This window comes from Shewanella xiamenensis, from assembly GCF_024971755.1.
Taxonomy (GTDB): domain Bacteria; phylum Pseudomonadota; class Gammaproteobacteria; order Enterobacterales; family Shewanellaceae; genus Shewanella; species Shewanella xiamenensis.
The window spans coordinates 4,439,999-4,555,341 of the sequence record NZ_CP079718.1 but is presented as its reverse complement, the minus strand read 5'-3'; the positions used below and the strand labels follow the sequence as shown (position 1 = coordinate 4,555,341).

Below are 115,343 nucleotides of genomic sequence, written 5' to 3'. Positions count from 1 at the left end.
TTTTTTATGTTTGCCCTAAGTTATTACATGAATAGCCAAATGACCGCAGATTACGCTGGGCAGCAGATGATAGCCTCCCAAGTGGTGCGCGCCTTAGGCCAGCCCTTTATCTTAGTGCCCATTGGTATGTTAGCTACGGCCCATTTAAAGCCCCATGAGAATCCTTCGGCTTCGACCGTGCTGAACGTGATGCGTAACTTAGGTGGCGCCTTTGGTATCGCCTTGGTGGCGACTTTAACCGATAACTTGGCTCGCAGCCATTTGGCCCATGTGAAGGAATCTTTGCCAGCGGTCAGCACGCAGGCGCAGGACTATTTGAATCAGAGTGCCAGTATGTTGCAACAGGGTGGCTCGGATCCCTATACCGCCTCTATGCAGGCCAAGGCATTGTTAGGGCAAACCATGAGTCAGCAGGCCTATATTCAAGCCTATAACGATGTGTTTTTGATTATGGGGGCCCTGTTATTAATTGCCGTGGTGGCTGTGCTGCTTATCCGTAAACCACAAGGCCCAGTCGCCCACGATGCGGTGATCGAATAACACTAAGTCAGTTTTCGCAATGCGTAACCCTTGCGTCTTAATTCCCCCCAGAATTAAGGCGCTTTTTTATGCGCTGAGCTGTGATAGACTCGAGCTCTTTTCCTGTTGTACGCAGAGCCTTTTTATGTCGATACAAGATTCAGTTGAGTGGCAAATTCTTAAATTTAATCAATTAACTGCCAATACCTTATATGAAATCCTTAAACTGCGAGTCGATGTGTTTGTGGTCGAGCAGGCCTGTGCTTATCCAGAGCTTGATGATAAAGATAGACACCCTGAAACTCAGCATTTAATCGGCCTATCGCCTGCGGGCGAGTTACTCACCTATGCCCGTATTTTGCCTCCGGGGCTGAGTTATCCCGAGGCCAGTATTGGCCGAGTGGTGGTGTCATCTGCTGGACGAGGTAAAGGATTGGCAATGCCGTTGATGCAGCGGGCGATCGAATCTGCACTAAGTACTTGGCCCAAGGCGGGGATCCAAATTGGTGCTCAGGATTATCTGAAAAACTTCTACCAAAAACTCGGGTTTAACATCTGTTCTGAAATGTATTTGGAAGATGGCATTCCTCATATCGACATGCGTTACCAGCCTAAGTAATCTGATTTTAACTAGCTGAATTTACTCTTATTAAGGAAATCAAATGACTACTGTTGCGGACTATAAAATCAATCAACAACAACTCGTTTGCGTCGCGAGCTTTTTAGCCAAAGAAGGCAAAACCGAGGCCTTGATTGCGGCGCTCGCCTCGCTGATCCCCGATACACGCCGTGAAGCCGGTTGTATTCGGTATGAGCTCAACGTCAGCCGTGATGAACCGCGCCGCGTGACCTTTGTGGAGAAGTTTGTTGATATTACTGCCTTCGATCAGCACTGCGCTAAAGAGGCTATTCAACATTATTTCCACCAAGTGATGCCTGAGTTGGTTGAGTCGTTCCAAGTCGAAACCTATCATCAGGTCATCGTCTAAGTGTTTTACCGTGTTATCGCTTAATAAACCTTATGTCGTCAGTAGAATGTATTAATTTACATTGTCTTTGCAGTTTATAGCATTGTATCAGGAGATTTTATTGGTTAGCTTACAGTCTTCGCTATTCAATACCGCAACAAAATGTTAAAAACCAATTAACTCACGGATGTATACAATGCTAAAAACATGGACACTGAGCCTTATTCCCCTCGTATTTCTCGGTTTGAGCGGTTGTGCATCGACAAATGCTGATACTAACTCTAACTCGAAAGTTACAAATACTGCTGAAAAGAAAGCTGCCAAGGAGTGTGACAAAGTTGCATCTATTGGCTCCAATATTGGACGTTGCAAAAAATAACATCCTGAAGCTTTGGGTTATAAGCATGCTCAATTCAGCTAAATCTGCAATCAATTAGATCAAATTTGTGCGACGGCCTGGTTTGCCATCAGCAGCTACTGATTGACTCCTAAAACACCTGATGAACCCCATCGGGTGTTTTTATTTAAAGGTGTAATGCCGCGGTTAATCGCTCAAAGGAAATGGCAAAACCTGACGCATCAATCAGCTTTATTTATTAAAAATTAATTGGTTAGTTTTTTGCTTGGTTGGTGTTTAAGAGTATGGTGTAGAGAACTGAGCTTAACTTATTAGATAATACTGATATTGAGTTGATTCAATCAGTCGTCAAGAGTTGTAATGGAAGAATTTGGCATTACAGTAAGTCGGCTTATCAAACTGTAATGCCAAAATTTATCGCGGGCAGTACTAAGCGTTATTTTGCCGCTTGATATACCTTAATTCGATTTCTTTCAAACGACGATTAAAGTCTTCTAAATGTGCCAACATGGCGGCTTCGGCTTTGGCTTCATCTTTTTCGATAACGGCTTGAACGATAATATCGTGTAAGCCCAAGGGATGGATTTCATCCGTTGGTGGCTCAAACTTTATTGTTTGATTTTTAAGTAAAATCAATAGTGATTTTACAATTGCCTCTAAGAAACGGTTGCCTGACATTTCTGCTAATAAATAATGCACTTCAGAGCGTAAAGCGACAGTCTCGGGATATGCGTACGAGTCATTTTCATGTCGCAATGCTTCATGCAGCGCAATTGCTTGTGCTGGTGTGCAATTTTTAGCTGCCATTCTGGTGACTTGAGGCTCAATCAAAATGCGCGCTTGGCATAATTCGGGGAGTGATAACTTTCCCATCATAAACATGTCATGGCAGGCATCACTTAAACGCTCAAATGTCAGATGTTTAACAAATGCACCACCCGTTGCACCTTGGCGAATTTCTACCAAGCCGCTCGCTTCAAGGCTCTTAATGGCTTCCCTGACAACGGTTCGACTCACTTGGAATAATTCTATGAGTTCGCGTTCGGATGGTAGTTTATCACCAGCTTTATAATCGCCACCTAAAATAGCATTTTTTAGCTGTTGTCCAACTTCACTAGATGCTTTTATCTGCTTAATTGGCTTGAAGTTATGCACTAGTTTGCCCTCAATATGCTTAGTTCCGCCATCTTAACATAAAAGTACTTTTGAGGCAGAAAATGTACTCTCGCATTTCCTATATTAGTGATTAAAAAACATTCATTTTTGTTGATCGAAGTAACATCTCTATAAATTTCGCAACTAGTTTCTCATATTTGCTCAGTCTTCATTGTTAAGTAAGGTTATACGTCATACATTTCTCCAAAGTGGTTTGGAGTCTGTTTCTTAACCAGTATAGGCATGGCAAACATGTCAACTAATAACAGGAAGATGATGATGAAAATGAAAAGCCTATCTTTTTTTGTGCTGTCTGCTCTTTCTGTATCTGCGTTCGCAGATACAACGATTGATAAAATGTTTAGCGATGGAACCGTTAAAGGAGAATTGCGGTTATTTGATTTTACGCGTGATTATGATGGCGCAACGAATAAAAAACATGATACGTCATTAGGTGGGCTGTTTTATTATAATACTGCTAAAGTTAACGGAATTAGTTTTGGTACTAGCTTTGCCTCTGCTAATCCTATTTGGACTAATGACTCTGATAGTGTTTATGGTTTGGTTGCTCGAGATGAAAATGGCGACCATGATAGTGTCAATCGATTACAAGAATATTTTATTCAAGGTGATTGGTGGAATACTAAATTTAAACTTGGGGCTCAAGAATTAAGAACTCCGATGATGAATCCTCACGATATTAGAGCCATTCCAAGAACCTTTCGTGGTTTTTCTGTTGAAAATAATAGCGTAAATAATCTCACTCTTTCCGCATTGTATATTACGGACTCAATGGGATGGTCTGATAACAGCTTCATATCGGTTAAAGAAGCTGTACAAAGTGAGCTAGCCAGAGCGGGTGTGATTACTGAGGTGGCAGATAACCCTGTTTATGCTCTGGGTGCTAAATATCAGTTACCTTTCGAAGCGGTCAAAACCGAGGTTAATCTTTGGCATTACCGCATGGAAGATGTTTTTAATCAAACCTATGCAAAAGTAAAATTTTCCACTGACATCAGTGCGGTTAATTTTTATCTCACTCCATCTTACTTAACTCAGAAAGCAACGGGTGATGAAACTGGCGGCCCACTAGACACATATCAATATGGTTTCCATCTCGGTGCCAAGTTTGCTGGTGCTGATGTCACTTATCTATATGCTAAAACTGGTGATGACACTGTGCTCACTCCATGGGGAGATGAAAAAGTGGTTATTCAACAGGTATATCAATCTGCGCGTGCTGATGAAGAAGTCAATGCATTAAAACTAGCCTATGATTTTGAGAAACTGGGCCTTAATGGATTAGAGGCCTATGCATATTATGGTCAATATGATGTACCAGAAAATGCTGGTAGTGATTTTAGCGAAATGAACTATTCAATTAGTTATAAATTCTCTGGAGCACTTTCCGGTTTAGGGTTAAAAGCTCGTTATGCCACTATTGATTTTGATCAAGGTGAGAATTTCAATGATGTTCGGTTCTATATTAACTATAAATTTACTTTAGGTCATTAGTACTGAAAACTGCTCCCCTGCAACTTTTTAAGGGTATACCATTGTTTTGGGTATACCTATTTTTTCTTGTGAAATGAATTTTAAATTACTTTTTAATTAGATAATTAAAATTAGAGTATTTATCTATTAAATGGTGAGTTTGAAAATAGTCTGAAGTTGCTTATTAAATAAGGTTAGTTTTTCCATAAATTAAATATTTTGTGAAGTACTGCAAAGATGTTGCTAATACCTCTTTTTATGTATTGTCATATGTCATACATTTAATTGTCGATTGATTGGGTGTTCTTAAGTCAACGCAGCGGTTTTTAGCTTCTAAATACACGTAAAAAATCTGGGCACGAATAGACCCAGCACCATTGTGAGTGCAATACCACTCGCAATGAGGGCAAAGGAGTATCAAATGAGTAATAAATCGAAAGAAATTGATCAATACACAGCGAGTGTGCTTCAAAACGGGATCTCTCGAAGAAGTTTTCTGACTCGGGCGGCAATGGGCAGTGGTGGTTTAGCTTTTGCCTCTTTAGGAATGGGGTCTGCCAGTGCTGCACCACTGCAAGTCGGCGCTGAATGTGCCGAGATTGGCGGTGCTGCCTTAAGTTTTTTACCTAAACCTAAACCGATCGCAGATAAAGATATCGCAACGACTCAAACCTTTGACGTTGTTGTTGTTGGTGCCGGAGCTTCTGGTGTTCCAGCTGCATTATCTGCCAGAGAAAATGGCGCCACAGTTGCCTGTTTACAAAAACAAGCCATTCCTGTTTCACAGGGAAACACTGGTGCTGGTATCGATCTGAAAAACAGTGATAAAGCGGCTATTGAGGCGTTAGTAAGCCGTTTGATGGCTGATAATGCTCACCGCTCGCATCCTGGTTTATTAAGACAATGGGCTTACAACTCCGGTGAAGCAGTCACTTGGGTGATTGATCGAATGAAACAAAGTGGTGGCCAAGTGGTCGATCAGGGTACCAAGGTACAACATGGTATTCGTGGTATTGCGGACCAATCTGATCGTTTAAATTTTGTGACCTCATTCTGTGGCCCTAAACCCTACACAACCGGTGATGGTATTCGTGCACTGGCAAAAACAGCGGAAAAGGCAGGTGTAAAATTCTTCTTTAACACTCCTGCACAACAACTGATCCAAGACGAATCAGGCAAAGTGATCGGTGTTATTGCTCAAACTCGTGATGGTAAGTACCACAAATACATGGCGAAGAAAGGGGTCATTCTGTCTTCTGGTGATTACCAAAATAACAAGGCCATGTGTGATTTCTTTATTCCAGATTTGAAAAACTTTGAACGCAAACAAATGGACCGTACCGGTGATGGTTTTGCTATGGCGTATTGGGCCGGTGGGGTTATTGAACCTGTTGGTCATACCAAAATGTTGCATGACTTCGACGCGGGCCCTGCTTCAATGTGCGATATGCCTTTCTTAGCCGTTAACCGTAAAGGCGAACGCTTCGTTAATGAAACAGTTGAAATGTCATTAATGAATAACTACCTGAAAGATGAGTATAACGCGGGACATTACTCCCAGGTATTTGATTCGGATTACATGACACAAGCGAAGGATTGGCCTGGTCATCTTTATTCACCAGAGGAGCTTAAGGTTTATATGCCTGAAGTGCCCGGCGAGAAAAAAGGTGTATTCCCTTCTTTGACCAATACCTACGCCGCCAACACCTTAGAAGAATTAGCTGTGAAGCTAGAATGTGATCCCAAAACCTTTGTTGCAAGCGTGAATCGTTACAACGAATTGTGCAAAAAAGGTAAAGACGAAGATTTTGGTAAACCAGCCAGCAAAATGGTTCCAGTGCTTAAACCGCCGTTTTACGGCATTCATCGTCGTATGAGAATTTCAACCTTATGTTCAGGAATTCTGGTGAACGAAAATCATCAAGTACTGGATGCGGATGGTAAAGAAATTCCTGGCCTGTTTATTGTCGGCAACTTGGGTGCGGGCTTCTATGGTGGTGTTGATTACCCATTAACAGTATTCGGTCTGTCTCTGGGACGTTGCTACACCTTTGGCTACTTAGCGGGCAAATACGTCGCGAAACTTTAAACGCCAAATTATCAATAGCGGCTGCTTTTAGTTGGCATCCAGTGACATGAATGATGGAATTTAAAAATGAAAAATCTCACAATTATTTTGGCTCTTGTCTTGGGCATTTTCGCAGCAAGTGCGATAGCAAAAGACAATGTTCTACTCGATCAAACCCATGCTGCAAAAGGGATTAAATGTAACAGTTGCCATGGAACAGGAGAGCGTCAAGCTGTGCCTATGCTTAAGTGTGTGCAATGCCATAACACTGAAAAGCTGGCGCTAAAAACTGAAAACCTGAAACCGACTAACCCCCATAACAACCGTCACTTTGCTACCGAGACGGATTGTGCTAAGTGCCACCACGTACACCAAAAGTCAGAAAATTTATGTGTAAGTTGTCACCCAAGGTTTGATTTGGTTACTCCCTAGAACCTTATCAGCATTAACTTGATATAAAGTATTGCAAATCGAAAATGCCAGTTAATGCTAACTGGCATTTCTTTTGGTCGGGTTTCACGACTTTATGCCTGAGTAACCATTTTTTAATGGCCTTTCCAATGGGTTATTTTCGTACCTACATCATCATCTTCAACGGTTAAGGTATTTATTTTTAGGTTTGTTTTATTAAGCCAGTGAGTGGTTTCTACAAAAATAACTATACATATATGTTTTTTCATATATATTAAATTCCATATGTAATTTTATCTACCTTTGGACTAAACCATGCAACCTGTCGCATTTTTTAAGGCGCTTGCCGATGAAACTCGGTTGAAATGTCTGCTGCTGATCCAGCGGGAAGGGGAATTATGCGTGTGTGAACTGATGGCTGCGCTGTCTGAAAGTCAGCCCAAGGTTTCGCGCCACTTGGCTCAGTTAAAAAAAGCCCGGCTGTTAGTCGATCGACGTCAAGGACAATGGGTGTTTTATCGGATTAATACTGAGATCGCGCCTTGGTGCCAGCAGGTACTTGCCCAAACCTGTGATGATAACGACATCTTTTTGCAGGAGAACCTGCGTAATCTCTGTCAAATGGGTGGGCGGCCTGAGCGAGCAAAAGCGTGTTGTTAATATAGCTTTTGAAACGTACTGGATTGGAGTTTGTCATGGCGGCTATAGAACAATATGTGGAGCTAACCCCCGATTTTAACGTGCTTTTTTTGTGCACACATAATGCTTGTCGGAGCATTTTAGCGGAGGCTATTGCTCGGCAACTGGCATTGGGGTTGCCACTGACTTTTATGAGTGCTGGCAGCGCTCCGTCGGGCAAGGTCCATCCTATGACCCTGAAACATCTTCAGCAACATGGGTATTCAACCGCAGGACTTCACAGTAAAAGTTGGGAGGCGTTAGCTGACTTCTCGCCGGATCTGGTTATCACAGTTTGTGATAGTGCAGCGGGCGAGACTTGCCCTTTATGGCTAGGAAATACCCCGAAATTGCACTGGGGATTACCCGATCCAAGCCAGCTGAACGTTGAAGATCAAGATGTCTTATTTTTTAAAATAATCAGATTGTTAGAGGGACGGATAGGTGCTTTGCAGCGTGTTGATTTAAAGGCCGAGCCTAGGGTTTTATCGGCAGCATTACAGCAAATTGTACTTGCCCACCCGTTAGTCGATTAAGAGGTTTATATGGGAATTTTTGAGCGTTATTTAAGTGTTTGGGTCGGGCTGAGCATTATTGCTGGGGTTGTGTTGGGGAATGTTGTCCCCGGTCTATTTGCTGCTGTAGCCGCGCTTGAATATGCCCATGTTAATTTAGTCATCGCCCTGTTTATCTGGGTAATGATTTATCCCATGATGGTGCAGATTGATTTTTCTGCGGTGAAAGATGTTGGCAAAGCGCCGAAGGGATTGATGTTAACGCTTTTCATCAACTGGCTCGTTAAACCTTTTACTATGGCATTGTTAGGCTGGTTATTTTTCAAGTTGCTATTTGCCGACTGGGTTGATCCACAAACCGCCAGTGAATATATCGCGGGAATGATATTACTCGGTGTGGCGCCTTGTACTGCAATGGTGTTTGTGTGGAGTCAACTGACGAAAGGTGACCCGAACTATACGCTAGTGCAAGTCTCTGTTAACGATATCATTATGGTGTTTTTATTTGCGCCACTCTCGGCATTATTACTCGGTGTGAGCGATATTCAAGTGCCATGGGAAACTCTGTTACTTTCGGTTGTCCTCTATGTGTTATTGCCTTTGATTGCGGGTGTTGCGACTCGAAAACGCCTTGAGACGAGCCATGATACGAGTGCTGTGCCGCAGTTACTGGCTAAACTCAAACCTTGGTCTGTGATTGGGCTACTCGCGACGGTTGTGCTGTTATTTGGTTTTCAAGCGAAGACCATTGTGAGTCAACCACAGAATATTCTACTCATAGCTATCCCTTTGATTATTCAAAGCTATGGCATTTTTATCTTGGCCTATTGGCTTGCCTTAAAACTAAAACTTACCCATGCGATTGCGGCACCAGCGAGCATGATTGGCTCTTCTAACTTTTTTGAGCTGGCGGTCGCTGTGGCTATTTCATTATTTGGTCTGCACTCGGGAGCGGCTCTCGCGACTGTGGTTGGGGTATTAGTTGAGGTGCCTGTGATGTTGTCGCTGGTGTATTTTGCGAATCGTACTCGGCACTGGTTTCAATCTTAATAAATCGCAGGGTGTAGGTCTGCATTGTTTTAAGGAGCGATATGTTCCAAATATTTACTGATTTTGCGACTTGGCTAGTGTTTGGCGTGTTTGGCCTCGATGCGTGTTTGGCCTTGGGCGACGCAGTGCATTTTTTTGTTGAAGATGTCAGTAAAATTTTCGTATTGCTGGTGGTGATGATTTATGTGATCGCCCTGCTGCGGGCGTCCTTAGATGTTGAGCGAGTCCGCAATTATTTAGCGGGCAAGAATAAGGGCGTGGGTTATTTGCTGGGGTCGATTTTTGGCGCTATCACGCCTTTTTGTTCTTGCTCGAGTATCCCCGTCTTTTTAGGTTTTACCTCGGCGGGCATCCCCCTTGGGATTACTATGGCCTTTTTGATCACTTCACCTTTGATCAATGAAGTCGCTGTCCTATTACTAATGAGTTTACTCGGTTGGAAATTTACCTTGCTCTATGTGGCTGTGGGGATGGCAGTGGGTATGCTCGGCGGATTATTGCTAGATGCGATGAAGGCTGAGCGTTGGTTGCAATCCTTCGCCGCCGAAGCCCTCGTCCGTGGGCGTCAGATGACAGCATCAAATGCTGTTTCAACGACTCAGCGAACCCTCTCTTTTTCTGAACGTCATCAATTTGCCAAAGCTGAGGCTATTGATATTTTTGGCCGCGTCTGGAAGTGGGTCATTATCGGCGTAGGTCTTGGCGCTGCCCTGCACGGTTTTGTACCTGAGGGTTGGGTTGAAACCCACTTAGGCCAAGGTCAATGGTGGTCAGTGCCCGCGGCTGTATTAATCGGCATTCCCCTTTATTCGAATGCGACAGGCATTATTCCTGTCATGGAAAGCTTGCTAGCAAACGGTCTGCCAATTGGCACTACGCTAGCATTTTGTATGAGCACTGTGGCAGCCAGTTTCCCCGAATTTATTTTACTCAAACAAGTTATGCAGTGGCGCCTGTTGGCGCTGCTGTTGATTGTGCTATTAACGGCATTTACGTTAGTAGGTTGGATGTTTAATTTTGCAGCACCGTATCTTTAAGGAAATAACATGAAACAAGTCAAAGTATTAGGTAGTGGTTGCGCTAAATGTAGTAAAACCGCTGAAATGATTGCGGATATATCTGAAGAAATGGGCATAGATGTGATTGTGAAAAAGGATGCCGATCCGCAAACCCTATTGAAATTTAACGTAATGAAAACCCCAGCGGTTGTGATCGATGGTGAGTTAATCCACAGCGGCTCAGTACCGACCCGAGATGAAATTGAAGGATGGCTAAGGGAGTAAATTAGTAGCCATTATCATTGAGCAAGACTTGCTTTTGGCCTAGCAATAATCGTCGTTAACAAGATGCGCCATTGTCATCCAATAGGGTTGGCAATGGCGATGTAATCGCTTAAGTAAAAAGTCCGCAATACTCATAACATATTAAAAATTAACAATATAAAATTTTAAATCAACATATTGGAATATCAGCATGGCAATCAAAATTGGCATTAATGGCTTCGGACGTATGGGGCGTTTAGCCCTGCGTGCAGCATGGGAATGGGATGAGGTGGAGTTTGTGCAGATTAACGATCCGGCGGGGGATGCGGCCATCTTAGCTCATTTGCTTGAGTTTGATTCTGTCCATGGCCGCTGGTGTCATCCCGTGACGGCGAGTAATGATCAGATCCACATTCAAGATAAAAGCATTCGCACCACACGTAATAAAACGATTGCCGAGACCGATTGGTCTGGATGCGATGTAGTGATTGAAGCCTCTGGGGTGATGAAAACCAAAGCCTTATTACAAGCCTATTTAGATCAAGGTGTTAAACGGGTTGTAGTCACTGCGCCAGTCAAAGAGGAAGGAGTGTTAAATGTGGTGATGGGTGTGAATAACCAGTTGTACGATCCGGCTATTCATCCGATTGTGACCGCGGCATCTTGTACCACCAACTGCCTTGCGCCTGTGGTTAAAGTGATCCACGAGCAGATCGGCATCAAGCACGGTTCTATGACTACGATCCACGATATTACTAACACCCAAACCATTCTCGATGCGCCCCACAAGGATTTACGCCGCGCCCGCGCCTGTGGCTTGAGTTTAATCCCCACCACTACTGGCAGCGCGACGGCGATTACCCATATTTTCCCCGAGCTTAAGGGCAAGCTAAATGGCCACGCCGTGCGGGTGCCGCTCGCCAATGCCTCTCTAACCGATTGTGTATTTGAGCTTGAACGCAGCGTGACCGAAGAAGAAGTGAATGCGCTGCTACAAACCGCCGCTGAGGGGGAGCTTAAGGGGATTTTAGGCTATGAAGAGCGGCCGCTGGTGTCGGTGGATTACAAAACCGATCCCCGTTCGAGCATTGTCGATGCGCTCTCGACCATGGTGGTGAATGGTACTCAGCTAAAACTCTACGTGTGGTACGACAATGAGTGGGGCTACGCCAATCGCACCGCCGAACTTGCCCGTTTAGTCGGTCAGCTTGATGTGCCACGTTAGGAGAGCATAGTGCCTGCTGCCAAGCTATTTGAACAACTGATGCAATTGCCCGCCGCCGTGCGGCAATATTTGCTGATCACCTTCAATTATTGGAGTTTTACCTTAACCGACGGCGCGCTGCGGATGTTGGTGGTGCTGCATTTTCACGATCTCGGTTATACGCCATTCGCGATTGCGATGTTGTTCTTGTTCTATGAGATTTTTGGCGTCGTAACCAATCTGGTGGGCGGCTATCTCGGTGCGCGTTTAGGGTTAAATCGCACCATGAACCTAGGTCTTAGCATGCAGGTGTTGGCATTAGGAATGTTATTGGTACCTGCCGCCAGTTTACCGCTGTGGCTCGCGGGCGTGCCTTGGGTGATGGCGGCGCAGGCGCTTTCTGGAGTTGCTAAAGATCTCAATAAGATGAGTGCTAAAAGCGCGATCAAACTGCTAGTACCAAAAGGCGAGCAAGGCAAGCTTTATAAGTGGGTAGCCTTGTTAACGGGTTCTAAAAATGCCCTCAAGGGCGCGGGATTTTTCCTCGGAGGTGTTTTGCTTGCCTTACTTGGATTTGAGCTGGCGATCGCCACTATGGCGAGTATGCTCGGACTCGTATGGCTACTGAGCTTAGTGATGCTGAAGAAGGATTTAGGTAAAGCCAAGAATAAGCCTAAATTTACGGAGATTTTCTCTAAGAGTCGCAGTGTGAACATTCTCTCGGCGGCTCGATTATTCCTGTTTGCCGCCAGGGATGTGTGGTTTGTGGTGGCGCTGCCTGTGTATCTAGCGAGTAAATTTGGCTGGGATCATTGGGCGGTGGGCGGCTTTTTAGCTGTGTGGGTTATCGGCTACGGTATAGTACAAACCTTGGCGCCTAAGATCACTGGGAATCACCAACACCAAAGCTTAGCCGTCGGTGCTGTACCCGATGGTCGCAGCGCGTTAATTTGGGCCAGTATCTTGGCCTTTATCCCAGCATTGATTGCTAGCGCGATACAGTTCAGTTTTTACCCTGAAGCCAGTTTGTTGCTGGGCTTAATGCTATTTGGTGCTCTGTTTGCGGTGAACTCGTCGCTGCACAGTTATTTGATTGTGAGTTATGCCAGCGAAGAGGCGGTATCCCTCGATGTTGGATTTTATTATATGGCCAACGCTATGGGGCGTTTGGTGGGAACCGTGCTTTCTGGCTGGGTGTATCAGAGTCATGGGCTGGTGGCCTGCTTATGGATGTCGACAGCCTTTATCGCGACTACGGCCTTGATTTCTATTAAGTTGCCTCGACAATCGAAGGAATAACAACATGTTAATCTGGCGAAAGCACTTCAAGGGGAAGAGTTCGATTGGCTTAGCCTGTATTGTTTCGCTACTTGCAGCCTTTGTTGCGCCACTCTGCGCATCGGTTTCCCCGACGTTAAGTCCCAAAGAGGCCGACATACCCAATCTCGCTTCAACATCCATTCGAGATTGGAAAAATCCAGCCTACATCACCCAAGCTTTCGATGAGATAGCCCTTAAAAATGAATACGATAAAGATAAGCACCGAGTACGAAAATGGCAAAAACCCGTGCGCGTCTTTGTTGAGCACCAAGTTGGCGACAATATACTGCATGCGCAATTGGTGCAGATGCATCTAAGTCATCTCGCGCAAATCACGGGTCACAGTATTTTGCAGGTAGATAAGCTCGAAGAGGCTAATTTACATTTAGTCTTTACCCGCCAATCCCAATGGGCCGATGAGGTGATGCGCCTCATGGGCGCGAGTGCAGCCAGTAATATTCATGGCTCTGTTTGTATGGGTAAATTTGCCCTCAACTCTCAGAATGAGATTGAGCGCGCCTGGGTAATTATTCCTGTGGATCAGGCAAAAATGCACGGTAAGTTAGTGGCTTGTATCGTCGAAGAAATCACTCAAGTACTTGGGTTACCCAATGATTCTGAAAAAGTATTTCCATCCATCTTTAACGATAAAACCCCGCAGGACTTACTCACTGGGCTCGATTATATTTTGCTGAAATTACTCTACAGTCGCCAGATTAACGCAGGGATGACGGCAAAAGAAGTGCAACCCATCATTCAAGATCAACTCGCTCAATGGCAGCGTGATGGCACCTTAATCAATGCCGATAAAACCGTGCGCCAAGGTGAGTTGTACCCGCTATTAGGTTATTGATGCTTGAGTGTTACGGCAAAAGTTGACATTGCTCGCATGCGACTAATTATTGCTTTTTGTTTTAGGAATAAGGGCATAGTCTAGCTTTATACGAGGTAATCACGTTGGAGGCACACCATGCGGATGACACTGCAGTTTTTAGGGGCGACAGAGGAAGTGACCGGCTCATGCCATTTGCTCTCGGTCGATCATGAACGCTTATTACTCGATTGTGGTTTAATCCAAGGTGGTAAAGCGGATGAATTGCGTAACCATGAGCCCTTCACCTTCGATCCTGAGTCTATTTCCGCGGTTGTGCTCAGCCATGCTCATATCGACCATTCAGGGCGTTTACCACTCTTAGTCAAAGCGGGTTTTGATGGGCCAATCTATACCCATAAAGCCACAGCAGAGCTGTGCGCGATCATGCTTAAAGATGCGGCGATGCTGCAGGTGCGCGACACCGAAAGAATCAATAAAAAGCGCGCTAAACATGATCTTGAACCCCTAGAGCCACTGTTCACCGTCGAAGATGCCGAACAGGCTATTAGTCAATTTGTGCCGCTGGAATACGGCCAAGTGACTCAGGTTATTCCCCATGTGGATATTTGCCTCTCAGATGCGGGGCATATTTTAGGTTCTGCCTTAGTCGAGTTATGGTTAGGCGAAGGTAAGTCCCAGAAGAAAATCGTCTTTAGTGGTGATCTTGGCCGGGCGGGTATGCCGATATTACGTAATCCCACCTTAGTCGACACCGCAGATTTAGTGTTAATGGAAAGCACCTACGGCGATCGTTTCCACCGAAGCTGGACTGATACTCTGGCCGAATTAAAGGCGATTTTTGCTAAGGCAGTCACCGAGAGCCGCGGTAATATTCTTTTGCCAGCCTTCTCAGTAGGGCGAGCGCAGGAGCTTTTATATCTATTTCATTTATATGCTAAAGATTGGGATTTATCTCGCTGGAAAGTCTGCCTCGATAGTCCAATGGCGATTGAGGCAACACGGGTATATGTTAATAACTATCCGTTAATGGATGATGATTTTAAGCGTTTTACTCGCCAGCATCCGGGGCAACATCCCTTATTATCGAATGTCGAATTTATTCAAACTACTGAAGAGTCTATCGCATTAAACGATGTGCATCAGGGCTTGATCATTATTGCGGGTAGCGGCATGTGTAATGGTGGCCGTATCCGTAGTCATTTGGAACATAATCTGTGGCGGCCAGAATGTGATGTGATTATCTGTGGTTTCCAAGCGCTTGGCACGCCTGGACGAGCCTTGGTCGATGGCGCGGAGGAGCTCACTATCCATGGTAATAGCGTCAAAGTTGCCGCCAAGTTACATACCATCGGAGGCTTATCCGCCCATGCGGATCAGGCAGAGTTGCTACGTTGGTATCGGCACTTTGAAGATCAACCACCTTTATTGCTAGTGCATGGCGAAGCCGAAGCCCAGCAGGGGTTAGTGGCAGCCATGAATCAAGAGCCTAAAACCAAACCTAAAGCACTGGCTATTGCCACCCGTGGCGATAAGTTGGATTTGAACGCTTTACCCAAACTGATGTGGATAACGGCTTAAGCTTAAGCCCACTACCTAAAGAGGTTGTGGGCAAACTACTGCGTTAGTCTGAGTTGTTATCAAATTCAGTGTCGTCGAGTAACTCGAGGCTTGGGTCGATACTGGGCACATCTTTAAATAGGCGAGTGAAATGACGTTGCACTCCTTTCAAATCGATTCCTGCCAATCCTGAGGCGAAACCAAACCAAGCATACAAACCGCTGAAGTTGTCGAACATGGGCGGTAAATATTTTGGTGGCGTAATGATGCCTTCTTGGCAGGCTTGATAGAGAACGGGAATATCCTCAATGGCGAGTTTGCCCAAAAACAGCATAGGGATAAGTTCGGGTAAACCCGATGTGATGGCGCTGCGGATAAAGTTGATGTTCTCGACATAACCACGCACATAGGAAATATCTTTGGTAAAAAAGCTGCCGCCTTCGACCATACCGCCACGAAACACCCTTTGTGTGACTCGATAACTATCCTTAGCGCTAAGATTTAACTCTCTAAAATAGTTAAATACTTCAATAAAGTTGGCCCCATTTTCCGCCATATCTACCGCTGCGACACGGTCGCTAATACGGCGGGCACGGCCTGGGTTTGAGCTTAGGGTGAGCATTTCGAGTAATACAGCAAGCCCTTCTTGGGTGGCAGCTACGCGGGGAGAGCCGACGCTGAGCCAAGTAGCATGGGGTTGAGCCCGACCATTCAGGGTGGTGCCCACATGCACCCACCCTTCATGAACTTCGTACACATTGAGATCTGACTCGCTGAACATGGCCTTACTATTGAGTTTGACCGTATCGCCCCCCACCGCGGCGTCAGACACAATCCCGTCACTCAAACGCACCCGCATATCATCGCTATGGAAGTATTTTTCCAATCGCTGGCTCAGCACATTCACGGCTTCGGGGGCACTGATGATTTTAGGGTGATGCTTATTCATATGCCGCGCTGCGGGCAATGAGAAGATATAACTGAGTTTATCGCCCAATTGACGTAGAGTGTGGCGATCGCCATGTAATCTGTGGCTGGCGCTGCCGTAGAGCTCTTGGCTAAGCTGACCAAAGACAGGGGTCCCTCGATGACCCAGCATATCGACCACCAGACGATACTGGTCTACGTTAGCGACTAATATCTTGCCCAGCTTGTCTTTTTTGCCTAAACGTCGATGAATGTCTTGTTTGAGAGAAAGTAATTCAGCCTGTGTTTTTACGGGATCGAAGGGCAGAGCAATTTTTTGATAAAAATCCTGTGTAATTGCTGGCAGAACCGTGCCTTTACTAGAAAGAAAACGCTCCTCCATTTCCCGTGGCCATTTGATGGCGTCTAAAATCTTGATCGGGGTTTGAATGCGGATCAGCTCATCGGAAAAGCGACGTAAATCTTCTTGGTACTGGGCTAATGACTCTGACATTCCCGAAATCCTGTTGCTACTTAGGCGCTAAAATTAGTTCAATCATAGCGGTAAAGTCGTTGTTTTTATAGGTTTCTTACCCAGAACAATTAAATCTTGTCGATTAAGTATCTTATCTGCTATCGATTTAGTGAATCATTTTGGTGCAATATGAATTGTTTTAGCCTGAAAATGGCGAAGATTTTTTATGCAAGTAACTGTTAAATATTGTTTTATCCCAATGAGACTAAGACTAATTAGCTTATGCTAAAAGTTTATAAAGTCTATATGAGATGATTATGGCTGCATTGTGCTATTTGAGAAACGATGCAGCAGTGCATGCGTTGGTGGTGCCGATTTAACGGTAGCTGATAAAACTAGGCTGACACAGGTTTATAAAATGAGGAAAAGTCGGCTTGGTAAATCAGTGTTAACGTTTGCACCCAGCCCCAAGGAGCTGGGTGAAGGTTTGGATAACAGTCGTGAACTTAAACGACCATAATGCCTTATGGGAGTAGGAAGTTTAGAAAAAGTCATCATCTCCTAATGCGCGTCGTAATTCGGCACGTTCGAGATAATCTTCTAAGCGTTTCTTGATTTCACGCTTGTGCTGCATTGCCTCTGCTGCTTTGCTATTTCTAGGGGTGGTCATTGCCTCAATTTCAGTATCGTTGGGCACGACTTCAGTAATATGAGCCATAACGAATTCCTCATGTTGTTCCTAACGCCTTTCTATCTAAAAAGAGTGTGGCAGAAAAGCAAAAAATTTTACTCATAAATGCAAATTTTTTTTCCCATACGACAGTGTGTTACTCCTATGGCATTACTGGATTTTTAGGGGAATTAAGGCTATTTAAGTTTTTGCTGAATTTTGTGATTTAGCGCATAACACTTTCTTTTTATATTGATGTTAAGTCCTACTTAAATAGTCGGATAAACTTGAATTTGCATAAAAATCGAACAACACTTGGGGAAGACACTCAAATGTAACTTTGCTAGGGAAGCTAATATGGACACGGACCGTTTTCCTGAATCTTTCGGCCCTCCAAAAAGTTTTTTCGTTAGTGTGATTCGTTCAAGTTGGCTGATGTTATTTGCCGCGCTGACTTTTATGGGTATTTCTTGGTTTGTTTTAGAGGAATATTTAAGAGATCGAGGCGAAGAGCGGTTTAATAATCATGTTCAGGAGTTGTCCGAAGCTGTTACCCGAAGAATGATGGCCTATGAGCAAGTTTTACGTGGTGGAGTAGGGCTTTTTTTGTCCTCCAACGGCGTCACTCGCAGTGAATGGCAAATTTATGTCGCTAATGCGCGTTTATCCGATTATTACCCAGGGATTCAAGGTTTAGGTTTTGCTCAACTAGTGATGCCAACATCCTTGGATGAGTTTACACAGCAAGTCCAACAGGAGGGATTTACTGATTTTCGCGTCACACCCACAGGTAATAGAGAGCTTTACTGTGTTATCAAATATTTAGAACCATTCGACTGGCGAAATCAACGGGCATTTGGTTTTGACATGTGTTCCGAATCAACTCGTCGCACTGCAATTCTAAACGCTATTGCTTCGGGACAAGTTAAGGTGTCTGGCAAAGTTACCTTAGTGCAGGAAACGCCCGATAATTCTCAGGCAGGTGTATTGATGTATGTTCCTTTTTATCATGGTCAACCCGTGACAGAAGCGGAACGTCTACAGCAAGCGATAGGTGTGGTTTACGCACCTTTTCGGATGGATAATTTAATGCAGGGCATTATGGGAAAACGTTTTTCCGGTCTAAAACTTGCCATTTATGATGGTTCAGAGGCAAATCATGCCAGTTTAATGTTTAGTTCCCACAAAGCGCTTCCCTCTCCGAAGGATGTTTTTTATCAATCAAAACTAGAAAACATGGAAGGGCAAGTTTGGCGAATAGATGTTTCTTCTGAGTCGCGCTTTATTTCAATTGCAGAGCAAACCCAAAGTATGTGGCTGCAAGTGATTGGCTGCGCCTTTATTCTTGCCTTACTTTATGCAGTGATCAGTATGGCTCGTAACCGTTACCAAGAGTCAATGTTAACCGCCGAATTAATTGCCAATGAAAAACGCTTTCGTCTAGTCATCGAGGCTTCTCCGAGTGCACTGTTTATGGTTGATAAAACAGGCGCGATTACCTTAGTCAATACCCATGCCGAAAGGCTTTTTGGTTATACGAGGGAGGAGTTACTTGGACGTTCAATTAATATGTTACTACCTGAATCGCTTATGGAAATTCATAAAAAACATCTATCTCATTACCTGCTTCATCCCATCGCGAAGAATATGTCGATGCGGGATGATCTGTTTGGTTGCTGCAAAGATGGTACACGTTTGGCGATCGAGGTCGGATTAACTCCTATTCACTTTAGTAATGGAATCTACATTTTAACGACGATCAATAATATTTCTGAACGTAAGCGGATTGAAGCGCAGCGTATCGAGCATACGACAGAGTTGGAGCGTATTAATCAAGAGCTAGATAGATTTGCCTATATTGCTTCCCATGACTTGAAGTCGCCCCTCAGAGGCATTGAGCAACTAACCCATTGGTTAAGTGAAGATCTTGCTGATAACACCAATGAAAATGTCCAAAAATACTTAGGCTTAATTCAGAATCGTATCCAGAGAATGGTGTTATTACTCGACGGGTTGTTAACGTTTTCACGCATTGGGCGTGTTGATATTGAAATGGTTGACACCGATTGTCGACAACTGGTCGAAGATATGTTCGCTTTGGTCGCTCCGCCTCAGGGATTTGAATTGGTCATCGAAGGTAATTTTCCACGATTTAAAACGGTTAAAACGCTCTTAGAACTAGTCGTTCGGAATTTAATTAGCAATGCCATTAAACACCATGATAGAGGTGCTGGTGTACTTAAGGTGCAATGTGAAACAAAAGGCTACTATTACTGGTTTAGCGTGATTGATGATGGACCTGGAATTTCTGCCCCGTTTCACCAGAAAGTATTTGAAATGTTTCAAACTCTTAGACCAAGAGACGAAGTCGAGGGAAGCGGTTTGGGATTGTCGCTTGTCAAAAAGACGGTTGAAAGTCTAGGGGGAGAAATTCTACTTGAATCAGCGGGGCGAGGTTGTTGCTTTAGGTTTAGCTGGCCGATGCACATAGTCAACAAGGAGGCGGTATGAGTAATAGCCATGACTATAAACAAGTGACCATTCTGTTAGTTGATGATGATGATGTGGATTATATGGCGGTGCAGAGGGCGATGAAGCAACTGCGTTTGCTTAATCCTCTTGTGCGAGCGAGGGATGGGCTTGAAGCACTTACAATTCTGACGCATACCAACGCTATTAAGGGGTCATACTTGATCTTGCTCGATCTCAATATGCCCAGAATGAATGGTTTTGAATTTCTTGAACATATTCGTTCTGATCCGACGTTGTCTTCTTCCGTTGTGTTTATGCTGACGACTTCTAGTACCGATGAAGATCGGATGAGAGCCTACCGTCACCATGTGGCTGGTTACATGGTTAAAACAGATATTAAAGATGGTTTCCACAATATTTTTAATATGTTGGAAGGCTACTGGCGCATCGTTGAGCTTCCAAGCGTATAGGATGTGTATATGGATTTACTACTTATCGATGATGATGAAGTTGATAGAACCGCTATTATTCGAGCGCTACGACAGTCCAAGTTAGCTTTTAATGTGGTTGAGGCAAACTGTGCTTTTGATGGATTGAATCTTGCCTTGGAGCGTCATTTTGACGGGATTCTACTCGATTACCTATTGCCCGATGCTAATGGCTTAGAAGTGCTTATCAAGCTCAATTCTATGACTCAAGATCAAACTGTGGTGGTGATGTTGAGCCGTTACGAAGATGAAAAACTCGCTCAGCGTTGTATTGAGTTAGGTGCCCAAGATTTCTTACTTAAAGATGAAGTTAACTCAAGAATCCTGAGTCGTTCAATTCGTTACGCTAAACAGCGCGCCTCAATGGCACTTGCCCTACGAAATAGCCATCAGAAACTGAAAGAACTGGCGGAGCACGATTCACTCACCAAATTGATGAATCGTTATGGATTTGAGCTGTGTTTAAATCGCGCCATTGCAAGAGCAAAACGCAGTAATGATTTTTTAGCCGTGATTTTACTTGATCTTGATGATTTTAAAGCGATTAATGACACGTTAGGTCACCAAACGGGTGATATTTTGTTGGTGAAAGTCGCATCGAGACTCAGCGCCGTGTTACGGGATGGTGACGTCATTGCTCGTTTAGGCGGGGATGAATTTGTGGTGTTAGTGACTGACAATGACTACAAATATTTCCCCATGATAGTGGCTAACCGTCTACTTAAAGCTTTTGAAGAAGTGTTTTGCCTTGGAGATAACGATGTGATGATTGGCGCCAGTATTGGCGTGGCATTTTATAATGAAGCCGCCTCTGATAGCTCTGAGTTAATGAAATGCGCCGATATCGCCATGTATCGTGCTAAGAAAATGGGACGCAATCAGATCCAGTTTTATTCCGAGGCGCTAGATAAAGAAGTCCGCTACCGCAATCATATCGAGTCCAGCTTAAAAATGGCCTTAAGGCAGAATCAGTTTAAGGTTTATTATCAGGTGCAAGTTGACGCGCAAACACACCATATGGTGGGAATGGAGGCGTTAATTCGTTGGCTGCATCCCGAAGATGGTTTGATTTCTCCGGACCAATTTTTGCCCATAGCGGAAGAAATTGGGTTGATGGAAGAAATCGGTGACTGGGTATTGTATGAAGCCTGCCGACAGGCCCAATATTGGCTGAGTCAATTAGCTCCAACAGGGCATCGTTTTACCATTGCAGTGAACTTATCTGCATCTCAAATTGGGCATATCAACTTATATGAGAAAATCGCCCATGTTCTTAACGTGACAGGGCTAGCGCCCAGTGCACTTGAGTTGGAAATTACTGAAAACTGTTTGATTGAAGAACCCCATGAACATGCCAAGATCCTCGATAAAATAGCCCAACTTGGAGTGCGATTTGCGTTGGACGATTTTGGTACCGGATTTTCATCCCTTGAACATATAAAGTTGTTCCCCATCAGCGTGTTAAAAATCGATAAAAGTTTTATTGCTTCTTACGATAAGGACGAAAAGGACACTCGTTTACTCACAGCGTTGCTTAACTTTGCCTATGGCTTTAACGTCACCTCTGTTGCCGAGGGAATTGAAACCATCGAGCAAGCGGAGTTTTGTACAGTAAGACACTGCAATCTATTACAGGGATACTTCTTTTCTCGTCCTCTAGACGCAAGCGAATTTGAAGCAAGGTTCATTACACCGTTAGTCACTAAATTGTGAAGATTATCTTACGTTTGACTAAGGCTTAGGTTTTCGTCTGGTGAGGAATATTTTCTTGCTTTACACTGAGCAATAGACAAATATCAGCGCCCCTTTCTGATGCAATGTGCTCAGAGCTTCAATCACTGTGTTTAATTTGGTCATTTAGTAATGAAAATCGGTATTTTATCTCAGTTTCCAGAATTGTATTCCACCCGACGTTTAGTGGCCGCCTGTGAAAGCCGTGGTCATGAGGCTGTGGTGATTAATACCTTGAATTGCTACATGAATATTAATTCCGTTAAACCTAGCATTCATTATCAGGGAGAAGAATTAACAGGGTTTGATGCCATTATTCCGCGTATTCATGCCAGTGTGACCTTTTATGGCTGCGCAGTGGTGCGCCAGTTTGAAATGATGGGTGTATTTGCCGCCAACGATTCAATTTCGATAGCACGCTCGCGGGATAAGTTACGTGCTCTGCAATTACTTTCACGCAAAGGCATTGGTATGCCTATCACTGGATTTGCCAATAAACCCAATGATATTCCTGATCTCATTAATATGGTGGGCGGTGCTCCTTTAGTGATCAAGTTACTCGAAGGTACGCAGGGGATTGGGGTGGTATTAGCGGAAACGAAAACCGCCGCTGAGAGCGTGATTGAAGCCTTTTTAGGGCTCAAAGCCAATATTTTGGTGCAAGAGTATATTCAAGAGTCCAACGGCAGTGATATTCGCTGTTTTGTGGTGGGTGATAAAGTGGTGGCCTCGATGAAGCGTCAGGGGCCAGAGGGCGATTTTCGTTCTAACTTACACTTAGGCGGCTGTGGTGAAAAAGTGAAAATTACGCCAGAAGAGCGCAAGATGGCCGTTGCCGCTGTTAAAGCGATGGGATTAGTCGTTGCAGGCGTGGATATTTTACGTTCGAATCGTGGCCCGTTGATCCTTGAGGTGAACTCAGCTCCCGGTATCGAAGGTATTGAGCAAACTACGGGTATTTCGGTAACTGATCCTATTGTGGAATATATTGAGAAAATGGTGTTAGCACGTAAGTCGAATCGGGCGGTGATCGCTTAATAAAATACGCCGCGATTAACGCGGCGTGTTTCTTAGTTCTTTATTTTATAAATCAAAGCTATAGGAGTAACCTAAAGCGATTTTAGCATCGTCATCAGCCAGATCAGTATCTGATACCATAAAAGAGACTGTGCCCATGCTGGTATCTGCACTAAGTGTTACGTTGTAATCGGCATAGTTATCCTCACCAAACCAAGCTTCAACCACATCGCCCGTGGAGTAGCCATAGTGGAATGACAGGCTAAGTTTCTCGGTTAAAGGGAAAGATGCTGTGGCGGCAAGATAACTCATATCTTTGTTATCGAGTGGTTCCGCCGCTACGTCATCACCCGCATTGATCACGTGGGAATAACTGAGTTCAACCCACTTCCAGGTAATAGCCCCGTGGAGCTCACCAAAATCGATGCTGCCTTCGGCATCGGGGTAGGCATAATAGAGATAGCCAAAATCATAGCTGAGATCGTCGGTGATATTGCCACCGTAACCAGCATAGAGGTCTAACTCGTAGCTAGTGTCATTGCCAAAATCGACATTTGATGCCCACGTACCCGCATAAAATCCTGAGTCATGACTGTAGTCAAGACCGCCTTGGATCGCGACCGCATCATTGGTTTGAGTCACTCCGCGCCATAGATAGTTTGATGTGCCGCCAATATTGCCGGATACCGCCGCAAAGACGTTAGTGGTTAGTAATAATCCCGTCGATAATGCCAAAACCCTGTACAGTGATTTTCTCATACTCATCCCCTCGATTGACTTATTTATCGATTCACTCATGCCACTTAAATACGGCGGCATTGGTGCATCATGGTTTTTTCTGATAAGGGAATTGCTAATCACATGCCATTATTTGAACATCTTTAAAAACAATTGGTTACATAATTTATGTTAATTAAATGTTTTGAAGTGCTCAAAAATGGAGCGGTGGACGCACTGTGTTTGTGCAAAAAATCATCTTTATGCTTTCGTGAGGGTAAAAAAAACGCCTCACTTTGGAGGCGTTTTCACAATAAAATGTTGAGCCGAATTAGTTCACACTATCACGCAGGGTTTTACCCGCTTTAAACTTAGGTACAGTCGCTTCCGCAATTTGGATTTCTTTGCCCGTTTGTGGGTTACGACCAGTACGAGCTGCACGAGTCGCTGTTTCAAAGGAGCCAAATCCGACGATAGAGATTTTGTCACCGTTTTTCATTGATTCAGTAATCGCCGCTTCGAAAGATTTCAATGCTCGTGCTGCTTCAGCTTTGGTGATATCGGCATTTTCTGCAATTTTGGCGATAAGTTCAGTTTTGTTCATTTTTATTGTCTCTTCTTTCCGTAGATTTATGTAAGTCAGCGAGCCTAACATGCCACAAGGTTAAAGCGTTGGAAAGCCCTTTGCTGCGGGCTTGTGTCATCGAAGTAACAAAATTGGAGGGTATTTGCGCCATTCGTGACTTAGGTTTTATTCTTCGAGCAACTGATATAAGAGTTGCTTAACTAATTTGGGTTCGAAGGGCTTGTCGCACAGGGCATTCACCCCTGCCTGAGATACATTACTTAAATGTGTATCGTTAGCCTCAGACGAGACCATTAAAATAGGCACGTGGGATTGTTGACTTTCATTACGGATAAATTGCGTTAATGCCAGTCCATCAACGCTGGGCATATTGTAATCAGTGATAATTAAATCAAACATATTATGACGCATTAACTCAATGGCTTGCGCACCATCTTCTGCTTCGGTAATCAGTTTTATCCCCAAATTACCAATAGTTCGCTTGATCACATTACGTGCCATGCGACTGTCATCAACCACAAGCACGCGTACATCGTGCACATCGAAGTGGCTTAAGTCGAGTTCATCGTGGCTGAGCAAATCGATGGTCGCATTTAGCGCCTTGCCTAAGTGTTCGGCATTAAAAGGTTTTGGCAGAATCGCGACTACGCCAGACTGGCGGAAAATCTCCAATTGTTCACGGCGACATTCACTTGAGATCAGCATAAATTGAATATCTTTATATTCACTTTTACTGCGCAGGTAGTTCAAAAACTCGGTCGCTGTTCCATCTTCAAAATGCATTGCACTGGCAATGAGATCGGGTTTGTGTCGAGCAATGAGTCCTTTAGCCTCTTCAATATTGGCAGCATTTTCGATGCTAACAATGCCTTCTTGCTGTAAGCGCTTGATGATAATGCGGCGCTGGGTTTCCGATGGCTCAATAATAAGCATCGATAATTCGTTAGGCGATAAATGAGTCATAGTCACAAGCTATTGGGCTTTTTTAGAAAGGCGTTAACTTAGGCGAGAAATAACTGCTTCGCAACACATTAAATCAAGCTTTCAATTTTGCAGTTAAATAATCACGGGTTACCCGTGAAAATGCGATCCAATACTGTACTAATAGCAGGGCAATGATAGACAGCACCAGCGGTAACATCGGGATGTTATGACCCTCTACCACCACTTTAACGTCTTGAGGTGTAATCTGATAGGCGATAATGGCAGTAACCCCAAGTGCTGACAGGCCTAAGGTTTGTAATCCAATATAAATTTTCAGCACTAAGCTAGACCAAGGTGCTTGTGTCAGTATGCCAAACAACACGGGCAATACACCTAAGCTAAAGAGATCGAATGAACCCGTGGCAACCGCACGTAGCAGGGCAACAATGGCAAACAGAGTATAAAGGGTTATCAATAGGATTAGGCGTTTAGGCATAAAGTTAGGGTTACTGGCTAATGTGAAGTGGAGCAAGTGTAGGAAAAGCCCAGAACTGAGTCCAGCATAACCGTATTATCATGTAGAATACGCCTTTGCTTGGGTATTAAACATTAGGTTAAGTGATGACAGAAGTAGAATTTTGGGACTTAGTGACCCGCAGTGAACCAGCGCAATCCCAAGAGTCTTTGGTTGAGGCATTAAAGCTGAAACTGAGTAAACTGAGTGATGAAGAGCTAAAAGTCTTTGATAAGCTGTTTGGTCAACAGATGCGCCGAAGTTATTTATGGTCGGTTTGGGGGGCGGCTTATATCATTACGGGGTGTGATTCTGATTATGCCTTTGCCGAATTTCGCGCGTTTCTGATTTCACTTGGACAAGCCCGTTATGAGGCCGTGATTGCCCAGCCTGATTCGTTAGCGAAGTTAACTGCATGGCCAGAAAAGGATGGTTATGCCTATCCCTTTATTGAAGATTACGATCTTATTGCAGGGCAATTATACGAAGACCGAACGGGTAAAGAGTTGCCTTTTATGCCTTCGGGTAAAGCGACTCCCGTAGGCAAAAAATTTAGCACTAAACCCAAAGACTTAAGACAGCAATATCCTGAGCTTAGTGCGCGTTTTCCGTTTTAATTCGCCCTAAGAGCGCAAACATGCGTTACTGGTAACGTCGAAGGTCATGCCGTATTGGGTACACGTTTGGCGCATGAACTGATGCTCCTCCTGTGCTAATTGGCGGGTAAATTCTTGATCGAGCTGCTCAGTCAGGCGTTGCTCTGCAACTTGCTGTGACTGAGCCAGTTTATCGAAGTGCGATTTTACTGCTTGTTGCTGTTCGGCCGTCAGTGTCGCAGCATGGCTGGATAAACTGATCAGTGTGCTGAGTGTGAGCAGAGTGCATAAGGTAAACTTTGTTATCACTGCATGGCGTATGGGGGCCGTTTTTAGCTTCATAGATAAACTCCAAATTAAAATCACCAGAACTCGGTTGGTTTTTAAATCGTCGTTTGGCTTTCATCGTGCATCCATGACCAACAAAACCAAAGGTATTGCTTAGAAATTAAGCTTACCTGGGATATCTTGAACCTTGGCTGAACCATAACCTTACTGCTCGTTACGCATCTCTTGGCATTGAAATCCCTGTTTACGGGAGTCAAAACCACATTTTAGACCGCATTCCCAAGGCACGTTATCGTAAAAAGATGATTGCTCTTTGGCAAAGTCTCGACAGGCCTCATAGCTATTGAAATTATCAGTTTTTTTATACTTACCTGAATCATAACCATGGGTATAAATAAAAGATGACCAAGTTTCTGGGCGCGTGTCTTTCTCCCCTGAGGAGATAAACCAAATCGCGCTGGCAAAACAGGAAAGTAGGATCAATACAAATACAGGTACAACGGGGAATTTCATTTTTAATTAGAGGTCATAAAACAGTGTGCGAAGGATAATACTTTTTTAGGTAATATGCGCGTTAAAAAGTCACAAATTAATAACTTTATCCCTTATTGGGTATTGGATACAAAAAGATACGATATCATCTGAAATTTTCTATCATATTTACTAATTTATACAAAAGCTTACTGATTATGTGCTGTTAAGGGGAGCGTTTTGCATTAAGCTCGAGTTCAGGTTAGATTTTGTACGGTATAACGCAGAAACTATTAGGCCTAGGAGGCAAATATGAAAGTCCAGTTCCTATTACTCGCCGGTGTGTTGAGTTGCAGTAGTGTGTGGGCCGCCGATGAGGCGAAAACTGACCCTGTGACTGAAGACGGAGTGGTGAAGATTGTTTGGCAAAATCCAAAAGATTTTCGTGATATTAAATCTTCGGGCGAAATTCAGTCCCGTTATGAAAAGCGTTTATTCGATACCTTAACCACCAATATCAATAAAGAAGCCGTAAAAGTCTTAAAACCGAACCAAAAGTTGGAGATGACAGTTACTGATGTCGACTTAGCGGGCGATATGCGTCCAACCTTTGGGGCGACAGCTGATGATTTACGGGTGATAAAAGATCTTTACCCACCCCGTATAACCTTTAGTTATCAAGTACTTGAAAATGACAAAGTGATCATCGCGGGGGATGAAAAACTCTCCGACATGGGCTTTATGTCCGGCATTCAGTCAGTGAATGATAAGCCATTTATGTATGAAACAAAAATGCTCAGCGATTGGTTGAAAAAAACCGTTGCGCCTAAGTTGTAGGCATTAGTCCCATCTAAGCACTCAAGGCTTGAAGAGTCTCTTCTCGTTCTTCTAACAGGCAAAATCCGTTACTTGCTGATTTTGCCTGTTTTTTTGCCTTGGCACTTAAGGTCGATAGGCTGTGTTCATTGCAGTTAAAGGTATGGGCTGGTGTGAGTACGCCAACGCATAGGCTGATCAACTTGTGATAACAAGCTTGTCCTTGCCTGTCATCTGCTAGCATCTCTTGGGCTTGCCAATGCTCGGCACTATAGAAGAGAGGTTTATTGGTTTCAAAATCCGTCAATATCCGTTGGCAACGGTCGATTAGTTGATTACAGGTACTGATCACCACAAAGTCATCGCCGCCCACATGGCCGATAAAGCAGTTGTCCGTCTTGTATTTCACTAATAGATTGGCGACCTCGCAGATCACCTCATCGCCGCGGCAAAAGCCGTAAATATCGTTGTAAGGCTTGAACTGACACAGGTCAAAATAGGCCAAGTAGAAAGGCTTTTGTTGAGTTCTGAGACGTTTTAGTTCTTCTTGGATCGGCACATTACCGGGTAAATCCGTTAAGGGATTGGCATGTCTTGCCATTTTGATCCTGTGCTCGGTGATCCGCTGGAGCAAATCTTTGGTGTGGCCAATGCCGAGCAACTTGCCACGGCGCAGAATAATAAATTGCTGGGCGACGGTATTGGCGCTCTCCGAGGTCAATAACTGACTCACAATGGAGAGCGGTTCGTTAGCTTCAATTTGTAGCACTTGGTGATCCATCACCTCGCTAACCGCATGATTTTCATGAAGCGCCCGACCATAGGGGGTACTGAAAAGTTCGAGCAGAGTTGCTCGGCTAATAATCCCCAGCGGCAGTTGATCTTGCGCCACAACGACGGCTTGTAAGGTGGGTTGGGCGCTAAAGGTGTCGCTTAGGTGCTTCAGCTTGAGTGTCGGCACCACTGTTATTGCACTGGTACAGAGGCTTTCAGCGGATTCGCTATATCTTGGCTGAATTTGGGTATTGTTAGGGACTAAGGTCGCTTTCATTGCGCGACTTGGTTGTGCCTCTGGACGTCCAAGCAAATAACCTTGGCAATAAACAATTCCTAGCTGCTTAAGTACGGCTAGTTCTTCTTGGGTTTCAATTCCTTCGGCAATCACTTTACAAGTAAGGCTTTGACAGAGTTCGACAATCGAGCGCACAAACTCTTGTTTAACTGGGGTCGAATCAATTTGGTGGATAAAGTGCCGATCGATTTTTACATAGTCGGGGGATAACTCTGACCACAGCCGTAAACCCGAATAGCCTGCACCTAAATCATCAATAGCCGTCATAAATCCTTGGCTACGATAGTGATTCAGGCAAGATTTGAGTAAATCAATGTCATCGGCGGGATATTGCTCCGACAGCTCAATTACCACTTGTGAGGGTGAAATCCCGAGCTGTTGCAACAGTTGCAGCGTCATACCTTTAGGGTGAGCCGGATCGAGCAGGGCTTTTGGGGAAATATTGATAAACAAGCGCCCTTGAAACTGACGTAGCTTAAATTGCTCCAGCGCAATACGGCGGCATAAGGTTTCTAACTCACTCAACTTGCCTTGATGTTCAGCGGTTTTAAAGAGGGGAACGGGTGAATAAAGTGGGCTGTGTTCTGGCCCACGACTGAGCGCCTCAAAGCCGTGGATCTTATGTTCCAATATATTGAAAATGGGCTGAAATAGGGGGCTGATTGCCCCCTTCGCAATTATCTTATCAAGCTCTTGTGCTAGATCTAAACTCGTCATTACTTCTGCCCCCGCAACAATGTTTGCGGAGTCTATGACTTAGAAATGACAAAATGATGACAATTTGTGCGGCTGAAAATCCACTCGTGGAAATGGAATTAACTTTGCTTTTTAAAGGCGTGCAGCGTTTGCAGCAGCGCGGCCAGTTGACGCACTAAGGTTTCGAGTGCGACGGGGTCAAGGCTAGTGTGTTGCTGCAATTTAGTTAAGTCATCGACCAGTTCTTGCACGTATGGCAAAAAGCGATTGCTTGAAACCATAAACCCTTGTTCGGCTGTAAAGATACTCGTGAATTTTCCATGGCCAGCTTTTTTCAATTCATCTAACTTAGCGTCGGCATCGATGGCTTGGCGATAGGCGATTTGAAGATTTTCTTTCAGTTGCTCTATAACCTTAGTGTGTGGCATAACAGCGTCTCATTGCAAAATTTGCAGGAATTATAAGGGGCAAAGGATATGGCAACAAGTCGGTGGCGACTATTACTCGTACTCTTAAGTGTTACGCTGTTTGCAAGTGGGATAACTTGGGCTGCATCGACAGATAAGCCGCCATTTTATCGTGTGCAATGGCAGGGGAAATCTGCTTATCTGCTGGGCTCTATTCATATTGGTCGTGCTGATTTTTATCCTATGCCTGCACAAGTTGAGGCGGCGTTCGCCAAATCCAAAGGACTTGTTGTCGAAATCGATATGAATAAGGTTGATAGCCGCGCCTTATTGCAAAAATACGGTATGGCAAATTCAGCGCAAGGGCTTGATTGGCAAAGTAGAGATAAACAAACAGTCACTACAATGAACCAATATTGTGGGGATAAAGCGAGTTTATGTCAGTCAATTCAAGCTTTCGCGCCTTGGCTACAGGCATCTCAACTTAATCTATTACGCTACAATGGCTTAGGTTTTAGCACCGATTATGGTGTCGACATGCAGTTGCTTGGGCGCGGGGATAAGCCCGTTTATGAGTTAGAGACGGCTGAGTCTCAGTTTCAATTACTTGCCTCCTTTGATAGTCAAATCCAGTGGGCAATGGTACGTGAAGCTATTGATGCGCCGGATGCTGAGCTGCTCTCACTGGTTGATGCATGGCGCAGTGGTGATGAAGCCGCGCTGGATACGCTAATGCAGGAGCAACTGGGTGGCGAGGGTGATACACAGATGCTGGATAAAATTCTCTGGCAGCGTAATAAAGTCATGGCTGATGGGATAATAAGATTGATAGGTTCAGTAACTGCTAGCGAGCCTTTATTTGTGGTGGTGGGAGCGGGCCATGTGGTTGGCGATAAGAGTGTGGTGCAACTCCTTAAGCAGAAGGGCGCGAAAGTAACCGCCTGTTGGCGTGAGCAATGTGACTTATCATACTGATATTTAGTGATTTGACAGTGATTGTGCTTGTGACTCTGAGTTTTAACGCACTTGGTGCACTGAGTTAGGAGCAAATCATCGGGTGATTTAATAATATAGGACGCCAAGGCGTCCTATATTATTTCGCGATATTACTCAGATGCTTGGGACGTTGCAGCGCTTTGCCCTAAAAAATGCACATAACGACCGAGCGAAATATAGGGCTCGCGTTGCGAATATTCGAGCTCCATCGCCAGCAGTTTTTGATAGTCAAAATCCGCAGCTTGCTGTTTTTTCAAATAATCGTGAATGACTCGCACGCCCGACTCACGCTGCAGGGTCATGTGCCATTCGGCAAACCATTGTTTAACATCATGGATATAAAGCGGGTGCGTTGGCGTGAGGCGTACCTTCTTCTTCACTTTTAGATCGGCGGCCACATAGTCGAAATTACCCGACACGAGCGCATGGAATCGCATCGCTTCTTTATTATAAAACATCAGCGAAAACAGCCCATTGGGCTTAAGCATGGTCAATAAGCCTTCCATGGTGGTCTTGGCATCGACTAGCCATTCAACCACGGCATGACAAAGGATAAGATCGAACATGCCATGTTCAGCAATCGATAAGGCTTGAATGGGCGAATGTACTAAGCTGATGGCCAATGGCGTGTCGCTGGCATCGATTTGCTCTTTCGCTTGGGCGAGCATTTCGGCGGAAATATCGCACAGTACGACTTCATGTCCGAGGCGTGCTAGCTTTTGGCTGAAGTAACCAAAACCGCCGCCGGCATCTAAAATTCGTAATTTTTTATCGCCAAATTGCGCTAATGCAGGAGCAAGATCGCGCCATAGCACGGCAGCACGGATTTCACCTTTAGGCGTGCCATAAATATTCTTCGCGAATTTTTGCGCGAGTTTATCGAAATTCTTATCTTGCACGGGTTAACTAAGTTAAAGACTGGGGGCGATAGTGTCGCACAGGCGGCATATTTTCGCACTTTTCCTGTAGCTGCGATGATTGTTGCTTTAGGGGTTGAGTGTAACTTTTTGATTTTAAAGGTAGTAAAAAATCCTACTTTACTTAGGGATACCCAGAACTCGATCCTCTAGGGTATAATCATGCCGTTTTCGATAAACCTGACTCTATGGCTGTCCATTCGGAGAGTCAGCATCAGCCCTTTTAAGACACTGTTTTGCCTGTTTTACACTCGTGATTTTTTGATTTTCCAGATGTTATGCATCTGTCCGGGGGTATTGCTGGCTATCCGTGCATAGGGATAGTTAATTAAAAGGTACTCAGACTTGAATAATGCATATTGTGTTGAATTGAACGCGATGCCGTCGCTGTTTTCTCTTTATCGCAAGATTTTCTTTGGCCGTAAACCCGGTTGGGATCAACAGCCGCTGCCTTATATCAAGGTGAGCGCGCCCAATGTGAAGGTGTCCGAGGCAAAAGTCAGCCAATATGCGCAAGTGTGTGGTTTTGATTTCGACGGTAAAATATTACCTCCCACCTACCTTTATGTGATGGCATTTCGCCTGCACGCGGTGATTTTTACCCATGATGGCATTACCTTCCCGTTACTTGGGATGATCCATTTAAAGAACCGTATTCAAGTCTATCGCCCTACCACGGTCGATGACGTGTTTTCCCTGGAATGCGCGCTAACAACCAGCCGTGAAACTGATTCGGGCTTAGAGTTTGAGTTTGTTTCTAAGGCCTTTGTGGGCGAAGAATTGGTGTGGGAATCGCTATCGACTTACCTCTATCGCATAGAGACTGCCGGTCGTCGCGTCCGTCCACCAAAGGCACTTGAAATGGCTTGGGACTCGCCTCAATCATGGGAGTTAAGTGAAGATTTAGGTCGTCGTTATGCCAAAGCGTCGGGTGACTATAACCTGATCCACCTGCATCCCGTGCTGTCGAAACGTTTTGGTTTTGACCGAGTGCTGGCCCATGGTATGTGGTCTAAGGCGCGCTGCTTAGCGGAATTGATGCCTGAGATTGGTGAGCGCCCCTTTGTGGTCGATGTTGCCTTTAAGCTGCCGTTACTGATGCCCGCTGAAGTGGGATTTGGTTACGAAAAGTCGCCAGACAAGTGGGTGTTTGAGCTGCGAGACAGTAAAGGTCGCAGACCGCACCTCAGTGGTGAAGTACAACTTTAAGCAGGATCAAGATAACGGCGCCGAGTGCGCCGTTATTGTTGGTGTTGTTTGAGGGGGATTTGCGGGGGTTAAGGCACGCTGTGTCCGGTTGATGCTTGCCAGATACTAAACCATTGCTGCCGGTCTAATGTGAGCGTCTGCGCTGTCACCGCGGTTTTTATCCTCGCGATATTACCACTGCCAATAATCGGTACGGGTCGACTCGGTAACATCCGCACCCAAGCATAAATCACTTGGCTGATATCTTGGGCGCCAATCTCATCGGCGATGACAGCTAAGGTTTGTTGCAAGCGAATGGCCTGTGGATGGCTATTGTCAAAGATTTTTCCGCCGCCTAAACAGGACCAAGCCATCGGCCGAATGCGCCGCTCCTGACATAAATCGAGACTGCCATCGTGTAAACTCGCCATCATTAGCGGAGAGATCTCCAGCTGATTAGTGACTAAGGGTTCAGTTAATCTCGACTGCAATAATGAAAACTGCGCATTGGTGAAGTTAGATACCCCAAAATGTTGCACTTTCCCAGCTTGTTTTAAGTCAGCAAAGGCATCGGCCACTAGATCGGCGTCCATTAAAGGATCGGGTCTGTGGATCAGCAGCAGATCTAAATAATCGGTTTTAAGCGACTTTAGTGACTGCTCCACGCTGGCAATAATATGCGCTTTGGAGGTGTCGTAATGGTTCACGTAGCGCTCGGGACGGCAATTGAAGGCGGGTTTTATGCCGCATTTGCTCACTAATTGCATCTGCTGTCTTAATGCTGGTTTTAGCGCTAATGCTTCGCCGAACAGGGTTTCGCACTGGTATTGGCCGTAAATATCGGCGTGGTCCATAGTGGTCACACCTAGGTCTAAATATTGTTCTATCAGGTTAAGTCGCTCGGCGGGTGACATTTGCCAACTGTGCATTCGCCAAAAGCCGGCAACAAACTCTGAAAAAGTAAAAGGGGATCCGTTCATGTTGTTTCTCTTTTGGGAATCTGTATTTTGTAGGGTGAAGGGCCTTGGTCGATTTATTTGATGCAGATTAAGGAATCGCTCATTAACCCTTTCGATGGCTATATATCTTAAAGCTAATCACCTACTATCCGCCATATTCAATCAGCGGTGGCTGATACAAACTGTTTGCACGCTTTTGTTCCGTATACTCATTTCCTATAAAAGTTTGTATACCAAAGTTCCAGAGGAAAATATTACCCATGCTAACCGATATGGAGATTTCGCGCCGCGCGCATCTAAAAGATATCGCACAACTTGGTGCAGAGTTTGGGTTGTTGCCCGAAGAGATGCAGCTATTTGGTCATACCAAAGCTAAGGTGGAGCCACAAGTACAGCAGCGCTTAGCCGGGCAACCAAAGGGGAAGCTGATTATTGTGACCGCAGTGACGCCAACGCCCCATGGTGAAGGCAAAACCGTGACGACTATTGGTTTAACGCAATCGCTCAAGGTGCTCGGCAACAAAGTCTGTGCCTGTATCCGCCAGCCCAGTATGGGGCCTGTATTTGGGGTGAAAGGTGGCGCCGCAGGCGGTGGTTACGCCCAAGTGGTGCCCATGCAGGAGCTGAATTTGCACCTAACAGGTGACATTCATGCTGTGAGTAGCGCACATAATCTTGGTGCGGCGGCGATTGCTTCTCGGCTTTACCATGAGACGCGTTTGGGGCAGGCGGAATATGAGCGTCAATCGGGATTAAGGTATTTAGATATTGATCCTAAGGGTATTCGTTGGCACAGGGTGGTTGATCATAACGACCGTTGCTTGCGGGAAATTGAGGTGGGATTGGGTGAAAACAACGGTCCCGCTTATCATTCAAGATTTGATATTACTGCCGCTTCAGAGTTAATGGCGATTCTGGCGCTGAGCGGCAATATGGCGGATATGCGCGCACGTATAGGTAAGTTAGTGCTAGCCCTTAATCGTCAAGGGGAAACCATTAACGCGGAAGATCTTGGTGTCGCAGGTGCGATGACGGCGATCATGGCAGAGGCGGTAAAGCCCACTTTAATGCAGACCTTAAACGGTGCTCCTTGTTTAATTCATGCGGGCCCCTTTGCCAATATCGCCCATGGCAACTCATCGGTGATTGCCGATGATATTGCGTTAAAGTTAGCCGATTTTGTGGTGACCGAAGGTGGGTTTGGTTCCGATATGGGCTTTGAAAAGTTCTGTAATATCAAGGCGCGTCAGTCGGGATTAACCCCTAGCGCCGCGGTATTAGTGACCACTTTGAAAGCACTTAAGGCCAATAGTGGCCTAACGTCCGATGCGGATATTAATGCACCAGACCAAGTCCGTCTCGAGGCGGGTTTTGCCAACTTAAACTGGCATATCAACAATGTAGCGCGTTACGGTATTCCCGTTGTGGTGGCGATTAATCGCTTTGCCACCGATACGGACGCCGAGCTTAACTGGTTAATTGAGGCTGTAAGTGCTACCGCGGCATTTGGTTGCGAACTTAGCGAGGCCTTTAGCCAAGGTGAAATGGGAGCCATTAGCCTCGCACAAACCGTAATCCGTGCCTGTGAGCAGCCAAGCGAGTTTCGGTTGTTATATCCTGATGATATGGACTTAGAAGCTAAATTATCGACCTTAGCTGAAGTGGGTTATGGCGCCGCTGGGGTGAGCTTATCCGATGCGGCTAAGCTGCAATTACAGGAGTTCAACTCGCTTGGTTATGGGCATTTACCTGTTTGCATGGCGAAAACACCCTTATCCATTAGCCACGATCCTCAGCTTAAAGGTGTCCCTCAAGGCTTTATGGTACCCGTGCGTGAATTGGTTCTGCATGCGGGGGCTGGGTTTATAACAGCATTGGTAGGTAATGTGATGACCATGCCTGGGCTTGGGTTAACCCCTGGTTATTTAAAGATAGATATCACCGCTGATGGTGAGATTACTGGATTAGGTTAGTTTGTTAGCCATTTGAATGTAAAGATGAAAAGGCGCAATCAAAGATTGCGCCTTTTGTTAAGAATTCACTTTGACGAAAGACTATTTACTGGTTTGGTAAATATGCACATCGCGCTGTGGGAAAGGAATGCTGATACCCTCAGCATCGAAGCGCATTTTCACCTCACGGGTGATATCCCAATATACATCCCAATAGTCTTCTGGTTTTGCCCAGGGGCGGACGATAAAGTCGACCGAGGATTCTCCTAATACGTGCAACTTAATCAGTGGTGCAGGTACTTTTTGCACTTTCGGATGCGCCTCAACAATCGATTTTAGTACCGCTTCGGCCTGCTCAATACTATCGCCATAGCCGATGCCAAATGTCATATCGACTCGGCGCTGGTGCTCGGCGGTAATATTGTTGATGGTATCCCCCCAAATCTTATTGTTGGGAATGATAAGTCTCTGGTTATCTAATGTTTTAATGGTAGTAGAGACTAGGCTCATATGGCTAACGCGCCCCGATACGCCAGCCGCATTAATCAAATCGCCGACATCATACGGACGATAGATCAAAATCATCATGCCTGAAGCGAAGTTGGATAGAGTATCTTGCAGGGCAAAACCGATGATCACACCCGCGATACCAAAGCCAGCCAGTAAGGGACCTAATTCGATACCAAGCTGGGATAAAGCAATCAGTACGCCGATAGTAAATACTGCCTTGCCCGAGAGTGAGGTAAAGAAGTCTTGTAGTAACTTGCTGAAATTCAACTTAGAGTTGCTAACGGTATTACTGACTATTTTTTTCACCAGTTTGCCTACAAGGCCAGCGACAAACAGGATCAGAGAGAAGATAAATAACTTAAAGACCAATGTTGGTCCATGATTAATGGCTTGATCCTTCGCAGTATTTAGCCATTGCTCTATTAAGCTCGATGCCACATCAATGTTTAATACGTCCTGCGTAATATCACCTGAAATACTAAACAAGGTCTTTTTCAGCAAGGCGGTATTTTGCCCTAGTGCATCCAGTAACTCGATATTGATGCTGAGGCTCTGGCTGTTTTGTGCTAAACGTTCTTTTAGTTGTATCACGCGACTGGTTTGCGCTGCGGTAACGTCTTTCCCTGCATTGGTGGCGTCATTTACCGCATTTTGTAACTGTTGTTGGGTGTAAGTGACAAAGCTGTCGAAGTTATCGGCGCGGTTAAGCAGGAGTTGGGTGAGCTGTGTTTTTTCAGCTGTTACATCTTGGCCAATTTGGGTTAGCCAGTTTAAGGTCTCAAGCCGTTGCTTGTAGTTATTGTCTTTGTCGAGTTCACGTTTGGAGATCTCGAGTAAGGTGGCCTCATCATCCGCCGTGCCAAGTTTTTGAGCCAACTTGGTGATGAGATCATTAAAGTAGTCGTTAATTTTCAGATTAAACTGCAATTGCTCTTGGATTAGAGCCAGCATAAAAGTTTTATCGTAAGTATTATCATCTAAGAGTGCTTTAATCTTATTGCGTAACTGTAAGGTCTTATTTTGAATACGATATTCAACAATAGTGCGTAATTCCCCTTGGTATTGAGCTAAGCGCGCAATGTCCTCTTTAATGGCGGTCTGAAGTGTGGTTAATTCAATTTGGGTTTCGTTTGATGCCGAAGCGCTTGGGCTGGTCGTAATGGGGTCTGGATCTGCAGCGAATACCTTGGCACTCATCAGTAGCGGAAAGCTTAGGGCAAGTATCAATATTAGCGAGCGGCGCATAGACGTTATCTTCCACAAAAAGAGGTAGGTATATGATAGGTGTCGAGCTAAACCCTGTAAAATATCAACAGCATAATAGACTAACAATGTTTAAAATTTGTGCGCCAGTTTACAGCTTTAGGCCATAGAATGAAGCTCTGAAACCTCGACGCTAATTAGTTAGACTGAATGGGATAAGGATCTGATAAACTTAACGCCCCATAGTTAGGAATGTACTTTACATGCTGTGCTCCCATTGTCATCAGTCGATTAAAATTGCCCAAATTACCCAGCAGCGCGGAAAGGGCTTTCACGCCCAAGTCCAATGTCCCCATTGTTCAGCGTGGCTTGGTCATAGTCCTAACTTATTGAAGTTAAAATTGTTTGGTTTTTATGCGAGTGCCCTGACGGGCTTATACAGTTACTTCGATGCCTCGACGCGGCATTTTTTGATCCCTGTGATGATCTTCTGTGTGATGTTGCTGCTGGTGAGCCATTTTATGGATCAACTGCAAACGATTGAGGCGCCAGAGAAGCAAGACGATAGCGATCAACGGCAAAAATATCGCTAGAGATGGGATGACACTGGTTTAACCCTGTCGAGCCGTTTAGGGGCCTACCACTGAGGCTCGACATTGTTTTACAGGGTGAACCTGTTATTGAATAACCTGTTCTTGACTCTCTAATGAGTGTTCTACGTAATAAATCCCGCCCAAAATGACTGCGCCGAAAATCACTATCCCTAAGATTAATCCTAAGTTTTCACGAAAGAATGCTAGCATTTTGGTTGCCTTTTGCTGGGTTGAATAGAATTAAATATTTAGCCTGTATAACACTGGGCACATAATAGATTCACTGACTTAAGCTAATCTTAAATAACTCTTTTTGCCAATAATGTGCTCTTTTTAAGGCGCCATCAGTTGCAATGGTAAATATCTTGTAACGCATTGCTTGACCATTACCTTATTGCAACTTACTAGCGGCCTGACTTAAACTTGTGCCACTTTTTACTATGGGGACGACTGAGTGAGACTAGATAGTCACTTAAGACGCACAATTTCGATATGGCTTGCCGCCGTATTGATACTGCTGTCTTTTGTTGCCTCAGCCCATAGTGTGACTCACCTTGATGATGGGGCGAAGACGCACTGTACGCTCTGCTTCCATCAACATCAGCTAAATAAAATTCTGTTCACAGCTCCGCAGACGTTAAATTTAGCGATACAGCGATTTGATGTTTGTGAGTTTGTCTTACCCGTTACCTTCTTCGAACACGTCAGTGTTTACCTAAGCCGTGCGCCGCCTGTTCTCCATTAAATCAACTTTAATATTTTAACTTATTGTATTTCTTGATGACTTAACTTAGTCATCGAGTGCTAGTTGTATTTTGGAGATATCATGACTGTTTTTAACAACCGAATTTCTTTGGTGGCCTTGGCGTGCGCATTTGCTTCGCCGACGTTATTTGCCGCTGACTCAAGTTTAACCAATCCAGCGATCAGTGCGGTGCTAAATGGCTATTATCAAACGGCTGAACGCCCATTGGCAGAAACCGCCGAAGGATTTGGTTTAGGTGAAACTGAGTTGGCGATGAGTGCCAATATTGACGACATGTTCTACGGCAAAGTGACCGCCGTCGTTGAGATGCATGATGGTGAAACCGAGCTTAATCTTGAAGAAGCCTTTATCCAAACCATGGCAATGCCTGCGGGTTTTTCCATCCGTGGCGGACGTTTCCTGTCGGATATCGGTTATCTAAATAACCAGCATTTACATACCGATTCATTCACCGACCGCCCGATTGCTTACCGTGCATTTTTCGGCGGCCACTATTTCGATGATGGCGTGCGCTTAAACTTTGTTGCTCCAACTGATCTGTATTGGACCATTGGCGCTGAAGCGTTCAAGGGCGACAGCATGCGTGCCGCCGATGAACATGGCGAACGTGAGTTTAAAAATGTCGGTGTGTACACCTTATATTCAAAAATCGGTGGCGATATAGGGGATAACAGTTCATGGCAGGCGGGATTGAGTTACTTACGTAACGAAAATGGTCAAGTCACAGCCCATGAAGAAGGGGATGCGCACGAAGACGAAACCGCTGAGGAAGGTCATGACCACAGCCATGCGGCATCTTACACAGGTAAAAACACCTATGGTGCTGATTTTGTGTATAAATGGGCACCAAATGGTAACTATAAATACCAAAACCTGACGTTAAGTGGTGAGTATTACCGCGTGACTGACTTTGTGCCTACCGATCTTCATCCCGAAGATGCACCGAGCAAGGACTATCATCAAGGTTGGTATCTGAGCAGTGTGTATCAGTTCACTCCTAGCTGGTCTGCGGGTGTGCGTTACGGCGAGGTGGATACCCAAGAGCTCCATGGCGAGCATTTTCATGGCCAGAAGTTAAAGGAATCTGAGGTGAGTCTAGCGTGGCATTCGAGCCATTTCTCGACGGTACGTTTCCAGTACACCAATCAGAAGGGAACTAACTTCGATGGAATCGAAGACGACAATGTTTTCACTATTCAATACATTATGTCTCTGGGGGCTCACGGTGCGCATCAATTCTAATTTTGTTAAAGCGGCCGCAGCGGCCCTGTCTTTCGCTTGTTCAGGCTTTGCCCACGCAGAGCTGAATGTGTTTGCCTGTGAACCTGAATATGCCGCATTGGCAAAAGAGTTGGCGCCTAACGCCAGCATTTATTCGGCAACCACGGCCTTACAGGATCCGCATCAAGTGCAGGCGCGCCCGAGTTTGATTGCTAAAATGCGTCAAGCGGATCTGGTGGTCTGTGCAGGTGCCGATTTAGAAGTCGGTTGGCTGCCGATGCTGCAAATGAAGTCAGCCAACGCTAAGGTTCGCTCTACCGATCAAGGGCTATTTTTCGCCGCCGATCAAATCGATACCTTAGATAAGTTAGCGAGTGTGGATCGCAGTATGGGCGACGTGCATGCTCAGGGAAATCCGCATATCCACTTCGATCCGCATCGTTTGCTTAGCGTCGCGAATGCGCTCAGCGCTAAGATGAGCCAACTTGATCCGAGTGAAGCGGCTAATTATCAAAAGGCCTTAGCGGACTTTAGCGCTCGTTGGCAGGCGGCGATCCCTCGTTGGGAAGAGCAAGCCAAACCGTTAAAGGGTAAAAAGGTCATCGCCTATCACACCAGTTTTAGATATCTGTTCAACTGGTTGGGGATTGAACAAGCCGCTGATCTTGAACCTAAACCCGGTCTAGCGCCGACCAGTGGCCATTTAGCAAGCCTGCTCAGCCGTGCCGAGCAGGGTGATATTCTTGCGGTGGTTGTGGCGTCCTATCAGGACGAACGTGGTGCTAAGTGGTTGGGTGAAAAAGCGAATCTACCTGTGCTTATGTTGCCAATGTCGGTAGGTGGCAACGATGCGAGTCAAGATCTCTTCAGCCTCTACGACAGCGCGATAGCCCTCTTAAACGGGGTGAAATAAGCCTATGTTGGATCTGGAACTGATGTCGATCCTGCTGCCCGCACTGGCGGCGGGGATCTTAGTGCTCTCAACGCACATTGTACTTGGTAAACAAGTGCTTAAGCGTGGGATTATCTTTATCGATTTAGCCATTGCGCAAGTCGCCGCGTTGGGAGCAATTGTCGCCCACATGGACCACAGGTTAGAAGACATGCCATTTTCTAATGTGTGGATGCCGGCCTTGTTCGCCCTTGCGGGGGCGGGATTTATCGCTTGGTTATCTAAGCGAATGGCGGGTGAGTTAGAAGCCATGATCGGTTGTTTTTATGTGCTATCGGCCGTGGCTGCTATGCTATTGCTGGCGAACGATCCCCATGGTGCAGAGCTGCTAAAACAATTGATGTCGGGCCAGATCCTTTGGGTGAGTTGGTCGCAATTAGTGTTACCAGCAGTGGTTTATGCTGGGGTGTTGGCGTTGATTTTTTGGCGCCCACAAATATTAAATGGTGCCGGATTCTATCTCCTGTTTGCCCTAGTTATTACGTTGTCGGTTGAGCTGGTGGGCGTCTATTTAGTGTTTAGTACCTTGATTTTACCTGCACTTGCTTTGAATAAATACCAAGGTAAAAACGGCTTGTTTTACGCCTATCTGGTCGGCCTTATGGGTTACTTACTTGGTCTGGTATTATCGGCAACCATGGATTTACCGAGTGGGGCGGCGATTGTCGCAACCTTGGCAGTCAGTGCACTGGTATTTCGTGTAGGCTTAAGCAAAATGGCTACAGTGAGTCAGATCTAACGCTAGGTTTTATGCTGAGTGTTAGGCGTTGATATTGATTTAAAAGCCCATCGATACGCTTATTGCGCGAGCAACGATGGGCTTTTGTTTGATTGTTAGCAACTCAGCTAACAGATGTAAACATTATATTGAGTCCCTAGGGCTGGGTGGCTATACTGTCGCCACTTTCACCCTTGGAGTATGTCGTGCTATTAATTGTCAGATCTGTGTTGTTGGCGTTGTCATTGTTACTTGCATTTATTTTTGGTGGTTTGGTTTGCCTATTACGACCTCGTCACCGTGACAATGTACATATGTTCGCCAAGATCTTTTCATCCGCAGCGCCGATTTTAGGGCTTAAAGTCATAGTACGTCGGCCTAAGGAAGTGCAGGATGGCCCCTATATATTTCTTGGAAATCATCAAAATAACTTCGATTTATTTACACATACTAAAGCCGTACCTAAAGGCACTGTGAGCTTAGGGAAAAACAGCTTAGTGTGGATCCCCTTGTTTGGCCAGATCTATTGGCTGTCAGGTAATATTCTGATCGATAGAAAAAATCGCAATAGTGCTTTTGATACCATGGCGAAAACGGCGGAAAAAATTAAGCAGAATCGTCTTTCCGTGTGGATTTTCCCTGAGGGTACGCGTTCACGGGGGCGCGGACTGTTGCCCTTCAAAGCGGGAGCTTTCCACACTGCGATTGCGGCTGGTGTGCCAGTCGTACCCGTGTTGACGTCATGCCAAAGCCATATTGATTTGAACCGTTGGGATAATGGTGTGGTGATTATTGAGATGATGGCGCCAATCCCGACTGAAGGTTTGGATAAAGCTGATGCCAAAGCCTTTTCGGCACAGGTGCACGAGATTATGTCGGCAAAATTTAACGAGATAAATCGCGAAGCGGCAACATTAATGGGTAAAACTATCTCGGCTGATGACGTATAATAACGCCAATTTGAGCCAGTTTTATCTTAACGGAGACAAGTCCATGTCTATTGAAAGTCAGTTAAAAGCCCAATTCGCCGAGAATCGTGACATAGTGCAAGCCTTGCTCGACGATGGCTCAGAGCCTGATGCTGAATACACCATTGAGCACCATTTTTCATCGAGCAATTTTGAGCGCTTAGAAAAGGCTGCGGTTGATGCATTCAAACTTGGATTTGAAGTCAATGATGCCGAAGAAATGGAATTGGAAGATGGTTCGGTGATTTTCTGTTTTGACGCTGTTGCTTATCACAAGTTAGAAATTCCATTATTAGACAAAGCGACCGAACAGTTATTGCAACTCGCAGCCAAGCAAAAAGTGGATTATGACGGTTGGGGCACTTACTTTGTTGGCGATGAAGAAGATGAAGACGAAGAAGAAGATGACGAACAGGACGATGGTTTTCCACATTAATACGTTGTCATAATTCTTATAAAGCAAAAGCCCATCAATGATGGGCTTTTGCTTTATTAAGCCTAATTAAGTGGAAATTGGTGCTGCATGTAGGACGCTACAATTTCGGCCTTTCTGTTTGGCCTCGTAAAGCGCTTTGTCTGAGCAGGAAATCCAACTTGAACTGCTCGTAATATGTTTGCCTATTTCACATACGCCAAGGCTGACAGTCACTTTAATCTTCAGCCCCTCATACACTACGGTGGATTCAGCGATCTTTTCCCTCAAACGCTCGGTAAAGTTGAGGGCATCGGTGCCACTGGTATTGGGCATGACTACCGCAAACTCTTCACCGCCATAGCGACCGACACAGTCGGTTTCCCGCAATGAATGACTCAGAAGATGGGCGATATGTTGAATAACCTTGTCACCTGCAAGGTGGCCGTAGGTGTCATTGATATTTTTGAAATGATCAATATCAATCATCACCAAGCTTGCTACACCGGAATAGCGGGCATAGAGATCGTACTCGTGTTCCAAGCATAGTTGCCAATGGCGGCGATTATGCAGTTGCGTTAATCCATCGGTTTGACTGAGACGCTCTAACTGTTCGTTGGCGGCCTTGATCTGCAACTTATTCACGGCGATATCGGTGACATCATAAATAATCACACTGATATGGGTAATTTTGCCGGTTAATGAAGCGAGAGGCAGCAAAGTCACGTTCTGGTACATAAAATCGGCGCGCCCAGTAATTGGGCGATAGTTTTTAAACTGAAACACGTAAGGTCTTTGTTCCCAACTAATAAATGCTCGATTTTTAAGCATAAAAACCGATTCCATTTTTTGCTTTAGCCAAGTAGCTGGCAAATCTGGGAAGCGGCTAAACAGGTTTTGACCTTTAATAGAATTGGGTGAAACGCCACTATGGTTTTCCATAAAGCCGTTCCACAGTTGGATATTATAATCGCGATCTAATACCACGAGACCCACTTCTATGGTTTGTACCATATCGATTAGCCAATGGAGTTCGTTCATTGCGCTTTGATCGTTTGACATAAGGTAAAGTCCAACTGATTAATCGAGTAAATAACCGAGTTTGTAGCTCAGTGTCGGAATAGAGTCTTCGGTAAAGAGCAACAGTAAGTCGCATTGAATATTATGATTTTCAATACGATAGTTGATTTCCATCGCTAATGTTCTGTGCCATTTTTCCGAATTATCATGGATAAGATCATTCACTGTACAGTGACGGCCCAACACCACAGGATGGGCTTGGCTGAATTTCATATCGAGTTGTTCTGAGATCCCATTCAGGAATGCACCAATCAATACGTTTCCAGTGTCGATCAGTACTTCAATCTCGGTATTCTTATCCTCAGGATTTGCAACCCCCATGAGCTTGGCCATATCTTTAAAGCTTGAATCATGGAATAACAACAGTGCTTCACCCGCAACTCCTGCTCCAATAAATCCTTGGCAAAGTGCTGAAACAGTTGAGCTTTCTTCTGTTGCTTTCAGAGCCATGGTCAGTTCGCTGACTTCGAGCACGTTCACATTGGGGATAGGTAATAGAACAAATACGTCGAGTAATTTGGCGAGCAAATCGGCTGCACGGCCCATGGCAACGTTAGCGATCTCTTGGCAGGCATCACGCATATCGACTTTGATCATCGGCGTGTCTTCCACCTGATCTTTCTGCGTTAGGGTAAGAATGCCGTACTCTTGGAGGATATTACTGATGGCATCAGCACTGACGGGTTTTTGGATAAAGTCCAATGCACCTAGAGCTTTAACACGTTCATGAGCTTTAATTTGTATGTCACCCGAGACCACAATGATAAGGGCGGGGAGATCGTTTTGTTGAACGGTTTGTAGTACTTCATAACCATCCATTACGGGCATATTGAGATCGAGGAAGACCACTTCGCCTTTACCTGCGCGAATGGCATCTAACCCTTCGGCACCATTGGTCGCGTAGGTAATCTCGACATCCCATTCTTTGGGAAGGGTGCGAGCCATTTGTTTACGCGCCATAGCGGAATCGTCACAGATGAGTACAGAGATTGTCATGCTGACTACAGATCCTTATTTGCCCATTTATTGAAGATAACACTAATTCTTCATGTTTGAGTGACGAATTATGTGCTTCGGGCAAGTTTGATTTACATCATCTATATATAACTCATAGATTTAATTAGCTAATTTTATTTATCTTGCCATTAAATTCTAAAGGCATAGTGCGATTAAAATTGTGGTTAGCTAAGTTAACTTCGTTATTTATCGCAAAAAATACCTCGATTTTGCGACCATCTATATGCTTAATCCATCAACAGATGTCTACAGTATCGATCCCCTATCATGCACAGGTATACATGCTGTAGGTAAGCGGAGTTGCTAGAGATGCATTTTGTTCAAATTAGACGCTGGCATGGGCTGAACAGCATCGTAAATTTATTCTAACAGCTTCATAAATCAGAATTTGTTAGGTTTTAGATTGCAGCCTAACATAATCGCACACTAATACTTAACGGTGACTGACAATATTTTGACTAAAGTCAAAATTCGGCCTTATGTTACATGTTTTGGTTAATCATGCCAAACATGTTAACATTTGGTCTGGACTGACCAGTAGCAGGATATTTCATGGGTGAGCGTTGTGTGCAAGTTACGGTTGAGAATGGCATCGCAAATGTTGTGCTTAATCGTCCAGAAAAGTTCAATGCAATTAATTATTTGATGTTTAGCGAACTCGATAAAACCATCAAAAGGATTAAATCAGATCCGCGTATTCGGCTAGTAATTTTATCTGGCGCAGGAGGTAATTTTAGTTCTGGCTTGGATGTCAAAAGCGTGATGTCGGCGCCGATGCAAGCAGTTAAATTGCTGTTTAAAGGGTTGCCAGGCAATGCCAACCTAGCCCAAAGAGTATCCTTTGGCTGGCAGCGTTTACCTGTACCCGTTATCGCGGTATTGGAAGGCTGCTGTTATGGTGGAGGAATGCAAATCGCTTTAGGTGCGGATTTTAGGATTGCAAGCCCTGACAGTAAGTTATCCATTATGGAGGCCAAATGGGGGCTGGTGCCCGATATGGCAGGCCTAGTGGCATTGCGGCAAATTATGCCAAAGGATCAAGCGATGTTACTCAGTCTCACGGCAAAAGTGCTCTCTGGCGAAGAGGCTAACACCTTAGGTTTAGTGACTCAGTTAAGTGATAACCCAATGTTAAGCGCGCAACAATTGGCGGAAGAACTCCTCAATACCTCCCCCGATGCGGCTGCGGCAATTAAGCTGAGTATTAACCGCAGCTGGACTGCTTCGGTCCGTGCGTTGCTATGCCGCGAGTCATGGAGTCAAGTGAGATTGCTGCTTGGCAAAAATCGTACTATCGCTGCGGTTCGTCAGTTAAAAGATCCCACTAAACCTTACAAGGATCGCCAGTCTGGCTGGTAACTTGGTTGATGCCCTTAGCGAGAAAGCCATGGTAAAGACTTCCTCAATGCTGAGGCTGCGTTGATGTGTCGAGCTTTATTTTGTTCTAGCAAGCCGTGCTCGTAAAATCAGGGGGATTAAAATTTCAATAGGTGCCGCTCATTCGGGCGGCGAATCCTCTAATGGCCGTTAAACAATTCTGCCAAGCGCTTTCATTATCCAGATTCAATGCCAGCGTTGTCTGCCGATAATTGGGTGCCGCTAAGGTCACTGCCAGCGTTTTACGTTGTTCAGCCGTTTCTAATGAGGCGGGGTGACCATCGGGTGATTGAATATCGAGTATCGGCATCGTGAGTTTAGCGAGCTTCTCGGCTATGGCTTGGTTTCGCGTTTCGTCTTCACTGTAGGGATTGATGACAATCAATACATCTGGATCGGCAATTTTCTTTTGGCTTAATAGGCTTATCAATAATCCTGCACTTTGATCGGCGGTGATCAGCACTCGTTTACCAGGATAATCGCTACCAACGCTGTCGAGCTGTGACATGCTTTTAATGAGAAAGTCTTCTTGCTCAAGGAGATGCTTATTACTGTCTTCCGGCTTTACCTTTTGACTTGGTTTATTGGAAGGCGCGGTTAATTGCGCTGACCCCGCAGTCGCGACTTCAGTTGCTGGGGTGGCAAAATTGGGCGCTGGTGGTTCTGTTGGCGGCGTGAGGCTTAAGCTCGCCCAGCCGGCAGCATTGATATTACGTCGGACAAAGGCCATTAATCCGGGCGCATCGGCGGTGCCATTAGTGGCGGGTAAAATAATGGCTGCACCGAGTTTTTTTCGGCCTTCCCACGAGCGGACTAAGAGTTCAAGTGGTTGGTCATCAATGGTGATTTGTTTGATCTCATTGGCGGGTAAATAGCTGCTCGCTCTTTTAGCGGGCGTCGGTTTGTTGGGATTAGACTGAGCGGCTTCGGCGCTAGGCTCGGGAGTTTGGTTACTGGGATCGGCGGCGAGTAAGCTCGCACTGGCGAGAGCTAAGGTGAGGCTCAATACCGAGGGAATGATACGCGCCATAGAATTGATAACCACCTGTGTAGTCTTATAAATTCAATTAGCTAGAGTATAACCTTAAGCTGCGTAGCAGAAGCAATTTTTGCTTAAGGTCGTGACGGCGACCGCGCAGTGCGGCGCCTGGACAGGCTTATGCGAAAAAAATGTTTATACAACAGAGAAAATAATAACGCCCAGCAATTGGCTGGGCGTTTGTGTTTTAGCTTAAGCGAGCCGGATCAGGCTCAGTTTAATGCCAATCAAGATTAAACATGGCTAACTAGCACCATACGAATCGCATCAAGCTGCAACTGACTCGCATCGAGGTAAGTGGTCAGCTCCCGCATTTGGTTGCGTAGGTATTCTAATTCTTCCTCACGGATATTGGGGTTGACCGCTTTGAGGGACTCTAAACGTTCGAGTTCGCCTGTGAGTTGGCTGGTCATCTTCTCGCGCGCTTGAGCTACTAACTCATTGACGGCCACTTGGGCATACTCTTCGCCTTTAGCAAATAACGGATGCAGAATTGGCTGTGATGCAGTGACTAACTTGCTACCAATATGACGGTTTACTGCGCTTAACTGTTTGTCAAAACTGGTGTAATCGACCTTGGCTGACAGATCGTTGCCATTTTTATCCAGCAGAATACGGATAGGCGTAGGCGGTAGATAACGATAGAGCTGGCTCGATTTAGGCGCCGAGGCATCTGCCATATAAATCAGTTCTAAAAACAGAGTGCCCGCAGGTAATGCCTTGTTTTTTAATATCGCAACACTTGTAGTACCGGTATCCGAGCTGGTGATCAAGTCGAGGCCGGTTTGCACCAGTGGATGCTCTTGGGTGATCAAGGCAATATCATCACGGGAGAGTGCAGTATCACGGTCGAAGGTGACGGTAACGCCATCCTCATGCAGGCCGGGATAAGTCGGGAACATCATATGTTCGCTTGGACGCAGGATAATCGAGTTTTCGCCTTTATCTTCCTGGTCGACACCGATAATGTCCCACAAGCGGATCACTGAGCCAATCAGTTTAGTATCTTGATCGCTTTGGGCTAAACGCTCGACAATCGCCTTGGCTTTATCGCCACCATGGGAGTTGATTTCCAGCAGTTTATCACGGCCTTGCTCCATGGCGTGTTTCAGTTCTTTGTAACGGCTTTGGGTGTGATTGAGCAGATTGGTCAGCTCGTCTTCATCACCGCCTACAAGAACATTTAACAATTCTTCGGCAAATTCACTGAAAAGTATATGGCCGCCAGGGCAGGTAAGCTCGAAGGCATTTAGACCTTGGTGATACCATTGGAGTAAACGCTCCTGCGCCGTATCTTGCAGATAAGGCAAGTGAATTTGGATATCGTTCTTTTGACCAATACGGTCCAAACGGCCGATACGTTGCTCCAATAAATCTGGGTTTAATGGCAGATCGAACAACACTAAGTGGCTGGCAAACTGGAAGTTACGACCTTCAGAACCAATTTCTGAACAGATTAACGCCTGAGCGCCGCCGTCTTCTTGGGCAAAGTAAGCACCCGCTTTATCGCGCTCGATGATCGACATGCCTTCGTGGAATACGGTCGCTTGAATGCCTTCACGGGTACGCAGGGCTTCTTCTAAGCTCAGGGCGGTATCGGCGCCACTGGCGATAATCAGCACTTTCTTGCTGCGGTGCGACTTTAAAAACTCGATTAACCAATCCACGCGAGGATCGAATTTCCACCAACTGGCGCTGTTGTCTTCAAATTCTTGATAGAGTTTTTCAGGGCTTAAGGCTTGTGCCGCTTTCGCTTCTAAGGTTTTACGACCGCCCATCATCTCATTCACGCGTGCAGCGGTAAGATACTGCTCAGGCATCGCATGGGGATAGGCGTTGAAAATACGTTTCGGAAAACCTTTTACCGAGGCGCGGCTGTTGCGGTAAAGCACGCGGCCAGTGCCGTGGCGATCAAGCAGTTCTTGCAGTAATTCGCTGCGGGCAGCTTGTTGCAATTCGCTGTCGATGCCTTCGGCTTGAATTAACCGAATGCTCGGCGCTATGTCTTTTTCGCTGAGTAATTCGGTTAAGCTGTTGATAGCGGTATCGGATAATTTGCTTTCGCCCGCTAAAGCTTCGGCGGCGATGGCGACATCTTTGTAGCTGTTTTCTTCAGCAAGGAAGGCGTCGTAGTCATAGAAACGATCTGGGTCGAGTAGGCGCAAGCGCGCAAAATGGCTCTCGTGACCGAGTTGATCCGGTGTTGCGGTCAGTAATAATACGCCCGGTACGACTTCGCTTAAGGCTTCAACCACTTGGTAGGCGCGGCTTGGGGCGTCTTCTGTCCACTCTAAATGGTGCGCTTCATCAACCACTAACAGATCCCAATCGGCATCGAGTGCTTGATCGAGACGTTTCTTTTTGCGCAGTAATTCGAGTGAACAAATCACTAACTGTTCGGTATAGAAAGGGTTGTCGTGGTCGGCAAAGGCTTCAACGCAACGGTCCTCATCAAACACCGAGAAGCGCAAGTTAAAGCGGCGCAGCATTTCCACTAACCACTGATGGCGCAGGGTATCCGGCACAATAATCAATACCCGCTCGGCACGGCCTGTCAGCAGTTGTTGGTGGATAATTAGCCCTGCTTCGATGGTTTTACCTAAACCCACTTCGTCGGCCAGTAACACCCGCGGCGCATAACGGCGACCCACTTCATGGGCGATCCACATTTGATGGGGGATAAGACCGACGCGTGGCCCTTGTAGGCCGAGTAAATCAGAGGTCGCCAGTTGATTGCGCAGTAACTGGCATTGGTAACGAATGCCGAAACGATCGAGGCGGTCAATCTGACCCGCAAACAGGCGATCCTGCGGTTTGTTAAAACGAATGTTGTGGTTTAACAGGGTCTCACGCAGGCTGGTTTTCTCACCTGTTTCGCTGTGGATTCCGTGGTAGACGACGAGGCCGTCTTTTTCGGTGAGTTCTTCGACCGAGAGGCTCCAGCCTTCATGGCTTTCAACCGTATCGCCAGGGTTGTATATGACGCGGGTCAGCGGGGCTTCGTTACGCGAGAACATACGGTTCTCACCAGTCGCAGGGAATAACACTGTGACCATGCGGCCTTCAACTTGTACGACTGTTCCTAAACCAAGCTCTGACTCGGTATCACTTATCCAACGTTGTCCTAAGGCAAACGGCATCTTAAATTCTCATCTCTGGGCGGACTCTAACAAAGGGCGCGTATGTTATATCAATACTAGGGATATTTGAATCGCCCTCTCAACCGTTAGAGACTAATTCTCCACACAGCAGATTACAAATTGAACAGTGAAGAAAATTCTCTGTTGCAGCTCGAGGTTTTGTCATGCTTCTGTCATATCGAGGGACCTACACTGCTTTCGAGTCTCTGATGATTTGGTTGGCATTCATTGAGAATGGTGCCAATATTAGTGTAAGCCGCTAGCTATCTTTATACGGTAGAGGCTTGAACTTAAAGATCATTCTTAACCTAACGCCAATCAGCAAAGGAGCCATATCCACTCACTGGGAACGAGATATAACATAAAATAATCGAGCACTCTGGAGGCGCCATGGAACAAGACGACAGAAAGTTGTTTGTACTGGATACCAATGTGTTACTACATGAACCTTTGGCGATCTATTCGTTTAAAGAGCACGATGTGGTCATTCCGATGACAGTGCTAGAAGAGCTAGACCAGATTAAAGATCGAAAGAGTGATGTGAGTCGGGATGCTAGGGTCGCCATACGGGCGCTGGAAGATACCCTAGGCGGTGATACAACACCGGAACAAATCATTAATGGTGTCCCTTTGCCGAGTCGAGAAGGGCATGCCGATGCGATAGGGGCGCTGTCTATTTTCCCTGACCATCTTGTCGATTTTACCTTAGGTGCCCTGCCGGGGGATGGCAACGATAACCGCATTATCAATACCGCACTACATCTACAAAATCTTCACCATCCACGCACTGTGGTACTCGTCACTAAAGATATCAATATGCGTCTTAAGGCCAAGGGCGCAGGTATTCAATTGGTTGAGGATTATCGAACCGACCAGCTGATCGACGATATTCGTTTCCTCAGCAAGGGCTTTTATCAGTTCGAAGGTAATTTTTGGGAGCATTTAAACAAAGTGTCCACCGAGCGCCACGGTCGGCATACGATTCATGAAGTCCCGCTGAAAGATTTAGACAACGAACCCTTCTACATTAACCAGTATCTGATTGATACCGAATCTGATTTTTGTGGCCGCGTCACCGAGCGTAGCGATACCCATCTGCATATTTTAGATCTGGGCCGCGAGCGCTTAAAAAACCTCGAGGCGTGGGGCGTTAAACCTAAGAATGTTTATCAAGGCATGGCGCTGCAAGCCTTGCTCGATCCCGATATTGATCTGGTGATCTTAACGGGGCCAGCGGGTTGCGGTAAAACCTTACTGGCAATGGCGGCTGCGCTTGAACTGGTAGTTGAGCGCAATCGCTACGATAAGGTGATTGTGACTCGTAATACGCCAGAAATTGCCGAATCGATAGGTTTTTTACCCGGCACCGAAGAAGAAAAGATGATGCCATGGCTCGCGGCGATTACCGATACCTTAGAAGTGCTACATAAGAATGATGTGAATCCGACCGGCAGTTTGAACTACATCATGGAGAAGGCGAATATCCAATTTAAGTCGATCAACTTTATGCGCGGCCGCTCTATCCAAAACTCCATCGTGCTCTTGGATGAATGTCAAAACCTGACGGCGTCGCAGATCAAAACCATGATCACTCGGATGGGAGAAGGCACAAAATTGATTTGTTGCGGTAACTTAGCGCAGATCGATTCGAATTATCTCACCGCAGTGACCTCGGGATTAACCTACATAGTCGAACGCTTTAAAGACTTTGAAGGCAGTGCCAACCTGTACTTGAATGGGGTGGTGCGTTCACGCTTGGCCGAATACGCCGAAGAACATCTCTAGTTATTTACTTTATTGTTACAAAAGGTCTCACTCGTGGGACCTTTGTTTTTACGCATTTCTATGATTTTTCAAGCAACTAATCATAGACTTTGACAGCCTTCGTACGGCAATTATTTGATGCGACTCGGGGTTTCTTCCTGCTAATATATGAAGCCATAAATGTACTCAGTCACTTTTGCCACCGATGGCTAAAATCAAGCGCTGCAATCAAGGGTAGTGGATGAAATCGAGTGAGCCGGATCTCCAATTAAAATCGCCGATCCAAAAGAACTATAACCGCGCCGTTTTTTATACCTATATCGGCGTGATTGTCCTGTCGTTGCTGACGGCGTGGATGTTTTTCGATCGCCAGAAAACCCAGCAAATGGAGCAGCGCGAAGAGCAGGTCGAGCGCCACGTATTGCAAATTGACTTGCTGTTGGAGTCGAGCATCCGCGCGGTCAAGAGTCTGCGGGATGTGGCCGTGGATCACCTACGTTTAGGTGAGCTAGTGCGTAAGGATCGTTTACCCCAATACGGCAAATTTAACGAGAGTGGTCAGTATTTTACCTTAGAGCCTAACTACGCCAAGGGCGGTAAACCCTTTACCAACATGGGACGGATCACAGGTGCAGGCTCCCTGGATGGTCGCAGTGATAAGTTCTACCAAGAGCTTGAAATGCTGTTCGAGTTGTCGCTGTCTTTCCCTGTCGCCAAAGAAGCGGCACCTAAAGCCTCGGCGATTTATTATTTATCGCGCCAGCGGATGATGTCCTACTTCCCTTGGACCAATGATGATCAACGTTTTAGAGACGAGTTGCTCAATAAAAAACAATTCCAATACGCGACGCCAGCGATGAACCCGCAACGCAGCGTGTTTTGGAGTGAGGCCTACGTCGACTCCACAGGTAAAGGCTTATTGACCACCTTAGGTGTGCCCGTTTATCTCGACGATGAGTTTATGGGCTCGATAAACCTCGATATGACCTTAGCCTCATTGGCGCGGCAAATTCGGGTGTACTTCAAAATGCCGGGGACTGTGATCCTGCTCGATCAGCAGAATAATATTTTATCCCACAGTGATTTTGATGGCTCTGATATCAATCGGGTGTATCACATCAGCCAGCGCATTCCTTCTGAGCTGCATTCGTTGCCTGAGTCTGAATTATTCGACGCCCACGAAGGCATTATTCGTAACGGTTACTATATCCACTCGGTTGCGCTGCATAATGCGCCTTGGCGCTTGTTGTATCTGCAAAATGAAGACGATCTGTTCCAAGATTCGGTCGAAAAACTGCAACTGACCTTTATCCTTGTGGTCATCGCTCTGTCGGTGCTGGTGACCATAGTGCACTGGCAAACGCGCCGCTCTTTTGTGAGCCCTGCATCGCGGCTGTTATCCCACTTAGAGGGCTGCTCCCAAGAACCGCGTAAACCGCCGGAAAAAATCACCCCTGGTTGGGAGCCTTGGTTCCTATTGGTCAGCCGCATTTTTGAGGAAAACAAGCAATATACTCACCATCTGGCCGAGCAAAATAAACGACTCGATAAACTGGTCGCGCGTCGTACTGAGCGGTTAAAAGATGCTACCGAGCGCCGCGAACGTGAATATGCGTTATTGCGATCCTTACTCGACTCCATCCCAGAAGCCATTGTCTTTAAAGATAAAGAGGGCAATTACCTCGGCTGTAACAAGGCCGCCGAGCGGATGTTGGGTTACACCGAAAGTGAGATGATCGGTCTGTCGTCGGAGGATTTAACCTCGCCAGAGATGGGCATTCGTATTCGTGCCGAGGATGAGCAGATCCTAAAAGATCGCACGCCGCTGCGTTATCAAGAGAAGGTCGAGTTAGCGGGCAAACCTGTGTTGCTCGACACCCTGAAACTGCCTTTCTATAACCGCCGTGGTGAGCTGCAAGGCTTAATTGCCGTGTGGCGCGATGTCACGCGTGAGTACGAGTCCGCCGAACAGTTACGTCTGTCGGAGGAGCGTTACCATTTAGCGATGGATGCGGTAGAGGATGGTCTATGGGACTGGTATCTGGATTCGGAACATATTATTTGCAACCCATCCTATTATTCGATGCTGGGGTATAAACCCAATGAATTCCCAGCGTTAGTGTCGGCTATCGACCAGCTAACACACCCCGACGATAGAATTCGGGTCGAAGAATATCGTAATCAGTATCTGCAAAATCCCGTCGATGCGTATGAGATCGAGTTTAGGATTTTAGGTAAAAATGGTAGTTATCACTGGGTGCTTTCCCGTGGACGGGTAGTGGAATTTACCACCGATGGTCAGCCTAAGCGTATGGTCGGTACCCATAAGGACATCACGCGTCATAAGAGTAACGAAGTGGCGCTGTTGGAGGCGAAGCAGGATGCGGAATTGGCCAACCTGTACAAGAGTGAATTTTTGGCGAATATGAGCCATGAAATCCGCACGCCAATGAACGCTATTATCGGTATGTTGCAGTTGGCGCAGCGTACCTCGCTGACGGCGCAGCAGAAGGATTACCTCGAAAAAGCCGGTTTCTCGGCGCAGTCGTTACTGCGAATTATTAACGATATTCTCGACTTCTCTAAGATTGAGGCCGGTAAGTTAGAGTTGGAGCGGGTGCCGTTTCCGCTGGATAAAGTGCTCGATCATGCCCTCGATCTCAACGCGCTTAAGGCGCAGGAACAAGGCGTTGAATTATTGCTGTATGCGCCAGTGACGGCAGGGCTCATTCTTAAGGGCGATCCACTGCGTCTAGGCCAAGTGCTGATCAATTTGTTGTCGAACGCGGTGAAGTTTACCCAATCCGGCGAGATTGAACTGGGATGTGAAGATGTCGGCGAGCGTGATCACCGGATTACCTTAAAATTCTGGGTGCGGGATACCGGTATTGGGATCAGTAAAGATCAGCAGGAAAAGTTATTCGATGCCTTTGCCCAAGCCGATGGCTCGACGACCCGTAAATACGGCGGCACAGGCTTAGGTTTATCGATCAGTAAGCATTTGGTCTCCATGATGGGTGGCAAGATGCAAGTGCAGAGTGAGTTAGGCGTCGGCAGTACCTTTAGCTTTACCATCAGTTTTGAAATTGCCGAAGAAGCTAAAGTCGAGCCCTTAGTCGTGCCTGAAAAACTCAATAATTTACGTACACTTGTGGTGGATGATAACCCAACGGCACTGCAAATTTACTCAGCGTTGATGCGCGATTTCCACTTTGAGGTGGATACTGCCGCGAGCGGCGCCGAGGCGCTGTACAAGTTGTCGCGTGATCCTATCGATTTATTGTTGCTCGATTGGATGATGCCAGAAATGGATGGCAGTGATGTGATTAGCGCCATCGATACCATGGTGGCCGAAGGTCGGATCGCGAAACGGCCAATCATTATTATGATGACGGCCTATGCGGCTGAACCTTTGCAACTTGAAGTCGATAGTGCCAATGTGTTTGCTGTGTTGCAAAAGCCCTTTAAGGCCTCGAGCTTGTTCGATGAGATTATTGCCGCCTTTGCCGACGAGCCAAGGCTCAATGTCGCACAGCCTATTGCTGAAGTGGCTGTCGAAGAAGGTGAGCACACAGGTTTAGTGCTCTTGGTTGAAGATAACTTTATCAACCAACAGGTCGCGACAGAGCTGTTAAAGAGTGCGGGTTACGAAGTCGTCGTCGCAGGAAATGGCCAAATTGCGTTGGATATTATCGACTCGCGGCCCTTTGATGCGGTATTAATGGATATTCAAATGCCAGTAATGGATGGTTTAACGGCGGCGCGGGCACTGCGTGAACGTTACAGCGCTGATGCCTTACCGATTATCGCCATGACAGCCCATGCGATGTCTGGAGATCGGGAAAAGAGTCTCGCCGCAGGGATGAATGCCCATATTACTAAGCCTATCGTGCTATCCGAATTATTTGAAACCTTAACCCATTGGATTAAGCACAAACATAATCACCATTAATTGTTCGCCCGGGGCCAGTGATGGCCCCGCGTGGTTAGTTTCATAGCGTGACCACGTAGACAGCCAGTTCAGGAGGAAAGATGAAACCCCATAGCCTAGCCCTCGCCATCCTGCTCTTAGGTTTGCCAGCCCTTAGCGTTGCCGCTACTCTGCCGAGCACTAAAATTGTTAAACAAAGCCAAGTAGCCAAGGGATTTCTCAATTTTTACTATGAACCGAGCGAAGGGGAGTTATACCTTGAGGTGAGTCGCCTCAATCAGCCCTTTCTCTTGGTGACTAGCTTACCTGAAGGGGTTGGCTCTAACGATATCGGCTTAGATCGTGGCCAGTTAGGTCAAACCCGCATGGTGCAGTTTGAACGTCAAGGTCCCTACATCCAGCTTAAGCAACTGAACACCCAGTATCGCGCCAATACCCAAGATGCCGCCGAAAAACGAGCAGTAGAGGAAGCCTTTGCCGATTCGGTATTGTGGCAGGGAAAATTGCTCGACGGTAAGCCAGATATGGTAGCGATTAGCGAGCTAGTGCTTAATGATCTGCATGGTGTCTCACATGTGCTGCAACAGACGGGACAGGGCAATTATCGTCTCGACTTAACCCGCTCGGCGATTTTGCCCGCAGGAGTTAAATCCTTTGAAAACAATAGCGATGTAGATGTGCAATTGACCTTTAAGGGCGATGTTGCTGGCGAGCAAGTCGCTAAGGTCACGCCCGATGGCACCTTTATGTCAGTACGGATGCGTTATTCTTTTGTTGAATTGCCAGGCGAAGGCTATCAAGTTCGCGCCTATCATCCGATGAGCGGCTATCTATCCGATGAGTACCGCGACTATGCGACGGATTTTTCTGAGCCTCTGGTGCAGCGGTTTATTTTGCGCCACCGCCTGCAAAAGGTGAACCCAGGCCCTGCGCCTAGTGAGGTGGTTAAACCTATCACCTATTACCTCGACCCAGGTGTGCCTGAGCCTATTCGCTCGGCACTGCTCGATGGCGCACGCTGGTGGGAAACGGCCTTCACCCAAGCGGGGTTTATCAACGGTTTTAAGGTTGAACTGTTGCCGCCCGATGCCGATCCGCAGGATATCCGTTATAACATGATCCAGTGGGTCCACCGTGCGACGCGAGGCTGGTCCTATGGCGCAGCGCTCACCGATCCGCGTACTGGCGAAATCATCAAAGGCCAAGTGACCTTAGGGAGCTTACGGGTACGCCAAGATTATTTGATTGCCAAAGGATTAACCGCAGGCTGGCAGGATAGAGCGGCGGCAGAGAAGGCCGCTAATGAGCTGGCTTTAGCGCGTATTCGGCAACTTGCTGCCCATGAGGTCGGCCATACCTTAGGGTTAGATCATAACTTTGCCGCCTCAACCAATCAGGATGCCTCTGTGATGGATTACCCCCATCCCAAGATCCAGCTGAAAGGCAATGATATTGATATTTCAGCACCTTATGGCGTTGGTGTCGGGCCGTGGGATAACTTTGCCATAGCCTACGGTTATAGCGATGAAGGCGATGTGACTGCCCAGTTGGCGCTGCAAAATCAGTTGTTGGCCGAGGTCGCGCGTAAGGGACTGCGTTACATCGGTGAAGCCGACTCTCGCCAAAAGGATGCCAGTCATGCCTATGCAAGTTTGTGGGACAGTGGTGATGATCCAATCGCTCAACTATTGGAGCTAAATCGCATTCGTGCCAAGGCGATTGAAGGTTTCAGTCGAGCGGCCTTATTGCCGGGCGAGCCGCTTGGTGAATTGGTCGATGCTTTTGTACCTATCTATCTACTCAATCGTTACCAAATCGAGGCTGTCGCAAAATTTATTGGCGGCACCGACTATCACTATTTGTCTATCGGTGAGGGCGGTCGCTGGAGCTATATTGCACCGCCATTACAATTGTCGGGTCTCGATGCGTTGTTAAGCACCTTAGATGCAGCAAGTCTAACGGTCCCACAAACATTGTTAGACATTTTAGTCCCTAAAGCGGGCAATTATCTGCCAACGCGGGAGTCGTTTGAATCGGGGCTTGGGGTGGCGAGCGATCCCCTTGGCATGGCAGAAGTGTCTGCTCGCCACACTGTAAGCTTACTGCTCATGCCAAAACGCTTAAATCGTGTGAGCCAAGCGGCGATGGCCGATAATGAGCAACTCTCGGTTGAGACCCTACTGAATAAGTTATTTGCCGCGACGTTATATCAGGAAGATAAGCTTGGCTTAGTTGAAGGTGTGTGGATGCGCGTTAATGCGGTGGTGATCGATGAACTCTTGTCGACCTACCATGATCCGCAAACTGCGCCAGAGGTTAAGGCTGCGCTCTTTGAACGTGCTCAATTTGTGATAAAGCAGCTCAAAGCCAAAGCTAACCGAGCCAATGCTAAAGTGGCTGCCCACTATAACGGTTTGGAGCAGGGCCTTAGTGCGGGGCTCTTGGATGCTAATAAAAAACTTATCCCTAAGCCCTTAACTTTACCGCCAGGCTCACCTATCTAGTCTTGCTTGGGCTATCAGCATAATAGGCGCTAACGAAGAGAATCGTTAAGCGCCTATTTCTTTTGGATTTTTAGGATAAAAATACTCGGGCTTACGTTCAATATGGGTAAAGCGACGGGTATTTTTATAGGGCAGTTTCATAAAGCCGGAAACGCCATGACCTTGAATTTTACCGACATAATGCAAAATGCGGTCGAGGCTGGCGCGAAACGCCGCCTGTTTACGCGGGTTGAGCAACTTTAAGTAACTGTGGATCTTTAAGTGGTTCGGTAGGGCTTCAAAAATAATGCAACCTGTATGGTGGATTTGGTTGATCCTCGCCAATTCCTCCATGATTTCGTTCGGTAGTTCAAGGTTTTCATCCGGATCTTTACCATCTTCAAAGTAAGAATGCAGCCGCGATTTATCCTCGAGGGTTGGCACATCACCCACTTCAAAGGGCAGTTGTAAATCGGCACTGGCGACAAAAGGTTCGTGAATGTTTTCACGCTCGATATGTAGCGTATCTCTGGCGTTAAAAAAGCAGGCCTTAAAGACGCCGATCCGTTTAATTCCCCGTGCGAGGGTCACCATATTATTAACGGCTATGATGAGCGCGCTTTTTTGTTTGGCATCGTAAATGGCAAGATTAGAATCAATAAACACGCCGGTTTCTTGCCAATGAATCGCTAGTCCGCCCACGATCGGATATTGGCCTAGACGACCCACGGCGGCGATAAAGCCTTTTTCGGTGTCGCCCATGCCAGCTAAGAAGTTCCGATAGTATTTTTCGAGTTGAATATCGTCCATCTTGGCGATGGGATCGTAAGCATTATGTTCTTTTAAGAATGATTTACGCGAACTGTAACTGACTGTTTCGACATCTTTTTCACGGGATTGGACCCAGACGGGGATGTCCCCCATCAGCTCAGCTTTTGGCAATTCAGGTAAGTGCAATCTATGGCTGTGGCGCATGCTTTTGAGAAAATAATCTCCCGCTAGATTGCGCTGCACGGCATCACTACTGAGCATGCCTTCCAAGGTGCGCGCTAATTCCATCGGTAAGCCAATGCTGGTGGGCGGGATCACCTGCGCACCGAACCGACTGGCTTGTCCAGAGGCCAAGGCATACAAGGTCGCCGCCACGCCTTGCTCGTCGAAACGCGGGCTGGAGAGTGCGCCGTTTAGCTGTTCTTCTCCAATAAAATACACATCTCCCATGCGAGCATTGGTGTGTTGCTGATCGCTCGACATCAGTGTCATCACATTGTCTTCGACGGCCTTGTTATATTCATCTCGTTGTGCAAATACGGCTGAGCCCCAGTCGATTAAGGATAAGTGTTGGCTTTCAATATCATAAACAAGATTAGAGGGTTTAATATCGCCATGTACTAAGGGTTTACCAGTGCGCAGATAGTAGAGAATATCGGCTAACTGGCGGGCGATACTCATTACCATTGCGGGAGGTAAGGCGCCTAAGCGGCGGCAAAGCTGCTCTAAATCTTCGCCCTTAGCCCGCTCCATCACTAAAATCCCTTGTTTGCCGATCCGCTCAAATTTGATCGCCCCCGGAATATTGGGGTGTTTAAGCAAGGACAGCATAAAGGCTTCTTCCTCTAAGCGGTCTTGAATATGCTGCGGCAGATTAATTCTTGAGAATTTAAATACATGGGCTTCGTCGGCCTGATTAATTCCCGCAAACACAAAGCCATAAGCCCCCTTACCGATAAATTCAATCTCTCGATAACCCAACTTACTTAACTGTTGTTTACATAAACGGATCCACGCCTTGTGCTTGCGGGCATCGTTAGCCTTGAGCAAATAAATCGATTGCTCTTCGGAAATGTAAAAATGTTGTAGTTGGGGTGTTTGCAATGCGAGGCTCCTTGTTTGGGTTATTTAAACAGCAAGCGGGTATGTTAAGCAAATAGGAGCGGAGATTTATTTTAAGAGGATAAAATGCGCACTGTTTGCGGCTCACCTATCCCATCATTTCGTCGCTGACTTTGATTTATATCAAGTTAAATCGTATAGAGTCTAGGTAATCTTAAGCACATTGGATTGGGATATATTTTTGTTAAATTTCCCGTGGACAAAGTGGATTTAAGGAGGGCATATGCCCGCCCCAGATAAGGCTTTATTGATCGAGTTATTAGAGTTTCCGCGTAAGCGAATTTTACAGTCAATGGAAGTGACTCATTGTCCGCATGCGGTATTTTTTAATGATAGCGATGAGCAGTGTCTAACATGCCACCAAGGTATGGAGTGTATCTGGATGAACCAGAATGATGAGCTGGTGGCCGTCGAACAAAAATCCATCTCCGAGCTTAAGCAGCAATTGCTTATTGCCGTCGACTTTATTGATTCTTCACTCAGCCCACACCATCTTTCCCGTCGCCAATGCCAATGTGATAACTGTGCTTGGTTACGCCGGGTGCAAGAAGCATTGTCTTAATCATTAACTATATCCATCGCTATGATTAACTTGCCGTATTTGAGATTTTGCATCCACTCGTAAATGCCATTAGAGTAAGGATAACTTTAGCCTTTTGAGATATACCTATGGAACCTGGTTTTTGGCACGAGAAGTGGCAGCAACAACAGATTGGTTTTCATCAACAAGACGTTAATCCTTTCCTCGTCACGTATTGGCATCAATTGGCGCTTCCCGCCGATGCCAAGGTTTTTGTTCCCCTGTGTGGTAAGTCTTTGGATATGTGTTTTTTAGCCGAGCAGGGGCATCAAGTGATTGGTTGTGAGTTGAATGAACTCGCTGTTCAACAGTTTTTTAGCGATAACCAATTGCCAATGCAGCAAAGTGCAGAGGGCGAACATCAGCATTACCAAACCGAACAGATAAGTTTGTATCAAGGCGATATCTTCACCTTACCTCAGTCTATTACCGCTAAGGTGAGTGGTTTTTATGATCGCGCAGCCTTGATTGCCTGGCCCGAGAGTATGCGGGCGCAATATGCCAAGCAATTAGCGCAGTTATTGCCTTCGGGCAGTGTTGGGCTATTGGTGACCTTAGACTACCCGCAGGACGCTTTAAGTGGGCCACCTTTTGCTGTGTCGCCAACTTGGGTAGAAACACATTTAAGTGACGATTTTGAAATCCAGCTCTTGGATTGTCAGGACGTGCTTGCGGACAACCCGAGGTTTGTTAAGAAAGAAGTCCCTTGGTTGAATGAAGCTGCGTATTTATTAAAACGCCGATAAACAGAGTGAATCCCATTGAGCGACAGCATTTGTGCTGTTGACTGAGTGGGATGTCCCATTAAGGGGATGTGCGGCAATATCTGTTTTTAAGCTTGATATTGTGCAATATCTCAAAACGATGTGGATGTTAGCGATTAGGAATAGCAGTTAACACAAAAATGATGTTTTGCTTAAAGGGGTTGAAGATTCTAAGTTAAGCGACTTCGTAGTAATTAGGCTCGATTTCGAGTTGGTTTTGGATGATTTGTACGGCCATTCTTGCGCATTTGCCGCATTGATCGGCAACGCCTAAACGCTTTTTAACGTCAGCAAGACTTGTATCGCCTTGGCTTACTGCGTTTTTGATCTGAGTATCTGTGATGGCGTGACAAAGACAAACGTACATTTTTGGAACTCCAACATAAGTTGGGCTAATTCTAAATGAAAACGCTTATCAAATGCAATATTGTTGGTGGTCTTGTTTTGTCAATTTTCTATTTTGTTACCTTTAGCACATTTTTTGAGCTAATCTCAAAGAGCGTGAACCAAGGCTGAGTGTTTAGATCAAAATGGATGATTGAATTGGTATCAGGGAAGGATAGCTCATGGATGACTGAATAATAAATTCATAATAGATCCAAGGGTTATCATGAGAAAAAATTTGCCTGTAACACAACGTGAATATGACTATCCAGCGGATTGGATTTTACTGTCGACCACTGACACTCAGAGTCATATAACCTACGCCAATCAATCCTTTTGCACTGTAGCGGGATATACCCTCAATGAGATGTTGGGGCAACCCCACAATATGGTGCGTCACCCCGATATGCCCCCTCAAGCGTTTGAAGACCTCTGGAAAACTATCCGTAAAGGTGAACCTTGGAAAGGCATTGTTAAAAACCGCTGTGCCAATGGTGACCATTATTGGGTTGATGCTTATGTATCTCCCATTGTTATTAATGGCCAGGTGGCCGAGTTTCAGTCGGTACGGACTAAACCCAGCCGCGAACAGATCAACAGAGCAGAGGCGGCCTACGCCGAGTTAAATAAAAGCGGCCATGTTAACGCATTGAAGCGAATCTTGGATATGCCAACTAAGTTGGCGCTTTTAGTGTTTGCGGCTTTGTTGCCCATGCTGTATTTGGCGCTGCAAGTGGGAGTGGTGGGATTTATGGCGCTAGCCATCAGTGCCTTAGTGCTGTTTATTGGCGGTAATTTGATTTTAGGTCGGTATCGGGCTTTGGTCGCTAAGGCGAAGAAAATCTACGATAACCCTTTAATGGCATATATCTACACTGGACAATCCGATGATGTTGGCGCGATAGAGCTTGCACTGCAAATGCAAAACTCAGAGTTAAAATCTGTGCTAGGTCGTGCCCGTGATTCCTGCGATAAGGTGACTCAAGAAGCCAAAGTATCAGCGGCAAAAGGCGAAGAAATTCAAAATACAAGCCAGTCACAGCTTTCTGAGATCGAGCAAGTAGCAACTGCAATGCAGCAAATGACAGCAACCCTTGGTGATATGTCTTCTAACTGTGCCGATGCGGCGAGCGCTTCGCAGATGGCATCAGAGCAAACAATCAACGGCGATAAAACTGTGCTGAGTACGATTCAATCTATTCAGGCCATGGCGCAACAGTTGCACGAAACCTCAAAAGTAATCAGCGAATTAGAAGGGCATAGTAAAGATATTGGTAGGGTGCTGGATGTCATTCAAAGCATTGCAGAGCAAACAAACCTATTGGCATTAAATGCCGCCATTGAAGCTGCGCGGGCAGGGGAGCAAGGACGTGGTTTTGCGGTTGTTGCCGATGAGGTGCGGGCGTTAGCGAAACGTACCCATGATGCAACAAAGGAAATCCACAGTATGATTAATCTGTTGCAGCAGGGGACAAATAAAGCTGTGCAAAGTATGCATGAAGGGGTTGAAGCTGCCTCCGAATGTATTACCACAGCGGATTTAGCGGGTGCGGCGCTGCGTACCATACGTGAGGCCATAGTGACCATTACCGATATGAATCACCATATTGCCAGTGCGGTGGAAGAGCAATCGAGTGTGGCGAATGAGATGAACCGAAGCGTGGTTAATGTGTCACAGTTTACCCATTCCAGCCACCAACTTGGCTGTGAAATGGTTGACCTCAATGATGAAGTGATTAGCGAAATGGATTCCCATACCGTGTTGGTTGGGCAGTTTTTAAAACGCAGTTTTAAAGTTTAGTATCGTCGCTATCCAAAAGTTTGAATCAAAAGGCAATCAATCTTTGATTGCCTTTTCTTTTCTGCCGTAGGGATTGAGCCTCGATTAATAGCCCTGAGTAAAATCGACCTGATTTTGCAAGGGCTCTGCTGCGATGTAGCGGCGATAGTTGTCGCTAAAAATACGAACGATTTGCTCAGGTTGACTCGGCGCTGAGATATGGGGCGTGATAATGACGTTTGGCCTCTCCCAAATCGGATGCGTTGCAGGGAGTGGCTCCTGCATGAACACATCGAGAATGGCTTGCTGCGCAGGTTGGGCAATCAGCTGGGCATTGAGGGCATCGAGATCGAGTACATCACCGCGGCCAACATTTACCAAAATAGCATCGGCTTTCAGCTTAGCGAGCATTGACTCATTCAGAAGCTGGCGCGTTTCTGGTGTACTTGGCAGTAAGTTAGTGACCACATCGCTGTGGCTTAAGCATTGTGCGAGCTGTGAAAGCGGCAACATTACATCAAAGCCCTCGATCTCACGGCCGCTGCGGTTTATCCCAGTAACATGCATGCCGAACTGTTTAGCGGTCTTGGCCACGTGCTGGGCGATGGAACCTGTGCCTAAGAGTAATAATCGCATCCCTTGCAAGCTGCTGCGCGTAGCATTTTGCACTTGCCAAATTTTTTGCCGCTGTTGCGCTTGGTAGAAATGGTGTCCTCGCACGTGGGCGAGCAGATAACCAAACAAATACTCACTCATCAAGGGGCCGAAAATCCCTTTGATGTTGGTAAGTTGATAATCCTTTCTTGCCCTTGGCCCCATCAGGGCATCAATGCCCGCAAAACTGGATTGCAACCATTTTAGCTCTTTAGCATGGGGCACTAGCGGCGCGGCAAGTTTGGGCTCGGCAAGCCAGATATCGGCCTCTGTAATATTGGTGGGATTATCATCAAGCAACTCAAGGTCGGGTAACTGCTGCGCCTCAATGAGCTGGCGATATTGTTCATTCGCCTTAGTGAGTAAGAGTAACTTGTGCCCCATGTCGTCTCCCTTTATGCTTGATTGTCTTTATTTTTCAATATGCTGCTGTCTTGTTTTAATTTTTGCAGAGCTATTTAGGTTGAGTCTTATGTTTGATCAGTTAGTCGCCATTATTGGCCATTTAGGAAATATGTTGCGTCCTTGGTCCTTCGATATCGCCACGGCCATGGTGGTGTGTTTGATTTTAGTGTTTTCAGCCGATATGAATCGCATCATCAGACGGCATTTAGTTGGTCACTCTTTTATCCTGCGAACCTTGGTTTTTATCATTGTGAATGCCTTTGGTTATGGCCTATTGATCGTTAAAGCCACGCCTTGGGTGGCAAGGCAAATCGTTGCCATGCCATCCCATTGGATGTTTTTGCTGATCGTCGCCATGTTTATTTTTATCGGCTATTGGGCACAGCGAAATAGCCAAGCTTAAGGCGTTAAGTCCGTGAAATGCGGTTATTCGAAATAACCGCGATAGTCTGTATTGGTCGGGTGTGCTAGCGCCTGCATCGCACGGTCGGGGTAATTGCTGAAGATGCCATCGACACCAAGCTGCTTAAGTGCATGAATATCATCGCGGTGATCGACGGTGTAAACATACACCTTAGCGCCTCTTTGGTGGGCGTCATCCACTAGAGCTTGGCTGATAAAACTCACATCTAAATGCAAAGAATATGCGTTTAGCTCGCTTACGACCGCTGCGCCATCGAGGGGAATACTGGCGAGCAAGGGCGCCACTAATGCCTGTGGCAGAGCCTGTTTAACTTGCTGTAAATAAGGATGATTAAAGGAGGAAATCAGTAATTGCTCGGTACTGAACCCTAGCTCGGTGATGGCTTTTGGATAAAGTTCGAGGAGTGGCGTTACTGTATTTACGCCTTTAAGTTCAATGTTTACCGTGGCGCGACCAGCGACTAGTTCGAGCACTTGCCAAAGCGTGGGGATGGGTTCGCCTTTAACTGTGACTTGCTCTAGGTAGCCCTTATTTACTAAATGGATAATGCCTTGGCCTGAGCTTTTATTGTCGAGCCTGCGGTCATGAAATACGACTAACTCACCTTCGACATTGTGCACATCCAACTCAATGGCTTTGGCACCTAATTCAATCGCTTTGGCCATGGCGGCTAAGGTGTTTTCCGCCACATAACCGCTGGCACCACGGTGAGCAAAAATAAGCATGTGATTTTTCCTATTAACTGCGGATAATGCCGACCTGATCGCGAGTTTGGCCATTTTTAAGATGGATTTCCATTTGCGGATAGGCGAGTTCTAAGTTGTTTTCTTTAAGCTTACGGGTAATACGTTTGTGCAGATCGTGGCGTAGTGGCCAGCGTGCTGACATATCTTTTGCATAGGCTCGTACTTCATAGTCTTGAGTATGTTTACCAAAGCCCGCAAACCACACTTCTGGCTCTGGATTAGGCAGCGCATTTTCACATTCTTGAACAGCTTGATAAAGCGTTGCTTCCACTTTGGCAGGATCCGAGTCGCGGGCAACCGACACATAAACAATGACACGGGTAATAGGATCTGACAGCGACCAGTTAATCAATTGTTCGGTAATAAAGGCCTTGTTAGGAATGATAATTTCCTTTCTGTCCCAGTCGATAATAGTGGTGGCGCGGATCTGGATTTTACTCACGGTTCCCGTTAAGTCGCGGATTGTCACTGTATCGCCAATACGCACTGGTTTCTCAAACAGAATAATCAGGCCCGAGATAAAGTTAGCAAAAATCTCCTGCAAACCAAAACCGAGACCCAGTGACAGCGCGGCAATCAGCCATTGCAGTTTTGACCATTCCATCCCTAGATTCGAAAAACCAATCAACAGGCCTAAAAACACCACTAAGTAACGACTTACTGTGGTGATGGCAAAGCCAGTGCCCGGTGTCAGGTCGAGACGCTGTAGGATCATCAGCTCAAGCAAACCGGGTAAATTGGTCGCAATCATCAGCGAGAAGCCAACGATGATTAAGCCGAATAACAGCGATTTCATGGTGATGGGGAGCTGCTGCTCGACACCATTGACGCTGGTATTGGTGGTCCAGAGGGTGATGCCATCCAAGAAGGAAAATAGCGCCGTATGGGTTTGCGTCCACAGGCCAATCAAGCTGGCTAAAAACGCCAGTAGCAATAAGGAACGCACCAATCCAAGGGACTGACTCGAAATGGTTTCGAGGTCGACTACGGGTTCTTCGTAGGTATCTAAGCCATCATTGGAGCTATGGTGTGTTTCGCCCTTTTCCCGTTGGGCTAAACGCTCAGCCCGTTTCGCTTTCGCGCGGTCGAAGGCAATGCGGCGGCGCTCAATCAACATCCAACGTTTAATTAATTGATAGAGCAGTAAAAAGCTTAATCCTAATATGATTGATAGCTGCAACTGCAACAGCATTTGGAATGCTGTGAAGTAGTAGCCCCTAAAGGCGAGCCCAGCGCTCAGTAGGGGAACAGCGATCAACAATGCCCAGAGCATTTTTTGGATCAGCCGTTTGTTCTTCCCCTCTTTTTGAGCAACGCTATTTTGCCGGCTTAATAGCAAAATATCCTTGTATAACAAGAATAACACCACACAAAAACAGATAAATGCGCCGCGGCCAATGCTGTTGCGGATAAGCGAGGCATCGAGTATTTCGGTAAAGCCCATAATGCCAAGCAAGGGACTGGCGACAAATACAAAGTGTTTGAGCCTGAGCTGGCCTGCCTGAATCAGTTTTGAGGGGCGTTTGAAGTGACCTACCAATACGCCTTTATCTAGCGCAAGAATAAAAATCAATCGATACAATAGGTAAACCAATCCTATTGCTAAAATTCCCATGCCGACCGCTTGCACAAAGTTACGGTCTGATTGATAGAAAATCCATCCTGCTGCCACTATGGGTAGCGGTTTGATTAAGGCATAACCTAGGCTAAGGACTAAGGATTTGAAGGTATAAATAAATTTATCCTGAGTCACATTACCCACATAGGTTGCATAGTTGCCGAGTAATCGATTGAATTTAGGTTTTATTAAATCTTGAACCACTAAACAGAGCACTAGCAGAATGATCCACCATGACCAATAGTCGTTTTGCTCCTGCCAAGCTTTGCTCAGTTGTCCCCATTGTGCCTGTTGGATTAGCCATAGGGCGCTACGTTGAATATCGGTGAGCCAGAGTTTGTTAATGCTCGCGGCATTAGGCACCCAAAATAGATGTTCGTTTAGGGTGTTTTTTAGCGTCAGGTGCTGTTGGCTAAGCTGCTGATAATTCACTTTAAGCTTGCCTAGTTCACTCAAATACTGGTCATAACTCTGCATTAGCTGAGTCAGCAATGCTTGCTGTGAGCGCAGCAACTTAATCTGCCCCTCATTATAGAGATTGGCTTGTTCGAGTTCTTGTTCGTTGAGCGCCTGCTGTTGCTCGAGGTGATACCTGTCGAGACGCGCATCGGCGATAAGAGTTTGTAGTTTTTCATGGTTTGGCGGTTTGGGCAGCGATTGCAACATCTGCAAAAAGCGTTCGCCAAAGGCGGAGTTCATTTTGACCCAAGTAATTTGCTCTTGGATATTAGCGAGTTGCTTGGCTTGGGATTGATATTGGAGCTCAGCCTGTTCTTGCTGCTCTACCACGTTATTGATTTGCAAGGTTAAGGTTTGCAGTTTTTGGCCGTAGATTTGATTGGTATCGGCGATATTGCGTGTAATCGGATCGATGACTTTAGTGGTATCAACTAAATTCTTGGCCAGCGTGGCATCGGTTTGTTGTTGGCGCTGCTTGTTGATCGCCTTATTGATAGTTTCAATAAAGGCTTCTTGCTGGCTCAATTGCTGGCGAACTAACTGTAACTGTAGCTGGGTAAGTTCGATACGCTTTTGGCTACTGGCAAGCTCGGCCTCATGTGTGGCTAGGCTCTGTTCGAAGAAAATCCGCTGTATTTGTTGTAATTCACCCGCAGGCGTATCGATAGGCGCCAATTCCGTTTTTTTATTTTGCAGCACATTTTGTCTTGCATTGGCAATGACGGAAGGCAGTAGATTATGCCGCTGTAGTAGTTCGTTGACTTGATTGCCGAGAGCCGCCTCGCTCTCTTTTAACTCAGATAGGCGTAAATAAGCCATCGAGGCTTGCTGGTTAAGATCTGTTCCTTTATCCAGCTTTAATGGCTTAGTGGCCTCTTTTAAGCCCTGATCGATGACCTTTTTATTTTTTTCAAAATCCAGTTGCGCCTGCTGAAAACTGCTCGCATTGGCCGCCAGTCTGTCAATGTTGTTTTTAAGCTCAACAATTTGATCGTCAATGCTAATATTTTGTTGCTGATTTTGGTTGTTTAGGCCAAGGCGCTTGTCCAACTGCAAGGGCGAATTGGCATGGAGAGAAAAAGACAAAAAAGCAATAACGAACAATAAAATACGTGGCATATAGGCAAAAGCAATTAGAGGCGAAAGACGCACTCATCTTAGCCAACTTGGGCCAAGATTGGTATGTTTCAAATGTTCTTTTTTCGCCGTTGTGACTGGTGGGATTGATGGGTTTCAAAGATGGCGGTGGCGACTATGATGGTTCCGCCTATCAAAGTATTTACATTCAGTGCTTCACCTAAAATCAGCAAAGCCAACATGGCCCCATAAAAGGGTTGAAGGCAGGAGACTAGCCCTACTGTTTTAGCACTTAATTGGCGCAATGCCGAGGTGAACAGCGCATGGGGCGCGGCAGTAAACACGACCCCGAGCAGTGCTATCAAGCCCCAGGTTTCGAGGGAGATGCTTTGCAGCTCTGTTTGATGCCAAGGCATAAGAAACACCGCCGCCACTAAGGTTTGATAAAACATGGCGTGGGGGCCACTATACTGGGAAAAATAGCGTTTTTGCAGTAGGTTACGGGCGGTAAATAACATTGCCGACAGAATACCGATTGTAATTCCTAGAGTCGTGTCGTTGCCAAGATTGGCTTCGGGGATCAGCAGTACAACACCTATCAGCACGAAAATGCCGCTGATAATATCCATCAGCTTGATTTTATTGCCCGTTAATAATGGCTCGGCAATCACCGTCATCACTGGATAGGTGAAGAAGGCGATCATGCCGATGGCGACCGATGAGAGTTGCATCGCGGCAAAGTAGGTGACCCAGTGTAAGCTGACTATCACTCCTAAGCCGATAGCAACCAGATAATCCTGTTTGCTGGCAAGGCTTAAGTATTTACCGCGGAATTTGATGAGCAATGCCAAGACAAAGGCTGCGACTACACATCTTAGGAAGGTAATATCGAGTGCGCTTAAGGGGATTAACTTTGAAAACAACGCTGTGCCGCCAAACATCAGCACAGCTAAGTGTAATTCGATTAATCCCGAAGGTTTACTGGTCTGGCTCAATTGGGTCGCCGTAGTTAGTCGGCTGACGCCTGATTTTTCAGATTAGCAAAGGCTTGACCCATACGGGTCACGGCTTCGGGTTCAACGCCTTCGGCGAAGGTATCGATAGCATCTTTGGCAAACAGCATGACGACGGTACTGCCAAGCTTGAAGCGACCCATTTCTTCGCCTTTCTCTAAGGTAATCGCGTCAGGGCCTACCGTTGGATATTCCCAAGTGAATACTTGCTTACCGGTTGGCGGCGTAATAGTGCCTGCCCAAACGGTTTCGATGCTCGCCACAATAGTTGCACCCACTAATACCATAGCCAGTGGGCCAAGCTCGGTTTCAAAAATTGCCACAACACGTTCGTTGCGAGCAAATAGGCCTGGCACATGGCGCGCCGTCAGCGGGTTAACGGAAAACAGCTCACCTGGCACATAGGTCATCTTCGACAGCGTGCCTTTAATCGGCATATGGATGCGGTGATAATCCTTAGGAGCCAGATAAATTGTCGCAAAATCACCACCTTCGAAGCGTTTGGCATCTTCGGCTTGGTCGCCAAGCAGAGTGAGCGAAGAATAGTGATGGCCCTTGGCTTGGAAAATACGCCCATCCTTGATGGGGCCTAGTTGGCTGACGGCGCCATCAACGGGGTGCACCATGATGTTGGCCGCAGTATTAATTGGGCGAATACCAGGCTTAAGTGCACGGGTAAAAAAGTCGTTGAAGCTTTTATAAGCCTCTGGTTCGCTCTGAGCTGCTTCGCTCATATCGATTTTATATTGCTTGATAAACCATTTAATCGCGGCAGTCGTTAATGCGCCAGCTTCGGAAGCGGCAAGTTTACCGACTAAGCGAGATAACAGGTGCTTTGGCAGCATGTACTGCAGCGCAATTTTAACTTTATCCAATTTGTGTTCCTTTCCTTTATGTTGCTCAACTTAGGTTGAGACTTGTTTTGCGTTAATTCTATTCGTTGTGATGGCTTTGTTGTACTCGTTATTCATCGCTTTGGGCGCGAAATTGCCGAGCGTGACGCTGCTCATCAAGGCTTGCGATAATACGATGGTAGTTATTAAAGCGATCTTCACTAATCTTACCCGCTTCGACTGCGGCTTTTAAGGCGCAGCCTGGGTCATCGCCGTGCTTACAATCGCGGAATTTACAGCCACCTAAAAAGTCACGAAATTCGATAAAGCACCAACCGACACGTTGGGCGGGTAAGTGCCAGAGGGCAAATTCGCGCACGCCGGGGGAGTCGATTAAATCACCACCACTCGGTAAATGCAGTAACTTAGCGGTGGTCGTGGTGTGTTGTCCAAGCCCAGAGTTGTCGGAGACATCGCCTACCAGTAGCTCGGCTTCGGGCAGTAAGGCATTGACCAGAGAGGATTTACCCACACCAGACTGGCCAGCAAATACGCTCACTTTATCTTTCAGCAGGGCTTTAATGGTATCTAAGCCTTCGCCTAACTTACTGCTGACCTTATATACTGGATATCCAATGGCTTCGTAGCGCTTTAAGGCAGCTTCGATGGTGGGTGCTTCTTCCGGCGTTAACAGATCGATTTTGTTCAAAATAATGATCGGCGGAATATCCGTGTCTTCAGCTGCCACTAAATAGCGGTCAATAATCTGGGTGGTAAAGCTAGGTAATACGGAAGACACAATCAAAATTTGGTCGATATTCGAGGCGATAATTTTCACGCCATCGTATAAATCGGGGCGCGAGAGGGAAGAGCGTCTTGGATGCACTGCTTCCACAATGCCAGCTATACCACTATTTGCTTGGCTTTCAATAGCTAAGCGTACGATCACTTTATCGCCAGTCACTAAACTGCTAATGGTGCGGCGAATGTTGCAGCGCACAATCTGGCCATCTTCGGTTTCAATATCGGCATGTTGACCAAAGCGGGAGATCACGGTTCCGCTTTGTTCTGGGCCGAGTGAGCTATCCTGTAACTCAGGCGCATTTTTATCACCATTGTCACGATTGAGGCGTTTCTCGTGATTGGCGCGCATACGGCGTAATTGGCCTTGGCTTAGGGGTTTCTTTTTACTCACTGGTTTGTCTTCGTCAATTAGGTGATATTTTGTGTTTGAAAAAAGCAGTATGATACACGCTCTTGAATAAAAAAGCCTGAATTTAGGCTAACTGACATGATAAGGCGCAATTATGGCGGCAGACGCAAATAATCTCATTTGGATCGATCTCGAAATGACTGGGTTAGAACCCGATGTCGATAGGGTCATTGAAATTGCTACCTTAGTAACAGACCAAGAACTCAATATTATCGGTCAGGGGCCAGTGATTGCTATTCATCAATCGGATGAAGTACTGGCGGCCATGGATGATTGGAATCAAAAACACCACGGTGAATCGGGCCTCATCGATAGAGTGCGTGCCAGCCAAGTGAACGAAGCGCAGGCTGTTGCACAAACCATCGCATTTTTAGCGCAATACGTACCTAAGGGCGCCTCGCCTATGTGTGGTAACAGCGTGGGTCAGGACCGTCGCTTCTTAAATCGTTATATGCGTGAACTGGAGGACTACTTCCATTATCGCAATCTAGACGTAAGCACGGTTAAGGAGCTAGTGAAGCGTTGGAGCCCTGAAACTATGGCCGGTTTCAAAAAGCAAAACACTCATCAAGCGCTGCAAGATATCCAAGAGTCGATCGCTGAATTACAGTATTACCGCAGCAAAGTATTTAAAATTTGACCGATCAGCAGATAAATCTGCAAGAAGGGGTTGCAGCCGCATAAATTTTTCATATAATGCGGCCTCAACTTTTTGATGCGGGCATGATTGTCTCGTCAAATAATTAAAGGCGACATTAGCTCAGTTGGTAGAGCGATACCTTGCCAAGGTATAGGTCATCGGTTCGAACCCGATATGTCGCTCCAAATTACAAATTTAGTGATTTACCAAGTCATTAAATGCAGGATATGCGACATTAGCTCAGTTGGTAGAGCGATACCTTGCCAAGGTATAGGTCATCGGTTCGAACCCGATATGTCGCTCCAAATACAAATTTAGTGATTCACCAAGTCATTAAATACAAAATTATGCGACATTAGCTCAGTTGGTAGAGCGATACCTTGCCAAGGTATAGGTCATCGGTTCGAACCCGATATGTCGCTCCAATTTCAGACGGTTACAGTCTTAAAATGTAAATGCGACATTAGCTCAGTTGGTAGAGCGATACCTTGCCAAGGTATAGGTCATCGGTTCGAACCCGATATGTCGCTCCAATTTTTCTCGTCAGTCTCCCCATAAAATCTTCATCATATCAAACTAAGTTATCGCAATTGACATAGCGCTATTTTACTTTTCTGTACACTTAACATGTCTGTTCCGTTGTTGATTATTCCAAGCATTTTTTGAGCACGTTCATCGCTGCAATTTATTAACCTTTGTTTTCGTGGTTATTTTTAATACTAATGTGGTTAAGTGTTGCAGGATTTACCTGCCCTGCGGCTGTTGTCGATGATGTTTTCTATTTTGTAAAAAATAAAACAGCAAGGTTAATGCGTGATCTGCACCTTGTTTCTTCAAGATTTCCTAAATTAGATGGCGTTGCGAAAGTTAAATTATGACCTTGTTCAAATATTCGTAACGCTTTTACTTACATAATGAATCCAGACAAAGTTAATAGCGCCAAGTAGTTGGCTTAACACTGGAGTGCATTATATGCGTATTCAACAATTACGTGATTTACTTGAGTATGTGGCGAACTGCCGCTTAGATATGGCGCAACTCTATGGCCGACTGAACAATCATGCTGACTCCGCTCGAGTAAAGATGATGCTGGAGTATTTTGAATCTCATCAAAAGCATGTCGCTGAAAAATTGCGTGATTATATGGATGAGGCGCCAGCGAGGGTACTCGATACTTGGTATAAAGACTTTGTGTTTGAAGATTTTACTAAGCGTTGCCAAGATACCATGTTACCCGCCAATATGAACGAAGATGATGTGTTGAATTTACATCTCGACCTAGAAAATCGTTTGATTGGTTTATTGGAAAAAACCGTCAACTCAACCACCGCTGAAGATGCGCGTGCGGCATTAGAAGGCTTAATTCGAGTTGAGAAAACTCAACAGCAACGATTAGTTCACAGCACTATCCGGATGGACGATATTTAACCTATCGGTTCCTCATCCGTGTTCGTGTAAACAAAGCCAGCTAAATGCTGGCTTTGTTGTTTTTGGATGATAAGTGTTGTCCACATTCACTGCTTTTTGCATGGCATCTGATTTACGTCATAACTTTTCTCGAAGCTTTTTGCTACTTTCTTGATCTCATTAGTTGATTTGACCATTAACTGTTTAGTGTTCATCCATAGCTATGGTCGATTAGATGAGTCACCCTTTTGTTATTTTGTCGCGCAGGAGATCCTCTATGGCACAAGATTTATCGAGTTTACCCACAGCGCTATATACGCAAGAGCAGGTGCGAGCGGCGGAACTGCTCGCAGTTTCAGAAGGGGAAGCTACGTTGTATCAATTAGTTGAACGTGCTGGATGCGCAGCGTTTAACTATTTTACAGAGCAGATAGTGCGCCAGCCTAAGCTTGGGGCTATGCCATTATTGGTACTCGCAGGTAATGGTAATAACGGTGCCGATGCCCTCGTTTGTGCTCGTCTAGCTCTAGAAGCTGGACATAAGGTTCACGTTTTTTTACTAAAGACCAAGGGTACGCCAGAATTTGAACAAGCGCTTTCGGGTTACCTTAATCAAGGTGGGATAGTCGATTCTCCTAATATTGATGCGATCTTACAGGCGCCAATCCTTATCGACGGATTGCTGGGGACTGGCGTTCAGGGCGCGGTGCGAGAACAGGTTGCTGCGCTTATCCATGCCATTAATCAGAGTAATGCTTGGGTGCTTAGTTTGGATCTCCCCTCGGGGATCTTGGCCGATACCGGTGTTGTCGCTCAAGTCGCAGTGATGGCGGATGCGACTTTATGCTTTGGCGGTTTAAAACAAGGCCTACTCACCAGTAAGGCAAGACATCACTGCGGTCATCTTGCTTTTGCCGATCTGGGATTAACTCCCTTTTTTAATGGTGAAAGCGCGACTCGAGTGGGTGGTGAAATCCTAAAAAGCTATTTTGCCGCCAGAGCAAGGGATAGCCACAAAGGTCAATCGGGTAAAGTGACCCTGATTGGTGGTGACTTTGGCATGGCTGGAGCTATTCGGCTTGCCAGTGAAGCTTGTTTGCGTGCGGGGGCTGGATTAGTCACAGTGATCAGTCGGCCTGAGCACCAACTTACCGTAAATGTATCTCGACCTGAGTTAATGTTTTGGGGTTGTGAGCTAGTCGATATGGAGGTGTATCTGCGCCTTGGTTGGGCACAGGTGGTTGTGCTTGGCCCTGGGTTAGGTAAACACGATTGGGGTTATAACTTGTTTAAAGCCGCGGGGTTAAGCGATAAACCCTGTGTACTCGATGCCGACGCATTGAATTTACTCAGTCAAGAACCGCGCAGGCAAACTAACTGGGTACTCACGCCTCATCCGGGAGAGGCCGCAAGACTGTTGGGATGCAGTGTCGCTGATATTGAGCATGATCGATTCGCAGCCGTGCGTGCTTTGCAGCAAAAATACGGCGGAGTTGTGCTGCTTAAAGGGGCTGGAACCATCATTTTTGATGGAAAACAGATGGTCGTGGCGCCAGTTGGTAATCCAGGTCTTGCGAGTGGTGGGTGCGGTGATGTGTTATCTGGTATTATAGGCGCCCTTATGGCTCAAGGTATGGATAACATGCAGGCGACAGTCGTTGGCGTTGTCGTTCATGGTTGTGCGGCGGACCTTGCTGCGGTTCAAGGTGAACGGGGCATGTTAGCCAGCGATTTGATGCCTTTTATTCGCCAATTAGTAAATAGTGATTTACTCTAGGCGCTGTAAAATTTAAGCGCGGGTGGACTGCCGCGCTTAAATTGCCTCCTTAATCGATAACGGCAGTGATATAAGCGGACATGACAGAGACAGAGTTAACCTTTCAATTACATAATGAAGACGAGACTATTGCGGTTGGGCAAAAATTGGCTCGCCATATTCAAGCGCCTTTGACTCTGTATTTAACGGGGGATTTGGGGGCGGGTAAAACCACTCTGAGCCGCGGTTTGATTCAAGGATTAGGACATAAAGGTGCAGTCAAAAGCCCAACTTACACTTTAGTTGAACCTTATGAGCTCGACGGTGTCGAAGTTTATCATTTTGATTTGTATCGTTTAAACGATCCCGAAGAGTTAGAGTTTATGGGGATCCGTGATTACTTTACCCAGAGCAGCCTCTGTATCGTAGAATGGCCTGACAAAGGTGAAGGGTTGTTACCCGATGCAGATATCCACCTACATTTAAAATATTTTAACCAAGGACGTGAAATCCATATTCGAGCCTTAACCGAATCAGGTAAAACGCTATTAGCCGCGATAAAATAAAAACAAAGATGACTAGAAATAAGTATTACTTTCAAAGAATTATTCTTTTTTTATGCGCGTTTTTTGCTGTTGCAGCCCACGCGGCCAACCAGCTCGAAGGTGTGCGTATTTGGGCCGCACCCGAGTCGACACGAATTGTGTTCGATTTGAGTGAGGTGCCCAATTACAGTTATTTTTCCCTCGATGGTCCTCATCGTTTAGTGGTCGATCTAAAAAAGGCATCAACTAAACTGAGCCTGAAAAATATCGATAACAACAGTAAGTTAGTCAAAGGCATACGAGTCAGCAAATCTCCGACGAAAGGCGATTTACGTCTGGTTATTGATTTGGTTAAACCCTTAAATGCGAACTTATTTTCGTTACCCGTGACGGCACCTTATGGTAATCGGCTTGTGGTTGACCTAGAGGATAAAACTGTGACGGCTTCGCCGTCAGTCACGAGTTCAACTTCAGTTAAAAAATCCGTGAATCAAAGTGTGCCATCTTCCCGCGATATTGTTATCGCGATTGATGCTGGGCATGGTGGTGATGATCCCGGCTCGATTGGACCATCCGGTCTTTATGAGAAAAAAGTCGTGTTCGAAATTGCAAAACGGTTATCGAGCAAAATTAACGACACACCTGGAATGCGTGCAGTGATGATCCGCACTGGTGATTACTTTGTGAATTTGAATAAACGCTCTGAACTTGCTCGTAACAGTAAGGCAGATTTGCTGATCTCTATTCATGCGGATGCTTTTACATCACCCAATCCACGAGGTGCATCTGTGTGGGTATTGTCGATGCGCCGTGCAAACAGTGAAATTGGTCGTTGGTTAGAACAAAAAGAGAAACACTCAGAGTTGCTGGGTGGTGCTGGGGAAATTATTCAAAATACTGATAATGAACAGTATCTTGCTATGACCTTACTCGACATGTCTATGAACAGCTCTATGGCCATTGGTCACTCGGTTGCTGGGGATATTTTAAAAGATTTAGGTGCAGTGACGGAGCTGCATAAGAATCGTCCTGAATCAGCCAGTTTTGCAGTGTTAAAGTCTCCTGATATTCCGTCAATCTTGGTGGAAACGGGCTTTATCTCGAATCCGAAAGAAGAACGTTTGCTGAGCAGCAACCGTCATCAAGAGAGCATTGCCACTGCGATTTACAAGGGCGTTAATCGTTATTTCCAAAACAACCCACCTGCTGATACCTTATTGGCCAAGCGCAATCATGGAAGTTCAACGGCGCCATCAAGTACAAAATCTGCGGGAAATATTAAGCATAAGGTGAGTCGGGGGGAGTCGCTTTCTGCTATTGCCCAGCGCTATAAAGTCCCGATGGCTAGCATTATACGTGCTAATGGCATGAAGACTGATGTGGTACAGCTTGGGCAGACACTCGTGATTCCTGAGAGCTAAATAGGATGAAGTCTATGGGGATCCAGATCCTTCCACCGCAATTGGCGAACCAAATCGCCGCTGGCGAAGTTGTCGAAAGACCTGCCTCGGTGGTGAAAGAACTCGTTGAGAACAGCTTAGATGCTGGCGCAACCCGTATCGATATCGAAATCGATAAGGGCGGCAGTAAGCTGATTAAGATCCGTGACAATGGTTCGGGGATCCCAAAGGATGAATTAGCCTTGGCGTTGTCGCGCCATGCCACCTCGAAACTGCATTCCCTTGACGATCTTGAAGCTATCCTCAGCTTTGGCTTTCGCGGTGAGGCTTTAGCAAGTATCAGCTCCGTCTCCCGTTTAACCTTAACGTCGCGCACTGCTGAGCAAACCGAAGCGTGGCGAGCTTACGCTGAAGGCGTCGATATGGCTGTTAAAGTCATGCCTGCGGCGCATCCGGTGGGTTCAACCATTGAAGTCGTTGATCTATTTTTTAATACTCCGGCGCGTCGACGCTTTTTAAAAAGTGACAAAACCGAATTTACCCATATTGATGAATGGTTAAAGCGAATTGCTTTGGTGCGGGGGGATATCCATTTTACCCTGACACACAATGGTAAAACCGTGCGCAATTATCGCCCGGCGATGAATGAGTCACAATATTTACAACGACTGACCCAGGTTGCGGGCCGGCCGTTTGCCGATCAAGCACTTAGAATCGAATGTCAACACGATGATTTACGTTTAAGTGGTTATCTGCAATCGCCTTGGTCAACCGTGCAGACCGATACTCATTACTTTTATGTTAATGGCCGTCTAGTGCGCGATCGTTTAGTTAATCATGCGGTGCGTCAAGCATTTGCACAAAAGGCCGAAGTAGAACAACCCGGCTATGTGCTGATGCTGGATATCGATCCTCATCAGGTGGATGTGAACGTGCATCCAGCAAAACATGAAGTGCGATTCCATCAAAGCCGTTATGTGCATGATTATATTTTGCAGGCACTGCAATCGGCGTTAGAAGAAGCCGGAGAGCTTAGTTTTGAACGTCCTTTCGAGCTGGGTTCGCCCCAAGTGGAGGATGATGTTTCAGAATCCAAGTCCGAACATACTGCCTTCGAGCTGCAATCTCCGAAAGCTAACTTAGCTTGGACTAATACTCCTCAACCTGAAAATTATCTAGGGAGTCAAGTCGATACGCCTGTTGGTGAGTCTCGTGCTCGAGATATTGCCACCGTACGGGCGGGGACTATGGTGCAGAGCAATGTCTATGGAAGCATGGCGGTACCTAGGGAGTCACGCAGTAGTTCGGCTGGAGAAAGCCGTGCAAGAGCTGAGCTGCCTTCTAAGACAGCGATTGCCAGTTATGGTGCATTACTGCAGACCCCATCTTACAGCGTACAGGACAAGGCTTATCAAGCTGTTTTACCTATGCCATCGATACTCGATGGACAATTTTGGGTATTTAGTGATGGGCCAAAATTAAGTTTATTACGTATTGAGTCTGCAGCATTAGCAGTCCGTAGCCATGAGATTGAAATAAAACTGGCGACAGGGTTGATTGGGCAGCCTTTATTGATGCCAGTATCGGTTGGCGCTGATCCTGATTGGGCAGCGTTACTCGAAGAGCATGCAACACTTATCCGTCAACTTGGTTTAGAGCTAACAATTCGTTACCAGCAGTTGATTATTAAAAAAGTGCCCCCATATCTGAGGGACTGTCAGTTAGCGAAGGTCATTCCTGAGTGGTTACAATCGCTACGTTTTGAAGCGCCAGCACCCAATGCATTAGCGTTATGGCTGGCAGAGCAAAGCCTAACTGGATTTATCTCGGCACCCGATATTTGGGCCGCTTATTGTCAGTTAACGGAAGATAAAAGGCAGAAAATTGCCAGTAAAGCAGTATCCTTACCTTGGCAATCGTGGCTAGAAGAGCAAGCAATTGAATAAAGAATTACAGCCTAAAGTGGTTTTTTTGATGGGGCCAACGGCGTCAGGAAAAACGGCTTTAGCTCTCGAATTAGCCGAAAAGCATAATTGCGAAATTATCTCGGTTGATTCAGCATTAATCTATCGCGGCATGGATATCGGCAGTGCTAAGCCCTCTGCCGATGAATTAGCACGAGGTCCGCATCGTTTGATTGATATTCGCGATCCGAGTGAAAGTTATTCGGCTGCCGATTTTAGAGCCGATGCGCTGCGCGAGATTGAACAAATTATCAGCATGGGCAAGACCCCTTTATTAGTGGGCGGAACCATGATGTATTTTAAGGCGCTATTAGAGGGATTATCGCCGCTACCCAGTGCTGATGAGGCTATTCGCGCCGATATTCAAGCCGAGGCGGATACAAACGGATGGGAAGCGCTGCACGAGCAATTGAGGGAGATAGATCCCGTCTCTGCAGAAAGAATTCATCCTAATGATCCACAAAGGCTTTCAAGAGCGTTAGAAGTCTATAGAATAAGCGGTAAGAGTTTGACTGAGTTAACCATGACCAAGTCGGCTCCTTTACCCTATGATGTGGTGCAATTTGCCATTGCACCGCGAGAGCGTAAAGTGTTGCATGCGTTAATCGGGCAGCGTTTTCGCATAATGTTAGAGCAAGGCTTTATTGATGAAGTCGTCCAGCTTAAAGCGAGAGGTGACTTGCATTTAGATTTACCCTCAATGCGTTGCGTGGGATATCGACAATGTTGGCAATATCTCGATGGTGAATTTGACTATGATACTATGGTCGAAAAAGCCGTTGCCGCTACTAGGCAATTAGCTAAGCGTCAATTAACATGGTTGCGTAGTTGGCCAGAGTTGAATTGGCTGGAAAGTGGTGCTGAGGGGAATTTAGTTACACTTATGCGTCAATGCCGCTAGCTTATTAGCCCTTGCTGTATAATACTAAAACTAAACAAAAAACTTCACTGATATCGATTTATTTTTATATAAATTAAAAAGGAAATAATAAAATGGCTAAGGGGCAATCTTTACAAGACCCATTTTTGAACGCACTACGCCGCGAGCGCGTTCCTGTATCTATTTACTTGGTAAACGGCATTAAACTCCAAGGACAGGTAGAGTCGTTTGATCAGTTTGTCATTCTGTTGAAAAACACAGTGAGCCAAATGGTTTACAAACACGCTATTTCTACTGTGGTTCCTGCTCGTCCATTTAACGTTGCTGGCCATCAAAATGCCCAGGGCGGTTATGGCGCGCAAGACGATATGCCAAGTGGCGAATAAAGTTTAGTTAAGGAGTTTGCTTCTTGTTTGATCGTTATGAGGCGGGAGAAACAGCGGTTCTTGTCCATATCGACTTTTCCGATGAGGAACGCCGAGAAGACTTAGTGGAGTTACAGCTATTAGTCGAATCAGCTGGAGCGCGCTCAGTCGGGGTCATTACTGGAACTCGACGCTCACCAGACCGTAAGTTTTTTATTGGTTCTGGTAAAGCCGAGGAGTTAGCCGCCTTAGTGGCAGCCACCGAGGCTAATGTGGTTATTTTCAATCACGCCTTGAGTCCAGCTCAGGAGCGAAATCTTGAACAGGTATGCCAGTGCCGAGTATTGGACAGGACATCACTGATCTTAGATATTTTCGCCCAAAGAGCTCGGACTCATGAAGGTAAGCTGCAGGTGGAGCTAGCGCAATTGCGCCACATGTCGACTCGCCTAGTGCGTGGTTGGACTCACCTTGAGCGCCAAAAGGGGGGTATTGGTTTACGTGGCCCAGGGGAAACCCAGCTCGAAACAGATAGACGCTTGCTTCGGGGGCGCATTAAAAATATCAACAAACGCTTAGAGCGTGTTGATAAACAACGTGAGCAGAGTCGCCGCGCCCGTAAGCGTAGTGACATGCCAACCGTCTCATTAGTGGGTTATACCAACGCGGGCAAGTCGACGCTGTTTAATGCCTTAACCTCATCTGATGTTTATGCAGCTGACCAGCTATTTGCGACTCTTGACCCTACATTGAGAAAGTTAGATCTACCCGACGGTGCCGTAATTTTAGCGGACACTGTAGGTTTTATTCGTCATTTGCCACATGATCTCGTTGCTGCATTTAAAGCAACATTACAAGAGACGCGTCAAGCAGATTTGTTACTGCATATTGTTGATTGTGCAGATGAAAATATGGCGGATAATTTTGAGCAAGTGCAATCAGTGCTTAAAGATATCGATGCTGATAAAGTGATGCAATTGATTGTTTGCAATAAAATTGACTTGCTTGAAGATGTTACGCCGCGTATCGAATATGATGAACGCGGTAAGCCTGTACGAGTCTGGGTTTCGGCACAAAAGCGTTTGGGGTTTGATCTGCTCTTGAAGGCGATCACTGAGTTAATTGGTGAAGTTATTCATGAGTTTACACTTAAGATTCCGGCAACTGCTGGACATTATCTTGGCCAGTTTTATCGACTGGATGCGATACAGCAGAAAGAGTACGACGATCTGGGGAACTGTATTTTGTCTGTTCGTTTATCGGATGCCGATTGGCGCCGATTAGCTAAACAGAGTCAGGGTGAGTTAGAAACCTTTATCTACGATGCGTCGATAGAAAAGGCTGTTTGTTAATAATCTAATTTATTTCATCCACTTATGGAGTGCTAAATGGCTTGGAACGAGCCCGGTAACAAGGGTAATGATCCTTGGGGAAATAAAGGTGGTAACGACAAAGGACCACCGGACCTTGATGAGGTTTTTCGTAATCTTTCAAAACGCTTTGGCGGCAAAGGTAATGGCTCTTCTGGCCAAAACTTTAGTTCCTTTAGCTTAATCATCATTCTTGCCATCGCTTTTGTTGTTTGGGGACTTTCGGGTTTGTACACCATTAAAGAAGCCGAGCGTGGCGTAGCGTTGCGTTTTGGTCAACATAATGGTGAGGTGGGACCGGGTCTTCACTGGAAACCAACGTTTATCGATGAAATTTATCCTGTTGACGTGCAATCAGTTCGCTCTGTGCCATCATCTGGCAGCATGCTAACTTCTGATGAAAACGTCGTGAAGGTTGAGCTAGACGTGCAATATCGTATTTCAGATGCGTATGCCTATCTTTTTAGTGCTGTAGACGCCAATGCCAGTTTACGTGAAGCCACTGACAGTGCGCTGCGCTATGTCATTGGTCACAACAAGATGGACGATATTCTGACCACAGGCCGTGATGCTATTCGTCGCGATACTTGGAAAGAATTAGAACGCATTCTTGAGCCGTACAAGTTGGGTTTGGCTATTGTTGACGTTAACTTCTTGCCAGCGCGTCCGCCTGAAGAAGTGAAAGATGCATTCGACGATGCCATTTCAGCGCAAGAAGACGAACAACGCTTTATTCGTGAGGCTGAAGCCTATGCACGTGAGATTGAACCGAAAGCACGTGGTGAAGTCGAGCGCATGGCGCAACAAGCTAATGCTTATAAAGAACGTGAAATTTTAGAGGCGCGCGGTAAAGTGGCTCGTTTCGAGTTGCTGTTACCTGAGTACCAAGCTGCACCTGAAGTGACCCGTAAGCGTTTGTATCTCGATGCAATGCAACAGGTGATGACTGACACTAACAAAGTCATTATCGATGCTAAAAACAACGGCAATTTAATGTATCTGCCACTAGACAAGTTAATGAAAGAGAAGCCTGCGACTATGCCAGACGTTGAGCCTAAACCTCAACAGAATGTCAATTCTTCATCTATTTCAACGACACGCATTGGTGAGCCTTTGAGTGAACGCCCATCTCGCGAGGAACGTGCTCGCCAGGGGAGGGAGTAATTCATGGGTAGATTAAGTATTGTTCTGATCGCCGTTATATTAGGCATTGGTTTGTCATCTGTGATGGTGGTTAACGAAGGCGAACGTGCGATTGTGGCGCGCTTTGGCGAAATCGTTAAAGATAAAGTTGATGGCAAACAAGTAACACGTGTTTTCGGCCCAGGTTTACACTTTAAAGTACCTGTGATCGATAAAGTGAAGTTGCTTGATGCACGTATCCAAACCTTAGATGGTGCTGCAGATCGTTTCGTCACCTCTGAGAAAAAAGACTTAATGGTCGACTCCTATGTGAAGTGGCGTATTTTTGATTTCGAAAAATACTACCTCTCTACTAATGGAGGGATTAAATCGAATGCTGAGACCTTGCTGCAACGTAAGATCAACAACGATTTACGTACCGAGTTTGGTCGTCGTACGATCAAAGAGATCGTTTCTGGGCAGCGTGATGAGTTACAAAATAACGCGTTAGCGAATGCTGCTGAGAGTGCTAAAGATTTAGGTATTGAAGTTGTTGACGTGCGTGTTAAGCAGATCAACCTACCCGCAAACGTGAGTAACAGTATTTACCAACGTATGCGCGCTGAGCGTCAAGCGGTGGCTAAAGAGCACCGTGCTCAAGGTAAAGAGCAATCTGAAATTATTCGCGCTACGATTGATGCCAATGTTACTGTTAAAATTGCGGAAGCAGAGCGTAAAGCCTTAACCATTCGTGGTGAAGGTGATGCATTAGCTGCAAAAATTTATTCGGATGCTTATAACAAAGATCCTGAATTTTTTAGCTTTTTGCGTAGTTTAGATGCTTATCGTGCGAGCTTCTCCGGAAGTTCAGACGTTATGGTGTTAGAGCCAGATAGCGAATTCTTCAAATACATGAAGAGTAGTGCTACTAAGAAATAAGCGATGCTAAATCGTTCAGAATGGGCCCCAATCACTGGGGCCCATTTTTTTTATCCTAAATGAAAACAGTAAGTGACAAAGTGAGCGCTAAAAATACATTAGCAATGCATTGTTTATGCCTATCACACAGTCAATATGCTCAAAAAACAGTTCAAAACGATTAAAATTGCTTAACAGCTGTACTTTTTTTGCCCTTTTTTTAAAAAACTCGCAATCTCCCTAACTTACTTGCGTGTTTTCACTATGATCTGCTTCTAATTTTTAGCTATAATGAGCCCCGCTTCAAACTTCGATTTTTGCCCATGGTGATAACTAAGAGGCAAAAAGTCTTTGAAATATAAAAATTCCAACACCCTCTGGGAGATAAGTGGATGAGCAATGCGCCAGTCGATACCGGACGTCGCAGATTCCTGACAGCCGCAACCGCCGTAGTAGGTGGTGCTGGTGCCGTCGCTGTAGCGGTTCCTTTCATCAAGTCATGGAATCCGAGTGCCAAAGCGAAAGCTGCAGGTGCACCGGTCGAAGTAAATATCAGTAAAGTAGAGCCAGGTCAGCTGATCCGTGTTGAATGGCGAGGAAAACCTGTATGGGTTGTTCGTCGCACTGAAGCTGTGATCAATGAACTGCCAACACACGACGATAAGTTAAGAGATCCAGCTTCTGCTGAAATGCAGCAGCCTGAATATGCAACAAATCCTCTGCGCTCAATCAAGCCAGAGTATTTTATTGCTGTCGGTATTTGTACCCACCTAGGATGTTCACCCACTTATTTGCCAGATTCATTTGCTGAGCAAGTTCAAGGTGTGACTTCTGGTTTCTTCTGCCCATGTCATGGTTCTAAGTTCGATATGGCGGGCCGCGTGTTCCAAGGCGTTCCAGCTCCATTGAACCTAGTTATCCCTCCACATCAATATGTTGATGATGGCACTGTTATCATCGGTGTAGATAAAGGAGTGGCGTAATGGTTAAGAATTTAATTAATTGGATTGATGCTCGGATCCCAATGACGGCGACGTATAATCGCCATGTGGGTCAGTATGCTACGCCAACTAACTTTAACTTTTGGTACTTCTTCGGTTCGCTAGCGATGTTGGTATTGGTTAACCAATTACTGACGGGTATCTGGTTAACGATGAACTATGTACCCACAGCAGAAGGTGCTTTCGCCTCTGTTGAATACATCATGCGTGACGTAGAGTACGGCTGGTTATTGCGTTATATGCACTCAACGGGTGCGTCTGCGTTCTTTGTGGTGATCTACTTACATATGTTCCGTGGTCTGATTTACGGTTCATATCAAAAGCCTAGAGAACTGCTGTGGCTATTCGGTATGTTGATTTTCCTCGTGCTGATGGCTGAAGCCTTTATGGGTTACTTGTTGCCATGGGGACAAATGTCTTACTGGGGGGCGCAGGTAATTATTTCTCTGTTCGGTGCTATCCCTGTTATCGGTGATGACTTAACTCTATGGATCCGTGGTGACTACGTGATCTCTGGCGCCACACTGAACCGTTTCTTTGCTCTGCACGTTATCGCACTGCCATTAGTGTTAGTGGTTTTAGTGTTCTTACACTTAATCGCTCTGCACGAAGTGGGTTCAAACAACCCAGACGGTATCGAAATCAAGAAGAACAAAGACGAGAATGGCTGGCCAGTTGATGGCATTCCATTCCACCCATACTACACAGTTAAAGATATTATGGGCGTTGCAGGCTTCCTGATCGTGTTCTGTTACGTACTGTTCTTCATCCCTGAAGGCGGTGGTTACTTCCTTGAGAAGCCAAACTTTGAAGCGGCTAACCCAATGAAGACACCGGAGCACATTGCACCAGTATGGTACTTTACACCTTTCTACGCCATCTTACGTGCTGTTCCCGACAAATTGGGCGGTGTTGTAATGATGGGGCTGTCGATTGCAGTACTGTTCGTATTGCCTTGGTTAGACCGTTGTAAAGTGAAGTCAATTCGCTACCGCAGCACGCTGCACAAGTTGAACATCGCTCAGTTCGCTGTATCGTTCATCGTCTTAGGTTATTTAGGCGCTGTACCTGCAACACCAGAGCTGACTATTGTTGCACGTATCTTCACTGTGACGTATTTCGGCTACTTCTTATTACTGTGGTTATACAGCAAAAATGAGAAAACTAAGCCTGTTCCAGCGAGGTTGACACACTAATGAAAAAATTACTGATTGCATTAGTTACATTGATCCCGACGCTGGCAATGGCCGCGAGTGGACACAATGTACATTTAGAAAAAGCCAATGTTGATCTGCATGATAAGGCTTCTTTAGAGCGTGGTCTGGACATGTTCCAACACTATTGCTCTGGTTGTCACAGCACTCAGTATCAACGCTATGAGCGTGTGGCGAATGATCTCGGTATTTCTGCCGATGATATGCGTAGCAAGTACATGTTTACCGATGCCAAAATCGGTGAGCTGATGCAAAACGCAATTCCACATAAAGATGCGGCTAAGTGGTTCGGTGCAACACCACCAGACTTAACCTTAGTCGCACGTGTTCGTGGCGAAGATTGGGTGTATTCATACCTCAAAGGCTTCTACAAAGATCCAAGCCGCCCATTTGGCGTAAACAACACTGTATTCCCTTCTGTGGGTATGCCACATGTTCTTGAAGAACTGCAAGGCACGCCTGTTAAGCAAGAAGATGGTACAATTGTGGTTTCTGGTGGTAAGTTAAATGCTGAAGAGTATGACCAAGCGGTACGTGATATCACTGGTTTCTTAGTTTATTCAGCTGAACCTGTTAAGTTAGAGCGTCAAGCTTTAGGTTGGTGGGTGCTCGGATTCCTGTTTATATTCTTTATTGTGGCCTACCTCTTGAAGAAAGAGTATTGGAAAGATGTACACTAGGCACCAATAACGGGTAAAATATAGTATGCGCATAGTGTAAACGGGGGGCTTTGCCCCTCGTTTACTTTTGTTTTATTTCGACTCTGGAGGGTATCAATGGCTGTTGCTGCCAACAAACGCTCTGTCATGACACTGTTTTCAGGTGCTGATGATCTTTATAGCCATCAAGTCCGTATCGTGTTAGCTGAGAAAGGGGTTACTGTTGATGTTTTACAGGTCGACCCTAATGAAATGCCTGAGGATTTACTCGAAGTAAATCCTTATAACTCAGTACCTACTTTATTAGATCGTGAGCTCGTACTCTATGAGTCACGCATCATTATGGAATACTTGGATGAGCGTTTCCCTCATCCACCCTTGATGCCTGTTTACCCTGTATCTCGTGGTCAAAGCCGCTTGATGATGCATCGTATCGATACTGATTGGTACTCACTCGTCGCACGTATTCGTAAAGGTGACCGCGCAGAGGCTGCTCGTAAAGAGTTGACTGAAAGTTTACTGTCAATCGCGCCAGTATTTGCTGAAATGCCTTACTTTATGAGTGAAGAATTTGGTTTAGCGGATTGTTACCTCGGCCCATTATTATGGCGTTTGCCTGTATTGGGTATTGAGTTAGACAGCCGCGTAGCAAAAGACATCAAAGCTTACATGACACGTATTTTTGAGCGTGAATCTTTTAAAGCTTCGTTGACTGAAGCTGAACGCGAAATGCGCATGGGTATGTAATGAAAGCGTTGACTCCAAATCGTCCTTATTTACTCAGGGCTTACTACGATTGGTTGATGGATAACCAATTAACACCTCACGTTGTGGTTGATGCCTTTGTCAAAGGCACTCAAGTACCGCAGCAATATGTGAAGGATGGCCAGATTGTATTAAATATCGCGGCTGGTGCAGTGGGCAATTTGCAAATTGGTAATGAATTTGTGGAGTTCAATGCGCGTTTTGGTGGTGTACCTCAGCAGGTATTATTGCCAATGGCTTCGATTGTGGCCATTTACGCTCGTGAAAATGGCGCTGGGACTGTCTTCGATATTGAAGATGCGTACTTAGTCGAAGAGGAAGCCGAATCGGCCTTGTCTATCATTGAGACAAAAGACAAGCCAACCGAACCAACGGATGAACCGCCTAAGCGTCGTAGCCATTTAACCTTAGTCAAATAAGTTACTTGTGCTCTGATCTATACTATGGAAAGCCAGTCAATCGACTGGCTTTTTGTTTTTTTAATGCTTAATCCCAAGCTGGTGCTGTGGTAGCATTTGCGCCGCATTTCAGCCGTGGAGTGCATCGACTTCCCATTTGAGCCAATGGATTTTGTATGTTGCTAATGATCGACAATTACGACTCTTTTACCTTTAACTTAGTGCAGTATTTTCAGCAGTTAGGGCAAGAGATCGTGGTTAAACGCAATGATGAAATCAGCTTAGCGGAAATCGAGGTGTTATCGCCGAGTCATTTAGTCATCTCTCCTGGCCCTTGCTCACCCAACGAAGCGGGGATTTCCTTGGCAGCCATTGAGCATTTTGCTACTCGTTTACCGATCCTTGGCGTGTGCTTAGGACATCAAGCCATGGCGCAGGTGTTTGGGGCCAAAGTTGTGCGAGCACAGCGGGTGATGCACGGTAAAATTAGCGAGATTACCCATACTGGTGAGCGCCTGTTTAAAGGGTTAAATCAGCCATTAACGGTAACTCGCTACCATTCCTTACTGGTTGATACCATACCTGACGGTTTTGTGCTGGATGCTTGGTTTGATGACCCGAACCATGGACGCGAAATTATGGCGATGAGTCATAAAGAGTTGCCGCTCTTTGGTGTGCAATTTCACCCCGAGTCGATTCTCACCGAGCAAGGGCATGAATTGTTGGCAAATTTCTTATCTCAATCGGCTTAGGTTGAATCCAAAAAATCGATTTTGCTCTACTCTTTGTTACAAGATTTCTCCTTCATTTAAGCAAATATGTCGCTCAAGTGTGATATAACTGCCGCAAAACGATGCCTGCTCACGTACTCATGGAGTTAGCTCCAAAGTGTAACTAGGGCTGCGATAACAATAAAAGGAAGGACAAATGAACAGCGTAATGCGAAATTTGGGTTTAAGTGCGTTAGCCGTTGCGGTATTGACGAGTTGCGCCGCCACCTCAACCGAAACGGCAACTCCCGCGACCACACCACAGGCTTATCAAGTCCCTTTAGCTCAGCCTCCCCAAGTTTCACAACCGCTTACGCTGAATCAAATTATGGCGAACCCCGATTGGATGGGGATTTTCGCTAAGGAAGCCTACTGGAGCGATGACAGTCAGAGCGTTTTCTTTGCCCGCCAACCTAGCGCATCGCCGCTACGGAATTACTATCAGCAGGGTATTAATGACAGCCGCGCCGTTGAACTGGCCATCGATAAACTACACGCGGCGGACCAACAGTTTGGTGTGTTAGACAGTGCTAAGGCCAACAAAGCGTATCTCTATCAAGGCAATATTTTTGTTAAGCATTTAAGCTCTGGCAAAATCACCCAGCTTACCCGCCAGCGCACGGCGATCAGTGGACTGCGTTACCTCAACAATGGCGATATCGCCTATTGGCAAGGGGATAATGTGTTCCAAATCCATCAAGACAGTGGATTAGTGGAGCAGTTGGCTGAAATCAAAATGGCGAAAGCGCCCGAGGGGGTGAAAGAGCCGAGCAGCTACTTAGCCAAGCAGCAGCACAGACTCATTCAATATGTGGCGTTGCAGCAAGAAAATGCCAAAGCCAAAGAACAATTTAAGAACGAATTGCAAAAGAGCGATCCGACCCTCGCCGCCAACACTTGGTATTTAGGTGATGCCGAGGTGGTGTCTGAGCTGAGTTTGTCGCCAGACGGTCGCTATCTGTTTGTGGCCTTAACCGATAAAAATTACACCGGCAGCAGTGAACACGACATCATGCCAAACTACCTCGGTAGCGAAGGCTATATCGATCCTGTGCCAGTCCGCGCCCGTGTTGCAGAAGATACGCCTCCGGGGCAACGCTTTGTGGTGCTCGATCTAAATGAGCATAAACAGATTGATGTGACTATCGAAGGCCTAACAGGCTTCGATGAGGACGTTTTAGCTAAGGTGAAGACTGAAAACGCCAAGGCAAAAGGTGAGTCGTATCAAAGTACTAAGGCACCTCGTAAAATCCAGCTGATGCAGGATTGGGGCTGGACTCAAAGCGCGATTCAATGGCATGAGTCTGAGGACAAACTGGCGGTGATGGTCGAAGCGACCGATAACAAAGACCGCTGGATTGCCAGTGTCGATCTGGCAAAGGGCAAGTTTATCACCGAGCATCGCCTCCATGATGATGCCTGGGTGAACTACGACTATAACCAATTTGGCTGGTTACCAGGTACGGACACCCTGTATTATCTCTCTGAAGAGACAGGTTATTCCCAGCTTTATATCAAACCCCGTGGCGAAAAGCCCCGCGCTTTGACTCAAGGTAAGTTTGTGGTAAGTGACATCACCCTGTCGCCCGACGCAAACTACATCTACTACAAGGCCAACCAAAGCCACCCTGGTATTTACAATGTTCACCGTGTGAATATTGCCTCGGGCAAAAATGAGCAATTAACCCAGTGGGACGGTAACTTAGATTACAGCTTAAGTCCCGATGGCACTAAGTTGCTGCTGAATGCATCTCGCCGTACAGCGCCGAATGAGCTGTATGTTCAGCCGATTAGCGGTGAGTTAAAACAACTGACTTCCTATACCAGCGATGCCTTTAAGCAATATCCATGGCAAGCGCCCGAAGTGGTAGCCGTTCCTTCTAACCATGGCGCTGGCCAAGTGTATGCGCGGGTTTATTTGCCCCAGGGCTTTGATAAATCGCGCGCCGAAAAATATCCCGCGGTTATCTTTAACCATGGTGCGGGCTACCTACAGAATGCCGATTACGGTTTCAGTGGTTACTTCCGTGAGTTTATGTTCCACAACCTACTGACCCAGCAGGGTTATGTGGTGATGGACATGGATTACCGTGGTTCTAAAGGCTATGGCCGCGACTGGCGCACGGCGATTTATCGCAACATGGGTCACCCAGAAGTTGAAGACTTAAAAGACGGTGTGACTTGGATGGGACAAAATGCCAACGTGGATATTAAGCGGGTTGGTACTTATGGCGGATCCTACGGCGGTTTCTTAACCTTTATGTCCTTATTTACTGAGCCTGAATTATTCCAAGCAGGCGCAGCACTGCGCCCTGTGGCGGATTGGGCACATTACAACGCGCCATACACCTCCAACATTTTAAACACACCGGATGTTGATCCTATCGCCTACGAGCGTAGCTCGCCTATCGAGCATGCCCAAGGTTTGACTAAGCCATTACTGATCATGAGTGGCGTGATGGATGACAACGTGTTCTTCCAAGATAGCGTGCGTATGGTGCAGCACCTTATCGAGCTGGAAAAACCTATGTTCGAAACCGCAATTTATCCGGTTGAGCCCCATGGTTTCCGTCAGCCATCGAGTTGGTTGGACGAATATCGCCGTATTTATAAGCTGTTTGAACAAGAGCTTAAGTAAATTTCGCGAAAGTATTAAGGCCTCAATATGAGGCCTTTTTGTTGTGTGGATTTCAGCGTCTGTGAATCCAATCTGGACTGTAAAATAGTAAGCGGTTTGCTTATTGCCAAGATTTAACCTATATGCTGAAATTGTCATGTTTTTAACGATTTTAGCGTATGCGCGCCACTTAGCACGGGCGAGAGAGGAAAGATAAACTGTGGCGATATCGGTAGCGGGCGGCGTTAGACCCGGCAAAATTATAGAGATAGAACATAGGCTCTATCAGCAACTTATTCTCGGTAAGCAAAAGGCCGGTCCTACCTTATTGGATGATTTAGACCGAGAGCTTGAAGCCGATGCCAATAAGCTCGATGTCGAGCGAGAGGCGATTCTGTCGCGGCTACTCAAACAAATTCAGGCCCGCGAAGTCTTTGAGGCCATCTCAAATCAACTCACCGAAACAGTCAATAATGCCATTGAGCATCAACTGGCATCCCCAGAGTTAGTGCTGGCTAAGTCGGAGATTAACGAGTCACAGATCCTGTTGCTCGAGCTGTTGCTGGCCAAAAACCTAGATGCGACGCGGTTAAGACCTTTAATCAGTAATTTGAGCTGGTTATGCCGCGATTTAACCAATATGGTCAATAGCCCGGCATTTCGGGCACGGCGTCCACAAAGTTCAGATGTGCGCGTTACTGATATCAAATTAGTGATGAATTACATTGGCATCGAAAATCTGCGCACCATTATTCCTTATTTTTGCCTACGTAATTGGCTGCCCAGTGGCAACGCTAAGTTACTCTGGACCACCCGTAAGCTGTGGCGCTACAGCATCGTCAGCGGAATAGCAGCGAATGCGTTAGCGCAGCTTCATAATACTGACTCAGCCTTAGTTTATAGTGGTGCATTAATGAATCAGTTAGGCACCTCGGTTGTGCTTAGCTTGAGTGCGCGTTTATTTGATAAAACTTGGGGCAATTGGATCCGTGAGGCCAGCTCGAGTCGCGATAAAGAAGTGTATGATGCGGTGATTGCCACTGAGTTTCCGGCCAAGGCAGTATTTGAGCAAGTGCTGGCTCACGGGCACAAACTCAATTGGCAGCTATTAGAGTTACTGAAATTTGAGCATAGCCCCTTAACCCTGTTGTTAAAGGAACTAGACCAAACCTTAACTTACCGCGAACTCTCTATGCCAGCCGCCATAGTGGCACGGGCGAATTGTTATGCTAAGGTGCTGTTGCTCGAGGAGATGCGCCAAATCGAGCCGCAGGAAAAACGCTTAATGTTCGATTATTACGAGCTGAGCGAACAGGAAGTGCTGCGCCTAAAAGCACAGAATTATCGGAAGTTGGATCTGCTGTGATCTGCACGCCGTTCCCATCGGTGTCCTATTGCGGCACTGATGTGGAGGACGGGAAATGCCAAGCTGGCAAGCTTCTGTATTAAATACTATTTTATCCTATGTGGCACGGCCATCGATCAGCCGAGGTAAAGCCAAACTTCCCCTAAGCCAAGTACGGCAACGTTTATTAGAGCTGGATAAGCGCTGGTTGCCATGGCCTGAAAAGCTCGTTACGGCCTCAATTCCCTTACAACATTCCACACTACTGCATTACGTGCTGCTCAATGACACGCCGCGTTTGGGCAATCTATTTTACATTCGTGGCGGCGGATTCTGTTTTAAAACTCCCCATGCCCACGCAAGACTGGTGGCCGATATCAGCGAACGTTGTCGCCTCGATACGTTTATCCCTGATTATCGTTTAGCGCCGGAGCATCCGTATCCCGCGCCCTGTGACGATGTACTCGAGGCATACCTGCACTTAATTGAGTTGAAAGGGAGCGATAACCTAGTGCTGATGGGCGATTCTGCCGGCGGTAATTTAGCCTTAAGTCTGTTGCTCGAACTTAAAAAGCGCCATCTGCCCATGCCTAAAGCCTGTGTGTTGTTGTCACCCGCGCTGGATTTAGCGATTACCGGCGATACCGAGCTGATTTTAGGCGCGGATGATCCGTTCTTTACCATTGAGTCGCTATTGCGGCTGCGCGGGGCGTATCTTGTTGGGGCGAATCCTATGTCAGAACGGGTTTCACCTTTACAGGGGAACTTGGCAGACTTGCCACCACTCTTAGTGATTGCCGGTACGCGTGAGTTGCTTTTACAGGACTCAGAACGACTGGTTATGCAAGTTAAGGCCAGTGGTGGCGCGGTAGAATCGCGTTTTTATCACAACATGCCCCATGTTTTTCCCCTGTTCCATCTGTTGCCCGAAGCGCTTGAGGCGAGGGAACAAATTGCGGATTTTGTGCTTTCACAGCTGATTCGTTAAAATTGTGTAGTTATTCATATTCGGTGAATAGCTAGCAAAAATAGAGGTAAATAACTTTTTTTCTGACTAAATATGCTAAATGCCTCTGGCGTAAACGCTTGTATAGTTCTTAAACTGCAATCTTTATGCACTTTGGCCTTAAGCATGGTGAATGTTGTTTGTGAAAAACTGGTATTTTGATCACAATTTCGCTAATAATGGCTATTAATAGACACAAGCATACCCTGTATCACTAACTCAAGATAAAGATACGTTGGGGACTCAGACGGCTCCCGATGCCGTTACATTTAAACAAAGGATGAAGAAGAATGAGCGTTGATATGAAGTTGAATCGTGCCCAGTTTGATGCGGTTATGGTGCCTAACTATGCGCCTGCTGCCGTGATCCCTGTACGTGGCGAAGGCAGCCGTGTATGGGATCAAGAGGGTAACGAATTTATCGATTTTGCTGGCGGTATCGCGGTAAATTGCTTAGGTCACTGTCATCCTGCCTTAGTGAATGCCTTAAAAACCCAAGGCGAAAAATTATGGCATCTGTCTAACGTCATGACCAACGAGCCTGCACTCGAGCTGGCCACTAAGTTAGTCAATAGCACTTTTGCTGAGCGTGTCTATTTTGCCAACTCTGGCGCCGAAGCCAACGAAGCGGCACTGAAATTAGCCCGTCGTTATGCTTTAGAAAAATACGGCGTAGAGAAAGATGAAATCATCGCCTTCGATAAAGCCTTCCACGGTCGTACTTTTTTCACTGTGAGCGTTGGTGGTCAAGCGGCCTATTCCGATGGTTTTGGTCCAAAACCGCAAAGCATCACCCACTTACCTTATAACGATGTTGCGGCATTAGAAGCGGCCGTATCGGATAAAACCTGCGCCATCATGCTAGAGCCGCTGCAAGGTGAGGGCGGTATTATTAATGCTGATCCTGCGTTCCTCAAAGCGGTGCGTGAACTGGCTAATAAACACAATGCACTGGTGATTTTCGACGAAGTACAAACTGGTGTTGGCCGTACGGGTGAACTTTATGCTTACATGGGCACCGACATAGTGCCGGATATTCTTACCACGGCTAAAGCACTTGGCGGTGGTTTCCCTATTGCAGCTATGCTGACTACTGCGGAAATTGCTGAGCACCTAAAAGTGGGGACTCACGGTTCAACCTATGGTGGTAATCCATTAGCTTGTGCTATCGGCAACGCGGTATTAGATGTGGTTAACACGCCAGAAGTTTTGAATGGTGTGAAACATCGCGAGCAATTATTACGCGACGGCTTGAACAAAATTAATGAAAAATATCACGTTTTCTCTGAAGTTCGCGGTAAAGGCTTACTGTTAGGGGCGGTTCTTAATGAACAATATCAAGGTCGTTCACGTGACTTTTTAGTGGCATCTGTTGCTGAAGGCTTAATGAGCCTGATGGCGGGGGCCAACGTAGTTCGTTTTGCACCTTCACTGGTGATCCCTGAGGCAGATATTGCAGAAGGTCTGGCACGTTTTGAACGTGCCGTGGCGAGCATCGCCGCTGCCTAAGGACCAAAGGAGTGCTGAATTTTATTCGCACTCCTTTTTTGTCAGGGAATTCTTGCAGATATCATTCCTGTCTTTTGAAGATAGGCGCATTGGTGCACTGCAAGCTTAAGTGAGGAGACACTAAGATGTTAATCATACGTCCTATTCGGGCTGGCGACTTTGAATCTCTATACCAAATTGCCGAAGAGTCTGGTCATGGCTTTACCTCATTGCCAGTCAATGCCGATTTGCTTCGGCATAAAATTGCCCGTGCTGAAGCCTCTTTTGCCAAAGTTGTCGATAAGCCCTTTGATGAAGGCTACTTAATGGTGCTCGAGGATACCGCGACCCGTGAAGTGGTCGGCACCTGCGCGATTGAAGCCGCAGTCGGTATGGAGGATGCCTTCTACCACTATCGCCTCGGAACTGAGGTGTACCATTCTGAGCAAATTGAAGTTCGCAACGAGGTGGAAACCTTAACTCTTTGTCACGATTACACTGGCGCCGCTGAGCTTTGTACCCTGTTTTTACGGGAGCCTTATCGTAAGGGGAATAATGGCCGCATGTTATCCCGCAGCCGTTTTCTGTTTTTGGCGCAGCATGCCAAACGCTTTGGCGAAACTGTGATTGCTGAAATGCGTGGCGTAAGTGATGCAGATGGTCATTCTCCCTTCTATGGTTGGTTGCAAAAAAACTTTTTAGGCATTGATTTTATTCAAGCTGACTACCTGTCTGGCTTAGGTAAAAAAGCCTTTATGGCGGAGATGATGCCCCGTAACCCTGTGTATGTTTGCCTGCTGCCAGAAGAAGCGCAAAAAGTGATCGGCGAAGTACACACTAATACGCGTCCGGCTCTAAGCTTGCTGCAGGCCGAAGGTTTTAGATGCCGCGGTTATGTGGATATTTTCGATGGTGGCCCAACGGTCGAGTGCCGTTTAACCGATATTCGTGCTGTGCGTGAAAGCCGTCTACTGACGGTCGAAATTGGTGATATGCCTGAATCCGATAAGCAATTTATTGTCTCTAACACTCAATTAGCCAATTACAGAGCGACCGCAGCTTATCTCTGCGTTGATGATAAAGCAGAGCAGGTGGTAATTAGCCCAGAACTCGCCGAAGGTTTGTTACTCGCAAAAGGCGATCAAATCCGTATTTTGGCAATGTAGGAATAGCAAATGACACATTTTATTAAAGGCCAGTGGCACGCTGGCAAGGGTCATGATGTGACCTCTAGCAACCCAGCAAATGGCGAAATTATTTGGCGCGGCCAAACGGCGACAGCCGATCAAGTCAACGCTGCCGTCGATGCCGCCCGTGAAGCTCAGTTCGATTGGTTTATGTTAGGTTTTGATGCGCGTCTAAAGATAGTTGAAGCTTATCGTAGCCAACTCGAAGCGAACAAAGCCGAATTAGCCGAAACGATCGCTCAGGAAACCGGTAAACCCCAGTGGGAAACGGCGACAGAAGTTGCTGCCATGATTGGTAAGATTGGCCTGTCGGCAACGGCTTATAACAAGCGCACCGGCACTGAAGCCAATGACACGCCAGCAGGGCGCGCCGTGCTACGCCATAAGCCTCACGGTGTTGTTGCTGTGTTTGGACCCTATAACTTCCCTGGGCATTTACCCAATGGTCATATAGTGCCAGCGTTGCTTGCGGGCAATACCGTGGTGTTTAAGCCCTCTGAATTGACGCCTAAAGTGGCCGAGTTAATGGTCTCTCTGTGGGAAAAGGCGGGTCTGCCCGCGGGTGTTCTTAACTTGGTCCAAGGTGAAGTGGATACGGGTAAGGCGCTGGCGTCACACCCACAGCTCGACGGGCTGTTCTTTACTGGCAGTTCTCGCACCGGTCACCTGTTACACCAGCAATATGCGGGTCATCCAGGTAAGATCCTCGCCTTAGAAATGGGCGGTAATAACCCGCTGATTATTAAAGGCGTGGCCGATATCAAAGCCGCTGTGCACGATATTCTGCAATCGGCTTATATTTCGTCTGGCCAACGTTGCACCTGCGCCCGCAGGCTCTATGTTGAGCAAGGCGAGCAGGGCGATGCCTTAGTAGCCAAGCTGGTTGAAGCGGTGAAGCAGATTAAAGTCGGTCCTTGGAACGCGCAGCCACAGCCATTTATGGGCTCAATGATTTCCGAAGGCGCAGCGAAAGGTATGGTCGCGGCGCAGGCTAACTTGCAGAAATTAGGCGGTGTGTCACTGGTTGAACTGACGCACCTGCAAGCTGGAACAGGCTTAGTCTCACCCGGGCTTATCGATGTGACTGCGGTAAGCGAGTTACCCGATGAGGAATACTTTGGACCATTGCTGCAATTAGTGCGCTACAGTGATTTTGACCAAGCGATTAAGCTGGCTAACCAAACCCGTTATGGTTTGTCTGCGGGTATCTTGGCCGATAGCCGTGATGATTATGAGTATTTCCTCGCCCGCATTCGTGCGGGTATTGTGAATTGGAACAAGCAGATCACTGGTGCTTCTGGCGCAGCCCCCTTTGGCGGCGTAGGCGCTTCGGGTAACCACAGGGCGAGTGCATTTTATGCCGCCGACTATTGTGCTTACCCTGTTGCCTCCGTTGAGGCGGATGCGGTGAGCTTACCCGCAAGTTTAAGCCCAGGATTAAGTTTAGAGTGAAATCATTGAGGAAGAACCTAGGTTCTTCCTTTTTCATAGCAAGCAGTAACGTTACTTGGGCTGCTACTGAGCGCCGTTGTGCAGCAAGTGGCTAGGGTCGTTACATTGAGTGCGAGCGGCAAAACAATACGCACTATAGTCGCAGCACAATAAAAGGAGTTTTTTATGCACACAGATATCAATGCGTTATTTGCCGCTCTCTGGCAAGACTATATTCAAATGACCCCATCTGCGGCCAAGGTGCACGAGCTACTCGGACACGGTAAACCAATCATCAACGACCATATCGCCCTGCGTACTTTTAACATCGCTAAGGTGAATTTAGCCGTATTGGCCGAGCACTTTACCTCTCTAGGTTATGTGGCTTGTGGTGATTATAAGTTTGAACAGAAAAAACTGGTGGCTAAGCATTTTGAGCACCCAGATGCGACTCAGCCAAAGGTGTTTATTTCTGAGTTATTGGTGGAAGAATTTAGCCCATCACTACAAAGCACCATCCAAGGTTTGATTGCCCAAGTGGATGAAGAGGCGACTAAAGCGGATAACTTTATTTATTCGGGTCGCCATTGGTCACTGGATGCTAAGACCTATGAGACGCTGCTCGAAGAGAGCGAATATGCGGCTTGGGTTGCGGCTTTTGGCTACCGTGCCAACCATTTTACAGTCTCTATCAATCACCTCGAGGGCTTCGAGACATTAGAGTCGGTGAACGATGCGCTTAAGCAAGCGGGCTTTGTGCTGAATAGTTCAGGTGGCGAGATCAAAGGTTCAGCAGAGGTGTTACTAGAGCAATCATCGACCATGGCCGATAAAATCGCCGTAGAATTTAGCGATACAACGGTTGAGATCCCAAGCTGCTTCTATGAATTTGCCCTGCGTTATCCCAAGGCGAATGGTGAGCTGTACACGGGTTTCGTGGCCGCATCAGCCGATAAGATTTTTGAGAGCACCAACGCGAAAAAGGCCTAATGAATTAGGCGGTTGCTGACTCATCTCAAACAAAAACGCCATCGTTCGATGGCGTTTTTATTGGTAGCACTTAGAGCACATAGCTTAACATTTGTTCGCTAAGCACTCTTAGCTAAGCACTCGTTAGCCAAAGACTAGTTCAATGCTGAGACCAGATAAGTGGCTGCTGTGCTTAAACTTAAGCTCAATGCCATATTGCTCGGCAATTTCTTTCACTATCGATAACCCTAGGCCATGGCCCATAACAGATTCATCGAGGCGCGTGCCCCTTTGGGTGAGTTTATCGAGTTCGTCATCGGCAACGCCAGGGCCATCATCATCTATGCTAAGGCAGAGTTTGCTTTGTTCCTTCCACAGTTTTACCGTGACTTGGCTGCCCGCCCATTTAAAGGCGTTATCGAGCAGATTCCCTAAGAGCTCCATACCATCTTCCCTATGGATGGGCAGGCGCTGGATACTAGGATCAAGCTCAAAGTCGCAGTTGATGTTTTTACTTCTATGCACTTTGTTGAGGGTATTGGCGAGGCTGTGAAGATCCCTCGGTACCACTAACTGGGCGGCAGGTAACATATCACCGGTGATCCGCGCCGCAGCAAGTTTACGTTCGACCATTTTATGGATAGCGTCGAGCTGTTGTTGTAGCGCCATGGCGGTATCGGGATCTTTAAGCCCCAAGGCTTCAACCTGTTGCTGCATCACCGCCAGAGGGGTTTTTAGCCCATGGCTTAAGTTGCCTAAGTTATTGCGGCTACGCTCAATTTGCTTGGCGGTGTATTCCAATAACTCGTTGTAGGTCTTCGCCAGCGGTTGCACTTCGGGCGGAATGTTATTCAGCTCTAAAGCGTTAATCTCACCTTCTTGTAGGCGTGACAGTGCATGTTGGATCTGTTTTACGGGTTTAAAGGATTGGCGCAGGATCAGGAATATACCCGCAATCATGGCCACTAACATGGCGAGGTTAACCCCAAGCTTAGTGCCGTAGACTTCACTAAATACCCGTCTACCAATACTCAAATCTTGTGCGACAGTGAGCGTAGCGGTCACATTGGCACTGCTGGAATTTAATCCAAGAGATAACAACTGCATATCATTATTTTTAGGTCCCTTTGCCTGCCAGACACGGGTCTGGTTTGGCGCTAAAGGTTCGATATCGAGCTGCATATCCCACAGGGAGCGAGAGCGGATCACTTCATTGGGCAGGTTTAGCTGGAAATAACGCCCCGAATAGGCGGGGCGGTAGAAGCTCGACAGTTGGCTCTGATCGATGTGGATTTCCCCATTATTGAAATGGGTTGCCAGCATAATGTGTTCTAAATCTTCTTCTAAGCGATTGATAATCGAGTCGTGAAACGCTTGGCGCAGCATGGACTCAAATAAGACGAGTCCAACTACTGTGCCTAATACCAATAAGCCCGTTAACCATAAACTGAGCTTAGTGCGAATCGAGATCATGCAGTCACGCCGTGGAAGATATAACCTTGACCGCGGCGGGTTTCTATCGCAGTTTTACCGAGTTTTTTGCGCAGATGAGTCACGTAAACTTCAACCACATTACTCTCTTTCTCGTCGTCAAACTGATAGAGCTTGTCCGTCAGTTGAGCCTTAGATAACAGCTTCTTAGGCGACATGAGGAAGATTTTTAACAGTCGGAATTCCATGGCTGTCAATTCATATAAATGCTCGCCAACGCTGACGGTTTGTTCGGCTTCATCTAAGGTGACGCCGCCATAGCTCAACTGTTTGCTGGAATTATTTAAACGGCCATGGGCGCGATGAATAAGCGCTTGGATACGCGCTAATAGCTCCTGTGCGTGGAAGGGTTTTCCTAAATAATCATCGGCACCGGCATTGAAACCTTCGACCTTTTCATGCCATTGGCTGCGGGCGGTTAACATAATAACCGGTGTGCTAATGCCTTGATTACGCCAGCCTTCGAGTAATTCCAGCCCATTGCCATCGGGGAGACCAATATCTAAGATCACGCAATCGTATTGGGTTTCTTTAACGAGGTAATCGGCTTCAACCGCTTTGTCAGTAATATCGGTAACGTAGCCAGCCTGTTTGAGTTGTTTCTCCAGTTCGGAGACCAACATTGGATTATCTTCAACGAGTAGCAGTTTCATGTTTTCGACATTCGCTCGGTAGTGCGGTGGAGTGTTCAAGTTGACCGTTGGTGGCATCAATACTCAGATTCACTATTTGGCCGCGTTGCACTTTGATTTGCAAATCATAGCGCCATTTATGATCTTCTTGATAGAGATGTGCGTCAATTAGTTCACCGTGGCAGAATTGATTGACCACGGCTAGGGTGCCATTGAGTGATAGAATTTGCCCAGAGTTGACTAAAGCCTTGGCTTGATAATGTTCTAATTCAATCGGTTCGGCGTTAATTATTGTTGGATGCACCAGCGTAAACAGACTGAAAAAACAGATAAATAACAGCCGTTTCATTTATGCTCCCCAATAAAAAATGGCCTAGATTTTATGCTAGGCCACTTTAATGAAACAGGCTTAAATCAAGCTGAAGTCTAACTTAACGGGTGCCATATACCACAATGGTTTTACCGTGTGCTTGAATGAGATTTTGTTCTTCAAGCATCTTTAAGATACGACCCACAGTTTCGCGGGAACAACCAACGATCTGACCAATTTCTTGGCGAGTGATCTTAATTTGCATGCCGTCTGGATGAGTCATGGCATCAGGTTGTTTTGCTAAATGCAACAATGTTTGGGCAATACGGCCTGCCACATCGAGGAATGCTAAATTACCGACTTTCTGGCTAGTGCTCTGTAGGCGGTATGCCATTTGAGCCGAAAGCTTCATCAGAATTTCGGGGTTAACTTGGATTAATTGCTTGAACTTCTTGTAAGAGATTTCAGCAATTTCACATGCTTGTTTTGCACGAACCCAGGCAGTACGTTCAGCTTGTTCTTCGAACAATCCTAACTCACCGATAAAGTCGCCTTGATTAAGATAAGATAGGATCATTTCCTTACCTTCTTCATCTTTAATCAATACCGCAACAGAACCTTTTACGATGTAATAAAGGGTATCTGAGTCTTCACCAGCATGGATCAAGGTGCTTTTAGCGGGATACTTATGAATGTGACAGTGTGATAAAAACCATTCCAAAGTTGGGTCCGGTTTTGGCTTACCAATCAGAGCCATGTCGATGTTCCTCGATTGATTAAAACGAAAGTAAGAATATTCTAAATAAGCATTTTACGTCAATTACACCCATAAAAACTTGATGGACATCTTAGTTTAGAATGAGTGAATAAATGCAATTAACCAACTAAAATTAGAGCTTATTTTGCTACTTTAGTGATATTAGTCAACTAAATCGGTGTCAAACTCACTGGATTCACTTAACTCTGTAGAGTTAATCACATCTTATAAAGGCTTTTAAGGGTTTTTTGTGAGTAAAACAATCGTAAACCTTAGTGGCCTGACATGGTGAGTAGAGCAATTTAAAAATCAGCGGTGATTTTTCCCTTTATTTAAGGTCAATTGAACCTATTTAGACTCGACTTATGGGGTTAATTCTGGCTAACTTGGGGACGCGGTTGTTTTTCGAAGAGGTTACCACGTGAAATACAGACAATGGGTTTTCGGTGCAGGATTGACTTTATCCGTTGGATTAAGTTCTGCTGCATACGCATTTTCTATCCCGCAGCCCGCAAATGAAATTGCGGCGAGTAAATTTGTGCATATTCAAGTTCAGGCGGAGCAAGGTGATGCCGATGCGCAATTTTTACTGGGACTGATGTTTCTCTCTGGACGTTATGTGCAGCAAGAAGTGCCATCAGGGCTGCACTGGATAACTCTCGCCGCCGAGCAACAACACGAAAAGGCGCAGCAAACTTTGGCGGATCTCTCTTTTGAAGGCCAATTGATTAAACGAGACTTAGCTGTAGCCGAGCGTTGGTATAAGGATATGGGCGAGCGTGGTAATCGTTGGGCACAGTTTCGTTTAGGCTTTATTTACGCTTCGGGTGGTGATGGCGTTAAGCGCAATTGCGGCAAAGCGGTAGAGCAATTTTCCCGTGTTGGCGATGATATTGCCCTTGGCAATGTGGCTTGGATTCTCGCAACTTGCCCTGAGGCCGAATACCGTGATGGCAATAAAGCGCTTCAGTTATCTCTACAGCTCCTTAAGGTCAACGAAAACGATCCCACTAATCTCGACAACTTGGCCGCGGCCTATGCGGAAGTGGGCGATTTTGGCGCTGCCGTTTCGACGCAGCAAAAAGCGATTGCAGCTTTGAAGATGACGGCTGAAGCGACTAAAACCGATGAATTTAAGCAGCGTTTACATAGCTATGAGCAGAAACGCGCCTACCGTGAGACACTGCGTTTGCTCGATTAAACCCGTTAGTGTTTTATTATCTTTATCAGCCCGGGCTATGCTCGGGCTGATTGTTTCTGGCGTTTTATTTATTGGGCGGATTCAGGCTGTTCGAGCGGCCAAGAATGTAAGATGTGATATTCCACCCCACGATTACCGCTTGACGAAAGGTACAAATGAAGCTGTTCGGGAGCGAGCGTTAGTTCAGTTATCGGTGTATTCGCTAGATCTTTGAGGAGAAGTTCGTTATCAAAGGTGCTCAAAGACTTGGCTTTTCTAAACAAGCTGATATGCGGTCGAAATGGATGTTCGCTCTGATGCAATTGCAACTGCTGCGCTAAATCTTGCGCCTGTGATGCCAGTAACGCCAACGCCGGGCTAACCCTATCTCCCTTTAAACAACATACCTGTGCCTTGGGCCAAACGGCGAGCTTATCCAGTTGTACAGTAAATCGTGGCCGATGCAGTTTATCAACGGCTTCGAGCAGTTGCGTCTTTTGAGACTGATGGGCTAAGCCTAAAAAAGCGAGGGTGAGATGAAAATTCGCTTTGCTTACGGGTTTTGCATGGGGCGTTAACTGTTGTGCTAAGCATTGCTGCAATTGCAGCAGTGGCATGCGTTGAGTCTCATTAAGGGCGAATCCAAGAAATAGTCGTTGTAACACTCTTTATCTCCGCTACCTGCTCAAATGCCAAACATAAGCTATGCTTTTGTTTGGTAATACAGAAAGGCCCGTGGTCATTATTCATCATCGGCTTTCGATGACTTGAATTTGTTTCTGGGAAGTGTAGCAATAATACCTTAAATGGAATTGTAGGTAAGGAAATCCCTTTTCATGTCAGATGGTTTAGCAAATTCACTCCAACAGGCATTAGTGACGATTTTTAGCGAAACGCCGCTAGAAACCCTAGAGCAAAATGTTGATAGAGCATTAGAGGCGATTACACTTCAGTTGCACTGTGATGGGGTGTTTGTGCTAACGGGGAGTTTATCCCTCGACCATTTACGCACCCGTAATTTGTATTTAAAACCGCAATTTAGCCAGGGCCAGCAGACTCGTGTTTGGCCGCTCGCGCGTATGCCTTTTTTTCGCTCCCTTGTGAGAAACCCCAAGCTGCTGAATCTACCCGATGTGAATACATTACCGCCAGAAGCTCAGGCGGAGCGGGCATTGTTACGGGATTGGGATGTCAAAAGTCTACTGGTGTTACCCCCCGTCGTATTTGGAGAAACCCGTATTGCCCTTGGGGCGGTAAATTGCTCCGAATGCTGTGAGTGGACCGAGGAGTTTATTCAGGAGTTTCAACATGCGGCTGTGATGATTGGTTCGGCGATGGAGCTGACCCGTATCGCCCATGATATGTTAGCGAGTGAAAACAAATATCGCGAAGTCTTTAATCAATTGCCCTTGGCTTGTGCTTTGCTCGATAAACAAAATCAACTGACGATGCTGAACAAAGTGGCGCTGCAAACCTTGCCAGTGCAGCATGGATACGATTTATTCAGTATGGTGCGCGATGAAGAGCACGCGATGCTCTCCGATACGTTGCATATGGTGCGTGAAGGCGTATTAGGACAAGCTTGGTGCGAATTGCCGCTTAAATCGCTGCATCAATTAGAGTGGTTAAGGCTCAGTTTTAGTCAGATCCACGGTGATAAGGACACCCTGGTTATGATTGCCGAAGATGTGAGTGAAAAGTATCGGCTGGCCGATGAGCTCTCTTTTCATGCTAACTATGATGCTCTTACCGGATTGCCCAATCGGCTGCACTTTGAGGCATTACTCGATAATTTGCTGCATAGCAAAGATGATATGCCAACCTGTGTTGCCTTTATCGATGTCGATCAATTTCAAGTGATCAACAATGTTAGCGGTCATCAAGCGGGGGATAAGTTACTGTGCCAGTTAACATTGCGGCTTAAACAACTGGTGCGCAAGGGCGATATCGTTGCTCGGCTTGGTGGTGATGAGTTCGGTATTTTAATGCATTACTGCAATGTAGATTCGGCGCAGCATATTGCTAAGCGGATTTGTACTCAGTTAGCAACCCACGAATTTATCTGGGAAAACCGCTGCCACAATGTTAGCGTCAGTATGGGGATAGCTAAGTTCGACAGGTCGGCCTCTGATATTTATACCGTGATGAGTCATGCTGATGCGGCCTGTCGACTCGCCAAAGATAAGGGGCGAAATGGCTGGCATTTATACAGTGCTAAAGATCCTAAAATGACTCGTCTTTACACTGAAATGATGGCCTCGGTAGATATTGTTAGTGCCCTCGCGTTAAATCAATTTGAGCTTTATTTTCAAAGTATTGCACCACTAAATTGCGAAGAGCCAGGATTACATTTAGAAGTGCTGCTCCGTATGGTGCAGCCCAATGGCAACATTGTTTCGCCAGCAATTTTCCTACCTGCCGCTGAGCGTTATAACTTGGCCGCCAAAGTCGACTTGTGGGTCATTGATAATCTACTGAAGTGGGGGAGTAGCCATTTAGCGATTTGGCAGCAATTGGGGCTGGTATCCGTCAACCTTTCGGCGACGTCTTTGGGTGATAGCGAGTTTATGAATTGGCTTGAAATGCGGCTAATGACTGAACCTGAGTTGGTGGATAAACTCTGCATTGAGATAACCGAAACCGCCGCCGTAAGCCAATTAGATCAAGCAACTAAATTGATTGAAGTGCTTAGGCCATTAAATTGCCAGCTCGCACTGGATGACTTTGGTGCGGGATTTTCAAGTTTCACTTATCTCAAACGTTTAAATGTGGATTACGTCAAAATCGATGGTCAGTTTGTTATCAACCTGTGTGACGATGATGCGGATCAAGCAATCATCAAAGCCATTTGTCAGCTCGGACAAGATATGGGATTTGATGTGGTAGCTGAGTTTGTTGAATCGACAGAAATTGGTTTAAAATTAAAGAGCTTAGGAGTGGATTATGCTCAAGGTTATGCGATTAATAAACCCGCGCCATTGCTAACATTAACCTCTGGATTGGCCGAGCCTTGGCTGCTGTAACGGCGGTTCTCCTTCAAGTGAGTTTTTATACTTCTGCAATTCTTAATTTGTAAGTGACTCATTTATCAATATTTACCTTAATGTGAGCCCATGCAACTTAGGCTGCGACAGATTGTCGCGCCAAGCCGAGTTTTGATTGCACTTATATCACCAGCCATAACAATCCCCCACAAAAATCATTAAAAACAATATGTAGGGGAAATTTGTGCCATATCAACCGATCAAATTAGCGCTAATTTTAGCGAGTATTTTAGGCTCCACTTTGCCTCAGTTGGGCTGGTCTACAGAGGCGACCGACTGTGGTGATGACCAAAAATGTAAAGATTATCTGCTGGTTACCGCTGATGTGATGCGTCAGCCAGTACACTTAGTGAGTGATCCCAAACAAAATCGATTGCCATTACCCGCCTATGATGGCTCAGGGTTTTTACGCACGATTCCGGGATTTAATATCACCCGTAAAGGCGGCTCTGGCGGCGATCCGATGTTTCGTGGGTTGGGTGGTTCGCGCTTAAACATCGTTGATGATGGCCAGCATGTATATGGTGCCTGTGGTGGACGTATGGATCCGCCAACCAATTATATTTATCCCGAAACTTACGATCAGATAACGGTTATTAAAGGCCCGCAGACGGTGAAATATGGCCCCGTCGGCACCGCGGGCACTATTCTGTTTGAGAAAAATCGTCATCGCTTTAATCAAGCGGATCTTGAAGGGCGTGCCAGTGCGACGGGTGGCAGTTTCGATAGACGAGATGCCATGGTGGAGTTGAGTGCTGGTGATAAGAATTACTACCTTGATTTTGATATTAATCAATCGAGTAGTGATCATTATCAGGACGGCAATGGCAATAAGGTGCAATCCAGTTATGACCGCCAAAACGCCAATCTTGCCCTAGGTTGGACACCTACTGAGCGTACCGTTGTGGAGTTAGCTTACGGTGAGTCGAGCGGTGAGGCAGAGTATGCCGACAGATTAAATAAGGCTCGCCAAATTGATAACCGTGATGCGGCGGTGCTCATACAACATGAGTTTGAGTCGAGTTGGTTGGCCGCAGTCGAGTTACAAGCCTTTAGCAATAAGAACGACCATATTATGGACCGATTTGATGAAGGGGTGAATTCTGGCTCGAATGTGCGCCGAATGACCGACGGTGGTCATCTTTGGTTTGATTTAACCCCGCTCGATGGCCTCGAATTAACACTAGGGCTGGATTATATGTCTAGCGCGCATGATGGCCGCAGCATGGCAATGGGAGATGTTGGTTTAGACGACTTGCTTAATAAGCCGTTTAAGGAAGATATGCGCTATAAAAACTACGCGCTGTTTGCCGAATCCCGTTACGGCTTTGATAACCAAGGTTCAGGTAATAGTAGCTTGCACGCTGGATTAAGGGTCGATCGCTGGGATGGCGAATTGTTAATCGCCCAACAGGGTGAGCGGGAGGATACCCTCTACAGCGGTTATGTGCGTTATGAATATCAACTCGATGCTCATCAATACTATGCTGGATTTGGCTCGGCGCAACGCGTGCCAGACTATTGGGAGATCATGAAGGCTAGCGCCGATAATCCCGCACAAAAAGCCTTTGATCTTAAGGCAGAAACGACCAATCAATTTGATATAGGCTGGATTTACCAAGGTCCGGTTGAAGCGTCAGTGTCACTCTTTTACGGTGAGATTAATGACTATATTTTGATTGATTCGACCAGCAACACCACGGTGGCGCGTAATATCGATGCCAGCTTATTCGGTGGCGAAGCAAGCCTAGACTATGCGCTTAATGAGCAATGGTCGACTCAACTTACCTTAAGTTATACCCATGGTGAAAACGATACCGACAAGGTCGCACTTGGGCAAATATCGCCGTTAGAGGCAAGATTAATTGTTAATTATCAATGGCAAGCTTGGACAATGGCGGCGCAGTGGCGGTTGGTTGCATCGCAGGATCGTTATACCTTAGGTCACGGCAATATTGTGGGCCAAGACTTAGGCCCAAGTAGTGGCTTTGGTACCTTGGCACTCAATGCTTCTTGGTCATACAGCAAGGATTTATCCTTTATCTTCGGTGTCGAAAACCTGTTTGATGCAACCTACGCCGAGCATGTGAGTAAGGCCGGTACGGGTAATGATCTGCCTGGCAGCGAAGCCATGTTTAGGGTTAATGAGCCGGGGCGTAATCTCTGGGCTAAGCTGACCTATCAGTTCTAACTCGGCTTATTTGTGCTAGCATCGCCCCGAGAGCCTTGCTGTCGGGGCGATGCTATTTTTAGCAAGCCAATGCCAAACTGCGACATATCAAAGCAGAGGCTGCGGGAGGGACACTGCCTAAGGCCTATGTTAAACTGCCACATTATTTTTCCCTGTTGATACTGTTGCATTGAACAATCTACCTATTCATTCCTTACTGCCATCCCTGCGTGATGCCTTTGCAACGCATGCCCAAGTGATCCTCGAGGCACCCACAGGCGCGGGTAAATCCACCGCCTTGCCTTTAGCTATCTTGGATTGGGCTGAGGTTTCTGGGCGGATTTTAATGCTGGAACCTCGACGTGTGGCCGCCCGCAGTGTGGCGCAATTTATTGCCAGTTGTCGGCAACAGGCGGTAGGGCAAGAGGTCGGTTTTAGGGTGCGCGGTGAGTCAAAGGTCAGTGGTGAGACTCGGCTTGAGATCGTTACCGAAGGGATATTAACCCGAATGATCCAGCAAGATCCTGAATTGACCGGGATCGATATGATCATTTTCGATGAGATCCACGAGCGGCATTTGACCACAGATCTTGGTTTAGCCCTCGCTCTCGAAGTGCAAAGCTCACTGCGGGATGACTTAAAAATCCTCGCCATGTCGGCAACCTTATCTGGCCTTGCGCTCAGTGAGTTAATGCCAAACGCAGCCCTGCTCAAGAGTGAAGGGCGCAGTTTTCCGGTTGAAATCATCTACCGTGCTGTCGCGGGCCAGCAGCATTGGCTCGATCATTTGAGTCGCACCGTGCTCGATAGTGCTACCTCAATAACGGATAGTGGCCCGCAGGATATACTGGTGTTTTTACCCGGTAAGGCGGAAATCCTCAGGGTGGCGCAGTATTTGGCGGAGCGCCTCGATAGCAACCGTGTGGCAATTTGTCCGCTTTATGGCGAGTTGTCTGCGCAGGAACAGGATAGGGCGATTAAGGCAGACGATAGTGGCAGGCGCAAAATAGTGCTCTCCACCAACGTTGCCGAGTCGAGCCTCACCATTGAAGGCATTGGGCTGGTTATCGATAGTGGCTATAAACGCCAAGCGAGTTTTAACCCTAAAACTGGGGTCACGCGCTTAAGCCTTAAACGTATTAGCCAAGCTTCGGCAACCCAACGTGCTGGTCGCGCTGGCCGTTTAGCGGCGGGCGTGTGTATTCGATTATGGGGCCAAGAAGAGCATCAACGTCTGCTCAAAGCCGATGAGCCCGAAATCAGCCAAGCCGACTTAGTCTCAATGGCCCATGACTGTGCCTATTGGGGCGCAAAATCCTTCAGCGATTTGCTGTTATTGACAGCGCCGCCGAGCGTGAACGAAGCGCTGGCGTGGCAACTGCTGCAGCACTTAGGTGTGGTCGATGGGCAAAACAAACTCACTCAGCATGGTAAAGCCGCCTATGAGCTGGGCTGTCATCCGCGCCTCGCGCACATGTTATTAGCTGCTAAATCCCATTCTACAGAACTTGCGGCCTTGGCCTGCCTGCTCGCGGGCATTTTAGAGGCGCGGGGATTGCCACGCAAAGGCGCAGATATCATGAATTACTTGCATTTTGCCACCCAAGGCAGTGCGGGGCAGCAGGCCAAGCAATGGCTTAAAAAGCTGGCGCTAGATAAGCAATTCTCTCAGGCCGATTTAGTGGCCATCGCTTCCCATGCCCATCATCAGGATGTTGGTTTGCTGTTGGCGCTGGCGTATCCCGACCGCATTGCCAAATCCCGTGGCGTTGAGGGTTATCAATTGGCCAATGGAACGGGTGTGGTGCTCAACGCCGAAGATGCCTTAGCGCAAACGCCTTGGCTGGTGGTGGCTGATTTTCAAGAAACCGAAGGTAAAAATGCTGGGCGGATCTATTTAGCTTGTCCGTTACAACCGAGCCTATTTGAGCATGAGTTGGTCGACTTGGTTGATACTCATGAGCTGTGCGGTTGGGATGAAACCAAAGGTCGCGCTGTTGCTGAGCGGCAAGCAAAAGTCGGGCAGATTTTATTGAAATCAGAGGCTATCCCTAATCCGAATCGCGGCCAAATTGTGGCGGCATTAGTGAGTTATATCCGTCAGCAAGGCTTACAAATTCTTAATTGGAACGCTAACTTAGCGCAGTTTCAAGCGCGATTGCATTTAGCGCGTGAGTTAGATCCGAATGCTGATTGGCCGGATATGAGCGATGCCGCGCTGCTGGCAAACCTTGAAACATGGCTGGCGCCTTACCTTGAAAATGTGAATAATCTGCCGCAATTACAAAAACTCGATTGCTTTAGTTTAGTGATGAATCAATTGAGTTGGTCGCAGCAGCAGGCGCTTGATTCACTGTTGCCGACCTCATGGCCTTTAGCCACGGGCACTTTCGCGCCCATAGTTTACGAGACTTCGGGTCGCGCCTTACTGCGGGTTCGCTTGCAGGAAACCTTTGGTATGGCTGACAGCCCGCTACTAGCCCAAGGTAAGCTGAAGGTGACGATGGAGTTGCTGTCTCCGGCGCAGCGCCCTTTGGCACTGACGGCAGATCTCGCCAGTTTTTGGCAAGGGCCCTATGTTGAAGTGAAAAAAGAAATGCGTGGGCGTTACCCTAAACACCTGTGGCCGGACGACCCTGCCAATACGCTACCGACAAAATATACCAAGAAGAAAACCTTAGGTTTATCTCAGTCATAGCCTTTAGACTGCTTTGATTTACAACCTTGTGTTGTGCCTGTGACTGATGCCGTTAACGCATAAATGATGAAGTAGATATGACAACTCATACGACAAAAAAAGCGCCAGCCCAACGTAAAGCGAAGCGAAGCCGTGGCCTATTTGGGCAAATTTGGTCGCTCACCTGGAAGCTCGCCTTAATCGGCCTCGCCGTTGTGACCTTCTACGGTATTTACCTCGACCAAATTATCGCCCGTAAGTTTGAAGGGCAAAAATGGCATTTACCTGCACAAGTTTTTAGCCGTTCCATGGCCTTATACCCAGGAGCAGCGGTGAGTCATCCACAGTTGATGGCCGAGTTAAAACTACTTGGCTATCGCAAAGTGGCGAACCCCCGCGAGGTAGGCGAGTTTTCGGCATCGAGCACCAAAATCGAATTATGGCGTCGACCCTTTTTACATCCCGAAGGCGATCAGCCAGAACAGCGAGTGATGATCACCTTCGATAGCGAAGGCGTCAGCTCTATTGCCCGAATGGAGGATAAGCGCCAGTTAGCGGTATTCCATTTAGAACCCGTTTTACTTGACCGCATGATCACCGGCGATGGCGAAGACAGGCTCTTTGTCTCTACCGAAGATATGCCCAAACATATTGTGCAGGCACTATTGCTGGTGGAAGACCGCAGTTTTTACGAGCACCACGGGGTGAACCCCTTCGCGATTCTGCGTGCTGCTTTTGTAAATATCAGCGCAGGGCGTACCGTGCAGGGCGGTTCGACACTGACCCAGCAGTTGGCGAAAAACTTCTTTCTTTCAAGCGAGCGCTCATTGTTGCGTAAGGTTCGCGAAGCCTTAATGGCGGTAATTATTGATTTTCGTTACAGCAAGGAAGAAATTCTCGAGGCTTATCTCAACGAAGTGTATATGGGGCAAGATAAATCCCGTGCCGTGCATGGTATGGGGCTGGCTTCGCAATTCTATTTTGGTCGTCCCATCGGTGAGTTAACCACGGCGCAGCAAGCCTTTTTAGTGGCGGCGATTAAGGGGCCATCTTACTACAACCCATGGCGCTACCCAGAGCGCAGCTTAGAGCGCCGCGATTTAGTGCTGCGGTTATTGATGGAGTCGGGCGAGCTGACTACCGCGCAATACAAGGTGGCGGTGGAGTCGCCCTTAGGTTTGCGTAATGCCAATAAGCCTGTGCATCAAAAATTACCTGCGTTTTATGCCTTGGTTAAACAAGAGGTTAATGAGCGCTACGGCGATGCGTTATTAAAACAATCTGGGGTGAAGATTTATACCACACTCGATCCAATGGCGCAGGAGGCCGCCGAAATTGCCGTGACTCAAACCTTTAAGAGCTTAGATAAGGGCAATAAGTCGTTGCAGATTGGTATGGTGGTCACCGACAAATACACTGGCGGTATCGCGGCTATGGTGGGTGATAAAACGCCGGGCTTTGACGGTTATAACCGCGCAGTGGAGATCCGCAGACCGATTGGCTCGCTTATCAAGCCATTTGTGTACGCCACCGCTTTGGCACCAAATAGTCAATTTACTTTGGCCACGCCACTTAAAGATCAGCCGATTACCCTAAAGAATGAGCAAGGCAAAACCTGGTCACCGCAGAACTTTGATAAGACCTTTAGCGGCCAAGTTTCCTTGTTAACGGCGCTGAAAAAATCGATGAACGTGCCGACGGTCAACCTCGGTATTGCCGTTGGGGTCGATGCGGTGGCAACTACGCTGGCCAAATCGGGTTGGGAAGAACCGCTAAACGAATATCCATCGATGCTACTGGGCGCGGTGAATGGCTCGCCCTTAATGGTGGCGCAGGTTTATCAAACCCTCGCCGATAGCGGCGCTTACCGTAAACTCACCACAGTCACCGCCGTGCTCGATAGTGATAATCAGCCTTTACCCGTAACGCGTTCAGCCAAAGAGCAAGCGATTACGCCAGATACCGACTTTTTGGTGCAATATGCCATGCAGCAAGTGGTGCGCTCGGGTACGGCAACGCGCTTAGGCAATGCCTTCCCCGGTGTGGCGCTGGCGGGTAAAACTGGTACCAGTAACGATAGCCGTGATTCTTGGTTCGCCGGTTTTGATGAGCGTAACGTGGCTGCGATTTGGGTCGGTCGCGACGATAATGGTAAAACCACTCTTTATGGTAGCAGCGGTGCGATGGCGGTATACCAAGCCTTCTTGAAGGAGCGTCCACCCATTGGGCTGCGTTCTATTCCGCCATCGGGTGTGATCCAAGGCTATTTTGACCGAGATACGGGTGAAGCCAAGGAAGCGGGATGCAGTAATACTGAGGCATTACCCGCCCTGAGAGGCACTTATAATCCAGCTAAAAACTGCGGCGAGCCGTTGCAGTGGTGGCAGAAGATTTTGGGTCAGTAATACTTATTTTTCATAGGCAAAGATATAACGGCGGTGCAACTTAATTGCACCGCTGTTTTTGATAAAGAGAGTGCAAGATGTTTAAAACCGCAGCCGCAGTGCATATCCTTGTTAAACACAAAGAGCAGGCGGAAGATATTATTAAGCAATTGAATAACGGTGCTAATTTTGGCGCCTTAGCGAAACGTTATT

Annotated in this window: 101 protein-coding genes and 4 tRNA genes (2 of these 105 running past the window's edge); 73 read left to right on the top strand and 32 right to left on the bottom strand. The window is 46.4% G+C overall.

Features of this window, described 5'->3' with window-relative positions:
• The 3 genes from KXJ80_RS21090 to KXJ80_RS21080 all read left to right on the top strand — a co-directional run.
• Positions 1-540 carry the final stretch of a DHA2 family efflux MFS transporter permease subunit gene (locus tag KXJ80_RS21090; protein ID WP_144375745.1) on the top strand. It extends 1,068 nt beyond the left edge of the window, so only the last 540 of its 1,608 coding nucleotides appear in the window; its start codon lies off the left edge, out of view; its stop codon occupies positions 538-540.
• 124 nt (positions 541-664) lie between these two features.
• On the top strand, positions 665-1,138 hold the full coding sequence (locus tag KXJ80_RS21085) for a GNAT family N-acetyltransferase (RefSeq protein ID WP_037413977.1): 474 nt from the start codon (positions 665-667) through the stop codon (positions 1,136-1,138).
• Positions 1,139-1,181: 43 nt separating this feature from the next.
• Positions 1,182-1,508 (top strand): putative quinol monooxygenase, encoded by a 327-nt coding sequence (locus tag KXJ80_RS21080; protein WP_203432278.1) that lies wholly within the window; start codon positions 1,182-1,184, stop codon positions 1,506-1,508.
• 766 nt (positions 1,509-2,274) lie between these two features.
• On the opposite strand, the gene KXJ80_RS21075 is transcribed toward KXJ80_RS21080, so the two are convergent.
• The gene (locus KXJ80_RS21075; RefSeq protein WP_203432277.1) at positions 2,275-3,000 is read right to left on the bottom strand and encodes a FadR/GntR family transcriptional regulator; all 726 of its coding nucleotides are present in this window, start codon (positions 2,998-3,000) and stop codon (positions 2,275-2,277) included.
• 252 nt (positions 3,001-3,252) lie between these two features.
• Between KXJ80_RS21075 and KXJ80_RS21070 the strand changes: the two genes are divergently transcribed.
• The 12 genes from KXJ80_RS21070 (at position 3,253) to KXJ80_RS21015 (ending at position 15,415) form a co-directional block, all read left to right on the top strand.
• Positions 3,253-4,515 (top strand): OprD family outer membrane porin, encoded by a 1,263-nt coding sequence (locus KXJ80_RS21070; protein WP_259474506.1) that lies wholly within the window; start codon positions 3,253-3,255, stop codon positions 4,513-4,515.
• A 400-nt stretch (positions 4,516-4,915) separates the two neighbouring features.
• Positions 4,916-6,583, top strand: a complete 1,668-nt coding sequence (locus KXJ80_RS21065; protein ID WP_037413985.1) for an FAD-dependent oxidoreductase — start codon at positions 4,916-4,918, stop codon at positions 6,581-6,583.
• 66 nt (positions 6,584-6,649) lie between these two features.
• Positions 6,650-6,994 carry a cytochrome c3 family protein gene (locus KXJ80_RS21060; protein WP_037413986.1) on the top strand — a complete coding sequence of 115 codons (345 nt, stop codon included), beginning with the start codon at positions 6,650-6,652 and terminating at the stop codon, positions 6,992-6,994.
• 294 nt (positions 6,995-7,288) lie between these two features.
• Positions 7,289-7,633 (top strand): metalloregulator ArsR/SmtB family transcription factor, encoded by a 345-nt coding sequence (locus KXJ80_RS21055; RefSeq protein WP_037413988.1) that lies wholly within the window; start codon positions 7,289-7,291, stop codon positions 7,631-7,633.
• Positions 7,634-7,668: 35 nt separating this feature from the next.
• The gene (locus KXJ80_RS21050; RefSeq protein WP_218737516.1) at positions 7,669-8,187 is read left to right on the top strand and encodes an arsenate reductase ArsC; all 519 of its coding nucleotides are present in this window, start codon (positions 7,669-7,671) and stop codon (positions 8,185-8,187) included.
• 9 nt (positions 8,188-8,196) lie between these two features.
• On the top strand, positions 8,197-9,216 hold the full coding sequence (gene arsB, locus KXJ80_RS21045; RefSeq protein WP_218677943.1) for an ACR3 family arsenite efflux transporter: 1,020 nt from the start codon (positions 8,197-8,199) through the stop codon (positions 9,214-9,216).
• A gap of 41 nt (positions 9,217-9,257) precedes the next feature.
• Positions 9,258-10,253 (top strand): permease, encoded by a 996-nt coding sequence (locus KXJ80_RS21040; protein ID WP_218677942.1) that lies wholly within the window; start codon positions 9,258-9,260, stop codon positions 10,251-10,253.
• 9 nt (positions 10,254-10,262) lie between these two features.
• Complete coding sequence (locus KXJ80_RS21035) at positions 10,263-10,499, top strand: thioredoxin family protein (protein ID WP_037413994.1); 237 nt, start codon at positions 10,263-10,265, stop codon at positions 10,497-10,499.
• Between the two features lie 190 nt (positions 10,500-10,689).
• A complete protein-coding gene (locus KXJ80_RS21030) occupies positions 10,690-11,703 on the top strand; it encodes an ArsJ-associated glyceraldehyde-3-phosphate dehydrogenase (protein WP_218737515.1) in 1,014 nt (337 codons plus the stop codon).
• 9 nt (positions 11,704-11,712) lie between these two features.
• Positions 11,713-12,981 carry an organoarsenical effux MFS transporter ArsJ gene (gene arsJ / locus KXJ80_RS21025; protein ID WP_218737514.1) on the top strand — a complete coding sequence of 423 codons (1,269 nt, stop codon included), beginning with the start codon at positions 11,713-11,715 and terminating at the stop codon, positions 12,979-12,981.
• A 4-nt stretch (positions 12,982-12,985) separates the two neighbouring features.
• Positions 12,986-13,855 (top strand): DUF2927 domain-containing protein, encoded by an 870-nt coding sequence (locus KXJ80_RS21020; RefSeq protein ID WP_218737513.1) that lies wholly within the window; start codon positions 12,986-12,988, stop codon positions 13,853-13,855.
• A 117-nt stretch (positions 13,856-13,972) separates the two neighbouring features.
• Positions 13,973-15,415 carry an MBL fold metallo-hydrolase RNA specificity domain-containing protein gene (locus KXJ80_RS21015; protein ID WP_218737512.1) on the top strand — a complete coding sequence of 481 codons (1,443 nt, stop codon included), beginning with the start codon at positions 13,973-13,975 and terminating at the stop codon, positions 15,413-15,415.
• Between the two features lie 43 nt (positions 15,416-15,458).
• Here KXJ80_RS21015 and KXJ80_RS21010 read toward each other — a convergent pair whose 3' ends face one another.
• Positions 15,459-16,814, bottom strand: coding sequence for a flavohemoglobin expression-modulating QEGLA motif protein (locus tag KXJ80_RS21010; protein WP_037414006.1), 1,356 nt, complete (start codon positions 16,812-16,814; stop codon positions 15,459-15,461).
• Between the two features lie 502 nt (positions 16,815-17,316).
• Complete coding sequence (locus KXJ80_RS21005) at positions 17,317-17,493, bottom strand: PA3496 family putative envelope integrity protein (RefSeq protein WP_011621344.1); 177 nt, start codon at positions 17,491-17,493, stop codon at positions 17,317-17,319.
• A gap of 309 nt (positions 17,494-17,802) precedes the next feature.
• On the opposite strand from KXJ80_RS21005, the gene KXJ80_RS21000 reads away from it, so the two are divergent.
• The 4 genes from KXJ80_RS21000 to rimK all read left to right on the top strand — a co-directional run bounded on the left by KXJ80_RS21000 (position 17,803) and on the right by rimK (position 23,174).
• Positions 17,803-19,956: a CHASE domain-containing sensor histidine kinase gene (locus tag KXJ80_RS21000; RefSeq protein WP_218737511.1), complete on the top strand. Its 2,154-nt coding sequence runs from the start codon at positions 17,803-17,805 to the stop codon at positions 19,954-19,956.
• On the top strand, positions 19,953-20,387 hold the full coding sequence (locus KXJ80_RS20995; protein ID WP_055648652.1) for a response regulator: 435 nt from the start codon (positions 19,953-19,955) through the stop codon (positions 20,385-20,387). The genes KXJ80_RS21000 and KXJ80_RS20995 overlap by 4 nt, the downstream gene beginning before the upstream one ends.
• A 9-nt stretch (positions 20,388-20,396) precedes the next feature.
• Positions 20,397-22,118: a putative bifunctional diguanylate cyclase/phosphodiesterase gene (locus KXJ80_RS20990; protein WP_218737510.1), complete on the top strand. Its 1,722-nt coding sequence runs from the start codon at positions 20,397-20,399 to the stop codon at positions 22,116-22,118.
• 150 nt (positions 22,119-22,268) lie between these two features.
• Entirely contained in the window at positions 22,269-23,174 is a 906-nt protein-coding gene (gene rimK / locus KXJ80_RS20985) for a 30S ribosomal protein S6--L-glutamate ligase (protein ID WP_218737509.1), read from the top strand.
• A gap of 45 nt (positions 23,175-23,219) precedes the next feature.
• On the opposite strand, the gene KXJ80_RS20980 is transcribed toward rimK, so the two are convergent.
• The 4 genes from KXJ80_RS20980 to KXJ80_RS20965 all read right to left on the bottom strand — a co-directional run bounded on the left by KXJ80_RS20980 (position 23,220) and on the right by KXJ80_RS20965 (position 25,876).
• On the bottom strand, positions 23,220-23,912 hold the full coding sequence (locus tag KXJ80_RS20980) for a TorF family putative porin (protein WP_218737508.1): 693 nt from the start codon (positions 23,910-23,912) through the stop codon (positions 23,220-23,222).
• Positions 23,913-24,201: 289 nt separating this feature from the next.
• Positions 24,202-24,474, bottom strand: coding sequence for an HU family DNA-binding protein (locus KXJ80_RS20975; RefSeq protein WP_037414018.1), 273 nt, complete (start codon positions 24,472-24,474; stop codon positions 24,202-24,204).
• Between the two features lie 147 nt (positions 24,475-24,621).
• Positions 24,622-25,419 carry a response regulator gene (locus KXJ80_RS20970; protein ID WP_037428647.1) on the bottom strand — a complete coding sequence of 266 codons (798 nt, stop codon included), beginning with the start codon at positions 25,417-25,419 and terminating at the stop codon, positions 24,622-24,624.
• Between the two features lie 73 nt (positions 25,420-25,492).
• The gene (locus tag KXJ80_RS20965; protein WP_144375763.1) at positions 25,493-25,876 is read right to left on the bottom strand and encodes a hypothetical protein; all 384 of its coding nucleotides are present in this window, start codon (positions 25,874-25,876) and stop codon (positions 25,493-25,495) included.
• 125 nt (positions 25,877-26,001) lie between these two features.
• On the opposite strand from KXJ80_RS20965, the gene KXJ80_RS20960 reads away from it, so the two are divergent.
• Positions 26,002-26,511, top strand: coding sequence for a DUF4240 domain-containing protein (locus KXJ80_RS20960; protein WP_037414022.1), 510 nt, complete (start codon positions 26,002-26,004; stop codon positions 26,509-26,511).
• A gap of 6 nt (positions 26,512-26,517) precedes the next feature.
• On the opposite strand, the gene KXJ80_RS20955 is transcribed toward KXJ80_RS20960, so the two are convergent.
• On the bottom strand, positions 26,518-26,832 hold the full coding sequence (locus tag KXJ80_RS20955; RefSeq protein WP_037414024.1) for a hypothetical protein: 315 nt from the start codon (positions 26,830-26,832) through the stop codon (positions 26,518-26,520).
• 150 nt (positions 26,833-26,982) lie between these two features.
• On the bottom strand, positions 26,983-27,291 hold the full coding sequence (locus KXJ80_RS20950) for a hypothetical protein (protein WP_037414101.1): 309 nt from the start codon (positions 27,289-27,291) through the stop codon (positions 26,983-26,985).
• Between the two features lie 270 nt (positions 27,292-27,561).
• Here KXJ80_RS20950 and KXJ80_RS20945 point away from each other — a divergent pair, with 270 nt between their 5' ends.
• On the top strand, positions 27,562-28,086 hold the full coding sequence (locus KXJ80_RS20945) for a DUF3016 domain-containing protein (RefSeq protein ID WP_037430174.1): 525 nt from the start codon (positions 27,562-27,564) through the stop codon (positions 28,084-28,086).
• A gap of 13 nt (positions 28,087-28,099) precedes the next feature.
• Here KXJ80_RS20945 and KXJ80_RS20940 read toward each other — a convergent pair whose 3' ends face one another.
• Both KXJ80_RS20940 and KXJ80_RS20935 read right to left on the bottom strand, forming a co-directional pair.
• A complete protein-coding gene (locus KXJ80_RS20940; protein ID WP_037414097.1) occupies positions 28,100-29,854 on the bottom strand; it encodes a GGDEF domain-containing protein in 1,755 nt (584 codons plus the stop codon).
• A gap of 98 nt (positions 29,855-29,952) precedes the next feature.
• Positions 29,953-30,261: a hypothetical protein gene (locus KXJ80_RS20935; RefSeq protein WP_037414094.1), complete on the bottom strand. Its 309-nt coding sequence runs from the start codon at positions 30,259-30,261 to the stop codon at positions 29,953-29,955.
• Between the two features lie 48 nt (positions 30,262-30,309).
• On the opposite strand from KXJ80_RS20935, the gene KXJ80_RS20930 reads away from it, so the two are divergent.
• Positions 30,310-31,215 (top strand): TraB/GumN family protein, encoded by a 906-nt coding sequence (locus tag KXJ80_RS20930; protein ID WP_069453667.1) that lies wholly within the window; start codon positions 30,310-30,312, stop codon positions 31,213-31,215.
• Positions 31,216-31,346: 131 nt separating this feature from the next.
• Here the strand turns inward: KXJ80_RS20930 and KXJ80_RS20925 are convergent, their stop codons facing one another.
• Entirely contained in the window at positions 31,347-32,135 is a 789-nt protein-coding gene (locus KXJ80_RS20925) for a methyltransferase domain-containing protein (RefSeq protein WP_069453666.1), read from the bottom strand.
• A 396-nt stretch (positions 32,136-32,531) separates the two neighbouring features.
• Here KXJ80_RS20925 and KXJ80_RS20920 point away from each other — a divergent pair, with 396 nt between their 5' ends.
• The gene (locus KXJ80_RS20920) at positions 32,532-33,362 is read left to right on the top strand and encodes a MaoC/PaaZ C-terminal domain-containing protein (protein WP_080612392.1); all 831 of its coding nucleotides are present in this window, start codon (positions 32,532-32,534) and stop codon (positions 33,360-33,362) included.
• Positions 33,363-33,430: 68 nt separating this feature from the next.
• On the opposite strand, the gene KXJ80_RS20915 is transcribed toward KXJ80_RS20920, so the two are convergent.
• On the bottom strand, positions 33,431-34,321 hold the full coding sequence (locus KXJ80_RS20915) for an aldo/keto reductase (RefSeq protein ID WP_069453665.1): 891 nt from the start codon (positions 34,319-34,321) through the stop codon (positions 33,431-33,433).
• Positions 34,322-34,560: 239 nt separating this feature from the next.
• Here KXJ80_RS20915 and KXJ80_RS20910 point away from each other — a divergent pair, with 239 nt between their 5' ends.
• Entirely contained in the window at positions 34,561-36,273 is a 1,713-nt protein-coding gene (locus tag KXJ80_RS20910) for a formate--tetrahydrofolate ligase (RefSeq protein WP_218737506.1), read from the top strand.
• An 81-nt stretch (positions 36,274-36,354) separates the two neighbouring features.
• On the opposite strand, the gene KXJ80_RS20905 is transcribed toward KXJ80_RS20910, so the two are convergent.
• A complete protein-coding gene (locus KXJ80_RS20905) occupies positions 36,355-38,007 on the bottom strand; it encodes a mechanosensitive ion channel family protein (protein ID WP_218737505.1) in 1,653 nt (550 codons plus the stop codon).
• 221 nt (positions 38,008-38,228) lie between these two features.
• Between KXJ80_RS20905 and KXJ80_RS20900 the strand changes: the two genes are divergently transcribed.
• Positions 38,229-38,558, top strand: coding sequence for a hypothetical protein (locus tag KXJ80_RS20900; RefSeq protein WP_218737504.1), 330 nt, complete (start codon positions 38,229-38,231; stop codon positions 38,556-38,558).
• A gap of 84 nt (positions 38,559-38,642) precedes the next feature.
• Here KXJ80_RS20900 and KXJ80_RS20895 read toward each other — a convergent pair whose 3' ends face one another.
• Positions 38,643-38,768: a hypothetical protein gene (locus KXJ80_RS20895; RefSeq protein WP_011621366.1), complete on the bottom strand. Its 126-nt coding sequence runs from the start codon at positions 38,766-38,768 to the stop codon at positions 38,643-38,645.
• A gap of 244 nt (positions 38,769-39,012) precedes the next feature.
• Here KXJ80_RS20895 and KXJ80_RS20890 point away from each other — a divergent pair, with 244 nt between their 5' ends.
• The 6 genes from KXJ80_RS20890 to rraB all read left to right on the top strand — a co-directional run bounded on the left by KXJ80_RS20890 (position 39,013) and on the right by rraB (position 43,619).
• The gene (locus KXJ80_RS20890; RefSeq protein WP_037414078.1) at positions 39,013-39,303 is read left to right on the top strand and encodes a hypothetical protein; all 291 of its coding nucleotides are present in this window, start codon (positions 39,013-39,015) and stop codon (positions 39,301-39,303) included.
• Between the two features lie 81 nt (positions 39,304-39,384).
• Positions 39,385-40,566, top strand: a complete 1,182-nt coding sequence (locus tag KXJ80_RS20885; protein WP_144376593.1) for a porin family protein — start codon at positions 39,385-39,387, stop codon at positions 40,564-40,566.
• On the top strand, positions 40,550-41,458 hold the full coding sequence (locus KXJ80_RS20880; RefSeq protein WP_218737503.1) for a metal ABC transporter solute-binding protein, Zn/Mn family: 909 nt from the start codon (positions 40,550-40,552) through the stop codon (positions 41,456-41,458). Before KXJ80_RS20885 ends, KXJ80_RS20880 begins: the two co-directional genes overlap by 17 nt.
• A 4-nt stretch (positions 41,459-41,462) precedes the next feature.
• Positions 41,463-42,236, top strand: a complete 774-nt coding sequence (locus KXJ80_RS20875) for a metal ABC transporter permease (protein ID WP_037414073.1) — start codon at positions 41,463-41,465, stop codon at positions 42,234-42,236.
• Between the two features lie 185 nt (positions 42,237-42,421).
• Positions 42,422-43,165 (top strand): 1-acylglycerol-3-phosphate O-acyltransferase, encoded by a 744-nt coding sequence (locus KXJ80_RS20870; RefSeq protein ID WP_218737502.1) that lies wholly within the window; start codon positions 42,422-42,424, stop codon positions 43,163-43,165.
• 43 nt (positions 43,166-43,208) lie between these two features.
• On the top strand, positions 43,209-43,619 hold the full coding sequence (gene rraB / locus KXJ80_RS20865) for a ribonuclease E inhibitor RraB (RefSeq protein WP_172591261.1): 411 nt from the start codon (positions 43,209-43,211) through the stop codon (positions 43,617-43,619).
• A gap of 66 nt (positions 43,620-43,685) precedes the next feature.
• On the opposite strand, the gene KXJ80_RS20860 is transcribed toward rraB, so the two are convergent.
• Both KXJ80_RS20860 and KXJ80_RS20855 read right to left on the bottom strand, forming a co-directional pair.
• Positions 43,686-44,657 carry a GGDEF domain-containing protein gene (locus KXJ80_RS20860; protein ID WP_047536047.1) on the bottom strand — a complete coding sequence of 324 codons (972 nt, stop codon included), beginning with the start codon at positions 44,655-44,657 and terminating at the stop codon, positions 43,686-43,688.
• Between the two features lie 18 nt (positions 44,658-44,675).
• The gene (locus KXJ80_RS20855) at positions 44,676-45,671 is read right to left on the bottom strand and encodes a response regulator (RefSeq protein ID WP_037414066.1); all 996 of its coding nucleotides are present in this window, start codon (positions 45,669-45,671) and stop codon (positions 44,676-44,678) included.
• A 573-nt stretch (positions 45,672-46,244) separates the two neighbouring features.
• Here KXJ80_RS20855 and KXJ80_RS20850 point away from each other — a divergent pair.
• Positions 46,245-47,051 (top strand): crotonase/enoyl-CoA hydratase family protein, encoded by an 807-nt coding sequence (locus KXJ80_RS20850; RefSeq protein WP_218737501.1) that lies wholly within the window; start codon positions 46,245-46,247, stop codon positions 47,049-47,051.
• A 124-nt stretch (positions 47,052-47,175) separates the two neighbouring features.
• Here the strand turns inward: KXJ80_RS20850 and KXJ80_RS20845 are convergent, their stop codons facing one another.
• Positions 47,176-48,099 (bottom strand): DUF3530 family protein, encoded by a 924-nt coding sequence (locus KXJ80_RS20845; protein ID WP_218737948.1) that lies wholly within the window; start codon positions 48,097-48,099, stop codon positions 47,176-47,178.
• Positions 48,100-48,341: 242 nt separating this feature from the next.
• The gene (gene rapA / locus KXJ80_RS20840; RefSeq protein WP_218737500.1) at positions 48,342-51,248 is read right to left on the bottom strand and encodes an RNA polymerase-associated protein RapA; all 2,907 of its coding nucleotides are present in this window, start codon (positions 51,246-51,248) and stop codon (positions 48,342-48,344) included.
• A 390-nt stretch (positions 51,249-51,638) separates the two neighbouring features.
• Between rapA and KXJ80_RS20835 the strand changes: the two genes are divergently transcribed.
• From KXJ80_RS20835 to KXJ80_RS20825, 3 genes are all read left to right on the top strand, one after another.
• A complete protein-coding gene (locus KXJ80_RS20835; RefSeq protein ID WP_011627270.1) occupies positions 51,639-53,033 on the top strand; it encodes a PhoH family protein in 1,395 nt (464 codons plus the stop codon).
• Positions 53,034-53,253: 220 nt separating this feature from the next.
• On the top strand, positions 53,254-56,964 hold the full coding sequence (locus tag KXJ80_RS20830) for a response regulator (RefSeq protein WP_055646849.1): 3,711 nt from the start codon (positions 53,254-53,256) through the stop codon (positions 56,962-56,964).
• A gap of 80 nt (positions 56,965-57,044) precedes the next feature.
• A complete protein-coding gene (locus KXJ80_RS20825; RefSeq protein WP_218737499.1) occupies positions 57,045-59,447 on the top strand; it encodes a zinc-dependent metalloprotease in 2,403 nt (800 codons plus the stop codon).
• 45 nt (positions 59,448-59,492) lie between these two features.
• Here KXJ80_RS20825 and KXJ80_RS20820 read toward each other — a convergent pair whose 3' ends face one another.
• Positions 59,493-61,301: a protein kinase domain-containing protein gene (locus KXJ80_RS20820; protein WP_218737498.1), complete on the bottom strand. Its 1,809-nt coding sequence runs from the start codon at positions 61,299-61,301 to the stop codon at positions 59,493-59,495.
• 241 nt (positions 61,302-61,542) lie between these two features.
• Between KXJ80_RS20820 and KXJ80_RS20815 the strand changes: the two genes are divergently transcribed.
• Positions 61,543-61,881 carry a hypothetical protein gene (locus tag KXJ80_RS20815; RefSeq protein WP_037414054.1) on the top strand — a complete coding sequence of 113 codons (339 nt, stop codon included), beginning with the start codon at positions 61,543-61,545 and terminating at the stop codon, positions 61,879-61,881.
• A gap of 107 nt (positions 61,882-61,988) precedes the next feature.
• On the top strand, positions 61,989-62,645 hold the full coding sequence (locus KXJ80_RS20810; protein ID WP_047534679.1) for a thiopurine S-methyltransferase: 657 nt from the start codon (positions 61,989-61,991) through the stop codon (positions 62,643-62,645).
• Between the two features lie 193 nt (positions 62,646-62,838).
• Here KXJ80_RS20810 and KXJ80_RS20805 read toward each other — a convergent pair whose 3' ends face one another.
• Positions 62,839-63,030 (bottom strand): bacterioferritin-associated ferredoxin, encoded by a 192-nt coding sequence (locus KXJ80_RS20805; RefSeq protein WP_037414050.1) that lies wholly within the window; start codon positions 63,028-63,030, stop codon positions 62,839-62,841.
• A 243-nt stretch (positions 63,031-63,273) separates the two neighbouring features.
• On the opposite strand from KXJ80_RS20805, the gene KXJ80_RS20800 reads away from it, so the two are divergent.
• Positions 63,274-64,848 carry a methyl-accepting chemotaxis protein gene (locus tag KXJ80_RS20800; RefSeq protein ID WP_144376600.1) on the top strand — a complete coding sequence of 525 codons (1,575 nt, stop codon included), beginning with the start codon at positions 63,274-63,276 and terminating at the stop codon, positions 64,846-64,848.
• An 84-nt stretch (positions 64,849-64,932) separates the two neighbouring features.
• Here the strand turns inward: KXJ80_RS20800 and KXJ80_RS20795 are convergent, their stop codons facing one another.
• Positions 64,933-65,865 (bottom strand): D-2-hydroxyacid dehydrogenase, encoded by a 933-nt coding sequence (locus tag KXJ80_RS20795; protein ID WP_218737497.1) that lies wholly within the window; start codon positions 65,863-65,865, stop codon positions 64,933-64,935.
• Positions 65,866-65,953: 88 nt separating this feature from the next.
• On the opposite strand from KXJ80_RS20795, the gene KXJ80_RS20790 reads away from it, so the two are divergent.
• Positions 65,954-66,289: a DUF3392 domain-containing protein gene (locus tag KXJ80_RS20790; protein ID WP_037414115.1), complete on the top strand. Its 336-nt coding sequence runs from the start codon at positions 65,954-65,956 to the stop codon at positions 66,287-66,289.
• A 23-nt stretch (positions 66,290-66,312) separates the two neighbouring features.
• Here the strand turns inward: KXJ80_RS20790 and KXJ80_RS20785 are convergent, their stop codons facing one another.
• The 5 genes from KXJ80_RS20785 to rsgA form a co-directional block, all read right to left on the bottom strand.
• Entirely contained in the window at positions 66,313-67,035 is a 723-nt protein-coding gene (locus KXJ80_RS20785; RefSeq protein WP_069453625.1) for a glycerophosphodiester phosphodiesterase, read from the bottom strand.
• Positions 67,036-67,048: 13 nt separating this feature from the next.
• A complete protein-coding gene (locus KXJ80_RS20780; RefSeq protein ID WP_218737947.1) occupies positions 67,049-70,252 on the bottom strand; it encodes a mechanosensitive ion channel domain-containing protein in 3,204 nt (1,067 codons plus the stop codon).
• A gap of 68 nt (positions 70,253-70,320) precedes the next feature.
• Positions 70,321-71,205, bottom strand: a complete 885-nt coding sequence (locus tag KXJ80_RS20775; RefSeq protein WP_218737496.1) for a DMT family transporter — start codon at positions 71,203-71,205, stop codon at positions 70,321-70,323.
• 14 nt (positions 71,206-71,219) lie between these two features.
• On the bottom strand, positions 71,220-72,098 hold the full coding sequence (gene asd / locus KXJ80_RS20770) for an archaetidylserine decarboxylase (protein ID WP_055646843.1): 879 nt from the start codon (positions 72,096-72,098) through the stop codon (positions 71,220-71,222).
• Between the two features lie 88 nt (positions 72,099-72,186).
• Positions 72,187-73,251 (bottom strand): small ribosomal subunit biogenesis GTPase RsgA, encoded by a 1,065-nt coding sequence (gene rsgA / locus KXJ80_RS20765; RefSeq protein ID WP_169548619.1) that lies wholly within the window; start codon positions 73,249-73,251, stop codon positions 72,187-72,189.
• Between the two features lie 112 nt (positions 73,252-73,363).
• Between rsgA and orn the strand changes: the two genes are divergently transcribed.
• The 28 genes from orn (at position 73,364) to KXJ80_RS20625 (ending at position 100,506) form a co-directional block, all read left to right on the top strand.
• Entirely contained in the window at positions 73,364-73,909 is a 546-nt protein-coding gene (gene orn, locus KXJ80_RS20760; RefSeq protein WP_218737495.1) for an oligoribonuclease, read from the top strand.
• 109 nt (positions 73,910-74,018) lie between these two features.
• A tRNA-Gly gene (locus KXJ80_RS20755) sits at positions 74,019-74,094 on the top strand.
• Between the two features lie 44 nt (positions 74,095-74,138).
• A tRNA-Gly gene (locus KXJ80_RS20750) sits at positions 74,139-74,214 on the top strand.
• 44 nt (positions 74,215-74,258) lie between these two features.
• Positions 74,259-74,334, top strand: a tRNA-Gly gene (locus tag KXJ80_RS20745).
• Between the two features lie 32 nt (positions 74,335-74,366).
• Positions 74,367-74,442, top strand: a tRNA-Gly gene (locus KXJ80_RS20740).
• Positions 74,443-74,881: 439 nt separating this feature from the next.
• The gene (locus tag KXJ80_RS20735; protein WP_037426974.1) at positions 74,882-75,337 is read left to right on the top strand and encodes a ferritin family protein; all 456 of its coding nucleotides are present in this window, start codon (positions 74,882-74,884) and stop codon (positions 75,335-75,337) included.
• Positions 75,338-75,593: 256 nt separating this feature from the next.
• A complete protein-coding gene (locus KXJ80_RS20730) occupies positions 75,594-77,093 on the top strand; it encodes an NAD(P)H-hydrate dehydratase (RefSeq protein ID WP_259474505.1) in 1,500 nt (499 codons plus the stop codon).
• An 80-nt stretch (positions 77,094-77,173) separates the two neighbouring features.
• Positions 77,174-77,638 carry a tRNA (adenosine(37)-N6)-threonylcarbamoyltransferase complex ATPase subunit type 1 TsaE gene (tsaE, locus tag KXJ80_RS20725; protein WP_037414194.1) on the top strand — a complete coding sequence of 155 codons (465 nt, stop codon included), beginning with the start codon at positions 77,174-77,176 and terminating at the stop codon, positions 77,636-77,638.
• A gap of 8 nt (positions 77,639-77,646) precedes the next feature.
• Positions 77,647-79,038, top strand: a complete 1,392-nt coding sequence (locus KXJ80_RS20720) for an N-acetylmuramoyl-L-alanine amidase (RefSeq protein WP_218737493.1) — start codon at positions 77,647-77,649, stop codon at positions 79,036-79,038.
• A gap of 5 nt (positions 79,039-79,043) precedes the next feature.
• Entirely contained in the window at positions 79,044-80,963 is a 1,920-nt protein-coding gene (gene mutL / locus KXJ80_RS20715) for a DNA mismatch repair endonuclease MutL (protein WP_370687103.1), read from the top strand.
• Positions 80,956-81,882, top strand: a complete 927-nt coding sequence (miaA, locus tag KXJ80_RS20710; protein ID WP_218737491.1) for a tRNA (adenosine(37)-N6)-dimethylallyltransferase MiaA — start codon at positions 80,956-80,958, stop codon at positions 81,880-81,882. The genes mutL and miaA overlap by 8 nt, the downstream gene beginning before the upstream one ends.
• Before the next feature lie 92 nt (positions 81,883-81,974).
• Positions 81,975-82,247, top strand: a complete 273-nt coding sequence (hfq, locus tag KXJ80_RS20705; protein ID WP_011070934.1) for an RNA chaperone Hfq — start codon at positions 81,975-81,977, stop codon at positions 82,245-82,247.
• 23 nt (positions 82,248-82,270) lie between these two features.
• A complete protein-coding gene (gene hflX, locus KXJ80_RS20700) occupies positions 82,271-83,578 on the top strand; it encodes a ribosome rescue GTPase HflX (RefSeq protein WP_218737490.1) in 1,308 nt (435 codons plus the stop codon).
• 36 nt (positions 83,579-83,614) lie between these two features.
• Positions 83,615-84,760, top strand: a complete 1,146-nt coding sequence (hflK, locus tag KXJ80_RS20695) for an FtsH protease activity modulator HflK (RefSeq protein ID WP_037414184.1) — start codon at positions 83,615-83,617, stop codon at positions 84,758-84,760.
• Between the two features lie 3 nt (positions 84,761-84,763).
• On the top strand, positions 84,764-85,657 hold the full coding sequence (gene hflC / locus KXJ80_RS20690; RefSeq protein WP_037414182.1) for a protease modulator HflC: 894 nt from the start codon (positions 84,764-84,766) through the stop codon (positions 85,655-85,657).
• A 371-nt stretch (positions 85,658-86,028) separates the two neighbouring features.
• On the top strand, positions 86,029-86,619 hold the full coding sequence (gene petA / locus KXJ80_RS20685; protein ID WP_037414180.1) for a ubiquinol-cytochrome c reductase iron-sulfur subunit: 591 nt from the start codon (positions 86,029-86,031) through the stop codon (positions 86,617-86,619).
• Positions 86,619-87,833, top strand: a complete 1,215-nt coding sequence (locus KXJ80_RS20680) for a cytochrome b (protein ID WP_011715793.1) — start codon at positions 86,619-86,621, stop codon at positions 87,831-87,833. The genes petA and KXJ80_RS20680 overlap by 1 nt, the downstream gene beginning before the upstream one ends.
• Complete coding sequence (locus tag KXJ80_RS20675) at positions 87,833-88,531, top strand: cytochrome c1 (RefSeq protein ID WP_037426994.1); 699 nt, start codon at positions 87,833-87,835, stop codon at positions 88,529-88,531. Before KXJ80_RS20680 ends, KXJ80_RS20675 begins: the two co-directional genes overlap by 1 nt.
• Positions 88,532-88,627: 96 nt before the next feature.
• Positions 88,628-89,257, top strand: a complete 630-nt coding sequence (sspA, locus tag KXJ80_RS20670) for a stringent starvation protein SspA (RefSeq protein ID WP_037414175.1) — start codon at positions 88,628-88,630, stop codon at positions 89,255-89,257.
• Positions 89,257-89,694, top strand: coding sequence for a ClpXP protease specificity-enhancing factor (locus KXJ80_RS20665; protein WP_037414173.1), 438 nt, complete (start codon positions 89,257-89,259; stop codon positions 89,692-89,694). The genes sspA and KXJ80_RS20665 overlap by 1 nt, the downstream gene beginning before the upstream one ends.
• A 155-nt stretch (positions 89,695-89,849) precedes the next feature.
• Positions 89,850-90,425 (top strand): anthranilate synthase component II, encoded by a 576-nt coding sequence (locus KXJ80_RS20660; protein ID WP_218737489.1) that lies wholly within the window; start codon positions 89,850-89,852, stop codon positions 90,423-90,425.
• 175 nt (positions 90,426-90,600) lie between these two features.
• Positions 90,601-93,081, top strand: coding sequence for a S9 family peptidase (locus KXJ80_RS20655; RefSeq protein WP_218737488.1), 2,481 nt, complete (start codon positions 90,601-90,603; stop codon positions 93,079-93,081).
• Between the two features lie 199 nt (positions 93,082-93,280).
• On the top strand, positions 93,281-94,426 hold the full coding sequence (locus tag KXJ80_RS20650; protein ID WP_011621409.1) for an HDOD domain-containing protein: 1,146 nt from the start codon (positions 93,281-93,283) through the stop codon (positions 94,424-94,426).
• A gap of 55 nt (positions 94,427-94,481) precedes the next feature.
• Entirely contained in the window at positions 94,482-95,393 is a 912-nt protein-coding gene (locus tag KXJ80_RS20645; protein ID WP_218737487.1) for an alpha/beta hydrolase, read from the top strand.
• Positions 95,394-95,701: 308 nt separating this feature from the next.
• Entirely contained in the window at positions 95,702-96,919 is a 1,218-nt protein-coding gene (locus tag KXJ80_RS20640) for an aspartate aminotransferase family protein (protein ID WP_037414164.1), read from the top strand.
• Between the two features lie 125 nt (positions 96,920-97,044).
• Positions 97,045-98,064 (top strand): arginine N-succinyltransferase, encoded by a 1,020-nt coding sequence (gene astA / locus KXJ80_RS20635; RefSeq protein WP_069453617.1) that lies wholly within the window; start codon positions 97,045-97,047, stop codon positions 98,062-98,064.
• Positions 98,065-98,073: 9 nt separating this feature from the next.
• Positions 98,074-99,537 (top strand): succinylglutamate-semialdehyde dehydrogenase, encoded by a 1,464-nt coding sequence (gene astD, locus KXJ80_RS20630; RefSeq protein ID WP_218737486.1) that lies wholly within the window; start codon positions 98,074-98,076, stop codon positions 99,535-99,537.
• 165 nt (positions 99,538-99,702) lie between these two features.
• On the top strand, positions 99,703-100,506 hold the full coding sequence (locus KXJ80_RS20625; protein ID WP_218737485.1) for a DUF1338 domain-containing protein: 804 nt from the start codon (positions 99,703-99,705) through the stop codon (positions 100,504-100,506).
• 123 nt (positions 100,507-100,629) lie between these two features.
• On the opposite strand, the gene KXJ80_RS20620 is transcribed toward KXJ80_RS20625, so the two are convergent.
• From KXJ80_RS20620 to crp, 4 genes are all read right to left on the bottom strand, one after another.
• A complete protein-coding gene (locus tag KXJ80_RS20620; protein ID WP_218737484.1) occupies positions 100,630-101,958 on the bottom strand; it encodes an ATP-binding protein in 1,329 nt (442 codons plus the stop codon).
• On the bottom strand, positions 101,955-102,629 hold the full coding sequence (locus tag KXJ80_RS20615; protein WP_037414152.1) for a response regulator transcription factor: 675 nt from the start codon (positions 102,627-102,629) through the stop codon (positions 101,955-101,957). The genes KXJ80_RS20620 and KXJ80_RS20615 overlap by 4 nt, the downstream gene beginning before the upstream one ends.
• A complete protein-coding gene (locus tag KXJ80_RS20610) occupies positions 102,610-102,957 on the bottom strand; it encodes a PepSY domain-containing protein (protein ID WP_169548607.1) in 348 nt (115 codons plus the stop codon). The genes KXJ80_RS20615 and KXJ80_RS20610 overlap by 20 nt, the downstream gene beginning before the upstream one ends.
• 82 nt (positions 102,958-103,039) lie before the next feature.
• The gene (gene crp / locus KXJ80_RS20605; protein WP_011070954.1) at positions 103,040-103,675 is read right to left on the bottom strand and encodes a cAMP-activated global transcriptional regulator CRP; all 636 of its coding nucleotides are present in this window, start codon (positions 103,673-103,675) and stop codon (positions 103,040-103,042) included.
• A gap of 421 nt (positions 103,676-104,096) precedes the next feature.
• Here crp and KXJ80_RS20600 point away from each other — a divergent pair, with 421 nt between their 5' ends.
• Positions 104,097-104,876, top strand: a complete 780-nt coding sequence (locus KXJ80_RS20600; protein WP_037414147.1) for a tetratricopeptide repeat protein — start codon at positions 104,097-104,099, stop codon at positions 104,874-104,876.
• A 68-nt stretch (positions 104,877-104,944) separates the two neighbouring features.
• Here the strand turns inward: KXJ80_RS20600 and thpR are convergent, their stop codons facing one another.
• Positions 104,945-105,520 carry an RNA 2',3'-cyclic phosphodiesterase gene (gene thpR / locus KXJ80_RS20595; protein ID WP_218737483.1) on the bottom strand — a complete coding sequence of 192 codons (576 nt, stop codon included), beginning with the start codon at positions 105,518-105,520 and terminating at the stop codon, positions 104,945-104,947.
• Between the two features lie 171 nt (positions 105,521-105,691).
• Between thpR and KXJ80_RS20590 the strand changes: the two genes are divergently transcribed.
• From KXJ80_RS20590 to KXJ80_RS20570, 5 genes are all read left to right on the top strand, one after another.
• A complete protein-coding gene (locus KXJ80_RS20590) occupies positions 105,692-107,878 on the top strand; it encodes a putative bifunctional diguanylate cyclase/phosphodiesterase (RefSeq protein WP_218737482.1) in 2,187 nt (728 codons plus the stop codon).
• Positions 107,879-108,083: 205 nt separating this feature from the next.
• The gene (locus KXJ80_RS20585; protein WP_218737481.1) at positions 108,084-110,090 is read left to right on the top strand and encodes a TonB-dependent copper receptor; all 2,007 of its coding nucleotides are present in this window, start codon (positions 108,084-108,086) and stop codon (positions 110,088-110,090) included.
• 169 nt (positions 110,091-110,259) lie between these two features.
• The gene (hrpB, locus tag KXJ80_RS20580) at positions 110,260-112,767 is read left to right on the top strand and encodes an ATP-dependent helicase HrpB (protein WP_069453612.1); all 2,508 of its coding nucleotides are present in this window, start codon (positions 110,260-110,262) and stop codon (positions 112,765-112,767) included.
• A 77-nt stretch (positions 112,768-112,844) separates the two neighbouring features.
• Complete coding sequence (gene mrcB / locus KXJ80_RS20575; protein ID WP_218737480.1) at positions 112,845-115,151, top strand: penicillin-binding protein 1B; 2,307 nt, start codon at positions 112,845-112,847, stop codon at positions 115,149-115,151.
• Positions 115,152-115,228: 77 nt separating this feature from the next.
• Positions 115,229-115,343 carry the 5' portion of a peptidylprolyl isomerase gene (locus tag KXJ80_RS20570; protein ID WP_011070961.1) on the top strand. 164 nt of this gene lie beyond the right edge of the window, so 115 of the gene's 279 nt are visible here — the first part of the coding sequence; its start codon is at positions 115,229-115,231; its stop codon lies off the right edge, out of view.

What these genes read in the sequence shown, in the direction of transcription:
- KXJ80_RS21085 (WP_037413977.1), top strand. Translation starts at nt 665, where the DNA reads ATGTCGATACAAGATTCAGTTGAGTGGCAAATTCTTAAATTTAATCAA.
- KXJ80_RS21080 (WP_203432278.1), top strand. Translation starts at nt 1,182, where the DNA reads ATGACTACTGTTGCGGACTATAAAATCAATCAACAACAACTCGTTTGC.
- KXJ80_RS21070 (WP_259474506.1), top strand. Translation starts at nt 3,253, where the DNA reads ATGTCAACTAATAACAGGAAGATGATGATGAAAATGAAAAGCCTATCT.
- KXJ80_RS21065 (WP_037413985.1), top strand. Translation starts at nt 4,916, where the DNA reads ATGAGTAATAAATCGAAAGAAATTGATCAATACACAGCGAGTGTGCTT.
- KXJ80_RS21060 (WP_037413986.1), top strand. Translation starts at nt 6,650, where the DNA reads ATGAAAAATCTCACAATTATTTTGGCTCTTGTCTTGGGCATTTTCGCA.
- KXJ80_RS21055 (WP_037413988.1), top strand. Translation starts at nt 7,289, where the DNA reads ATGCAACCTGTCGCATTTTTTAAGGCGCTTGCCGATGAAACTCGGTTG.
- KXJ80_RS21050 (WP_218737516.1), top strand. Translation starts at nt 7,669, where the DNA reads ATGGCGGCTATAGAACAATATGTGGAGCTAACCCCCGATTTTAACGTG.
- arsB (WP_218677943.1), top strand. Translation starts at nt 8,197, where the DNA reads ATGGGAATTTTTGAGCGTTATTTAAGTGTTTGGGTCGGGCTGAGCATT.
- KXJ80_RS21040 (WP_218677942.1), top strand. Translation starts at nt 9,258, where the DNA reads ATGTTCCAAATATTTACTGATTTTGCGACTTGGCTAGTGTTTGGCGTG.
- KXJ80_RS21035 (WP_037413994.1), top strand. Translation starts at nt 10,263, where the DNA reads ATGAAACAAGTCAAAGTATTAGGTAGTGGTTGCGCTAAATGTAGTAAA.
- KXJ80_RS21030 (WP_218737515.1), top strand. Translation starts at nt 10,690, where the DNA reads ATGGCAATCAAAATTGGCATTAATGGCTTCGGACGTATGGGGCGTTTA.
- KXJ80_RS21020 (WP_218737513.1), top strand. Translation starts at nt 12,986, where the DNA reads ATGTTAATCTGGCGAAAGCACTTCAAGGGGAAGAGTTCGATTGGCTTA.
- KXJ80_RS21015 (WP_218737512.1), top strand. Translation starts at nt 13,973, where the DNA reads ATGCGGATGACACTGCAGTTTTTAGGGGCGACAGAGGAAGTGACCGGC.
- KXJ80_RS21010 (WP_037414006.1), bottom strand. Translation starts at nt 16,814, where the DNA reads ATGTCAGAGTCATTAGCCCAGTACCAAGAAGATTTACGTCGCTTTTCC.
- KXJ80_RS21005 (WP_011621344.1), bottom strand. Translation starts at nt 17,493, where the DNA reads ATGGCTCATATTACTGAAGTCGTGCCCAACGATACTGAAATTGAGGCA.
- KXJ80_RS21000 (WP_218737511.1), top strand. Translation starts at nt 17,803, where the DNA reads ATGGACACGGACCGTTTTCCTGAATCTTTCGGCCCTCCAAAAAGTTTT.
- KXJ80_RS20995 (WP_055648652.1), top strand. Translation starts at nt 19,953, where the DNA reads ATGAGTAATAGCCATGACTATAAACAAGTGACCATTCTGTTAGTTGAT.
- KXJ80_RS20990 (WP_218737510.1), top strand. Translation starts at nt 20,397, where the DNA reads ATGGATTTACTACTTATCGATGATGATGAAGTTGATAGAACCGCTATT.
- rimK (WP_218737509.1), top strand. Translation starts at nt 22,269, where the DNA reads ATGAAAATCGGTATTTTATCTCAGTTTCCAGAATTGTATTCCACCCGA.
- KXJ80_RS20980 (WP_218737508.1), bottom strand. Translation starts at nt 23,912, where the DNA reads ATGAGAAAATCACTGTACAGGGTTTTGGCATTATCGACGGGATTATTA.
- KXJ80_RS20975 (WP_037414018.1), bottom strand. Translation starts at nt 24,474, where the DNA reads ATGAACAAAACTGAACTTATCGCCAAAATTGCAGAAAATGCCGATATC.
- KXJ80_RS20970 (WP_037428647.1), bottom strand. Translation starts at nt 25,419, where the DNA reads ATGACTCATTTATCGCCTAACGAATTATCGATGCTTATTATTGAGCCA.
- KXJ80_RS20965 (WP_144375763.1), bottom strand. Translation starts at nt 25,876, where the DNA reads ATGCCTAAACGCCTAATCCTATTGATAACCCTTTATACTCTGTTTGCC.
- KXJ80_RS20960 (WP_037414022.1), top strand. Translation starts at nt 26,002, where the DNA reads ATGACAGAAGTAGAATTTTGGGACTTAGTGACCCGCAGTGAACCAGCG.
- KXJ80_RS20955 (WP_037414024.1), bottom strand. Translation starts at nt 26,832, where the DNA reads ATGAAGCTAAAAACGGCCCCCATACGCCATGCAGTGATAACAAAGTTT.
- KXJ80_RS20950 (WP_037414101.1), bottom strand. Translation starts at nt 27,291, where the DNA reads ATGAAATTCCCCGTTGTACCTGTATTTGTATTGATCCTACTTTCCTGT.
- KXJ80_RS20945 (WP_037430174.1), top strand. Translation starts at nt 27,562, where the DNA reads ATGAAAGTCCAGTTCCTATTACTCGCCGGTGTGTTGAGTTGCAGTAGT.
- KXJ80_RS20940 (WP_037414097.1), bottom strand. Translation starts at nt 29,854, where the DNA reads ATGACGAGTTTAGATCTAGCACAAGAGCTTGATAAGATAATTGCGAAG.
- KXJ80_RS20935 (WP_037414094.1), bottom strand. Translation starts at nt 30,261, where the DNA reads ATGCCACACACTAAGGTTATAGAGCAACTGAAAGAAAATCTTCAAATC.
- KXJ80_RS20930 (WP_069453667.1), top strand. Translation starts at nt 30,310, where the DNA reads ATGGCAACAAGTCGGTGGCGACTATTACTCGTACTCTTAAGTGTTACG.
- KXJ80_RS20920 (WP_080612392.1), top strand. Translation starts at nt 32,532, where the DNA reads ATGCCGTCGCTGTTTTCTCTTTATCGCAAGATTTTCTTTGGCCGTAAA.
- KXJ80_RS20915 (WP_069453665.1), bottom strand. Translation starts at nt 34,321, where the DNA reads ATGAACGGATCCCCTTTTACTTTTTCAGAGTTTGTTGCCGGCTTTTGG.
- KXJ80_RS20910 (WP_218737506.1), top strand. Translation starts at nt 34,561, where the DNA reads ATGCTAACCGATATGGAGATTTCGCGCCGCGCGCATCTAAAAGATATC.
- KXJ80_RS20905 (WP_218737505.1), bottom strand. Translation starts at nt 38,007, where the DNA reads ATGCGCCGCTCGCTAATATTGATACTTGCCCTAAGCTTTCCGCTACTG.
- KXJ80_RS20900 (WP_218737504.1), top strand. Translation starts at nt 38,229, where the DNA reads ATGCTGTGCTCCCATTGTCATCAGTCGATTAAAATTGCCCAAATTACC.
- KXJ80_RS20895 (WP_011621366.1), bottom strand. Translation starts at nt 38,768, where the DNA reads ATGCTAGCATTCTTTCGTGAAAACTTAGGATTAATCTTAGGGATAGTG.
- KXJ80_RS20885 (WP_144376593.1), top strand. Translation starts at nt 39,385, where the DNA reads ATGACTGTTTTTAACAACCGAATTTCTTTGGTGGCCTTGGCGTGCGCA.
- KXJ80_RS20875 (WP_037414073.1), top strand. Translation starts at nt 41,463, where the DNA reads ATGTTGGATCTGGAACTGATGTCGATCCTGCTGCCCGCACTGGCGGCG.
- rraB (WP_172591261.1), top strand. Translation starts at nt 43,209, where the DNA reads ATGTCTATTGAAAGTCAGTTAAAAGCCCAATTCGCCGAGAATCGTGAC.
- KXJ80_RS20860 (WP_047536047.1), bottom strand. Translation starts at nt 44,657, where the DNA reads ATGTCAAACGATCAAAGCGCAATGAACGAACTCCATTGGCTAATCGAT.
- KXJ80_RS20855 (WP_037414066.1), bottom strand. Translation starts at nt 45,671, where the DNA reads ATGACAATCTCTGTACTCATCTGTGACGATTCCGCTATGGCGCGTAAA.
- KXJ80_RS20850 (WP_218737501.1), top strand. Translation starts at nt 46,245, where the DNA reads ATGGGTGAGCGTTGTGTGCAAGTTACGGTTGAGAATGGCATCGCAAAT.
- KXJ80_RS20845 (WP_218737948.1), bottom strand. Translation starts at nt 48,099, where the DNA reads ATGGCGCGTATCATTCCCTCGGTATTGAGCCTCACCTTAGCTCTCGCC.
- rapA (WP_218737500.1), bottom strand. Translation starts at nt 51,248, where the DNA reads ATGCCGTTTGCCTTAGGACAACGTTGGATAAGTGATACCGAGTCAGAG.
- KXJ80_RS20835 (WP_011627270.1), top strand. Translation starts at nt 51,639, where the DNA reads ATGGAACAAGACGACAGAAAGTTGTTTGTACTGGATACCAATGTGTTA.
- KXJ80_RS20830 (WP_055646849.1), top strand. Translation starts at nt 53,254, where the DNA reads ATGAAATCGAGTGAGCCGGATCTCCAATTAAAATCGCCGATCCAAAAG.
- KXJ80_RS20825 (WP_218737499.1), top strand. Translation starts at nt 57,045, where the DNA reads ATGAAACCCCATAGCCTAGCCCTCGCCATCCTGCTCTTAGGTTTGCCA.
- KXJ80_RS20815 (WP_037414054.1), top strand. Translation starts at nt 61,543, where the DNA reads ATGCCCGCCCCAGATAAGGCTTTATTGATCGAGTTATTAGAGTTTCCG.
- KXJ80_RS20810 (WP_047534679.1), top strand. Translation starts at nt 61,989, where the DNA reads ATGGAACCTGGTTTTTGGCACGAGAAGTGGCAGCAACAACAGATTGGT.
- KXJ80_RS20805 (WP_037414050.1), bottom strand. Translation starts at nt 63,030, where the DNA reads ATGTACGTTTGTCTTTGTCACGCCATCACAGATACTCAGATCAAAAAC.
- KXJ80_RS20800 (WP_144376600.1), top strand. Translation starts at nt 63,274, where the DNA reads ATGAGAAAAAATTTGCCTGTAACACAACGTGAATATGACTATCCAGCG.
- KXJ80_RS20795 (WP_218737497.1), bottom strand. Translation starts at nt 65,865, where the DNA reads ATGGGGCACAAGTTACTCTTACTCACTAAGGCGAATGAACAATATCGC.
- KXJ80_RS20790 (WP_037414115.1), top strand. Translation starts at nt 65,954, where the DNA reads ATGTTTGATCAGTTAGTCGCCATTATTGGCCATTTAGGAAATATGTTG.
- KXJ80_RS20785 (WP_069453625.1), bottom strand. Translation starts at nt 67,035, where the DNA reads ATGCTTATTTTTGCTCACCGTGGTGCCAGCGGTTATGTGGCGGAAAAC.
- KXJ80_RS20780 (WP_218737947.1), bottom strand. Translation starts at nt 70,252, where the DNA reads ATGCCACGTATTTTATTGTTCGTTATTGCTTTTTTGTCTTTTTCTCTC.
- orn (WP_218737495.1), top strand. Translation starts at nt 73,364, where the DNA reads ATGGCGGCAGACGCAAATAATCTCATTTGGATCGATCTCGAAATGACT.
- KXJ80_RS20735 (WP_037426974.1), top strand. Translation starts at nt 74,882, where the DNA reads ATGCGTATTCAACAATTACGTGATTTACTTGAGTATGTGGCGAACTGC.
- KXJ80_RS20730 (WP_259474505.1), top strand. Translation starts at nt 75,594, where the DNA reads ATGGCACAAGATTTATCGAGTTTACCCACAGCGCTATATACGCAAGAG.
- tsaE (WP_037414194.1), top strand. Translation starts at nt 77,174, where the DNA reads ATGACAGAGACAGAGTTAACCTTTCAATTACATAATGAAGACGAGACT.
- KXJ80_RS20720 (WP_218737493.1), top strand. Translation starts at nt 77,647, where the DNA reads ATGACTAGAAATAAGTATTACTTTCAAAGAATTATTCTTTTTTTATGC.
- mutL (WP_370687103.1), top strand. Translation starts at nt 79,044, where the DNA reads ATGAAGTCTATGGGGATCCAGATCCTTCCACCGCAATTGGCGAACCAA.
- hfq (WP_011070934.1), top strand. Translation starts at nt 81,975, where the DNA reads ATGGCTAAGGGGCAATCTTTACAAGACCCATTTTTGAACGCACTACGC.
- hflK (WP_037414184.1), top strand. Translation starts at nt 83,615, where the DNA reads ATGGCTTGGAACGAGCCCGGTAACAAGGGTAATGATCCTTGGGGAAAT.
- hflC (WP_037414182.1), top strand. Translation starts at nt 84,764, where the DNA reads ATGGGTAGATTAAGTATTGTTCTGATCGCCGTTATATTAGGCATTGGT.
- petA (WP_037414180.1), top strand. Translation starts at nt 86,029, where the DNA reads ATGAGCAATGCGCCAGTCGATACCGGACGTCGCAGATTCCTGACAGCC.
- KXJ80_RS20680 (WP_011715793.1), top strand. Translation starts at nt 86,619, where the DNA reads ATGGTTAAGAATTTAATTAATTGGATTGATGCTCGGATCCCAATGACG.
- KXJ80_RS20675 (WP_037426994.1), top strand. Translation starts at nt 87,833, where the DNA reads ATGAAAAAATTACTGATTGCATTAGTTACATTGATCCCGACGCTGGCA.
- sspA (WP_037414175.1), top strand. Translation starts at nt 88,628, where the DNA reads ATGGCTGTTGCTGCCAACAAACGCTCTGTCATGACACTGTTTTCAGGT.
- KXJ80_RS20665 (WP_037414173.1), top strand. Translation starts at nt 89,257, where the DNA reads ATGAAAGCGTTGACTCCAAATCGTCCTTATTTACTCAGGGCTTACTAC.
- KXJ80_RS20660 (WP_218737489.1), top strand. Translation starts at nt 89,850, where the DNA reads ATGTTGCTAATGATCGACAATTACGACTCTTTTACCTTTAACTTAGTG.
- KXJ80_RS20655 (WP_218737488.1), top strand. Translation starts at nt 90,601, where the DNA reads ATGAACAGCGTAATGCGAAATTTGGGTTTAAGTGCGTTAGCCGTTGCG.
- KXJ80_RS20645 (WP_218737487.1), top strand. Translation starts at nt 94,482, where the DNA reads ATGCCAAGCTGGCAAGCTTCTGTATTAAATACTATTTTATCCTATGTG.
- KXJ80_RS20640 (WP_037414164.1), top strand. Translation starts at nt 95,702, where the DNA reads ATGAGCGTTGATATGAAGTTGAATCGTGCCCAGTTTGATGCGGTTATG.
- astA (WP_069453617.1), top strand. Translation starts at nt 97,045, where the DNA reads ATGTTAATCATACGTCCTATTCGGGCTGGCGACTTTGAATCTCTATAC.
- astD (WP_218737486.1), top strand. Translation starts at nt 98,074, where the DNA reads ATGACACATTTTATTAAAGGCCAGTGGCACGCTGGCAAGGGTCATGAT.
- KXJ80_RS20625 (WP_218737485.1), top strand. Translation starts at nt 99,703, where the DNA reads ATGCACACAGATATCAATGCGTTATTTGCCGCTCTCTGGCAAGACTAT.
- KXJ80_RS20620 (WP_218737484.1), bottom strand. Translation starts at nt 101,958, where the DNA reads ATGATCTCGATTCGCACTAAGCTCAGTTTATGGTTAACGGGCTTATTG.
- KXJ80_RS20615 (WP_037414152.1), bottom strand. Translation starts at nt 102,629, where the DNA reads ATGAAACTGCTACTCGTTGAAGATAATCCAATGTTGGTCTCCGAACTG.
- KXJ80_RS20610 (WP_169548607.1), bottom strand. Translation starts at nt 102,957, where the DNA reads ATGAAACGGCTGTTATTTATCTGTTTTTTCAGTCTGTTTACGCTGGTG.
- crp (WP_011070954.1), bottom strand. Translation starts at nt 103,675, where the DNA reads ATGGCTCTGATTGGTAAGCCAAAACCGGACCCAACTTTGGAATGGTTT.
- KXJ80_RS20590 (WP_218737482.1), top strand. Translation starts at nt 105,692, where the DNA reads ATGTCAGATGGTTTAGCAAATTCACTCCAACAGGCATTAGTGACGATT.
- mrcB (WP_218737480.1), top strand. Translation starts at nt 112,845, where the DNA reads ATGACAACTCATACGACAAAAAAAGCGCCAGCCCAACGTAAAGCGAAG.